Origin of the sequence: Alcanivorax profundi, from assembly GCF_003597125.1 — a bacterium.
Classification (GTDB): domain Bacteria; phylum Pseudomonadota; class Gammaproteobacteria; order Pseudomonadales; family Alcanivoracaceae; genus Alcanivorax; species Alcanivorax profundi.
Genome location: NZ_QYYA01000007.1, coordinates 1 through 108,774, shown reverse-complemented (window position 1 = coordinate 108,774; position 108,774 = coordinate 1). Strand labels below are relative to the sequence as shown.

The 108,774-nt window shown below is 57.0% G+C and carries 116 protein-coding genes; 89 read left to right on the top strand and 27 right to left on the bottom strand.

The features are described from left to right. The 11 genes from D4A39_RS16420 to D4A39_RS16370 all read left to right on the top strand — a co-directional run. Positions 1 to 135: EF-Tu C-terminal domain-related protein (locus tag D4A39_RS16420; RefSeq protein WP_463671037.1), on the top strand; the 135-nt coding region annotated here is incomplete at its 5' end. Between the two features lie 473 nt (positions 136 to 608). Continuing rightward, positions 609 to 1,922: a nucleotide sugar dehydrogenase gene (locus D4A39_RS16415; protein ID WP_119918564.1), complete on the top strand. Its 1,314-nt coding sequence runs from the start codon at positions 609 to 611 to the stop codon at positions 1,920 to 1,922. Positions 1,923 to 1,929: 7 nt separating this feature from the next. Then, positions 1,930 to 3,396: a glycosyltransferase gene (locus D4A39_RS16410; protein WP_119918563.1), complete on the top strand. Its 1,467-nt coding sequence runs from the start codon at positions 1,930 to 1,932 to the stop codon at positions 3,394 to 3,396. Positions 3,397 to 3,453: 57 nt separating this feature from the next. Continuing rightward, complete coding sequence (locus D4A39_RS16405; protein WP_119918562.1) at positions 3,454 to 4,590, top strand: PilZ domain-containing protein; 1,137 nt, start codon at positions 3,454 to 3,456, stop codon at positions 4,588 to 4,590. Then, entirely contained in the window at positions 4,572 to 5,921 is a 1,350-nt protein-coding gene (locus D4A39_RS16400; RefSeq protein WP_022986507.1) for a tetratricopeptide repeat protein, read from the top strand. The genes D4A39_RS16405 and D4A39_RS16400 overlap by 19 nt, the downstream gene beginning before the upstream one ends. Further along, positions 5,902 to 7,290 (top strand): alginate export family protein, encoded by a 1,389-nt coding sequence (locus tag D4A39_RS16395; RefSeq protein WP_119918561.1) that lies wholly within the window; start codon positions 5,902 to 5,904, stop codon positions 7,288 to 7,290. Before D4A39_RS16400 ends, D4A39_RS16395 begins: the two co-directional genes overlap by 20 nt. A 2-nt stretch (positions 7,291 to 7,292) precedes the next feature. Then, positions 7,293 to 8,711, top strand: coding sequence for an MBOAT family O-acyltransferase (locus tag D4A39_RS16390; protein ID WP_022986505.1), 1,419 nt, complete (start codon positions 7,293 to 7,295; stop codon positions 8,709 to 8,711). 42 nt (positions 8,712 to 8,753) lie between these two features. Continuing rightward, entirely contained in the window at positions 8,754 to 9,869 is a 1,116-nt protein-coding gene (locus tag D4A39_RS16385) for an alginate O-acetyltransferase AlgX-related protein (protein ID WP_233552507.1), read from the top strand. Continuing rightward, entirely contained in the window at positions 9,799 to 10,425 is a 627-nt protein-coding gene (locus D4A39_RS16380; protein ID WP_031226968.1) for an alginate O-acetyltransferase AlgF, read from the top strand. The genes D4A39_RS16385 and D4A39_RS16380 overlap by 71 nt, the downstream gene beginning before the upstream one ends. Beyond that, positions 10,406 to 11,857 carry an alginate O-acetyltransferase AlgX-related protein gene (locus D4A39_RS16375; RefSeq protein WP_233552506.1) on the top strand — a complete coding sequence of 484 codons (1,452 nt, stop codon included), beginning with the start codon at positions 10,406 to 10,408 and terminating at the stop codon, positions 11,855 to 11,857. Before D4A39_RS16380 ends, D4A39_RS16375 begins: the two co-directional genes overlap by 20 nt. After that, positions 11,845 to 12,915 (top strand): polysaccharide lyase, encoded by a 1,071-nt coding sequence (locus D4A39_RS16370; RefSeq protein WP_119918559.1) that lies wholly within the window; start codon positions 11,845 to 11,847, stop codon positions 12,913 to 12,915. The genes D4A39_RS16375 and D4A39_RS16370 overlap by 13 nt, the downstream gene beginning before the upstream one ends. Here the strand turns inward: D4A39_RS16370 and D4A39_RS16365 are convergent. From D4A39_RS16365 to D4A39_RS16355, 3 genes are read right to left on the bottom strand one after another with little or no spacing between them, the layout of a single operon-like run. Then, a complete protein-coding gene (locus D4A39_RS16365; protein WP_233552505.1) occupies positions 12,872 to 14,173 on the bottom strand; it encodes a right-handed parallel beta-helix repeat-containing protein in 1,302 nt (433 codons plus the stop codon). The two genes, D4A39_RS16370 and D4A39_RS16365, sit on opposite strands and share 44 nt — an antisense overlap. Then, a complete protein-coding gene (locus D4A39_RS16360; protein WP_022986499.1) occupies positions 14,170 to 15,537 on the bottom strand; it encodes a phosphohexomutase domain-containing protein in 1,368 nt (455 codons plus the stop codon). Before D4A39_RS16360 ends, D4A39_RS16365 begins: the two co-directional genes overlap by 4 nt. Then, entirely contained in the window at positions 15,534 to 16,967 is a 1,434-nt protein-coding gene (locus tag D4A39_RS16355) for a mannose-1-phosphate guanylyltransferase/mannose-6-phosphate isomerase (protein ID WP_119918558.1), read from the bottom strand. Before D4A39_RS16355 ends, D4A39_RS16360 begins: the two co-directional genes overlap by 4 nt. A 399-nt stretch (positions 16,968 to 17,366) precedes the next feature. Here D4A39_RS16355 and rpsJ point away from each other — a divergent pair, with 399 nt between their 5' ends. The 29 genes from rpsJ (at position 17,367) to D4A39_RS16210 (ending at position 31,482) form a co-directional block, all read left to right on the top strand. Continuing rightward, positions 17,367 to 17,678 carry a 30S ribosomal protein S10 gene (gene rpsJ / locus D4A39_RS16350; RefSeq protein WP_022986497.1) on the top strand — a complete coding sequence of 104 codons (312 nt, stop codon included), beginning with the start codon at positions 17,367 to 17,369 and terminating at the stop codon, positions 17,676 to 17,678. A gap of 45 nt (positions 17,679 to 17,723) precedes the next feature. Further along, entirely contained in the window at positions 17,724 to 18,359 is a 636-nt protein-coding gene (gene rplC, locus D4A39_RS16345) for a 50S ribosomal protein L3 (protein WP_022986496.1), read from the top strand. Positions 18,360 to 18,373: 14 nt separating this feature from the next. Then, positions 18,374 to 18,976, top strand: a complete 603-nt coding sequence (gene rplD / locus D4A39_RS16340; protein ID WP_022986495.1) for a 50S ribosomal protein L4 — start codon at positions 18,374 to 18,376, stop codon at positions 18,974 to 18,976. Continuing rightward, the gene (gene rplW / locus D4A39_RS16335; RefSeq protein WP_022986494.1) at positions 18,973 to 19,269 is read left to right on the top strand and encodes a 50S ribosomal protein L23; all 297 of its coding nucleotides are present in this window, start codon (positions 18,973 to 18,975) and stop codon (positions 19,267 to 19,269) included. Before rplD ends, rplW begins: the two co-directional genes overlap by 4 nt. 18 nt (positions 19,270 to 19,287) lie before the next feature. Then, positions 19,288 to 20,112 (top strand): 50S ribosomal protein L2, encoded by an 825-nt coding sequence (gene rplB, locus D4A39_RS16330; protein WP_022986493.1) that lies wholly within the window; start codon positions 19,288 to 19,290, stop codon positions 20,110 to 20,112. A gap of 22 nt (positions 20,113 to 20,134) precedes the next feature. Then, the gene (gene rpsS, locus D4A39_RS16325) at positions 20,135 to 20,410 is read left to right on the top strand and encodes a 30S ribosomal protein S19 (protein WP_022986492.1); all 276 of its coding nucleotides are present in this window, start codon (positions 20,135 to 20,137) and stop codon (positions 20,408 to 20,410) included. Between the two features lie 10 nt (positions 20,411 to 20,420). After that, the gene (gene rplV, locus D4A39_RS16320) at positions 20,421 to 20,765 is read left to right on the top strand and encodes a 50S ribosomal protein L22 (protein ID WP_022986491.1); all 345 of its coding nucleotides are present in this window, start codon (positions 20,421 to 20,423) and stop codon (positions 20,763 to 20,765) included. Positions 20,766 to 20,769: 4 nt separating this feature from the next. Next, positions 20,770 to 21,468 carry a 30S ribosomal protein S3 gene (rpsC, locus tag D4A39_RS16315; protein ID WP_022986490.1) on the top strand — a complete coding sequence of 233 codons (699 nt, stop codon included), beginning with the start codon at positions 20,770 to 20,772 and terminating at the stop codon, positions 21,466 to 21,468. Between the two features lie 13 nt (positions 21,469 to 21,481). Then, positions 21,482 to 21,895 carry a 50S ribosomal protein L16 gene (gene rplP, locus D4A39_RS16310; RefSeq protein WP_022986489.1) on the top strand — a complete coding sequence of 138 codons (414 nt, stop codon included), beginning with the start codon at positions 21,482 to 21,484 and terminating at the stop codon, positions 21,893 to 21,895. A 3-nt stretch (positions 21,896 to 21,898) separates the two neighbouring features. Then, complete coding sequence (rpmC, locus tag D4A39_RS16305) at positions 21,899 to 22,090, top strand: 50S ribosomal protein L29 (RefSeq protein ID WP_022986488.1); 192 nt, start codon at positions 21,899 to 21,901, stop codon at positions 22,088 to 22,090. Between the two features lie 2 nt (positions 22,091 to 22,092). Beyond that, entirely contained in the window at positions 22,093 to 22,356 is a 264-nt protein-coding gene (rpsQ, locus tag D4A39_RS16300; RefSeq protein WP_022986487.1) for a 30S ribosomal protein S17, read from the top strand. A 50-nt stretch (positions 22,357 to 22,406) separates the two neighbouring features. Next, positions 22,407 to 22,775 (top strand): 50S ribosomal protein L14, encoded by a 369-nt coding sequence (rplN, locus tag D4A39_RS16295; protein WP_022986486.1) that lies wholly within the window; start codon positions 22,407 to 22,409, stop codon positions 22,773 to 22,775. A gap of 15 nt (positions 22,776 to 22,790) precedes the next feature. After that, positions 22,791 to 23,099 (top strand): 50S ribosomal protein L24, encoded by a 309-nt coding sequence (gene rplX, locus D4A39_RS16290; RefSeq protein ID WP_022986485.1) that lies wholly within the window; start codon positions 22,791 to 22,793, stop codon positions 23,097 to 23,099. A gap of 13 nt (positions 23,100 to 23,112) precedes the next feature. Then, a complete protein-coding gene (rplE, locus tag D4A39_RS16285; RefSeq protein WP_022986484.1) occupies positions 23,113 to 23,652 on the top strand; it encodes a 50S ribosomal protein L5 in 540 nt (179 codons plus the stop codon). An 11-nt stretch (positions 23,653 to 23,663) separates the two neighbouring features. Continuing rightward, positions 23,664 to 23,969: a 30S ribosomal protein S14 gene (rpsN, locus tag D4A39_RS16280; protein WP_022986483.1), complete on the top strand. Its 306-nt coding sequence runs from the start codon at positions 23,664 to 23,666 to the stop codon at positions 23,967 to 23,969. A 31-nt stretch (positions 23,970 to 24,000) separates the two neighbouring features. Beyond that, positions 24,001 to 24,393, top strand: coding sequence for a 30S ribosomal protein S8 (rpsH, locus tag D4A39_RS16275; RefSeq protein WP_022986482.1), 393 nt, complete (start codon positions 24,001 to 24,003; stop codon positions 24,391 to 24,393). Positions 24,394 to 24,424: 31 nt separating this feature from the next. Further along, positions 24,425 to 24,958 (top strand): 50S ribosomal protein L6, encoded by a 534-nt coding sequence (rplF, locus tag D4A39_RS16270; RefSeq protein WP_022986481.1) that lies wholly within the window; start codon positions 24,425 to 24,427, stop codon positions 24,956 to 24,958. 17 nt (positions 24,959 to 24,975) lie between these two features. Next, positions 24,976 to 25,326, top strand: coding sequence for a 50S ribosomal protein L18 (gene rplR, locus D4A39_RS16265; RefSeq protein ID WP_022986480.1), 351 nt, complete (start codon positions 24,976 to 24,978; stop codon positions 25,324 to 25,326). A gap of 12 nt (positions 25,327 to 25,338) precedes the next feature. Continuing rightward, positions 25,339 to 25,836: a 30S ribosomal protein S5 gene (rpsE, locus tag D4A39_RS16260; RefSeq protein WP_022986479.1), complete on the top strand. Its 498-nt coding sequence runs from the start codon at positions 25,339 to 25,341 to the stop codon at positions 25,834 to 25,836. 23 nt (positions 25,837 to 25,859) lie between these two features. After that, positions 25,860 to 26,042 carry a 50S ribosomal protein L30 gene (gene rpmD, locus D4A39_RS16255; protein WP_022986478.1) on the top strand — a complete coding sequence of 61 codons (183 nt, stop codon included), beginning with the start codon at positions 25,860 to 25,862 and terminating at the stop codon, positions 26,040 to 26,042. Between the two features lie 3 nt (positions 26,043 to 26,045). Then, positions 26,046 to 26,480: a 50S ribosomal protein L15 gene (gene rplO, locus D4A39_RS16250; RefSeq protein ID WP_022986477.1), complete on the top strand. Its 435-nt coding sequence runs from the start codon at positions 26,046 to 26,048 to the stop codon at positions 26,478 to 26,480. A gap of 11 nt (positions 26,481 to 26,491) precedes the next feature. Continuing rightward, a complete protein-coding gene (gene secY / locus D4A39_RS16245; RefSeq protein ID WP_022986476.1) occupies positions 26,492 to 27,874 on the top strand; it encodes a preprotein translocase subunit SecY in 1,383 nt (460 codons plus the stop codon). A gap of 17 nt (positions 27,875 to 27,891) precedes the next feature. Then, a complete protein-coding gene (gene rpmJ / locus D4A39_RS16240; protein WP_008928865.1) occupies positions 27,892 to 28,008 on the top strand; it encodes a 50S ribosomal protein L36 in 117 nt (38 codons plus the stop codon). Between the two features lie 115 nt (positions 28,009 to 28,123). Then, positions 28,124 to 28,480, top strand: a complete 357-nt coding sequence (rpsM, locus tag D4A39_RS16235; protein ID WP_022986475.1) for a 30S ribosomal protein S13 — start codon at positions 28,124 to 28,126, stop codon at positions 28,478 to 28,480. Positions 28,481 to 28,515: 35 nt separating this feature from the next. Beyond that, on the top strand, positions 28,516 to 28,914 hold the full coding sequence (gene rpsK, locus D4A39_RS16230) for a 30S ribosomal protein S11 (RefSeq protein WP_022986474.1): 399 nt from the start codon (positions 28,516 to 28,518) through the stop codon (positions 28,912 to 28,914). Between the two features lie 16 nt (positions 28,915 to 28,930). Further along, a complete protein-coding gene (gene rpsD, locus D4A39_RS16225; protein ID WP_022986473.1) occupies positions 28,931 to 29,557 on the top strand; it encodes a 30S ribosomal protein S4 in 627 nt (208 codons plus the stop codon). A gap of 20 nt (positions 29,558 to 29,577) precedes the next feature. Continuing rightward, a complete protein-coding gene (locus tag D4A39_RS16220) occupies positions 29,578 to 30,585 on the top strand; it encodes a DNA-directed RNA polymerase subunit alpha (RefSeq protein WP_022986472.1) in 1,008 nt (335 codons plus the stop codon). A gap of 50 nt (positions 30,586 to 30,635) precedes the next feature. Continuing rightward, positions 30,636 to 31,019 carry a 50S ribosomal protein L17 gene (gene rplQ / locus D4A39_RS16215; protein WP_022986471.1) on the top strand — a complete coding sequence of 128 codons (384 nt, stop codon included), beginning with the start codon at positions 30,636 to 30,638 and terminating at the stop codon, positions 31,017 to 31,019. Positions 31,020 to 31,146: 127 nt separating this feature from the next. Continuing rightward, positions 31,147 to 31,482, top strand: a complete 336-nt coding sequence (locus D4A39_RS16210) for a DOPA 4,5-dioxygenase family protein (protein ID WP_022986470.1) — start codon at positions 31,147 to 31,149, stop codon at positions 31,480 to 31,482. Positions 31,483 to 31,557: 75 nt separating this feature from the next. Here the strand turns inward: D4A39_RS16210 and D4A39_RS16205 are convergent, their stop codons facing one another. The 5 genes from D4A39_RS16205 to D4A39_RS16185 all read right to left on the bottom strand — a co-directional run bounded on the left by D4A39_RS16205 (position 31,558) and on the right by D4A39_RS16185 (position 37,896). Beyond that, positions 31,558 to 31,950, bottom strand: a complete 393-nt coding sequence (locus tag D4A39_RS16205) for a hypothetical protein (protein ID WP_119918557.1) — start codon at positions 31,948 to 31,950, stop codon at positions 31,558 to 31,560. Positions 31,951 to 32,094: 144 nt separating this feature from the next. Beyond that, on the bottom strand, positions 32,095 to 33,360 hold the full coding sequence (locus D4A39_RS16200; RefSeq protein WP_119918556.1) for a glycerophosphodiester phosphodiesterase family protein: 1,266 nt from the start codon (positions 33,358 to 33,360) through the stop codon (positions 32,095 to 32,097). A gap of 113 nt (positions 33,361 to 33,473) precedes the next feature. Beyond that, a complete protein-coding gene (locus D4A39_RS16195) occupies positions 33,474 to 34,274 on the bottom strand; it encodes a hypothetical protein (RefSeq protein WP_102791611.1) in 801 nt (266 codons plus the stop codon). Between the two features lie 2 nt (positions 34,275 to 34,276). After that, positions 34,277 to 37,105 (bottom strand): excinuclease ABC subunit UvrA, encoded by a 2,829-nt coding sequence (gene uvrA / locus D4A39_RS16190; protein WP_022986466.1) that lies wholly within the window; start codon positions 37,103 to 37,105, stop codon positions 34,277 to 34,279. A 140-nt stretch (positions 37,106 to 37,245) separates the two neighbouring features. Next, positions 37,246 to 37,896, bottom strand: coding sequence for a response regulator transcription factor (locus D4A39_RS16185; RefSeq protein WP_022986465.1), 651 nt, complete (start codon positions 37,894 to 37,896; stop codon positions 37,246 to 37,248). A gap of 295 nt (positions 37,897 to 38,191) precedes the next feature. Between D4A39_RS16185 and D4A39_RS16180 the strand changes: the two genes are divergently transcribed. From D4A39_RS16180 to gspD, 5 genes are all read left to right on the top strand, one after another. After that, positions 38,192 to 39,568 (top strand): MFS transporter, encoded by a 1,377-nt coding sequence (locus D4A39_RS16180; protein ID WP_119918555.1) that lies wholly within the window; start codon positions 38,192 to 38,194, stop codon positions 39,566 to 39,568. A gap of 75 nt (positions 39,569 to 39,643) precedes the next feature. Next, positions 39,644 to 40,159, top strand: a complete 516-nt coding sequence (gene ssb, locus D4A39_RS16175) for a single-stranded DNA-binding protein (RefSeq protein WP_022986463.1) — start codon at positions 39,644 to 39,646, stop codon at positions 40,157 to 40,159. 9 nt (positions 40,160 to 40,168) lie between these two features. After that, on the top strand, positions 40,169 to 40,909 hold the full coding sequence (locus tag D4A39_RS16170) for a type II secretion system protein N (RefSeq protein ID WP_119918554.1): 741 nt from the start codon (positions 40,169 to 40,171) through the stop codon (positions 40,907 to 40,909). Between the two features lie 171 nt (positions 40,910 to 41,080). Next, positions 41,081 to 41,887: a type II secretion system protein GspC gene (gspC, locus tag D4A39_RS16165; protein WP_052017537.1), complete on the top strand. Its 807-nt coding sequence runs from the start codon at positions 41,081 to 41,083 to the stop codon at positions 41,885 to 41,887. Positions 41,888 to 41,896: 9 nt separating this feature from the next. Next, positions 41,897 to 43,963 carry a type II secretion system secretin GspD gene (gene gspD / locus D4A39_RS16160; protein ID WP_233552504.1) on the top strand — a complete coding sequence of 689 codons (2,067 nt, stop codon included), beginning with the start codon at positions 41,897 to 41,899 and terminating at the stop codon, positions 43,961 to 43,963. Between the two features lie 105 nt (positions 43,964 to 44,068). Here gspD and D4A39_RS16155 read toward each other — a convergent pair whose 3' ends face one another. Next, on the bottom strand, positions 44,069 to 45,082 hold the full coding sequence (locus D4A39_RS16155; RefSeq protein WP_022986459.1) for a tetratricopeptide repeat protein: 1,014 nt from the start codon (positions 45,080 to 45,082) through the stop codon (positions 44,069 to 44,071). Continuing rightward, positions 45,066 to 46,559 (bottom strand): adenylate/guanylate cyclase domain-containing protein, encoded by a 1,494-nt coding sequence (locus D4A39_RS16150; RefSeq protein ID WP_233552503.1) that lies wholly within the window; start codon positions 46,557 to 46,559, stop codon positions 45,066 to 45,068. Before D4A39_RS16150 ends, D4A39_RS16155 begins: the two co-directional genes overlap by 17 nt. 174 nt (positions 46,560 to 46,733) lie before the next feature. Between D4A39_RS16150 and D4A39_RS16145 the strand changes: the two genes are divergently transcribed. Together D4A39_RS16145 and D4A39_RS16140 are read left to right on the top strand one after the other, a co-directional pair. After that, on the top strand, positions 46,734 to 47,699 hold the full coding sequence (locus D4A39_RS16145) for an alpha/beta fold hydrolase (protein ID WP_119918553.1): 966 nt from the start codon (positions 46,734 to 46,736) through the stop codon (positions 47,697 to 47,699). Then, on the top strand, positions 47,689 to 48,162 hold the full coding sequence (locus D4A39_RS16140; protein ID WP_119918552.1) for a pyrophosphohydrolase domain-containing protein: 474 nt from the start codon (positions 47,689 to 47,691) through the stop codon (positions 48,160 to 48,162). The genes D4A39_RS16145 and D4A39_RS16140 overlap by 11 nt, the downstream gene beginning before the upstream one ends. Before the next feature lie 177 nt (positions 48,163 to 48,339). Here the strand turns inward: D4A39_RS16140 and D4A39_RS16135 are convergent, their stop codons facing one another. Continuing rightward, on the bottom strand, positions 48,340 to 50,346 hold the full coding sequence (locus tag D4A39_RS16135; protein ID WP_022986455.1) for an SDR family oxidoreductase: 2,007 nt from the start codon (positions 50,344 to 50,346) through the stop codon (positions 48,340 to 48,342). Positions 50,347 to 50,595: 249 nt separating this feature from the next. Here D4A39_RS16135 and D4A39_RS16130 point away from each other — a divergent pair, with 249 nt between their 5' ends. The 6 genes from D4A39_RS16130 (at position 50,596) to D4A39_RS16105 (ending at position 55,291) form a co-directional block, all read left to right on the top strand. Continuing rightward, a complete protein-coding gene (locus D4A39_RS16130; protein WP_031226955.1) occupies positions 50,596 to 51,228 on the top strand; it encodes a TetR family transcriptional regulator in 633 nt (210 codons plus the stop codon). A 122-nt stretch (positions 51,229 to 51,350) separates the two neighbouring features. After that, positions 51,351 to 51,668 carry a hypothetical protein gene (locus D4A39_RS16125; protein ID WP_022986453.1) on the top strand — a complete coding sequence of 106 codons (318 nt, stop codon included), beginning with the start codon at positions 51,351 to 51,353 and terminating at the stop codon, positions 51,666 to 51,668. A gap of 99 nt (positions 51,669 to 51,767) precedes the next feature. Further along, positions 51,768 to 52,445 carry a nitroreductase gene (locus D4A39_RS16120; protein WP_022986452.1) on the top strand — a complete coding sequence of 226 codons (678 nt, stop codon included), beginning with the start codon at positions 51,768 to 51,770 and terminating at the stop codon, positions 52,443 to 52,445. Between the two features lie 58 nt (positions 52,446 to 52,503). Then, entirely contained in the window at positions 52,504 to 52,866 is a 363-nt protein-coding gene (locus D4A39_RS16115; protein WP_022986451.1) for a putative quinol monooxygenase, read from the top strand. A 134-nt stretch (positions 52,867 to 53,000) separates the two neighbouring features. After that, the gene (locus D4A39_RS16110) at positions 53,001 to 53,930 is read left to right on the top strand and encodes an AAA family ATPase (RefSeq protein ID WP_119918551.1); all 930 of its coding nucleotides are present in this window, start codon (positions 53,001 to 53,003) and stop codon (positions 53,928 to 53,930) included. After that, positions 53,930 to 55,291, top strand: a complete 1,362-nt coding sequence (locus tag D4A39_RS16105; RefSeq protein ID WP_022986449.1) for a VWA domain-containing protein — start codon at positions 53,930 to 53,932, stop codon at positions 55,289 to 55,291. The genes D4A39_RS16110 and D4A39_RS16105 overlap by 1 nt, the downstream gene beginning before the upstream one ends. Here the strand turns inward: D4A39_RS16105 and D4A39_RS16100 are convergent. Further along, positions 55,288 to 57,705, bottom strand: coding sequence for a hybrid sensor histidine kinase/response regulator (locus D4A39_RS16100; protein ID WP_119918550.1), 2,418 nt, complete (start codon positions 57,703 to 57,705; stop codon positions 55,288 to 55,290). The genes D4A39_RS16105 and D4A39_RS16100 overlap by 4 nt on opposite strands. A gap of 128 nt (positions 57,706 to 57,833) precedes the next feature. Between D4A39_RS16100 and D4A39_RS16095 the strand changes: the two genes are divergently transcribed. Further along, on the top strand, positions 57,834 to 58,385 hold the full coding sequence (locus D4A39_RS16095) for a porin family protein (protein WP_022986447.1): 552 nt from the start codon (positions 57,834 to 57,836) through the stop codon (positions 58,383 to 58,385). Between the two features lie 65 nt (positions 58,386 to 58,450). Here the strand turns inward: D4A39_RS16095 and D4A39_RS16090 are convergent, their stop codons facing one another. Together D4A39_RS16090 and D4A39_RS16085 are read right to left on the bottom strand one after the other, a co-directional pair. Further along, positions 58,451 to 59,791, bottom strand: coding sequence for an ABC1 kinase family protein (locus D4A39_RS16090; RefSeq protein WP_119918549.1), 1,341 nt, complete (start codon positions 59,789 to 59,791; stop codon positions 58,451 to 58,453). A gap of 191 nt (positions 59,792 to 59,982) precedes the next feature. Next, positions 59,983 to 60,411 carry a phasin family protein gene (locus D4A39_RS16085; RefSeq protein ID WP_022986445.1) on the bottom strand — a complete coding sequence of 143 codons (429 nt, stop codon included), beginning with the start codon at positions 60,409 to 60,411 and terminating at the stop codon, positions 59,983 to 59,985. Positions 60,412 to 60,666: 255 nt separating this feature from the next. On the opposite strand from D4A39_RS16085, the gene D4A39_RS16080 reads away from it, so the two are divergent. After that, complete coding sequence (locus D4A39_RS16080) at positions 60,667 to 61,047, top strand: hypothetical protein (protein WP_022986444.1); 381 nt, start codon at positions 60,667 to 60,669, stop codon at positions 61,045 to 61,047. A 12-nt stretch (positions 61,048 to 61,059) separates the two neighbouring features. On the opposite strand, the gene D4A39_RS16075 is transcribed toward D4A39_RS16080, so the two are convergent. Both D4A39_RS16075 and D4A39_RS16070 read right to left on the bottom strand, forming a co-directional pair. Next, the gene (locus D4A39_RS16075) at positions 61,060 to 61,278 is read right to left on the bottom strand and encodes a hypothetical protein (protein WP_119918548.1); all 219 of its coding nucleotides are present in this window, start codon (positions 61,276 to 61,278) and stop codon (positions 61,060 to 61,062) included. 181 nt (positions 61,279 to 61,459) lie between these two features. After that, positions 61,460 to 62,293 (bottom strand): SDR family oxidoreductase, encoded by an 834-nt coding sequence (locus D4A39_RS16070; protein WP_022986442.1) that lies wholly within the window; start codon positions 62,291 to 62,293, stop codon positions 61,460 to 61,462. 181 nt (positions 62,294 to 62,474) lie between these two features. Here D4A39_RS16070 and D4A39_RS16065 point away from each other — a divergent pair, with 181 nt between their 5' ends. Genes D4A39_RS16065 through D4A39_RS16050 form a run of 4 tightly spaced genes read left to right on the top strand, consistent with a single transcriptional unit; the run spans position 62,475 to position 65,340 of the window. Then, the gene (locus D4A39_RS16065; RefSeq protein WP_022986441.1) at positions 62,475 to 63,491 is read left to right on the top strand and encodes an AraC family transcriptional regulator; all 1,017 of its coding nucleotides are present in this window, start codon (positions 62,475 to 62,477) and stop codon (positions 63,489 to 63,491) included. Between the two features lie 59 nt (positions 63,492 to 63,550). Then, positions 63,551 to 63,949 carry an HIT domain-containing protein gene (locus D4A39_RS16060; protein ID WP_022986440.1) on the top strand — a complete coding sequence of 133 codons (399 nt, stop codon included), beginning with the start codon at positions 63,551 to 63,553 and terminating at the stop codon, positions 63,947 to 63,949. Further along, complete coding sequence (locus D4A39_RS16055) at positions 63,949 to 64,143, top strand: CPXCG motif-containing cysteine-rich protein (protein WP_081703694.1); 195 nt, start codon at positions 63,949 to 63,951, stop codon at positions 64,141 to 64,143. The genes D4A39_RS16060 and D4A39_RS16055 overlap by 1 nt, the downstream gene beginning before the upstream one ends. An 18-nt stretch (positions 64,144 to 64,161) precedes the next feature. After that, positions 64,162 to 65,340, top strand: a complete 1,179-nt coding sequence (locus D4A39_RS16050) for a cation:proton antiporter (protein WP_022986439.1) — start codon at positions 64,162 to 64,164, stop codon at positions 65,338 to 65,340. Between the two features lie 6 nt (positions 65,341 to 65,346). Here the strand turns inward: D4A39_RS16050 and D4A39_RS16045 are convergent, their stop codons facing one another. The 3 genes from D4A39_RS16045 to D4A39_RS16035 are packed head-to-tail and all read right to left on the bottom strand — an operon-like array spanning position 65,347 to position 67,198. Beyond that, positions 65,347 to 65,619, bottom strand: coding sequence for an Rdx family protein (locus D4A39_RS16045; protein ID WP_119918547.1), 273 nt, complete (start codon positions 65,617 to 65,619; stop codon positions 65,347 to 65,349). Beyond that, positions 65,619 to 66,200 (bottom strand): YajG family lipoprotein, encoded by a 582-nt coding sequence (locus D4A39_RS16040; RefSeq protein ID WP_022986437.1) that lies wholly within the window; start codon positions 66,198 to 66,200, stop codon positions 65,619 to 65,621. The genes D4A39_RS16045 and D4A39_RS16040 overlap by 1 nt, the downstream gene beginning before the upstream one ends. 26 nt (positions 66,201 to 66,226) lie before the next feature. Then, positions 66,227 to 67,198, bottom strand: coding sequence for a polyprenyl synthetase family protein (locus tag D4A39_RS16035; protein ID WP_119918546.1), 972 nt, complete (start codon positions 67,196 to 67,198; stop codon positions 66,227 to 66,229). A 289-nt stretch (positions 67,199 to 67,487) separates the two neighbouring features. Between D4A39_RS16035 and rplU the strand changes: the two genes are divergently transcribed. The 4 genes from rplU to proB all read left to right on the top strand — a co-directional run bounded on the left by rplU (position 67,488) and on the right by proB (position 70,639). Beyond that, the gene (rplU, locus tag D4A39_RS16030; protein WP_022986435.1) at positions 67,488 to 67,799 is read left to right on the top strand and encodes a 50S ribosomal protein L21; all 312 of its coding nucleotides are present in this window, start codon (positions 67,488 to 67,490) and stop codon (positions 67,797 to 67,799) included. Between the two features lie 32 nt (positions 67,800 to 67,831). Then, entirely contained in the window at positions 67,832 to 68,092 is a 261-nt protein-coding gene (gene rpmA, locus D4A39_RS16025) for a 50S ribosomal protein L27 (RefSeq protein WP_022986434.1), read from the top strand. 144 nt (positions 68,093 to 68,236) lie between these two features. Then, positions 68,237 to 69,424 carry an Obg family GTPase CgtA gene (cgtA, locus tag D4A39_RS16020; protein WP_022986433.1) on the top strand — a complete coding sequence of 396 codons (1,188 nt, stop codon included), beginning with the start codon at positions 68,237 to 68,239 and terminating at the stop codon, positions 69,422 to 69,424. A 102-nt stretch (positions 69,425 to 69,526) separates the two neighbouring features. After that, a complete protein-coding gene (proB, locus tag D4A39_RS16015; protein WP_022986432.1) occupies positions 69,527 to 70,639 on the top strand; it encodes a glutamate 5-kinase in 1,113 nt (370 codons plus the stop codon). A gap of 64 nt (positions 70,640 to 70,703) precedes the next feature. Here the strand turns inward: proB and rpsT are convergent, their stop codons facing one another. After that, on the bottom strand, positions 70,704 to 70,970 hold the full coding sequence (rpsT, locus tag D4A39_RS16010; RefSeq protein ID WP_022986431.1) for a 30S ribosomal protein S20: 267 nt from the start codon (positions 70,968 to 70,970) through the stop codon (positions 70,704 to 70,706). Between the two features lie 283 nt (positions 70,971 to 71,253). On the opposite strand from rpsT, the gene murJ reads away from it, so the two are divergent. The 12 genes from murJ to D4A39_RS15950 all read left to right on the top strand — a co-directional run bounded on the left by murJ (position 71,254) and on the right by D4A39_RS15950 (position 85,101). Then, on the top strand, positions 71,254 to 72,819 hold the full coding sequence (gene murJ / locus D4A39_RS16005; protein ID WP_119918545.1) for a murein biosynthesis integral membrane protein MurJ: 1,566 nt from the start codon (positions 71,254 to 71,256) through the stop codon (positions 72,817 to 72,819). A 72-nt stretch (positions 72,820 to 72,891) separates the two neighbouring features. Beyond that, on the top strand, positions 72,892 to 73,857 hold the full coding sequence (ribF, locus tag D4A39_RS16000) for a bifunctional riboflavin kinase/FAD synthetase (RefSeq protein ID WP_119918544.1): 966 nt from the start codon (positions 72,892 to 72,894) through the stop codon (positions 73,855 to 73,857). Further along, positions 73,854 to 76,661 (top strand): isoleucine--tRNA ligase, encoded by a 2,808-nt coding sequence (gene ileS, locus D4A39_RS15995; RefSeq protein ID WP_119918543.1) that lies wholly within the window; start codon positions 73,854 to 73,856, stop codon positions 76,659 to 76,661. The genes ribF and ileS overlap by 4 nt, the downstream gene beginning before the upstream one ends. Before the next feature lie 78 nt (positions 76,662 to 76,739). Further along, the gene (gene lspA, locus D4A39_RS15990) at positions 76,740 to 77,234 is read left to right on the top strand and encodes a signal peptidase II (protein ID WP_022986427.1); all 495 of its coding nucleotides are present in this window, start codon (positions 76,740 to 76,742) and stop codon (positions 77,232 to 77,234) included. Then, positions 77,227 to 77,697, top strand: coding sequence for an FKBP-type peptidyl-prolyl cis-trans isomerase (locus tag D4A39_RS15985; protein ID WP_022986426.1), 471 nt, complete (start codon positions 77,227 to 77,229; stop codon positions 77,695 to 77,697). Before lspA ends, D4A39_RS15985 begins: the two co-directional genes overlap by 8 nt. A gap of 97 nt (positions 77,698 to 77,794) precedes the next feature. Then, positions 77,795 to 78,730 (top strand): 4-hydroxy-3-methylbut-2-enyl diphosphate reductase, encoded by a 936-nt coding sequence (ispH, locus tag D4A39_RS15980; protein ID WP_022986425.1) that lies wholly within the window; start codon positions 77,795 to 77,797, stop codon positions 78,728 to 78,730. A 251-nt stretch (positions 78,731 to 78,981) separates the two neighbouring features. Next, positions 78,982 to 79,455 (top strand): GspH/FimT family pseudopilin, encoded by a 474-nt coding sequence (locus D4A39_RS15975; protein WP_022986424.1) that lies wholly within the window; start codon positions 78,982 to 78,984, stop codon positions 79,453 to 79,455. Next, positions 79,452 to 79,976 carry a type IV pilus modification protein PilV gene (pilV, locus tag D4A39_RS15970; protein ID WP_022986423.1) on the top strand — a complete coding sequence of 175 codons (525 nt, stop codon included), beginning with the start codon at positions 79,452 to 79,454 and terminating at the stop codon, positions 79,974 to 79,976. Before D4A39_RS15975 ends, pilV begins: the two co-directional genes overlap by 4 nt. Then, positions 79,973 to 80,701, top strand: coding sequence for a PilW family protein (locus tag D4A39_RS15965; RefSeq protein ID WP_022986422.1), 729 nt, complete (start codon positions 79,973 to 79,975; stop codon positions 80,699 to 80,701). Before pilV ends, D4A39_RS15965 begins: the two co-directional genes overlap by 4 nt. 16 nt (positions 80,702 to 80,717) lie before the next feature. Then, positions 80,718 to 81,233, top strand: coding sequence for a PilX N-terminal domain-containing pilus assembly protein (locus D4A39_RS15960; RefSeq protein WP_022986421.1), 516 nt, complete (start codon positions 80,718 to 80,720; stop codon positions 81,231 to 81,233). 17 nt (positions 81,234 to 81,250) lie between these two features. Further along, positions 81,251 to 84,655, top strand: a complete 3,405-nt coding sequence (locus D4A39_RS15955) for a PilC/PilY family type IV pilus protein (RefSeq protein ID WP_119918542.1) — start codon at positions 81,251 to 81,253, stop codon at positions 84,653 to 84,655. A gap of 11 nt (positions 84,656 to 84,666) precedes the next feature. Then, positions 84,667 to 85,101, top strand: coding sequence for a type IV pilin protein (locus tag D4A39_RS15950; RefSeq protein ID WP_022986419.1), 435 nt, complete (start codon positions 84,667 to 84,669; stop codon positions 85,099 to 85,101). Positions 85,102 to 85,156: 55 nt separating this feature from the next. On the opposite strand, the gene D4A39_RS15945 is transcribed toward D4A39_RS15950, so the two are convergent. Next, on the bottom strand, positions 85,157 to 85,675 hold the full coding sequence (locus tag D4A39_RS15945) for a GspH/FimT family pseudopilin (protein ID WP_119918541.1): 519 nt from the start codon (positions 85,673 to 85,675) through the stop codon (positions 85,157 to 85,159). A 105-nt stretch (positions 85,676 to 85,780) separates the two neighbouring features. Between D4A39_RS15945 and D4A39_RS15940 the strand changes: the two genes are divergently transcribed. Continuing rightward, positions 85,781 to 86,887 (top strand): NAD(P)/FAD-dependent oxidoreductase, encoded by a 1,107-nt coding sequence (locus D4A39_RS15940; RefSeq protein ID WP_119918540.1) that lies wholly within the window; start codon positions 85,781 to 85,783, stop codon positions 86,885 to 86,887. Here the strand turns inward: D4A39_RS15940 and D4A39_RS15935 are convergent. From D4A39_RS15935 to D4A39_RS15925, 3 genes are read right to left on the bottom strand one after another with little or no spacing between them, the layout of a single operon-like run. Next, positions 86,836 to 88,224, bottom strand: coding sequence for a sigma-54-dependent transcriptional regulator (locus D4A39_RS15935; protein WP_022986417.1), 1,389 nt, complete (start codon positions 88,222 to 88,224; stop codon positions 86,836 to 86,838). The two genes, D4A39_RS15940 and D4A39_RS15935, sit on opposite strands and share 52 nt — an antisense overlap. Before the next feature lie 11 nt (positions 88,225 to 88,235). Continuing rightward, positions 88,236 to 89,789, bottom strand: coding sequence for a sensor histidine kinase (locus D4A39_RS15930; protein WP_022986416.1), 1,554 nt, complete (start codon positions 89,787 to 89,789; stop codon positions 88,236 to 88,238). After that, positions 89,779 to 90,018, bottom strand: coding sequence for a PP0621 family protein (locus tag D4A39_RS15925; RefSeq protein WP_119918539.1), 240 nt, complete (start codon positions 90,016 to 90,018; stop codon positions 89,779 to 89,781). The genes D4A39_RS15930 and D4A39_RS15925 overlap by 11 nt, the downstream gene beginning before the upstream one ends. Before the next feature lie 149 nt (positions 90,019 to 90,167). On the opposite strand from D4A39_RS15925, the gene D4A39_RS15920 reads away from it, so the two are divergent. Next, a complete protein-coding gene (locus D4A39_RS15920) occupies positions 90,168 to 91,793 on the top strand; it encodes an NAD+ synthase (protein ID WP_119918538.1) in 1,626 nt (541 codons plus the stop codon). A gap of 144 nt (positions 91,794 to 91,937) precedes the next feature. Here D4A39_RS15920 and D4A39_RS15915 read toward each other — a convergent pair whose 3' ends face one another. Then, positions 91,938 to 92,750 carry an outer membrane protein assembly factor BamD gene (locus tag D4A39_RS15915; protein ID WP_022986413.1) on the bottom strand — a complete coding sequence of 271 codons (813 nt, stop codon included), beginning with the start codon at positions 92,748 to 92,750 and terminating at the stop codon, positions 91,938 to 91,940. Positions 92,751 to 92,806: 56 nt separating this feature from the next. On the opposite strand from D4A39_RS15915, the gene rluD reads away from it, so the two are divergent. From rluD to clpB, 3 genes are all read left to right on the top strand, one after another. Then, positions 92,807 to 93,781, top strand: coding sequence for a 23S rRNA pseudouridine(1911/1915/1917) synthase RluD (gene rluD, locus D4A39_RS15910; protein ID WP_022986412.1), 975 nt, complete (start codon positions 92,807 to 92,809; stop codon positions 93,779 to 93,781). A 74-nt stretch (positions 93,782 to 93,855) separates the two neighbouring features. Next, the gene (gene pgeF, locus D4A39_RS15905) at positions 93,856 to 94,608 is read left to right on the top strand and encodes a peptidoglycan editing factor PgeF (protein WP_022986411.1); all 753 of its coding nucleotides are present in this window, start codon (positions 93,856 to 93,858) and stop codon (positions 94,606 to 94,608) included. A 261-nt stretch (positions 94,609 to 94,869) separates the two neighbouring features. Further along, positions 94,870 to 97,455 carry an ATP-dependent chaperone ClpB gene (clpB, locus tag D4A39_RS15900; RefSeq protein ID WP_119918537.1) on the top strand — a complete coding sequence of 862 codons (2,586 nt, stop codon included), beginning with the start codon at positions 94,870 to 94,872 and terminating at the stop codon, positions 97,453 to 97,455. A gap of 77 nt (positions 97,456 to 97,532) precedes the next feature. Here the strand turns inward: clpB and D4A39_RS15895 are convergent, their stop codons facing one another. After that, a complete protein-coding gene (locus D4A39_RS15895; RefSeq protein ID WP_022986409.1) occupies positions 97,533 to 97,994 on the bottom strand; it encodes a DUF4124 domain-containing protein in 462 nt (153 codons plus the stop codon). A gap of 457 nt (positions 97,995 to 98,451) precedes the next feature. Between D4A39_RS15895 and D4A39_RS15890 the strand changes: the two genes are divergently transcribed. After that, positions 98,452 to 100,173: an acetolactate synthase 3 large subunit gene (locus tag D4A39_RS15890; RefSeq protein ID WP_035482587.1), complete on the top strand. Its 1,722-nt coding sequence runs from the start codon at positions 98,452 to 98,454 to the stop codon at positions 100,171 to 100,173. Continuing rightward, complete coding sequence (gene ilvN, locus D4A39_RS15885; RefSeq protein ID WP_022986407.1) at positions 100,173 to 100,664, top strand: acetolactate synthase small subunit; 492 nt, start codon at positions 100,173 to 100,175, stop codon at positions 100,662 to 100,664. Before D4A39_RS15890 ends, ilvN begins: the two co-directional genes overlap by 1 nt. Before the next feature lie 74 nt (positions 100,665 to 100,738). Here ilvN and ilvY read toward each other — a convergent pair whose 3' ends face one another. Then, positions 100,739 to 101,623 (bottom strand): HTH-type transcriptional activator IlvY, encoded by an 885-nt coding sequence (gene ilvY, locus D4A39_RS15880; RefSeq protein ID WP_022986775.1) that lies wholly within the window; start codon positions 101,621 to 101,623, stop codon positions 100,739 to 100,741. 149 nt (positions 101,624 to 101,772) lie between these two features. Between ilvY and ilvC the strand changes: the two genes are divergently transcribed. From ilvC to msrQ, 7 genes are all read left to right on the top strand, one after another. Then, positions 101,773 to 102,789 carry a ketol-acid reductoisomerase gene (gene ilvC / locus D4A39_RS15875; RefSeq protein ID WP_031227132.1) on the top strand — a complete coding sequence of 339 codons (1,017 nt, stop codon included), beginning with the start codon at positions 101,773 to 101,775 and terminating at the stop codon, positions 102,787 to 102,789. Positions 102,790 to 102,884: 95 nt separating this feature from the next. Beyond that, on the top strand, positions 102,885 to 103,667 hold the full coding sequence (pssA, locus tag D4A39_RS15870; protein ID WP_022986777.1) for a CDP-diacylglycerol--serine O-phosphatidyltransferase: 783 nt from the start codon (positions 102,885 to 102,887) through the stop codon (positions 103,665 to 103,667). A gap of 75 nt (positions 103,668 to 103,742) precedes the next feature. Beyond that, the gene (locus D4A39_RS15865) at positions 103,743 to 105,119 is read left to right on the top strand and encodes a CHASE2 domain-containing protein (RefSeq protein ID WP_022986778.1); all 1,377 of its coding nucleotides are present in this window, start codon (positions 103,743 to 103,745) and stop codon (positions 105,117 to 105,119) included. A 32-nt stretch (positions 105,120 to 105,151) separates the two neighbouring features. Beyond that, positions 105,152 to 105,922, top strand: a complete 771-nt coding sequence (locus D4A39_RS15860; RefSeq protein WP_147393931.1) for a hypothetical protein — start codon at positions 105,152 to 105,154, stop codon at positions 105,920 to 105,922. Between the two features lie 149 nt (positions 105,923 to 106,071). After that, positions 106,072 to 106,749: a hypothetical protein gene (locus D4A39_RS15855; protein ID WP_147393930.1), complete on the top strand. Its 678-nt coding sequence runs from the start codon at positions 106,072 to 106,074 to the stop codon at positions 106,747 to 106,749. A gap of 122 nt (positions 106,750 to 106,871) precedes the next feature. After that, complete coding sequence (gene msrP, locus D4A39_RS15850) at positions 106,872 to 107,867, top strand: protein-methionine-sulfoxide reductase catalytic subunit MsrP (RefSeq protein ID WP_022986781.1); 996 nt, start codon at positions 106,872 to 106,874, stop codon at positions 107,865 to 107,867. Next, entirely contained in the window at positions 107,867 to 108,451 is a 585-nt protein-coding gene (gene msrQ / locus D4A39_RS15845; RefSeq protein WP_119918536.1) for a protein-methionine-sulfoxide reductase heme-binding subunit MsrQ, read from the top strand. The genes msrP and msrQ overlap by 1 nt, the downstream gene beginning before the upstream one ends. Positions 108,452 to 108,774: the final 323 nt, after the last annotated feature.

Here is a 108,774-nt window from a genome sequence, read left to right as displayed (position 1 = left end):
GTAATGCCGGGCGACAACGTTCAGATGGACGTTGAGCTGATCGCTCCGATCGCCATGGAAGACGGCCTGCGCTTCGCTATCCGCGAAGGTGGCCGTACCGTTGGCGCCGGTGTGGTAGCCAAGATCACCGAGTAATTCGTTACCCGGTATCAGAAAAAGGGGTCGCTTCGGCGGCCCTTTTTTTATGTCTGACTTTTGGGTTGAGTCACACGCAGGTAACGGGTGTTGTTTGTCCACCGTTTCGAGGGGATATTTCTCTCGCTCGCTATTCGTACCCTGTGGCGACGGGACTATACCCGCCAGCGATGACCCCTTTCTTCTTTATCTGCAAAAGCGATGGCGCCATATTGGCTACCGATCGACAGGCTTGCTGACAACCCGTTCTCCTCTGGTGAAAAATCCGTTTGAGATCATACCTGCGGCTAGTTGACGCGGCTTTTAACCTGTCCCCGAAGAATGCCCTGCCGAAAAAACTGCTAGTAAGAGCGTTCCCTTTTGGTGTTACCCCTCTACACATTTTTAAATCTCAGGCGTTAGATAGTCCTCACGGTTCGAGTGTGTATCTCGCCGCTTAACGGGAACGTTGTTCAACTAATGGGGATAAGGGAATGTCCACGATTTCTGTCTTTGGGCTGGGCTATGTTGGCGCAGTCTGCACCGCCTGCTTTGCCAACAAGGGCCATACCGTTATCGGTGTGGATGTCAGTGAAGCCAAAGTCGCTCAGGTTCGCCGGGGCGAGTCTCCCATTGTTGAAGACGAACTGGGTGATTACCTGGCGAAGGGGGTGGCAGAAGGCCGCATCACCGCGACCACTGACTGTGCCACTGCCGTGCGTGATTCCCGGATTTCGTTTGTCTGTGTGGGCACGCCGAGCGACGAGACCGGTAACCTGAATACGCGTTATCTGAAAGCGGTGTGTGAAGAGATTGGGCAATCGCTACGTGACAAGGATGATGTGCACCTGGTGGTGATTCGCAGCACGGTGCTGCCCGGGCTGGTGCGCGGGGAGCTGTTGCCCATTCTTGAGCAGGCCTCGGGCAAAAAGGCCGGAGAGCACTTTCTGCTGGCGGTCAATCCGGAGTTCCTTCGTGAGTCCACCGCGATCAAGGATTTTTTCAGCCCGCCCATGACTGTCATTGGTGGAATCAATGACGCCTCTTCCGATGCACTGGCGACCGTGTACGAAGGCATTGATGCACCGGTTGTCCGTCTGGCACTGGAAGAAGCTGAGCTGGTCAAGTATGCCTGTAACTCCTGGCATGCCACCAAAGTCTCCTTCGCCAATGAAATCGGCAATATCGCCAAGCAGGCGTCGGTTGATGGGCGGCGGGTGATGGATGTGGTGTGCATGGATAACAAGCTCAACCTGTCCAGTTATTACATGAAACCCGGGTTTGCCTACGGGGGCTCCTGTCTTCCAAAGGATGTCCGGGCGCTGAATGCCTGGTGCGACAAGGTGGCGCTGCCGTCGCCTCTGTTGCGATCGTTGGCGACCAGTAATGACAACCAGGTGGAGCGGGCCATGGCCATGATCCGCCAATCGGGCATGAAGAAAATCGGCATGCTGGGATTGAGTTTCAAGCCGGGCACCGATGATCTTCGCGAGAGTCCCCTGGTCACGTTGGCCGCCCGCTTGCTGGAAGAGGGCTTCACTCTGTCCGTCTATGACAGCAACGTCTTGCACGCGAGCAAGCACAGCCCGGTTGCGGCCCAGCTATGGGAAAGTTATGGCCCGGTCTTCCATTGTCTGAATGATGACATCGATGCTTTGGTCGAGGCCAGTGAGGTGGTGGTGGTGGGCCATTCAACTGCGGAATTCCAGCAGGTTGCGGATGGCGTAAACAGTGGGCGGCTGTTGATCGACCTGTGCGGATATTTGCCTGGTGTATCCATGGGCGATCGTCAGGGCATCTGCTGGTAAGTTGCCGATGAAGACGTTCACGGAGTGGCTACTGTGGATCACCGTGGTGATGGCGCTGGCATTGCTGATCGAACCGGCGTATCTGGATAGCAGCGACAAGAAGTTCATTCTGATTATCGGTGCCATCGGGCTGTGGCGGTATTCCATGGGGGCCATGCACCTGGTCCGCGGGATCTGGTTCATGCAGGTGGCGTTTCCTGCCCTGCGTCGTCGAGTGGATGAAGATCCTGGGCGTTATTTGCCGAGCCATGTCTATCTGGTGGTAACCAGTTTCCGCATACCGGCAGATACGACCTGGAACGTCTATGCGAGCGTATTCCGCGAGGCCGTGAATTGCGGGGTGCCTGCGACGGTGGTGGTCTCCATCGTCGAGCGAGGTGACGAACTTCTTATTCGCCAGTGCCATCGGCAGTTCGATCCAGATCAGCTCAGCAAGTTGATCATTTGCCGGGCGCGTGGCACGGGCAAGCGTGATGGGCTGGCTATGGCGTTCCGTGCGGTAAGCCGCTGTATGCCAGACCGTGATGCGGTCGTCGGGGTTATTGATGGCGACACCATGTTGGCACCGGATTGCGTCAGGGACTCAGTGGTGTTCTTCGGCTTGATGCCGAACCTGGGCGGCCTGACCACTAACGAGCAATGCGTGGTCCGGGGCAGTCGGGTGATGCGCGATTGGCACACCATGCGGTTCGCCCAGCGACACTTGAATATGTGCTCCATGGCTTTGTCGCGGCGGGTGCTGACCATGACCGGGCGGATGTCCTTTTTCCGGGCGGCAGTGCTGACCGCGCCAGAGTTTATTGCGGATGTGGAGTCAGATTATCTGGATCACTGGCGGCTGGGCCGGTTCCGGTTCCTCACCGGTGATGACAAATCCAGCTGGAATTCACTGATGACGCTGGGCTGGGACACCTTCTATGTACCCGATGCCCACACCTTGACGGTAGAGCACCCGCCGCATCATCGCTTTGTGCCTGCAACGCTGCAGTTGATGTTTCGCTGGTATGGCAATTCATTGCGACAGAATTTGCGCGCAACGCGGCTGGGGTGGCGACGTCTGGGATGGTTTACCTGCTTTGTGCTGTATGACCAGCGTATCAGCATGTGGACGTGCCTGATTGGTCTGACCGCCGCCTTGTTGATGGGGTTGCTGGATAACGGTCAGCTGTTGTTTGTGTATGTGTTCTGGATCGCCCTGTCTCGCACCCTGGTGGCGGCGCTGTTGAATGTGACCTATCACCCGGTTGGGCCGCTCTATCCTGTGCTGCTTTATTACAACCAGGTGGTGGGATCGATGGTAAAGATTTTTGCCCTGTTTCATCTGGACCGGCAGAGCTGGACTCGCCAGAAAACACGGCTGGCTACGCAAAGCGGCGGGTTTGACATGATGCTCAGCCGTATCAGTTCCAAAACCATGTTGATGTCGAGCGCTGCAATCTTTATCTGCGTTATGTACCTGATTGCGATGGGGTAAGCGAGAGCAGGGCCTGAAGGGGACAGGGCCGTGTGGAAGGATTTGGAGGGAAGGGTCATGGAAGAAAAACAGATTCGCCAGGTTCACGAATCCCAGGAGGAGCGCCAGCACGTCAGAGTGCGGCTCAACGGGAACCTGAGGTTGCGGCTGCAGAGCCCGGTGAAAGGCATTTTTTCCCTGGAAGATGTGTCGATGGGCGGTTTGTCGTTTATTGCAGGGCAGGTAGATCTGTCGCCGGGGTCGTTGTGCCATGGTGAAGTGGTGTTTCGACTTGGGCGTGCCAACCTGTCCATGCCGATCAGTTTTCGCATCATCTACCAGGATGACAGCAGCAAGCGTACGGGTGGCGAGTTTACCGTTATCGACCAGGAAAACGCGGACTTGTTGCGGTTGTTGATCAGCAATTATCTGGCGGGTGAATTGACCTCGCTGGATGACGTGATTGACAACATGAAGCGCGAAAATTATGTGACGGCGCGAAAAGGGAAGCAGGTGGCGCCGGCGCGCAGCCTTGTCGAGCGTTGCAAGGCGGTGTTGATCAGCGGTGTGTTCTTTGTCCTGGGTTTGTTGGCGTTTGTGTTTGTCGCTCACAAACTCTACCAGCATGCCTTCGTGATCAAGGCGGCAGACGCCTGGATCAGTCTGCCAGGCAAGATGCTGATCATGCCGGAGAATGGCTATGTTCAGATGCTGATCCCGGAAGGGGCTGAGTCCGTTGAGAAAGGCCAGCCATTGATGACGATCTCGTCACGTTTGGTGGCACGGCTGAACAATGGTGTTTTGCTGGATTCGCTGGATACCAAACAGGTCAAAGGCTTGCTGGATGCTGCGGTCTTCGAAGTGACGCTGAACAGCCCCTGTGACTGCACGATTGCCGAACAGATGGTTGCTGATGGCGAGTATCTTCACGACGAATCCCCTCTCATGCGGCTGGTGGAAAAAGACGCCCCTGCCCGAGTGGTGGCACTGTTTGACCTGTCCGCTGAGCGCTTGCCCGGGCGCGCTGATGAGGCCGTTACTATCCAATATCTGGACGGCAAGAAGGAAACCGCCGCAGAGGTGGTCGAGATGGTCAGAGATGAAGCGTCGGGCAAGCTGCGCATGGAGATTCAGCCGCAGCGTAGCCTGCCGCTAAGTGCCCAGCATCAGCCCGTCAGCGTTATGGTGCATCCCGCATGGCTGCCCGTGCTCTGATTGCTGCGCTGCTGGCGGTTCAGCTGGCTGGCTGCCAGCTTCCGGCGGACACCCGTCATGCCCGTTATCAGCTCTCCCTGGGGAACACCGAGCAAGCCAGGAAGCAGCTTAAGGGGCTGGCGGAGGCCGGCGACCCGGCAGCGCAGATCGAATACGCCAAATTGATTGCCGCTGATCAGGGCAGTGACCCGGCGGAGGCCATGGTGTGGTACCGGCGCGCCTGGGAGCAGCAGGATTACCGTGCCGGCCCCGCCAGCCTGCGTCTATATAAGCGCTACCAGGGAAGTTTGGCTTTTGGGGAGGCGCGTGCCCGTGAGTTGTTACGACCGCTTCGCCCAAGGGAAACAGAACAGGATTTGAGTCTTGCTCTGGATATCGCAGTGCTCTACCCACAAGCCCTTACGGCACAGCAGTGGCAGCAGTGGCTTGCACTGTATCGTCGAAGCTGTGTTCAGGAATGTTATTTCGGGACATACGCCGGTCGCTATGCACAGATTCGAGGAGATATCGAAGAAGCAGCAGCCTGGTATCAACAAGAGCTGCACGATGACCCTCGTGCCGTTGAATATCTACAGGATATGTTCTGGCAGGCTGGCAGCCCGGAACGTTTTACCGAAATGGTAGGGGACATGGAAGGCGATGTATCGCTTGATGGAGCCTATTGCCTTCGCGTTGCAACCCTTATCAAGGCAAACGCGACGACAGCTGAACATGATCCAACGGTAATGCGCTGGTTACAACGTGCAGCAGAAAAGGGCGAGCCGCTGGCGCTGGTCGAGCAGCTTCAGTACATGCTGACTTGGCCCGCCGTATATTCTTTTGCCGAGTTTTCTCTGGCCGTTGAAGAACTTCAGTCATTAGATAATGCCTCTGCGTTGTATTTCCGTGCGCAAGGGGACCTCAAAGCGGAATGGTTTGAGCTAAGGCCGCAGCGGGCAGAGAGAGATCTTTTAATGCTGGTTGCAGGGGGAATGTCCAGGGCTTACTTGCCGCTGGCGGAGCTCTACGAAAGTGGTTATCTGGGGGAGGCTGACATGGAACGAGCCGTCAGGTTTTATCAGTTAGCGGCAGAGGCGGGGCTGGCACAGGGAGATGCCGCGCTGGCCAGGCTGTATTCATCTGGCCGGGGTATGGCCAGAGATCCTGTAAAAGCGTTTGCCCACAAGGAAGCCAGCAAGATTCTCCTGCCGCGAACTGCCCGGCAGGAAAGTGAAGAGAGTCTGCCCCTTCCCGATGGGTTAATGCCGGCAGGGCAGCAGGCTGCGGCTCGATTGATTGCCAAACGCCAGCATTGGTTGGAGGAGCAATTCCATGTTGCTTCAACGCTGTAGCGGAATCTTGTGCGTGCTATGGGGCACATTATTGCCGGTAACGGTGATAGGTGTGGAGCCACTGCCGCGTCATGAGTATGACCAGAGGCTGTATCTAAGTGCCGGAGAGTCTCCGGACTTTCGTCAGCGTTTTGTGGATGGCAATAACGAGACCAATGGTGTGTTTCGCTACGAGCCACGTTACCACTGGCGAAGCGGTGAGACAGAGTGGCACCGCTGGGACGCCGAGGTGCGAGGCAAGCTGTTGGTGGCCGCAGGACAGCCAAGCAGTCTTCAGACAGATGATAATGGCCGTATCCGCGAGGATGAGCACTATGCAGAATTGCGTGACGCCTGGATTCGTCGCCGCATGCTGTTTGGCCAACCTTCCATGTCGTTGGCATTGGGGCGTCAGACCTACAAAGATGAAGAGGGCGTGATCTGGGACCTGCCGCTGGAAAGCCTGAACCTGGATTACCAGTCCACTCACTGGCGAGCTCATCTTGTGGCGGGGCAGCAGTTCACGACATTCCGTTCCGACGATTCAGATCTGGACCCGCGGGATGAAGATATTTTCCGGGTGCTGGCGGGCGTGGGCAAACAGTGGATGCCTGGGCACTGGTGGGATCTGCGGCTGCATTATCAGGATGACGATTCCGGCGCTCAGATTGAGCAGTTGGAGGATTTGCTGGACGTACGTGATTTTACCGGTTACTGGGCTGGCGTCAGGCTCCATGGCGAGGGGGGGAAAGCGACGACGGTGGGTTACAGCGTCAATGCCCTGTTTCAGGAGGGGGATCTGGTTCGCTATGAAATTGATGCTGTGCAGGGGCTGATTCAAAGCGAAGACCGGATTCAGGGCTATCTCATTCAGGGCGAGCTTTTCGGTCGTCTTGACCGCCTCAGTTGGCGGCCCTCCCTTGGAGTACGTGCGGCTACCACGGACGAGCCGGATTATCTGGTTAGTGATGGTTATTTCCAAAGCAGGGTGCAGAGTAATCGTCGCGCAGGGGTGGCCGACCTTTCCACTGGGCCGTTGGGGGACCTGCTCGACTACGAAATGAAAAACATCGCATACGCAGCGGCCTGGTACCGGCAACAGTTGTGGCCCCGTGTGGAACTGGAAGTGCTGGCAGGATCGGTGCAGCGGCTAAACGATACGGTGCGTGTGAATAGCCCGATAAGAAATCCGCTAGTAGAGGGGGAAACGCACCTGGGGAATGTGGCGAACATGGCGTTGGGCTGGCAGTCCTTCCCGCTGGCGGTGTCAGAACGGCGACAGATGCAGCTTTCGGCCCGGCTGAGTTATTCGATCTTTGACATGGGGGAGGCCTACCAACGGCCGGAACAGATTCATCAGATCCTGTTCGTTATCGCAGGGAGGTGGTAGCAATGGTCTTTTCATCCAACCTTTTCGTGTTTCTTTTTTTGCCGCTGTTTCTGGCGGCGTACTACCTGACGCCAGCGCGCTGGCGTAACTGGACCATTCTGCTGGGTAGTTACCTGTTTTATGCCTGGTGGCGCCCGGATTTTCTGCTGTTGTTTGTGGCAATCACGCTGTGGAACTACGTCTTTGCCCTGGCGATAGAGAAGTTCCGGGATCATCCGCGTTGTTTTTACTGGCTGGTGGTCGGGGTCGTCGGCGATCTGGCGGCACTGGGGTACTTCAAGTACACGAACTTCGGTGTAGAAAGTATCAGTGCGCTCCTGGTGTCCGTGGGACTAAACCCCTTTTACCTGGAAACCATCATTTTGCCACTGGGGATTTCTTTCTATACCTTCCAGGCACTGGCCTATCTGGTGGATGTCTATCGAGGCGATGCCAAACCCACACGCAGCTTTATCAACTTTGCCGCGTTTATTTCCTTTTTCCCGCAGCTGATCGCAGGTCCGATTCTGCGTTACCGAAATCTGGAGCGACAGTTCGAGAAGCGTAGCCACTCCATGGAGTTGTTTTCGCTGGGAGCCAGTCGTTTCCTTCTGGGATTCATCAAAAAGGCTTTGATCGCCGATAGTATTGCGCCGGTGGCTGGTTACCTGATGGCGGCCCCGGAACCGGGTTTCGTTGATAGTGTTTTCGGTGTCATTCTCTCGACTTTGCAGTTGTACTTTGATTTCTCCGGATACTCAGACATGGCGATAGGCTTGGGAATGATGATGGGGTTCCGTTTCCAGGAAAACTTCAATCAGCCCTTTGTCTGCCAAAGTGTCACGGAGTTCTGGCAGCGATGGCATATCACTCTTTCCCAGTGGTTGCGGGACTATCTCTACAGACCACTGAAAAAAACACTCCATTGGAGTGTCGGTGCCGCCACTTTTACGACGTTGAGTCTGGCAGGGTTCTGGCACGGCGCGGATCTGGCCTTTCTTTTCTGGGGGGCAGCCATTGGCGGCATGATGGTGCTGGAGCGTCGTCTCGGTTGGGTAACCAGTATGTCAACGCCGTATTCCTTGTGGCGCAATTATCGTGCGCTTGCCTATTTGTGGTTGATTTGGCCCCTGTTCCTCACCGGAAATCTCGCTGATGCGGGGCGGATCATGGGGGGCTTGGTTGGCCTCAATGGTGTCGGGAGCTTGCATAATTTGTCTCTTTGGGTTTCCCCGATGACGCTTTTCTTCTGTGTTGTGGCCTTGGTTTGGGACCGTGTGAGTGCGCTTTACAACAAACGTTATTACCTGGGCATCGACAAGGAAAACGTTTTTCAGGATGTCAGCGGTTGGCGAGTCCCACTGCTATGGGGAGGCTTTGCTCTGGCAGTTACGAGGTTGTCGGCTGAGTCGTTTTCACCCTTTCTGTATTTTCAATTCTGATTGGAGGGCCGCCACGTGATTTCTATGAAAAAGGCGTCAACAGTGAATGGGTGGTTGTTCCTCGTTGTCATTTCCAGTGGTTTTTTGTCCTTGCTGCTGCCTGTGGCCGATTTCTTTATCAATGAAAAAACCGCCTGGGAGCAGTTTCGGGAAGGGGAGCTGGTACGCCGTTTGGAACGACAAGTGGATAAGGTATTCATACTGCGTGATCCTTCAATCTCGATGTGGGCTGATGCCAGCTATGTGCTGTTTCATTCGGGGCGGCCGGGGGTGTTAGTCGGCAATGATGACTGGCTTTTTAGCCGGGAAGAGTTTTATTACGACGCCAGGAGTGCAGCGAATCTGAAGTCGAACCTGAATCAGGTCGTTGCCACTTCCTGCCAGCTGAGAGCGCTGGGAAAAAAATTGCTTGTCATCCCTGTGCCAGCCAAACGGCGCTTATACAGTGATCAGGCTCGCCGGCAAGTCGTACTGGACATGGACAATCTGTACCCGGGTATCACACAACGGCTTAGCGCAGCCGGTATCCCCTGGCTGGATACCTTGAGTGTGCTTCAGCAAGCCTCTCACCACGGGCCTGTTTTCATGCGCACTGATACGCATTGGAGCCCTTGGGGAGCAAGAGCGGTGGCTGGCGGTGTAGCGGCGATCATGGCTCTACCCGGCCGGCAGGAATTTCGCACTGTTGAATCGAAAGTGGAAGTGTTCCAGGGCGACCTGCTTCGTTATTTGCCAACCAGCAAGGGGGTCGGCCCTAAGGGGGATGAGCCCCTGGTGCGCTATCAGACATCCCTGTCCAGTAGTGTCCAGGATGAACAGGCGCTGCTCGGAGATGCGATTCCCGCAGTTGCGCTTGTGGGAACCAGCTACAGCGCCATGGATGAATGGCACTTTCCCGGTTTTCTGAAAGAGGAAATGGGGCAGGACGTACTGGTGTATGCCCTGGAGGCCCAGGGGCCCTTTGCAGCAATGCGAGAGTTTCTTCAAGGTCCGGCTGCTCGAGATCCGCGTGTTACCCATGTGCTATGGGAGTTGCCGGAACGAGCGCTGATTCAATCAATGGATGTGATTGTGGAGGGGGATAAGCATGCGTGTCTGGATAGTCAGTCTGCTGCTACTTTGGAATTTGCCGGTTTGGGCCGCCCAGGACGGCGCTGAGGGGTTATATGAAATGGCGGCCCCCCCGGATTCGGCCTTTATCCGGGTAGTAAACTTGACCGGCGACCAACTTGATCTGGGATTGGATGAGTGGCGACAGTCCCTGGCTCCCGGTCGAGCGGGGGATTATTTGTATCGCCCCGGTGGTGAGGCTCAAATCCGGATTAATGGGAAGTCGTTCGATTTCTCTTTTGCGTCACGTTCGGTGCAAACGCTGATCTTTGATGGTCAGAGTATGCGCCTGCATGAAGACACTTATTTCAACAGTCGCCTGAAGGCATTACTGGTCATGTACAACCTGACCGGCCAGGGCGCCTCGCTACAAACCGCAAACGGATCAGTGACGGTGATTGGGCCCCTTGCGGCCGAAGACAGCGGCGACAGGGAAATAAATGGCGTCAAGGTCGCGTTGCGCGTCGCGCTCACGGACGGAACCAGTCTGCCCTTGGAGGAGGTGGTGTTGCAGCGCGGGAGGGTTTACAGCGTTTGGGTAGTGCCAGGAGCGTCAGGCCCGGAGGCTCGACTGGAGGAAGCCAATGTGGCCACTATGCCGTAACGTCACCAGGCCCTGGCGGCTGATGGCCTTGCTGGGGCTGGTTTCATGGGGAGGGGCGCAATCTTCCGAGGTGCCATCGGAGGGGGACAGTCAGCAGGCGCAGCTGATGAAGGGCGCTTATCTGGAGCCGCCCTTCGTGTGTGATGCCCTGAGTGATCCCCAGTTATATCAGGACGGGGCCATGTCCGGTATGCGTCAACTTGTCTCCGGAAAACCGTATTGGTTTTTTCGCACTGACGTTGATTTGCAGGAGGACTTTCCCGTTTCGGCAATGGCTCGTGGTGAGCTCGGCGAGCTGGTCGAGATTTTGAGAGAGAAGGATTTGCAGCTCGTTGTGATGCTTCAGCCGACCCGTGGATTGATGCATGCGGATCAGTTGGTGCAGCCGTGGCGAGGGCGCTACCCACTTACGGATGTACGCAGGTCTTACCTGCGCAAGGCTGAGCTGTTTAGAGATTTGGGTGCAATGGTTGCGGACATGGAGCCCGTGTTGGAAAAGGTGGATGGGGGAGAGTATTTCTTTCGCCGGGATCACCACTGGACCCCTGCTGGAGCTGATGTCAGTGCCTATCAGGTTGCTCAGGTGATGCTGGCGGATCCGGGTATTGAGCAAATTCCGGAGCTGATGTTTGAAACCCGGGAAGGGATTCTGCTGCGCAAGATGGGAACCATGAATGTGGCTGTGGCAAGCGTATGTGGAAATGCCTACAGCTATCAATGGGTGCGAGGCTTTAACACGGTGCCCAAGAATGAGGTAGATAGTGCTGATGCCCTTTTTGGGGATGCATCCGAGCCACAAGTTGCACTTATTGGTACCAGTAATTCTGATACCCGGGATGATCGTTACAAGAACTACAATTTTCATGGTTTTCTGCAGCAGTATCTGTCCCGTGATGTAGTGAATTTTGCCATGACCGGGGGTGGGGCCATGGGTGCCCTGCAGGAGTTTTTGTACTCGCCGGCCTATCAGGAGGGGCAGTTCCGATATCTGGTTTGGGAGCTGCCGGTCAACTTTGATCTTGAAGAACCGGAGGTTTGGCGGGAAGTGTTGCCTGCTGCCTCAGGGGGCTGCAGTAACCGCTCAGCTTATACCACCGGTGCGGTTACTCTGCCTGTCTCTGAGCGCGATCAGCGAGTAGAGGTGCTAGCCAACGCAGGTGAGCGGCGTCGCCAGACTGCCGGCAGTGGCAGCTTGACTCTGGATGTTATGTTTTCCGACAGCGCGTTCCGGCATTTTTATGTGCTGGCATATTACGACGATGGCCAGCGGGAAAAGATTCGTATTCGCCGCCCGGCAAGACTGGATAGCGGGCGCTTTACCCTGCGCCTGGATCCTCCCTCTCAAGGCGCGAACCTGCTGTCAGTGCTGCTGGAGCTGGAGCAGCCTGTAACGACGGCCCTGACCGTGGAGGCGACCCTGTGCGACTACTGAATGCAGTATGGCTGACACTGCTGGCCGGTTGTGCCCAGGCGGAATTGAAACCGTTATTCGATTCCCAGCGCCTGGACGCTTCCTTGGCAGACGCGCGAGCCTTACAGATGTGTCAGGCCCGTCTGTCGGGTTTTCCACCGTACCGGGGGGCGCTGCAGATGGACAGCAAGTATGACCAGAGTCGAACCAGCAAAGATGTCCTGGATGCCAAGGCGGCCAAGCGTTACCGCGAGCAGGTCGATGAGGTCTACGGGTACCTGGCCTTTTTAGGGCAGATTTCCGACTATATGCGCAGTGGCAACCCCGCACTGAGACAGGCTGCCAGCGAGTGTTTCTCGCAGGCGATTTCCGCCTGGGCAGAGGCCGGGGCGATGACGCCCAGCAAGGCCAGCAAACAGGGCGAAGCCGTACGGAAATGGTTTCTTGCCGCCGTCGCCACCAACATGATGAAGGCGCAAGCTCTCACCGATTGGCAGCCAGACCCGGCGCAGCGTCAGTGGCTGGCTGCATTGGCCGACCGGGTGCAACGTTATGCGACTCCGCGCCGTCAGCGTCTGGACTTGTACAACAACCATGATTATTGGTCTTGTTGGGCTGTTATGGCGGCTGGCCTGGTATTGAATGAGCCGGACCGCTTGGCGTGGGCAGAACAAGGCTACTGGTTGGCTATCGGGCAAATCACGCCGTATCAGGATGGGGTGGTGCTGCCTCACGAGGCCGCCAGAGGCACGCGAGCGGCGGAGTACCATGCGTTTGCGCTGACGCCACTGGTATTGATGGCCGAGTCCGGCTCCCGCAATGGCTTGGATCTCTATGAGGGCAAGGGGGCGGTGCTGCATGAGCTGGCTGCCCAAGTCGTACATTTTTGGCGGCAAGACGGGCAGGGCGTGCGTTTTGCGCAAAAGCAGGAAGCCATCGATGATCACATGATGGCGTGGTGGCCAGTCTATGCTCACCGTTTTCCCGAGCGTCAGCCTCTGTCTGACAAGCAGGCAGAGGCTTTCGGGTCTCGGTTTACGGGCGGCTCGCTAACTGGGCTCTGGGTTGAGCATCCGTGAACGGTATGTCCACCGGGCGGGCTTGTAGTAGTTGAGGGAGCAAGCGTGACTCGCGAGCGCTGATGTTGCCCGCCAGATACTGCCCGCGATTGCTATGGTGTCGCAGGCTGGTTCCTTCAATCTGAACATGCCCCTCTCCGAGAGTATGTAGGGCGGCAAGGCGATTGTGGTGCAGCTCGAGCGCTGTCAGGCTCGCCCGCACCTTGTCTTGTTGTCCATCCAGGGAAATGCCGTAACGGTGATTGCCATTTATCTTTGCGTCGCTGACAGTGAGCAGGGTGCTGCCATCGAGTCGCAGGCCGTCACTTCCGTTATTGATCAATACCAGCTCCTCCAGATGAGCAGAGGCATCCCTTCCGCCCTTTATCTGTATCCCGTACTCCCGGTTTCCCTCGCTGGCCAGGTTGCGGCCTTGCAACGGGCCATGAAAGTTCTCTATCAGTAACCCGGCCCCCTTGTTTGTGCTGAGCACAAGTTCCTCAAGAGTGAGTTTGCCCTCTCCTTCGGCGCGGATGCCGTGCCCGTTTGAACCGTCGATCCGAAGCTGTGTCAGTTGGGCGTGGGCCCCGCTTAACACCAGCCCCTGTTCACGGCTTTGGCTGATCGTTACCTCTGTAAGGGTAACGTGGCTGCCTGGCTCGGCCTCAAGCCCCCGGTACAGATTCACGAATTCGGATTGCTGAATGGACAGACTGGGGGCTCCACTGGTGCCTTGATAACGATGACGGGCCACGCTGAGGCCGTGGGCGCGATAATCTGGCCGCCCCAGACCGGTCAGCGTGCTGCGATCAATCTGTGTGCGGGAGCCACCCCAGCCATGAATGAAGCCGCTGTACTGGTTGCCGCTACTGTCAATCTGGCTATGTGAGATGATCAGGGTGCCGCGGTTGACCAGACAGCCGCCGTTCTCGCCATCGATATACAGGCGCGCCCCGTCCAGAGTGAGCTGGGCGCCCGGCGCAATGACCAGGGGGAAATGCAGGGTCCATTGCGTGCCGCTGCGGCTCAGGGCACGTTCATCCAACTGGCTGGCCAGGCGTTCCAGTGTGTAATGACCGGAAGCAATCACCACGGCTTGGGGGTGGCCGCGTTGATAGCGGGCAATCTGGCGGAACAGCCCATTTGCGGCAAAGGTTTCCAACGGCCAGTTGCTGGCTTCATTGGCATAAATCGGACTCAGGCCTACATTGGCGGTGGCCGGAGTGCCCGGCAGCAGGATCATCAGCACGGAGGCCAGCCAGGAAAGGTGACGGGTCATGCGGCACCTCCGAGCAGACTACTCAGCTCCCGGGTCTTGCTGGCCAGGAGTTCAGGGTTGCAGCGGGTTTCTACATTGAGGCGGATCAGAGGTTCGGTGTTGGAGGCTCGGACGTTGAAGCGCCAGTCGCTGAATTCCAGGCTAATACCATCGGTGTTGTCTTCGCTGAGGGCGGAGTGACGGTATTGCTCGCGGATTCGGGTTACGGCGGCCTGGGTGTCTGCCACGGTGAAGTTGATCTCTCCGGAAACGGGATAGCGGTGGGCTTTGTCGCGTACCAGGCTTGAGAGGGTCTGGCCGGAGCTGGCCAGTAGTCGGGACAGGTACAGCCAGGGAAGAATGCCGGAATCGCAGTAGTAGAAATCCCTGAAATAATGATGGCCACTCATTTCCCCGCCATACAGCGCATTGTCATGACGCATGCGCTCTTTAATAAAGGCATGTCCTGTTTTGCTCTGCATGGGGTGACCACCGGCCTCAAGCACGGTATCAATGGTGCTCCAGGTCAGGCGGGGATCATGAATGATGGTGCCGCCAGGCTGGTCGGCCAGCAGGGCGTTGGCGAGCAAGCCAATGATGTAGTAACTCTCGACAAAATCGCCGTGCTCGTCAAAAAAGAAGCAACGGTCAAAGTCGCCATCGAACGCGACCCCCAGTTGAGCTCCGTGCTGGCGCACTGCCTCGCAGGTGTCGGCCCGGTTCTCTGGCAGCAATGGGTTGGGCACCCCATTCGGGAAGGTGCCATCCGGGGTGTCGTGGTAGCGATGCAAGAGAGGGTGGATACCGCGGCCAGCCAGTTCTTCCATCAGTACGTCCAGTGCCGGGCCGATAGCGCCATTGCCTGCGTTACTGACCATGCAGAAGCCATCCAGTGGTTGGCAGTCCACCAAATGCAGTAAGTGACGGATATAGGGCCTTTTGTCTGGCTGGCGAACACGTTGCCCGCGACGCTGTCCATCCGGGAAGCGGTTGGCAAGCACTTGGTCTCGTATGTCGAACAGGCCGCTGTCCCCGCTGATGGGGCGAGCGCCGGCTCGTACCAGTTTCATTCCGTTGTAATCGGCGGGGTTGTGGCTGGCAGTAATCTGCACCCCTCCATCTGCTTGGTGGTAAACGGTGGCGAAATAGACCTCCTCGGTGCCGCTCAAGCCAATATCAATGACGTCGGCACCGGTGCTGAGAATGCCCTCACTGAGGGCGTTACTCAGCCCTGGCGAGCTCAATCGCATGTCTGCGCCGACCACAATGCGTGATGCCCGCAGTTGTTCAGACATGGCGCGGCCGATTCGCCAGGCCAGGTCTTCATTCAGCTCCTCGCCGACCCGGCCGCGTATGTCGTAGGCCTTGAAGCAGGCCCCGTTCATGGCAGGTGCGCCACTTTTTCGGCGGCGTCCTCACGGTGATAGCGGTCACTGATGCGGATAATGTCATCTTCGCCAAGATAGGTCCCGGATTGCACCTCGATAAGCTCGAGGGGAATTCGGCCGGGGTTCTCAAGCGAATGGACTTCGCCAATGGGGATGAAAGTGGACTGGTTTTCGGTGACCAGGAAAGTGTTGTTGCCACAGGTGACCTTGGCGGTGCCGGAAACGACGATCCAGTGCTCGGCGCGGTGATGGTGCATTTGTACCGACAGCTTCTCACCGGGTTTCACCGTGATGTGTTTCACCTGATAACGGGTGCCTTTGTCCACGGAGTCGTATTTGCCCCAAGGCCGATGCACCAGCCGGTGATCTTCGGTTTCTGGTCTTTTGCGAGACTTGAGAGTGTCGGTGACACGTTTGACTTCCTGGGCCTGGCTCTTGTGGGCAACGAGAATCGCGTCAGGGGTATCCACGACGATCAAATCGTCGACACCCAGCAGGGCGACCAGGCGGTGATCACTCAAGGCCAGATTGTTGTAACTGGCGTGGGCAATAATGTCGCCCTTGAGGTGGTTACCTTCCTTATCCTTGTCAAGATGGTCCCAGAGTGACAGCCAGGAGCCAAGGTCGTTCCAGCACAGTTCTACGGGTACTACCGCTCCATCACGGGTGTGTTCCATGATGGCGTAGTCAATGGATAGATCTTCGCAGCGGGAGAAGCTGGTCTCATCCAGGCGGACAAAATCCAGATCCGCTTCCCCCTGGAGCAGGGCATGGGTGCAGTGGGCCAGCATCTGGGGGTGGTGCTCGCGCAGTTCCTGCAGGTAGCGTTCGGCGCGAAACAGGAACATGCCGCTATTCCACAGGTAGCCGCCCTCATCCAGGAATTGCTGGGCGGTCTGGGCATCGGGTTTCTCGACAAAGCGCTCTATCAGGTGATGCTCGCCCCGCGGTTCGCCCATACATATATAACCATAACCGGTTTCCGGGCGATCAGGTTTGATGCCAAAGGTGACCAGCAGCCCTTCTTCAGCGGCGAGTGATGCCCTCCGGATCCCGTTATGGAGGGCCTCCGGGTTGCGAATAGCATGGTCTGCCGGGCAGATGAAGATTTGCGCGCTGGTCTCTCGCTGGCGAGCCTGCAGGGCGGCCAGGGCCACCGCGGGTGCGGTGTTACGGCCACAGGGTTCAAGCAGGATATCCGCATCTACGTTGATGTCATTCAGTTGTTCGGCCACCAGGAAGCGGTGCTCCTGATTGCACACCACGATGGGGCGCACAGCGCGCAAATCGGCGGGCAGGCGCAGCAGGGTGTTTTGCAGCATGCTGTAGTCACCGTTGAGGCGCAGCAGTTGCTTGGGGTAATGGGACCGCGAGAGCGGCCACAGCCGGGAACCATTGCCACCGGCAATAATCACAGGAATCAGCATCGATCTATCCATTCCAAAAGCCCACATGTCCACCAAGGGGTGGCGCGGAATCAGGCCGTCCAAGCCTGTGTAATTAAAAATGCGCCGCTGGGAGAGACGGGGAAAGAGGTCATGGGCAGGTTTTACGAAAATCCGCTCTTATGGGTGATTTGGTAACACCTCGGTAGGATTAGTTGGGCGGTGTTCTCGCACGCCCTGCGGCTAATCCACAGATAAATTCAAAATACCCCTTGCAATCACCCCGCTGGCTGACTAATATTCGCGCCCTGCCTTCGGGCAGAACCAACCGGGGCATTGTTCCCGGGCTTGTTTTGACACCACTTACCTATCCGTTGGGGCGGGTTAGTGGGCTTTTTGCCATATAAATTATGGTTCGAAACAGTCTGGAGTTTGTTAGCTATGGCTAACCAAAGAATCCGCATCCGACTCAAGGCCTTTGATCATCGTCTGATTGATCAGTCCGCCCAAGAGATCGTGGATACGGCCAAACGGACAGGCGCGCAGGTAACGGGTCCAATTCCGCTGCCGACGCGTAAAGAGCGTTTTACTGTGCTGATCTCTCCGCACGTAAACAAAGATGCGCGAGATCAGTATGAGATCCGCACTCACAAGCGTCTGGTCGACATCGTCGAGCCTACGGATAAAACCGTGGATGCTCTGATGAAGCTTGATCTGGCTGCTGGTGTGGATGTGCAGATCAGCCTGGGTTAACAACGGGCGGGCTAATAACCGCGACAGGTTGTGAAGAGGTAAACAATGGCGATTGGTGTGATCGGTCGGAAATGTGGCATGACTCGGGTCTTCACTGAAGAAGGTGTCAGTGTTCCCGTGACTGTCATCGAAGTGACCCCAAATCGGGTTGCTCAGCTCAAGACCGAAGAATCAGATGGCTATCAGGCCGTGCAGGTAACGGTGGGTGAGCGCCGTGCCAGCCGTGTGACGAAGGCTCAGGCCGGTCACTTTTCAAAGGCTGGTGTAGAAGCAGGTCGTGGCGTTTGGGAATTCCGTGCTGAGGCAGGTGAGCTGCAGCCGGGCTCCGAAGTGACCGTAGAAGGTTTTGAGGCGGGTCAGTTGATCGATGTGACTGGCACCTCCAAGGGTAAGGGTTTTGCTGGTGCCGTTAAGCGCTGGAATTTCCGTACCCAGGACGCCACCCACGGTAACTCTTTGTCCCATCGTGCTCCGGGTTCAATTGGTCAGAACCAGACCCCGGGTCGCGTATTCAAGGGCAAGAAGATGGCCGGCCATCTGGGTGCTGAGCGCGTCACCGTCCAAAATTTGGAAGTGGTTCGCGTAGACGCTGAGAAGAATCTGTTGCTGGTTAAAGGTGCGGTCCCCGGTGCTACCGGTGGTGATGTGATCGTGCGTCTGGCAGTGAAGGCGAAGGCCTGAAAGAGGAATAGAGGATGAATCTCAATACTGCCTCTGGAGGTACCGTTACCGTTTCCGAAGTCGCCTTCGGCAAGGACTTTAACGAGCCTCTGGTTCATCAGGTTGTTACTGCGTTTCTGGCTGGTGCCCGTCAGGGTTCCAAGGCTCAGAAAAACCGTTCGGAAGTGAGTGGCGGTGGTCGCAAGCCATGGCGTCAGAAGGGCACTGGTCGTGCTCGTGCTGGTACCATTCGTAGCCCGATCTGGCGTGGCGGCGGCAAAACCTTTGCTGCTACCAACCGTGACCATTCCCAGAAGGTGAACCGCAAAATGTATCGTGGCGCGCTGCAGTGCATCGTGTCCGAGCTGGTTCGCCAGGAGCGTCTGGTTGTTGTTGACGAGTTCACTGTTGACGCACCGAAGACCAAGGCTGTTGCTGCCAAGCTGAAAGACTTGCAGCTGAGCAACGTCCTGATCGTGACTGACAGCGTGGATGAGAACCTGTATCTGGGTTCCCGCAATCTGCCGAAGGTAGATGTGCGTGACGCTCAAGGCGTTGATCCTGTCAGCCTGATCGCTTTTGAGAAGGTGCTGATTACTGTGCCGGCTCTGAAGAAGCTTGAGGAGGCACTGGCATGAATCAAGAGCGTATCCTGACTGTGCTGCGCGCTCCGCACGTTTCCGAAAAAGCGACAGTTGCAGCTGACGAAAACGGTACCTTTGTATTCAAGGTTGCCAAAGATGCGAACAAGCTGGAAATCAAGAAAGCTGTTGAGGCTCTCTTCGAAGTGAAGGTTAAGTCTGTTCGTACCGCCAATGTGAAAGGCAAGTCCAAATTCTTCGGTCGCGTCGCTGGCAAGCGTGCGGACTGGAAGAAGGCCTATGTTTCCCTCGAGGAAGGCCAGGACATTGACTTCCTGGGCGCAGAGTAAGGAAGGGAGTAAGGAATAATGGCGATTGTAAAGTGCAAGCCGACTTCTCCGGGCCGCCGCTTTGTAGTCAAGGTGGTCAACGAAGATCTGCACAAAGGTGCTCCCTACGCGCCTCTGGTAGAAGCCAAGAGCAAGAACGGTGGTCGTAACAATAATGGCCGCATCACCACCCGTCATAAAGGCGGCGGTCACAAGCAGAAGTATCGTGTGATCGACTTCCGTCGTAACAAGGACGGCGTGGTTGGTGTTATCGAGCGTCTGGAATATGACCCGAACCGTTCCGCGCACATTGCCCTGGTCAAGTACCTGGACGGTGAGCGTCGTTATATTCTGGCTCCCAAGGGCCTGAAGGCAGAAGATCGTGTCCAGTCCGGCGAAGATGCGCCGATCAAGGTGGGCAACGCGCTTCCGCTGCGTAATATTCCGCTGGGTTCCACGGTTCACAACGTGGAAATGAAGCCTGGCAAGGGTGGTCAAATCGCTCGTTCTGCCGGTACCTCCGCGCAGGTGCTTGCGAAGGATGGTCAGTATGTGACTCTGCGTCTACGCTCCGGCGAAATGCGCAAGGTTCATACCGACTGCAAGGCTACCTTGGGTGAAGTGTCCAACAGTGAGCACAGCTTGCGCTCACTGGGTAAAGCGGGCGCCAAGCGCTGGCGGGGTGTGCGTCCCACTGTACGTGGTGTGGCGATGAACCCGGTAGACCATCCGCATGGTGGTGGTGAAGGGCGTACTTCTGGTGGTCGTCATCCGGTTACCCCCTGGGGTGTGCCGACCAAGGGCCACAAGACCCGTACAAACAAGCGCACCTCCAAGATGATTGTGCGCGACCGTCGTAAGTAAGGGATAAAGAGAGGTTCAGGCTGTGCCACGTTCACTCAAAAAAGGTCCTTTTGTGGATCACCACCTGCTAAGCAAGGTGGAAGATGCGGTGGAAGCCGGCTCCCGTAAGCCGATTAAAACCTGGTCCCGTCGCTCCATGATTATTCCGGAGATGGTGGGTCTGACGATTGCTGTCCACAACGGCAAACAGCATGTGCCGGTTATTGTTTCCGAGCATATGGTAGGCCACAAGCTGGGCGAGTTCGCCCTGACCCGCAACTATCGCGGGCATGTCGTGGACAAGAAGGCTAAGCGATAAGGTGACAGCCATGGCTACTGAAGTTGCAGCCCGTCTGCGCGGTGCAAGAATTTCGGCTCAGAAAGCCCGCCTCGTAGCGGACCAGGTCCGAGGCCTGGAAGTCGAGAAGGCGCTGAATCTTCTGGAATTCAGCCCCAAGAAGGCGGCAAAAATCGTTAAGAAAGTGCTGGAGTCCGCAATTGCCAACGCGGAAAACAACGACGGCGCTGACGTTGACGAGCTGAAGGTATCCACAATTTTTGTGGACGAAGGCATGACCATGAAGCGTATCCGTCCGCGGGCCAAAGGCCGCGCAGACCGGATCCTCAAGCGTACTTGCCACATTACTGTGAAAGTCTCGGAAGGTCAGGAGTAACCAGATGGGTCAGAAAGTTCATCCGGTCGGTATTCGCCTTGGCATTGTTAAAGAGCATAACTCGCTCTGGTATGCCGGACCGAAGTCTTATTCAGACTGCCTGGTTACCGACCTGCAGGTTCGTGAGTTCCTGTTCAAGCGTCTGAAGAATGCGTCTGTAAGCCGCATCAAGATTGAGCGTCCGTCCGAAAACGTTCGCATCACGATTTCTACCGCACGTCCGGGTATCGTGATCGGCAAGAAAGGCGAAGATGTCGAGCGCCTGCGTCGCGATGTCGCTGCCAAGATGGGTGTGCCTGTGCACATCAACATCGAGGAAGTGCGCAAGCCCGACCTGGATGCCCGTCTGGTAGGCGATAATATCGCAGGTCAGCTGGAGCGTCGTGTGATGTTCCGTCGCGCCATGAAGCGTGCCGTGCAGAACGCCATGAAGGCGGGTGCAGAAGGTATCAAGGTGCAGCTGTCTGGTCGTCTGGGTGGTGCTGAAATCGCACGTACCGAATGGTACCGCGAAGGCCGTGTGCCACTGCACACCCTGCGTGCCGATATCGATTACGCAGAAGTACGTGCTGAAACCACCTACGGCACCATTGGTGTGAAGGTGTGGATCTTCCGCGGCGAAGTGCTTGGTGGCATGGAGCAGGTTCAGCAGGAAGAGCAGCAGAAGCAGTCCAAGGGCGCCAAAAAGCGCGGCCGCGGTTAAAGGGTAACGAACGATGTTGCAGCCGAAGCGTACCAAATTCCGGAAAGTGATGAAGGGCCGTAACCGCGGCCTGGCACAGCGGGGCAGCAAGGTGTCTTTCGGCACCATTGGCCTGCAGGCAACCGGTCGTGGCCGCATTACCGCGCGCCAGATCGAAGCCGCTCGTCGTGCTATGACCCGTCACATTAAACGTGGCGGTAAAATCTGGATCCGGGTTTTCCCGGACAAGCCGATCACCCAGAAGCCGCTGGAAGTGCGGATGGGTAAAGGTAAAGGTTCTGTAGAGTACTGGGTTGCCCAGATTCAACCGGGCAAGATGCTCTACGAAATGGAAGGTGTTTCTGAGGACGTTGCGCGTGAAGCGTTCCGTCTGGCCGCGGCCAAGCTGCCGGTAAGCACCCGTGTCGTAACTCGGACGGTGATGTAAGCCATGAAAGCGAGCGAGCTGAGAGAAAAGAGTGTTGAAGAGCTGCAGCAGGAGCAGATCAATCTGCTTGAGCAGCAGTTCAAGCTGCGCATGAAGTCTGCTTCCGGCCAGCTTTCCAAAACCCACGAGCTTGGGACGGTTCGCCGTAACATTGCGCGCGTTAAGACCATTCTGAGAGAGAAGCAGGGTAACTAGTCATGGCAGAGGCAAAAATGCGCCGGACCGCTACCGGCAAGGTGATCTCCAACAAGGGTGAAAAAACTATCACTGTGTTGGTAGAGCGCCGGGTTCAGCACCCGATTTACGGCAAGATCATCAAGCGTTCCACGAAGCTGATGGCGCACGATGAACAGAACCAGTGTAACGAAGGTGACCTGGTTACCATCGAAGAATGCCGGCCGATGTCCAAGCGTAAAACCTGGACGCTGGTAAATGTAGTTGAACAGGCCAACAAGGCCTGACGGACCGTTGCTGTGGCTGCCTGTAAAGGCAGAGTTGGAGAGAGTTAGCGATGATTCAGACCGAAAGCATGCTCGAAGTAGCCGATAACAGCGGCGCTCGTCGAGTACAGTGCATCAAAGTGCTGGGTGGTTCTCACCGCCGCTATGCAGGCATTGGTGACATCATCAAGGTCACAGTGAAGGAAGCAATTCCGCGCGGCCGTGTTAAGAAAGGTGATGTAATGACCGCAGTGGTAGTGCGTACCCGTAAAGGTGTGCGTCGCCCGGATGGTTCTTTGATTCGTTTCGACGAAAATGCCGCGGTGTTGTTGAACAACAACAAAGCACCGATTGGTACCCGGATCTTCGGCCCGGTAACGCGCGAGCTGCGTACCGAGCAATTTATGAAGATCATCTCCCTGGCACCTGAAGTTCTGTAAAGGCGGGTGAAGGTAATGCTTAAGATCAAGCGTGATGACGAAGTCATCGTAATCGCGGGCAAGGACAAAGGTAAGCGCGGCACCGTTCAGCAAGTGCAGGACAATGGTCGCGTAATCGTTGGCGGCGTTAACATGGTGAAAAAGCATGTTAAGGCCAACCCGAACCGCGGTACTCAAGGCGGCATCGTAGAACAGGAAGCAGCTCTGCATGCCTCCAACGTTGCCATCTGGAACCCCAAGACCCAGAAAGCGGATCGTGTGGGATTCCGTTTTGAAGACGGCAAAAAAGTGCGTTTCTTCAAGTCCAACGGCGAAGCGCTGTAGGTTTAGGTGACCCATGAGTGATCTGAAAAAGATTTATCAAGACGAGATCGTAGCCAAGCTGAAAGAAGAGCTGGGCCTCGATAACATCATGGAAGTGCCGAAGATCACCAAGATCACCCTGAACATGGGTGTTGGTGAAGCTTCTGCTGACCGTAAGGCAATGGACGGTGCTGTCGCTGACATGACCGCCATTTCCGGTCAGAAGCCCCTGGTAACCAAGGCTCGTAAGTCTGTTGCCGGCTTCAAGATCCGTGAAGGTTGGCCGATTGGTTGCAAGGTGACCCTGCGCAACGATCGTATGTATGAGTTCCTGGAGCGCCTGGTTTCCATCGCGATTCCGCGTATTCGTGACTTTCGTGGTCTGAATGCCAAGTCTTTCGATGGTCGTGGTAACTACTCCATGGGTCTGCGTGAGCAGATCGTGTTCCCGGAAATCGATTTCGACAAGGTCGACAAGCTGCGTGGTCTGGATATTACCATCACCACTACAGCCAAAAATGACGACCATGCACGGGCGCTGCTGCGCGCCTTCAACTTCCCGCTGAAGGGCTAAGAGGATTTATCATGGCTAAAGAATCCATGAAAAACCGGGAAGCAAAACGCGCCAAGTTGGTAAAGCGTTTTGCCGCCAAGCGTGCAGCGCTTAAGGCGATCATCCAGGATCCCAATGCAGAACCTGAAGCAAAGTGGGATGCACAGCTTCAGCTGCAGAAGATGCCGCGCGATTCTTCCCCGGTTCGTCAGCGTAACCGCTGTCGTCTGACCGGTCGTCCGCACGGTTACTACCGCAAGTTCGGCCTCAGCCGGATCAAGCTGCGTGAAGCAGCAATGCGCGGTGATGTTCCCGGTCTGGTTAAGTCCAGCTGGTAAGCCAAGAGTTAGGTAGCGGAGCGATTGCGGCATGAGCATGCAAGATACCCTGGCGGATATGTTTACCCGTATCCGTAACGCCCAGATGGCCAAGAAAGTACAGGTTGAGATTCCTGCCTCCAAGGCAAAGGAAGCGATTGCCAAAGTACTTCTGGACGAGGGCTACATTGCTGGTTACAAGGTCAGCGATGAGAAGAAGCCGGTATTGACGGTTGATCTGAAGTATTTCGAAGGCAAGGCGGTGATCGAGAAGATCGCACGTGTAAGCCGTCCCGGTCTGCGTGTTTACAAGAGCGCAGGCGAGATCCCTAAGGTTAAGGGCGGCCTGGGCGTGATGATCGTATCCACCAACCAGGGCATTATTTCTGACCGCGCAGCACGCAAAGCCAATGTTGGTGGCGAGCTGATCTGCGAAGTGTCCTAACAGAAGCGGCGTAGACGGGTTAGGTGCAGCAATGTCTAGAGTAGCAAAAAGTCCGGTAAATCTGCCGAGCGGCGTCGAGTTTAAGGTCGATGGCCAGCAAGTTACCGTAAAAGGTGGCAAAGGCAGCCTGGAGCATGAAGTTCACGAGCTGGTAGCCGTGTCTCTGGAAGAGGGTGTGGTTTCTGTGAAGCCTCACGATGAATCCCAGAAGGCGTGGGCCCTGGCCGGGACTACCCGTGCTCTGTTGAATAACATGGTGACTGGTGTGTCCGAAGGCTTTGAGCGTAAGCTCCAGCTGCTCGGCGTTGGTTACCGCGCACAGGCGCAGGGTAAGGTCCTTAACCTGACTCTCGGCTTCTCTCATCCGGTTGCTTACGAGCTGCCTGAAGGGATTACTGTCGAAACCCCGAGCCAGACAGAGATCGTTATCAAGGGCGTTGACAAGCAGCTGGTAGGTCAGGTTGCCGCCAACGTTCGGGCCTTCCGTCCGCCGGAGCCCTACAAGGGCAAAGGGGTGCGCTATGCTGATGAGCAAGTGCGCCGTAAGGAAGCCAAGAAGAAATAATCGTTGAGATTAATGCCATGAAAGACAAAAAAGTTGCACGTCTGCGCAGGGCAAAACGTACTCGTCTTAAGATTCGTGAACTGGGCGAAGTTCGTCTCTGCGTTAATCGTACTCCGCGTCATATCTATGCGCAGGTAATCTCTGCGAACGGCGGCCAGGTTCTGGCCTCCGCTAGCACTGTAGAGAAAGATCTGCGTGCTGAAGCAACCGGTAACACTGACGCAGCGGCCAAAGTTGGCCAGCTGATTGCTCAGCGTGCCAAGGAAGCGGGCATTGAGCGCGTTGCCTTTGACCGTTCCGGTTTTAAATATCACGGTCGCGTAAAGGCGCTGGCTGACGCCGCGCGTGAAAACGGGCTTGAATTCTAAGGGTGCTTGGTTATGGCGAAAGTTGATCCCAACGAAGGTCTGCAGGAAAAGCTGGTTCAGGTAAACCGGGTTGCTAAGGTTGTGAAAGGCGGCCGTATCTTCGGTTTTACCGCTCTGACCGTAGTGGGTGACGGCAAGGGTAAAGTTGGCTTCGGTCGTGGCAAGGCCCGTGAAGTGCCTGCCGCTATCCAGAAAGCCCTGGAAGCTGCCCGCCGCAACATGATTCAGGTGGAGCTGAATGGCACCACCATCCAGCACCCCATGAAGGCCCGTCACGGTGCCTCCAAGGTGTACATGCAGCCGGCCGATGAAGGTACCGGTGTGATTGCCGGCGGTGCCATGCGCGCCGTACTGGAAGTCGCAGGCGTTCAGAACGTACTGGCCAAGTGCTATGGCTCCACCAACCCGGTAAACGTGGTTCGGGCTACTTTTAACGGCCTGAAGACCATGGCTTCTCCGGAGTCAGTGGCTGCCAAGCGTGGCAAGTCCGTCGAAGACATTCTGAACTAAGCGCAGATTACGGAATCGTTACGATGGCTGAAAAGATCAAGGTAAAGCTGGTTAAGAGCACCAACGGCCGGCTGGAAAAGCACAAGGCCTGTGTGCGTGGTCTCGGTCTGCGCCGCATCGGCCACACCGTGGAAGTTGAAGATACCCCGGCGGTACGCGGCATGATCAACAAGGTCGCGTACATGGTACAGGTAGAGGGAGAATAAGTGATGCGTCTGAATGATCTGCATCCTGCTGAAGGTTCCCGCCCGGACGGCAAGCGCGTCGGTCGCGGTATCGGTTCTGGCCTGGGCAAGACTGGTGGTCGTGGCCACAAAGGTCAGAAGTCTCGTTCTGGCGGTACCGTGAAGCCCGGTTTCGAGGGTGGTCAAATGCCGCTGCAGCGTCGTGTGCCGAAGTTTGGCTTCACGTCCAAGCTGGCTATGGGCACTGCTGAAGTCCGTCTGGCTGAGCTGGCTAAGGTGGAAGGCGACGTGATCGACCTGGCTGCTCTCAAGGCTGCCAATGTTGTGCGCCGCGATATGAAGCGCGCCAAGATTGTTCTTTCTGGCGAAATTAATCGCGCCGTTACCGTTCGTGGTGTTGCCATTACCAAAGGCGCCCGTGAAGCGGTTGAAAAGGCTGGCGGCAAAGTCGAAGAATAAGGCGACGCTCTATGGCGAAGAATCGCGCTCAGACATTGAATGGTGGCGCGCCGAAAGTAGACAGCAACGCGATGCGTGAGCTGTGGCGGCGAATCGGTTTTCTGTTGGGCGCCCTGGTGGTGTTCCGTATCGGGGCACACATCCCGGTACCGGGCATGAACCCGGAAGCGTTGCAACAGATGTTCAACAATAACCGGGACACCATTCTTGGCCTGTTTAACATGTTCTCCGGGGGGTCCCTGGAGCGCATGAGTATATTTGCTTTGGGCATCATGCCCTATATTACCGCCAGCATCGTGATTCAGCTGATGACGGCGGTGGTCCCGACCCTGGAGCAGCTCCGTAAGGAAGGTGAACAGGGACGGCGCAAGATTACCCAGTACACGCGTTATCTGACCGTGGCATTGGGTGCAATTCAGTCCTTCGGGGTCTGTGCCGGCTTGAAAAGCCAGGGCATCACGTTGCTGCCAGAAGCGGCCACTACCATGCAGGTAGCCAGCTTCTACTTTGTAGCCGTGACCAGCCTTCTGACCGGTACCGTGTTCCTGATGTGGCTGGGTGAGCAGATTACCGAGCGCGGGGTTGGCAATGGTATTTCCATGCTGATTTTCGCCTCCATCGTGGCAGGCTTGCCCGGTGCCGTGGCCCAGACTTTTGAGTCTGCCCGGACCGGTGATTTGAGCTTGATCATGATGTTGTTTGTGTTCCTTGTGGCACTGGCCGTTATTTTCGGTGTGGTGTTTGTAGAACGGGGACAACGGCGTATTACGGTTAACTATGCGCGACGTCAGCAAGGCCGTCGAGTATATGCAGCGCAGCAGAGCCATCTGCCGCTGAAGGTGAACATGGCAGGGGTTATTCCCGCTATCTTTGCCAGCTCCATTCTGCTGTTTCCGGCGTCACTGACCCAGTGGTTCAGTGATTCCAATCCGGATTCCTGGTGGGGCCAGGCACTGCGAAGCGTGAGTGATGCTCTGTTGCCGGGGACTCCGCTGTATATTCTGCTGTTTACCCTGTCTATCGTGTTCTTTTGCTACTTTTATACAGCGCTGGTATTCAATCCGAAGGATGTCGCAGACAACCTGAAGAAATCCGGCGCCTATATTCCGGGCATCCGCCCGGGCGAGCAGTCCGCTCGCTATATCGATACCGTAATGGGCCGTCTGACCCTGATCGGTGCGGTATACATGACGCTGGTGTGCCTGTTGCCACTGGGTCTGCAAGCAGTTGCCAATGTGCCCTTTTATCTGGGTGGCACCTCTCTGCTGATCGTTGTGGTAGTAGTCATGGACTTCTGGTCGCAAGTTAATTCGCACCTGACGTCCACCCAGTACGAGAAGTTGATGAAGAAAGCCAACCTGAAAGGGTATGGCGGCACCGGACTGGTGCGTTAACGAACGAGGCGAGTGCGATGAAAGTTCAGGCTTCTGTAAAGAAGATCTGCCGTAACTGTAAAGTGATCCGTCGTAAGGGTCGCGTCATGGTGATCTGCAGTGCCGAACCCCGGCACAAGCAGCGCCAGGGTTAAGGTTCAGTCTTCTTTTAAGTGTTTGGTTGAAATTCAGTCGGCGTAGCGCTAGACTCTGCCGCCTTTCGGCGCCTGAGAGCCTGGCGCACCCGTTTTGTGAATCGGAGATATTCGGATGGCCCGTATTGCAGGCGTTAACATCCCGGAAAATAAGCACACGGTGATTTCTCTCACCTACATCTTCGGGATCGGTCGTACCCGTGCACAGCAGATCTGTGCAGCGGCCGGTATTGAGGAAACCGCCAAGGTTCGTGACCTGAGCGGTGAGCAGCTTGACGTCATTCGTGGCGAGGTTGCCAAGTTCTCAACCGAAGGTGACCTGCGCCGGGAAATCAACATGAACATCAAGCGTCTGATGGACCTGGGCTGCTTCCGCGGCATCCGCCATCGTCGCGGCCTGCCGCTTCGCGGTCAGCGCACCAAGACCAATGCTCGGACCCGTAAAGGTCCGCGTAAACCGATTCGCAAGTAAGCTGAAACGTCAGCGGCTGGATTTGGATAGGCATTATGGCTAAGTCAAAGAAAGAGAGTGGCGCACGTCGCAAGAAGGTAACGCGCAGCGTAGCGGACGGTATCGCTCACGTGCACGCTTCCTTCAACAATACCATCATTACCATCACTGATCGTCAGGGCAACGCACTGTCCTGGGCGACTTCAGGTGGTGCTGGTTTCCGTGGTTCCCGTAAAAGTACCCCGTTTGCTGCCCAGGTGGCCGCCGAAAACGCGGGTAACGCTGCCAAGGACTACGGTCTGAAGAATCTTGAAGTGCGGGTGAAGGGCCCGGGCCCGGGTCGCGAATCTTCCATTCGTGCCTTGAACGCCTGTGGTTACAAGATCACCCATATTGAGGACGTTACGCCGATTCCGCATAACGGTTGCCGTCCGCCTAAAAAGCGTCGCGTGTAACGGGAGTTAGAGCAAGATGGCAAGATACATCGGTCCCAAGTGCAAGCTTTCCCGTCGTGAAGGCACTGACTTGTACCTGAAGAGCGGTATTCGTCCGCTCGATTCCAAGTGTAAGGCTGAGCAGGCTCCTGGTCAGGCTGCGGGTGGTCGTCGCCCGGGTCGTCTGTCCGACTACGGCGTTCAGCTGCGCGAAAAGCAGAAAGTTCGTCGTACCTATGGTGTGCTGGAGAAGCAGTTCCGTAGCTACTACAAGAAGGCAGCCTCTTCCAAGGGTGCCACCGGTGAGGTGCTGCTGCAGCTCCTGGAAGGTCGTCTGGATAACGTGGTATATCGCATGGGCTTCGGTTCCACGCGCTCTGAAGCGCGTCAGCTGGTATCCCACCGTGCTATCCTGGTGAATGGCCAATCTGTCAACGTGGCCTCTTACCAGGTGAAGCCGGGTGACGTGATCAACGTTCGCGAGAAGTCCAAGAACCAGCTGCGTGTCAAAAACGCGATGGAACTGGCTCAGCAGCGTGGTTTCGTACCGTGGATCGAGGTAGACGAGAAGAAGCTGGAAGGGACGTTCAAGTCCAAGCCAGAGCGTATCGATCTGCCTGCCGAGATCAACGAAAACCTGATCGTCGAGCTGTACTCCAAGTAAGGACTGCCTGAGGGATCTCTATGACCGCCGTGAACGACTTTCTCACGCCCCGCTCGATCGCGGTCAACGCGATCAACCAGACCCACGCCAAAGTGGTTCTGGAACCGCTGGAGCGTGGTTTTGGCCACACTCTGGGGACTGCGCTGCGTCGCATCCTGATCTCCAGCATGCCCGGCTGCGCGATCACCGAAGTGGAGATCGAGGGCGTACAACACGAATACTCCTCCATCGAGGGTGTTCAGGAAGATGTGATCAACATCCTGCTGAACCTCAAGGGTGTAGCCCTGAAGATGGAAGACCGCGAAGAAGCCACTCTCGAGCTGGTCAAGAAAGGCCCGGGTGCGGTGACTGCGGATGACATTCAGCGTGATCACAGTGTTGAGATCGTCAACCCTGATCATCTGATCTGCACCATTACTGGCGACACCGAACTGCGTGTGAAGCTGAAAGTGCAGAAAGGTCGTGGTTATGAAGCGGCTGACGCTCGCCAGACCGACGAAGACGAGACCCGCGGTATTGGCCGTCTGCAGCTGGATGCCAGCTACAGCCCGGTACGTCGCGTGGCCTATGTCGTCGAAGCGGCGCGTGTTGAGCAGCGCACTGACCTGGACAAGCTGGTTATCGATCTGGAAACCGACGGTACCATTGATCCAGAAGAAGCGATTCGCCGTGCAGCAACCATCCTGCAGCAGCAAATCGCCGTCTTTGTCGACCTGGAACAGGATGCCAAGCCTGAACCGAAGCAGGAGCGTGAGGAAATTGATCCCATCCTGCTGCGTCCGGTAGATGATCTGGAACTGACAGTACGTTCCGCCAACTGCCTCAAGGCTGAAAACATCTACTACATCGGTGACCTGGTACAGCGTACCGAGGTTGAGCTTCTGAAGACCCCGAACCTGGGTAAGAAGTCTCTCACCGAAATTAAGGACGTGCTGGCCTCAAAGGGCTTGTCGCTGGGTATGCGTCTCGAAAACTGGCCGCCGGTCAGCCTTCGTGACGACGACCGGCTGAACACCAAATTGCGCTAAGTTAGTTGTTGTGGACGCTGTGAAGCGCCCCTGAACATAGGAACAGAATCATGCGTCATCGCAAAAGCGGCAGAAAACTGAATCGGAACAGCTCTCATCGTCAGGCGATGTTCCGTAACATGGCTGTGTCTCTGCTGGAGCACGGAGCGATCAAGACCACCCTGCCGAAAGCCAAAGAGCTGCGTCGTGTGGCTGAGCCGCTGATCACTCTGGCTAAGGAAGACTCTGTAGCGAACCGTCGTCTGGCTTTCAACCGCACCCGTTCCAAGGAAGTGGTTGGCAAGCTGTTCAACGAGCTGGGTCCGCGTTACAAGAGCCGTCCTGGTGGCTACGTGCGTATCCTCAAGATGGGCTTCCGTGCGGGTGACAATGCACCGATGGCCTATGTTGAGCTGGTTGACCGTCCTGAGCTGGCCGAGGGCGACGCCGAGTAAGGCTTCGCACAGGTTCTCAGGATCAAAAAAACCGGGCATATTGCCCGGTTTTTTTATGTCTGTTGTTTGGCGGGCTGCCTGTACTATGCTGTTATTGGACGCAGGCAAGGCATGACGGACAGCAGGCATGGCAATCAAAGGGTTCCACGCACACGTCTATTATGACGAAGATTCCTTCACTCAGGCGGCGGCGCTGTGTCAGGCCGCGCACCAGCATTTTGATATTCCCATGGGCCATATGCACCGCAAACCGGTGGGGCCACATCCTTGCTGGAGCTGCCAGCTGTCAGTGCCCCGTCGCCTTGCTGGCGATGTCATTCCCTGGTTAATGGCCAGCCGTAACGGGCTGACAGTCTTTATTCACGGTCTTAGCGGTGATGACCTCCGCGATCATACCGAGCTGGTCATGTGGCTCGGTGAGAGTCAGCCGCTGGACTTGAGCATCTTTCAGTTTTCTGCCTGACCGGTATGGGGAACCTCTGAATAACCCCTTGCGCTTCAGGACGCGCGAGCATGCAAGGCGTTATTCAGCGCTGCCTTAGCGCTGGGCAACAGCGCGTCCGCGATACATGAGCGTTTTGCCCGCTCGGTGTGGTTTGTCGTCCGTGTCTGTTTGTGTTGCCTGGTTACCGGCGTCTATCGGTTGCCCCCGGTATCGACGAATGGGGGTGGCTGTCTCAGGGGTGACCAGCGTGTCCTCTCCTTCCAGCTGGATCAATGCAAGCCGGATCTCGCCATACAAACGCTGCAGACCCTGAGAGCGGGTTCGCCCGGCATAATGTGCCAGTTTCTCACGCAAGTGCGGATCGGTCAGGGAGAGTGAGTCATCGAATTCTGCACGAATCAGGCGCCGGCACTGGTTGACCAGATTGACGATGTTGTACTGCATGAGCCAACGGTGATCGCTGGTGTTATCGGCAGAGGCTGTCATCACATACTCCTTGGGCTATGGAAGGCCCAGTGGTTACCTTCGATGCATACAACAAGAGACAAAGCAGAATCCGTGCCAGCGTAATAGGGGGTTATTCGTAGGCTGTTGCCCCGACTTGGGTCGGGGCAACAAAATGAGGCGCGGCTAGCGCCATCTTGGGGCGTGGCGCTGCCGCTGAAGGCAATTGGCATAGAAGGTGGTAGTGGCTGGCCAGTCAGAAAAGACGCCAATGACGCCCACTTCGCGGGCCAGCACATCAAGAAGCGTCAGCATGTCGCCGTCATTATCTATCTGTGGGCTGACACTCTGGTAGTACCAGCCACCGCCGCTGGCCAGTGGGCCAGACCGTTCCAGGGACCAGGCAATAATGTCCAGATCGGCATCCCGTGCTGCCCGGGCGTAGGGGCTGGCGACAATACGCTGATTTTTGCTGCTGACCAGCATCCAAAGTGGGGGAGCGATGATATTGACGCCATAGCCTTTCAGGGTGGCCATATCTGGCTGCCAGGTGCCAGGGTTTTGTGGGTCGAGCCCCTGGCTGTCACGTCCATCCAGATAGACAGCCTGTTTGCCGTAGTCGGGCTCTGCGTCAATCCAGTAGCGGACATCGTCAAGATTAAACGATTGAGGGTAGACATCCCTGGGGGCAACCCCGGCTTCGCGGTACTCGTCGATGAGCTGCTGGGCATAGTCCTGCTGCGAATAGTGGCCCTGCCAAGGCATTTCCACTGCCGGCGCCTTCAGCTCCGGGGTCATTTTGACGCCTAATTCCTGAAAAAGCGCGATGCTTTCCCGATGGCTCAGGAGGGTCCCGCGTTGGCGATACAGTTCTGTTCGCCAGTCGGGTGTGCCTTGCAGGTATTCGGCGACATTGGTCGCACGAGGATTGGCGCCATCCATTTTGCCCTTGAGCGTCTTGAATTGAGCAAGGGTGATGTCGCTGGTGCAGCACTGCGCTGTGGCGGGGTTGCTACCATCAAAAGGGGTGAAGGGTTGGCTGCATTGGCTGGCAAGGTCGGTTTCAAGGATATTGGTGGTCGTGTGAAGGTCGCATTGGGAGTGGCGGCACACCAGCTCCTGATCCTGGGTGAAGGCCACATCACACTCGAGAATACCGGCCCCCATACGGGCGGCGGCCCGGTAGGATTCTTCGGTATGCTCGGGAAATTGCAGCGGGGCCCCCCGGTGACCGATGGAAAAGTCATTGGGCTTCTGGGGGCGCCGTTCGGCAGCGCACGCCTGGAGCGCTTGTTTGACTGGCCCATCGTCCATGTCATTCACGAGGTAATAGGGGCGTGGGCCCAACTCCACCGTGCCTGTAGCGGGTTGGCCATGGCCGGCGCAAGCGGCGGCCGCGCCAGCCAGGCCGATAGCAGCCAGCAGTCCCTTGAGTGCCCAAATCCGTTTCATGATTAACCTCCATAGCGAGTGATGAGGGTGATCATGTCGACCGTTTATGACGTTTCGGTGGGCAGGATTATTCAGGCTGGTGACAAGCCGTGAAAATGTGATTTTCCTCTGGTTCACTGCTTGGCGAGAGCTTGTTTGCGGAGGATTTTTGCGTTGTACACAGAGCTATAGAATTCCGCGATGGTCATGCTGAGCTGTTTGGGCCTACCGTCACTAATCAGTCGCGCGGTCCAAAGTACTTTCCCGTCACTTTTCCGGATTACGGCCATATCGCTGATTGCACTGCCAAAACTGCCTGCATAACCGCTGCCTCCAGACATGGTGCTAAGGATCGCTGCTGAGGTAATCATTGTCGCTTTGGCGCCAGTTGTATGATGCCAGCCCGAAAAACGAGTGAGCAGATAACAACAACTTCCGTCTTCGTATTGTTCGAGGGGTTGAGGCAGAGAAAGGGAGTTTTGTTGCACTGGAGCTGGCAGTTCAGGTACGCCAAAGAAGGATGTCGACTCTTTTACCTGTTCCGGAGTTAAGTCGTCCGCCCAGGCGCTTGCGTAAAGTTGCGAGATGGCCTCGATGACTGGCTCATCAAGGGAGAGGGTAAGATTTTCTATTTCATAACCCTTGGCGATAAGGTCGAGCTGCTCGACTAGTAACCTCTGTCCATATCCCGGGAGCTTTGTGGTGCCGGTGACCTCACCGCTGAGTGTTCTTTCTTCCATCGCAAGATCTGGGGGCAGGATGGTCATGGTGTCAAAGGACCAGTAGTCCTGTTCGCTAATATCCTGAGCGGGAAATGTGCGCAGGCAATGGTCCGCGTAACAATTAAAATTCTCCCCCAGATTCTGAAGTCTTGAGCATGCACTGAGGAAGATAGCCAAGGTAAGAATCTTGGCTGTCCGGGCGAATAATTGCATTTTTATTGGCCTATCATGGATTTCAGAAAACGCCCGGTATGGCTGCCCTTCACTTTGGCGACCTCTTCCGGGGTGCCCTCGGCGATGATTTCGCCGCCACCGTCACCGCCTTCCGGCCCCAGGTCGACAATCCAGTCTGCGGTCTTGATGACGTCCAGGTTATGTTCGATCACTGCCACGGTGTTGCCGTGGTCTGCCAGACGGTTGAGGACGTCCAGCAATAGCTGGATGTCCTGGAAGTGCAGGCCAGTGGTGGGCTCATCGAGGATATAGAGGGTGCTGCCGGTGTCCCGGCGGGACAGCTCCTTGGCGAGTTTGACACGCTGTGCTTCGCCGCCTGACAAGGTGGTGGCGGCCTGTCCCAGCTTGATGTAACTGAGCCCCACGTCCATCAGGGTCTGCAGCTTGCGAGCCAGGGACGGGACGGCATCGAAAAACTCGCGTCCTTCCTCGATGGTGAGCTCCAGTACCTCAAAGATGTTTTTGCCCTTGTAGGTGATCTCCAGGGTCTCGCGGTTATAACGTTTGCCTTCACAGACTTCGCAGGGTACGTAGATATCCGGCAGGAAGTGCATTTCCACCTTGATGACCCCGTCGCCCTGACAGGCTTCGCAGCGGCCCCCTTTGACGTTGAAGCTGAAGCGACCGGGTTTGTAGCCACGGGCGCGGGCTTCCTGGGTGCCCGCAAACAGGTCGCGAACCGGTGTGAAGATGCCGGTGTAGGTCGCGGGGTTGGAGCGCGGGGTACGGCCGATGGGGCTCTGATCAATATCGACGACCTTGTCGAAGTGCTCCAGCCCTTCGATGGAGTCGTAGGGGGATGCCTTCAGGGTGGTGGCCTTGTTCAGTCGGGTGGCCGCCAGCGGATAGAGGGTGCGGTTAATCAGGGTCGATTTGCCAGAGCCGGACACGCCGGTAATACAGGTCAGCAGGCCCACCGGAATGTTCAGGGGGTGCCCCTTGAGGTTGTTGCCGGTGGCGCCGTGAAGGGTCAGCCACTGGTCATCCTGATTCTGGCGACGCTGCTCCGGCACGGCAATTTGTTTGCGTCCGGACAGGTAATCCCCGGTCAGGGAGGCAGGGTTGTCGGCCACCTCCTGGGCAGTCCCCTGGGCCACGACGCTGCCACCATGGACACCGGCACCGGGGCCGATATCAATGACGTGGTCAGCCAGCCGGATGGCATCTTCGTCGTGTTCCACCACCAGCACGGTATTGCCCAGATCCCGTAGTCGGGTAAGGGTGTTGAGCAGTCGCTCATTGTCTCGCTGATGCAGGCCGATGGAGGGCTCGTCGAGTACGTACATGACCCCCACCAGGCCCGCCCCGATCTGGCTGGCCAACCGGATACGTTGCGCCTCACCACCGGACAGGGTCTCCGCGCTGCGTTCCAGTGTCAGGTATTCCAGCCCCACGTTCACCAGGAACTGTAGGCGGTCACGGATTTCCTTGAGAATCTTGTCGGCAATCTCGCCTTTGCTGCCGGGGAGGTTCAGCTCGCTGAAGTAGTTGTGGGCCTTGCCCACAGCCAGGCGTACCACGTCCGGCAGAGTGGTCTGCTCGATAAAGACATGCCGTGCGGCTTCACGCAACCGGGAGCCGTTACAGCTGGGGCAGCTGGATGTGGACATGTAATTGAGCAGGTCTTCACGGACGGCATCGGATTCCGTTTCCCGGTAACGGCGCTCCATGTTGGGGATGATCCCCTCGAAGGGATGGTTGCGCTTGATGATGTCGCCGCGGTCGTTGAGGTAGCGAAACTCGATGCTTTCCTTGCCGGTGCCGTAAAGGATTTTCTTGCGGACGGTTTTGTCCAGTGACTCAAAGGGCACGTCCATGTCGAAGCCGATGCTCTGGGACAGGGAGTTGAGCATCTGGAAGTAATAGACGTTGCGGCGGTCCCAGCCACGGATGGCACCTTCCGACAGGGACAATTCTGCCGAGTTGATTACCTTGTCCTCGTCGAAGAACTGCTTCATGCCCAGCCCGTCACAGCTGGGGCAGGCGCCGGCCGGGTTGTTGAACGAGAACAGTCGTGGTTCCAGTTCAGGAATGGAGTAGCCGCAATGGGAGCAGGCGAATTTGGCAGAGAAAGTAATCTCCTCGCCTTCTTCCCCTTCCATAGGGGCAATGATGGCAATGTCATCGGCCAGATTCAGGGCGGTTTCGAAGGATTCCGCCAGCCGGTTCTGCAGGTCGCCGCGCACCTTGAAACGGTCCACCACCACTTCGATGGTGTGTTTCTTGTTCTTTTCCAGCTCGGGCGTGTCATCCATGTCGTAGATGCGGCCATCCACGCGTACGCGAATAAAGCCCTGGGCCCGCAGTTCTTCAAACAGGTGCAGGTGCTCACCTTTCTTTTCGCGAATCACCGGCGCCAGCAGCATCAGTTTGCTGCCTTCTTCCATGTCCAGAACCTGGTCCACCATCTGGCTGATGGTCTGGGCGGCCAGCGGGCTGTCGTGTTCCGGGCAGCGGGGCTCGCCGACACGTGCAAACAGCAGCCTGAGGTAATCGTAGATTTCGGTGATGGTACCCACGGTGGAGCGCGGGTTGTGGCTGGTGGATTTCTGCTCGATGGAAATGGCCGGGCTAAGCCCCTCGATGTGGTCCACATCGGGTTTTTCCATCATCGACAGAAACTGACGGGCGTAGGTGGAAAGGGACTCCACGTAACGGCGCTGGCCCTCGGCATAGAGGGTGTCGAAGGCCAGAGAGGATTTGCCAGACCCGGACAGACCGGTAATTACCACCAGCTTGTCCCGGGGGATATCCAGGTCCACGTTTTTCAGGTTATGGGTGCGTGCGCCACGAACCAGAATGGTATCCATCAACTGCCCCTGAGTACTGTCAAAATGAACAGGGCAGTATAGGCGAAATACTGTGAAGGGGAAAAGAAAGAAGCCGCTTGCACGCAACACGCGTCACGCAGGCACGGCAAGGGCGCGCGTGCTGCGTGAGGTGGAAGGGGTTAGAGGTTTTCCTGGGCCCAGTTCACCGCCTGCAGGCGGTTGGAGGCGTTGATCTTCTTGAAGATGTTGTAGATGTGGGTCTTGATGGTGTGCGGGCTCAGGTTGAGGCTGCTGGCGATTTCCGAGTTCTTGGCGCCAGTGGCCATGACCTTGAGCACTTCCACCTCGCGATCAGTGAGGTTCACTTCACTGCGCGAGAAGGTCTTGTTAAACGTTCGGCTCTTCATCAGATAAGCCTGCAGTACCGCACGGGGGAACCATAGTTCGCCATCGAAGATGGCCTTGATGCCCTTGCTTAATAAGGCCTGTGGGCAGTCGTGCTGGAAGCCGCCGTTAACCATGGGCAGGCCGGCCAGTTTTGAGAGCGATTCGTCCGAATCCACATTGAATACTGCGATCAGGACGTCGTTTTCGACTTCCTGATCGGCTTCCAGTAGGTGAGCGATGACCTCGTTCACGTCGACGCTGTGGTAATCCACCAGAAACAGGCTCTGATCAAATTCCTTCAGGGTCGCTACGGTGATGTCGCTAACAGAAGGGATGGATCGTGCGGCGATCTCTTCTTTTACCAGGAATTCGGTGAGCAGGGCGTTTTGCAGTTGTTGGCTGCCGACGACATATACCTGCTGGTTGTGTTGTTGGGTGTTCATTGGCCCGTCCATGACTGTTGGGAGTGCCGCCCCCCGGTTAACGCTGTTGCGGCAGCGACTCCCTAGGCATATTGCCTAAGAAAAAAAACCTACCAGCCTGTCAATTTATCACCGCTTTGGCGGGGGTTCAATTTGCTGATGCTGCTTACTTACGGGTTTTACCTATTTCACGATTAAAGGTAGCCGCACGGCTAAGGATTAGGCATCCCCGGATCTGCGGCGAATCTGATACACTGCCTGACCTTTTGTCGATAGACGGCCCGCAAGCCCGCCCGGTGAGGAGTATCAGCGTTACATGACGGCATCTGCATCCCCTGTTCCTGATGTATTGCAGCGCACGGAACTGAAAACCACCGGGTATCTGGCCACCATTTTTGCCTTGCGCATGTTCGGGCTGTTCATGATCCTGCCGATTTTTGCTGTCTATGGGCAGCAACTAGAAGGTGCCACGCCTTTGCTGATCGGTACGGCCATCGGTGCCTATGGCCTGATGCAGGCGCTATTACAGATACCTTTTGGCATGTTGTCTGATCGTTTCGGGCGACGCCCGTTATTGCTGGTTGGCCTGTTGTTGTTCATTGCTGGTGGTGCGGTGGCGGCCATGAGCGACCACATTGCCGGTGTCATTGCCGGACGGGCTTTGCAGGGAGCTGGAGCCATTGCCAGCGTGATCATGGCCTTGATCGGGGATGTGGTCAGTGATCGGCACCGTACCCGGGCCATGGCATTGATTGGCATGTCTGTCGGGGGGGCATTCATTCTGGCCCTGATTATGGGGCCTCTGCTGGCGACATGGCTTGGGTTGTCCGGGTTATTCTGGATGACCTCCGTGCTAGGCGGGTTTGCGCTGATTGTCGCCATGGTTGTGCCCGCCCCTCGAGCGTTGCAGGGGGAAGCGTTGCCAGCGAGGGAGCGCTTCCGCCGCGTACTTGGCAGTAAGACATTGCTGCAATTTGATGTGGGTATTTTCAGTCTGCATCTGATTATGACCGCGTCTTTCGTGGTGGTGCCCGCTTTGCTGAGCGAGCGCCTTGGTATGAGTCTGGGCAGTCATAGCCTGCTCTATCTTGGCGTGCTGCTGGCTGGATTTGTGGCGATGGTGCCCTTGATTATTCGTGCTGAGCGGCGAGGAGCCATGCCGGTCAAGCGGCTGGCCGTAATACTGCTCGCGCTGTCCCAGTTATTATTGGCGTTTGCCGGTGCTCAGGTGTGGCACTTTGTGGTGGCGTTGCTGGTATTCTTTGCCGCCTTCAATCTGCTTGAGGCCCTGTTGCCCTCGTTGGTTGGCCGGGCAGCACCCGCAGGGACCCGCGGCACGGCCATGGGGGTGTACTCCACCAGTCAGTTCCTGGGTGTTTTTGTGGGGGGGCAGCTTGGTGGAGCCCTGTATCAGTGGTGGGGCGCGGCAACGGTCTTCTATGGTTGTATGGCCTTGGCACTGGTCTGGCTGCTCGTGCTTTCGGGCATGAAGGAGCCGGCAAAACTGGATAATCGGGCGTTGCGGCTGCAGCCGGGGCAGGATGGCAAAACGCTGGCCACCCAGCTGCAGGATGTGCCCGGAGTTGTTGAGGCCGTTATCGTGGAAGAGCAAGGCTTGGCATTGCTGAAAGTGAATCCAGGAGAGCTGGATGAGGCCCGTCTTGAAGGGGTCGCCGGTATCGCTCAAAGCTGACACAATGGCGGTTTTGCTGCCAGCAGCAAGCACGGTAATGATTGATTAAAGCCCTTCAGGGGCACGGAGAAAAACATGGCGCGCGGTGTAAACAAGGTAATACTGATTGGCAATCTTGGGGCAGATCCAGAAACTCGTTTCATGCCCAGCGGCGGAGCCGTCACCAATGTGCGGCTGGCTACCAGTGAGAGTTGGAAGGATCGTCAGACCGGCCAAATGCAGGAACGAACGGAATGGCATCGGGTGGTGTTTTTCAACAAGCTTGGAGAAATTGCCGGCGAGTACCTGAAGAAAGGTTCCAAGGTCTACATTGAAGGCGCCATTCGTACCCGTAAGTGGCAAGGGCAGGATGGTCAGGACCGTTATACCACCGAAATCGTGGCCAGCGAGATGCAGATGCTGGATGGCCGGGGTGAAGGTGGAGGCCAGGGTGGCGGTGGTTTTGCGCCACAGGGCAATCAGGGCGGTTACCAGAACCAGGGGGGCGGCGACTTCGGCGGAGGCAATGCGCCCCAGCAAGGTGGCAGCTCGAATCAGGGTGGGGGGTTCAGTGGCCCTGCCGATGATTTCGACGACGATATCCCGTTTTAAGAGCGCCTGATGCCTCGCAAGCTGACTCTCGCTCTGGTGTTCGTGGCCTGCCTGCTGCTGTTTTTGGTGGTGCTGATGCCCGCTGCCGTTTTGGTGGAAAGGGTGCCTCAGCTTCGCCCTGGAGGGGTTTCCCTGGTGCTGGAGAATGCCCGCGGCCGTTGGTGGAATGGTCAAGTTGACTGGCGCTGGCAACAGCAGCAGGGCACACTGGGGTGGATGCTGGATTTCCGGGGGCTCACGCCGGGTTTGGATGTTTCCTTGCGAACCACTGCTGGAAGCGATCTGCGTCTGGCCGGGTGGCTTGGCGGTTCTGGCGCACAGAACTGGCGGTTACTACAGGTGCGCGCGTCGGTGCCTGTGTCCCTGGTCGCAGAGCGTATTCCCCAGGGCGGGGCTGATGGCCGAGCGGACGCTTCGATCATGGAGTTCGCCGTTCAGGATGGTCGGGTGACCGAGGCGAGAGCAACCCTGCAATACGGTGGTGGCACTGTGACTTGGGGCCGCAGTGGTTCGGCGGTGGTGCCGGTGCTGCAGGGCCGAGTGAGCATGGAGGGCGAGGATCCCGTGCTGGAGGTGACGAGTCCTGAGGGGCGGCAGCTGATGAATGCCCGTTTGTCAGAAGGGCGTTTTCAGCTGGAAGTCTTTCGGGCATGGCCCATACTGCTTGGTGTGAGCCAGGGTGGTCAGCCCGATGATGTGGTTTTCCAGATGTCTCAGCCCTTTGCGCTGGGGCAGGCAGGGATGCAGTAGTTCTTCCCCGCGCCGTTACAGAATTAAGCAATAAAAGGGCGCCCGAATTCGTTAGCCTTCGTGCTCGTTGTCCGGGGTTGTAAACACGTCCAGCCAAAACGATAAAGGAAGAGCAGGGCCGTGAAGTCGCAGTTTTCAGAGTGGGGAAAGGCTTACCCTTGGGGCAGGCCGGTGCGGTGGCTGTTGGCTATTGCGCTGGTGGTCGCACTTGCTTGGGTATTGGCTGAAACCGTCTGGCTTCTGCTTTATGGGCCCAATGATCCTATCCCCGCGACCGAAAAAACCCGACTTGAAGTGGCGTCCAGCAGCACGGCCACCAGTCTATCCCAGACGCAGGTAGATGGATGGCAGCTATTTGGCGAGTATCAGGCGGAACCGCGTGAGGCAAGCAACAAGCCCACAGATGCCCCCGATACCCGGTTGCGGCTGGAGTTGCTGGGGGTTTTTCAGACCTCCGATCCGCAGAAAGCGACAGCGATCATTGCCGAGAAAGGCAAGGAAGCAGAGTTGTATCACATTGGCGACAGTATTCCGGGCAATGCCTCTCTGGAAGAAGTCTATGCAGACCGGGTCATTCTGCGTCGAGCCGGCCGGCTCGAAACGTTGAGGTGGTCGGATACTGCATTGGGAGGAGTGACCGAAGTTAGACCGCAGGTCCGCTCTCAGCCCCAGCCGGTTCAGGCGGAAGGTGATGACGCCGACATGATGCAACAGCGGCAAACCATTATAAAGCAGCTTGCCCTTAGCCCGGTAAGTAATGGCAGCACACAGGGGTATACCCTGGGTAAGCGAGCGCCTAAACAGCTGCTCTCACAAGTCGGGCTTGCGCCAGGTGATGTAATTTTGTCAGTGAACGGCCATGGGCTGGGCACAGAGGAAAGTGATATGGCTGCTCTGGAGTCTTTCAAACAGACCCAGCAGGCCAGTATTGTCGTCCAGCGTGGCGATCAGCAATTTACTGTGAATTATCCGCCCTAGGTGGTGTTTATGATGTTCCGTTTAAGAGCCTCTGCGCTTAAAACCCTTTTGGTCGCCTGTCTGACGGTGGTGGTGGTGTCTGCCCATGCGGCCAGTAATCAGGTGCAGGCCAGTGATGATGGCAAGAGTTGGACGGTGAATATCCGCAATGCGGATATTCAGGCGTTTATCAGCCAGATCGCCGACATGACCGGGAAAAATTTTGTGGTGGACCCTCGGGTTCGGGCACGGGACGTGACGGTGGTGTCGACCAAGGCGCTATCGGCGGATGAAGTGTATGAGCTGTTCCTGTCTGTGCTGCAGGTACACGGTTACGCTGCCGTTCCAGCAGGCGATATTATTAAAATCGTCCCCAACACGACGGCCAAGCAAAGCAATCTGCCGTTGGTAGACAAGGGGCAGGGCACCGGCGAGGAGCTGGTGACCCGGGTCATTCCTGTGGAGAATTCCCCGGTGGAAGAGCTGGTGCCGGTGTTGCGTCCGTTGGTGCCGCAGTATGGTCATCTTGCCGCCGTTGGCTCCGCCAATGCGTTGATTATCAGTGATCATCTGGACAACATCCGCCGGATGGAAGCCATTATCGCCAGCCTGGATAACGCTGAATCTGAAGATGTTCAGGTGATCAAGCTCGAGCATGCTTTTGCGGGTGATCTGGTGAAAATGCTCGAGACGCTTACGCCACAAACCGGTGGTCGCCGGGGCAAGACTCAGGAAGGTAGTGTCACGGTGGTCGCCGATGAGCGAACCAACCGGCTTATCATCAAGGGCGACCGGATTACCCGTCAGCGTATGGCCCAGATGGTGAAAAGTCTGGACACTGCGGACAGTGCGAGCTCGGGGGTCAAAGTTGTCCGTTTGACCCATGGAGATGCCAAGACGCTTGCAGAAATCCTGAAGAATTTTGCTGACGGTGCCTCTGCTGCAAAACCGGGTGCTGATGGCAAGGCGGTGTCTTCCTCCAGTAGTAATGGCAAAGTCTCCATTCAGGCGGACGAGTCTCTCAATGCGCTGGTGATTCGTGCTGAGCCGGGCATGATGAATGAGCTGCAGTCCATTATCAGCCAGCTGGATGTGCGTCGTGCCCAGATCCTTATCGAGGCGGCGATTGTTGAGGTGACGGGCGAAAATGCCAAATCGCTGGGCTTCCAGTATGTCGGCGGCAGTGATGAATCCGGTGTGGGTGCGGTGAATTTCAACAACGCTGGATTGAGCGTTAATTCTATTCTCCAGGCGTTAGCTACCGATGATCCTTCCGGCCTTTCCCTGAATGACGGGGTTGCCATTGGGCTGGGTGAAACCGATTCCAATGGCGATCTCAAGTGGGGAGCATTGATGCAGGCACTGGCCTCCTCTTCCGATGTCAATCTGCTCTCCACGCCCAGCATCCTGACGCTGGATAACGAAGAAGCGTCGATTATTGTGGGTGAGAACGTGCCATTCGTGACAGGGCAGAGCACCAACACAGGGTCTGGCGTATCCAATCCGTTTACGACGATTCAGCGTGAAGATGTGGGGCTGACGCTCAAGGTCACTCCTCATGTGGCGGGCCTGTCCACCATTCGTCTTGAGCTGGAGCAGGAAAATTCCGCGGTCAAGGAATCCTCAGGTGATGCGGTTGATATTGTCACCACGACCCGCAAATTACAGAGCACGGTGCTGGCGGATGATGGCGAGACCATTGCACTGGGGGGCTTGATCAAGGACGACATCCGCAAGGTGGTACGCAAGGTGCCGCTGCTGGGGGATATTCCTCTACTGGGTTTCCTGTTCCGGACGACGACCAATTCACGTCAGAAAAGTAACCTGATGGTGTTTTTGCGCCCGACGATTCTGGCAGACAATGATCGCCTGGTGCAGATGAGCCGCGAGAAATACATGGGGATTACGGCGCTGCAGTTCGAGGTGAATGGTGATGGCAAGCTGGAACGCGTGATAAAGCACCCGCTGCCGTCCAGTATCGACAAGGTCTTTGATGGTCGCGACCCGGTGACTCCGGAATTCAAGGATGCCTTTGAGGCAGATCAAACCCCGCCGACTTCTCCCTCAGGGGTTGAGGAGGCTCCGGCGGAGAATTAAGCCCGCAGTTGCCCATAAAAAAACGCGCCATAGGCGCGTTTTTTTATGGGCACTGGTAAATGCCATGTGTGGGCAGGGCCGCTGGCAGTGCAGCCTCAGGGAGCGTCAGGATTGCTGCAAGCTGCGCAGGTTAGTAAGCACCCGGCGGCTTCGCTCCAGTTTCTTGTTCAGCTCTTCATCGTTGGGGTAGAGCGGGGCGACCTGTTTCCAGATTCGGTAGGCTTCCTTGTACTGACCGCGGGCATAAAGGGCTTCACCGGTATTCATTTCTTCAGCGAAGCGGCGGCGAGCCCATTGTTCCAGTCGTTGGCGATGGCTGGTTAGGGCAGGGTTATCTCGATGCTTGTCGAGAAAGCTGCGCGCCGCAAGCAGTGACTGGAGCTGGCCGTTGCGCTGGTATCGGGCCATTAGCAGTTCAGCCTCGGTTTGCAGGGCGCGGTTGCGCTTTGCCCGTGCTTGTTGATCGGCGTCGTTGAGTACTTGCTGGGCGCGAGCCAACTGCGGCGAAGGAGGGAGATCAGGAGCCAGTTGATGCGCGTAACGAAGGAGGTCGCGTGCCTGGATCCACTGCTGACGGTCGGCGAAGTATTCGCCGAGGCGGGTCAGGTCGGCCACGAGCAGGGTGTGCTCCTCATCAAGGCGGTGTTTTTCTGCTTTGGCTCGAGGGTCATGAAAGCTGGCCAGTCGTTCGCCAAGACGCTGTGTTTCCAGCATGGAACGGGCCTGTGCTTCACGTCGTTCTGCCAGTAACTGATTGAGCTGGGCGCCCTCCCATAGAGACAGGGTGGCAGTGAGCTCGTCGATGGCAGAAGGGTCGATCACCTTGTCACGGTGGCCCTGCAACAAGGCGAAAGCATCATCCCATTGCTGTTTGCGACCCAGGGCTTCGGCTTCGATGACCAGTCGTTGGCGGTACTCCTTGCTGGCCAGAAGGATGCCCTCGTATTGGGTCTGCAGCATTTCGTATTGCGCGTGCTTGGGACTGGTGTTGTCGACGATGCTGGCGGCCCGGGCATAGTCATGCTCTGCCAGTGCGTCGCTGACGTCCTGTTCCGGGTTGCCGAGGGTGGCGCAGCCGCTTAAGGCCAGCGCGCAGAGCAGACTACTCGCCTTGTGCACGTTGATGCTCCGCGCTCAGTCTTGCCAGAAACTGCGCAATACGCTGTTCCATGAGGGTTTCGGACAGCGCATGGACGCCATCAATACGGAAGGTGCTGACGGGGTCGGTCTTGCCGCGAATGCGCATGGCGCCGAACTCTGTTGCCCGCACGCGGGAAGCAATATTGGGGTTGGCCAGTAGCGGTGAGGCCGCGATGATTTCGTTGCCGCCGGCCATGTTGGAAAGGCGAGAGGCCAGATTGACCGCATCGCCAACGACGGTGTACTGCATGCGGTCCCGTGAGCCCAGATTGCCAGCCAGCATATCGCCAGAGTTGATGCCGATACGGAATTCTACCGTGGTGTGGCCGCTGGCCTGCCGGTATTCGTTCAGGCGTTCTACCAGTCGCTGGATCATGACCGCACAGCAGAGTCCGTGGAACAGGTGTTCGTCGTCCTTTTCCGGTACGCCGAACACGATCATGGCGCAGTCGCCCATGTATTTGTCGATGGTGCCCCGATAAAAGCTGGTGGCGGTGGTGATAGCATCAAAATAGACGTTGAGCATATCGGCGATGGCGTCTGGCGCCAGGCTTTCTGACAGGCGGGTAAAGCCGACGATATCGGCAAATACCACGGTGGCTTGAACATCGCGTCCACCCAGTTGTACCTGGTCCAGGTCTGCCATCATGTTGCGTGCGACGGAAGGGCTGACAAAACGCTGAAGGACCCGCTCCACCTGCTCTTTCTCGAGCATCCCGTGAGCCATGGTGTTATAGGCTTCTATGAGTCCGCCGATTTCGTCATTGCGGCGGTCCTGAATACGGTAATTCAGGTCGCCCTTGCGCATGGCGCTGGTGGCGGCAAGCAGATCCTGAATCGGTTGGGCGAGCCGGCGGCTGATTACGAATGCGACGATGATGGCGATGATGCTCATGATCAGGGTGGCCGTAATCATGGTATCGCGTACCGCTTCCCTGGCCGCCATGATGGGACGATCAGACAGGGAAATGGCGGTGTACCCTGCCACCAGTTCTCCCACCGGGATCGGGGAGTAGTAGGTGGTTACAGGTTCGTTTTCCAGGTTCCAGCGGCGCACAGGTTCCTGCAGGGGGGTTGCCGCCAGCGGCAGGATGCCTGCCTTGTCGATCAGGCCGCCTTCGCGGTTGAACAGGGCGGCGCCACGCACGCTTTCGCTGCGGGTGAGGTTATTGAGCTGGACCTTCAGGAAAAAGGTGTCGTCGGCGAGCAGGGGTTCGCGGGCCGTATTGGCCAGTTGCTGGGCAATAGCAGCCCCGAAGCTGTCAGCCTGATCGCGCATACGGCTGAGCTGATTGTTCAGTAGCAGGGTGCCGAGGATGGTCATCCCACAAAGAATCAGCAAGGAAATGGACAGGCCCAGTTTCCACGCAACGGGAAAATAATCGGGCACATAGGGAGCCACCCACTCGCCAAGGCGAGTGCGCAGTGTGTGTTGCTGTCCTGTCTCGTCAGTCACGGCGCATCCTTGTTTCATGCCTAAACGAGTAGGCGACAGGCTTGCCTGGCGGCAGGCATGCTGTCACATTCAATGGGGTCACCCTTGTTTCTTATGCTAACAATAGCATTTTCGTCGGGGCGGGTAAGTAGCCGTCTGACGGTTTTTGAACTGGGCTCAGATTAGGAAGAGAGTATGGCATTTACGCAGGAGCGAAAGGTGGCCGCCAACGGCCTTGAATTCTTTGTGGCAGAAGCGGGTGAGCCCGGTAAGCCACTGGTGTTGTGCCTGCACGGGTTTCCGGAGTGCTGGGCTTCCTGGCGCTATCAACTGCCGGTGCTCGCTCAGTCGGGTTACTACGCCGTGGCCCCGGATCTGCGTGGTTATGGCTATACCGGTGGCCCCAAAGACGTGGCTGCCTACCGTAACAGCCAGCTGGTCGAAGACGTCATCGGCCTGATCGATGCCCTGGGTTATGACAGTGCCATCCTGGTAGCCCATGACTGGGGATGTGGGCTGGCCTGGCAGGTGGCAAGACGATACCCAAAGCGTATCAATGCGCTCGTCGGCATGTCTGTTCCCTATGGAGGTCCCGCCCCGGTGGCGCCAACCGTGGCCATGCACAAGCTGTTCAGGGACGGGTTCTTCTACATGCTCTATTTTCAGCAACCGGCGGTGCCTGAAGCGGAGCTGGAACAGGATGTGACGCGTAGCCTGAAGCTGGTGTTCCACAGTCTCTCTTCAGAGGGTATCCAGGACTATCGTCCGGCGCCGGATAACACGGCCTTCTTGCAGGGGATGCCAGAACCGGAGGAGCAGCCGCGATGGATGCGCGACGAAGATCTCGCCTATTACGTTGAGCGTTTCGAGCACAGCGGTTTTACCGGGCCGATCAATTGGTACCGGGCGATGGACCTCTCATGGGAAGAAGAGCGGGATGATGACAACTGGGAAATCCCGGTGCCCACTTTATTCCTTGGGGGAATGCAGGACCCGGTCATCCAGTTCGGACAGAAGGCTCTTCAGCGCATGCCGGATTATGTCCCGGATCTGCGTACGGTACTGATCGATCAGTGTGGTCACTGGATACAAATGGAGCAGGCGGCGGAGGTAAACCGGGAAATTCTGGCGTTTCTTGAGGAGGTTGAGGGTGGCCAATAGCAGTAATTTTGACCGTGTAGGCGAGTTTCATCAGGCTTTTTCCTTGCCCGTAGAGTCTCGACCAGTGGTGCCGGATGATCGAACTATCCGGTTGCGGCTGGCCTTGCTGCTGGAAGAGTTCCATGAGTTGGCGGATGCCACTTGCCAGCAGCCCTCTGCTGCCCAGCGTGCCTTCCTGGATACCCTGTCGCGTGCCCGGGAGCAGCTTGAGTTGCTGACCGACTTCAATGTCGATCTTGTGGAAGTGGCCGATGCGCTGACGGATATCAACTACGTGACCTATGGTGCGGGTCATACCTTCGGGATTGACCTTAACGCCACCTGTGAAGAAGTGCATCGCAGTAACATGAGCAAGTTGGGGGCCGATGGGAAACCGGTGAAAGATGACCGTGGCAAGGTCCTCAAGGGGCCAGACTATTCCCCACCAGATTTGCAGCAGGTGCTGGAGAGAGCCGCGGGGTAAGAATAGACCGTCTCTGAAAGTAGCGGGAAACTGATCTGAATCAATGCAGGAGTGGTGGCGGTTAGCGACTATAGCTGCGGGACATGGTCCCGCTGCGTATGCTTCCGGTTGTCTCCGGAACATTTCAGGCCCCGCGTGTCGGGGCCTTTTCTTTTGGTGCCTGCGCAGTAAGTGTTGTTACCAGTGAATCCCCTTGAACAAGCGGGAGAAGGCGGCCTGTTCCCGGCTGATCTTTTTCGGTGTGCCTTCCTTGCCGCCGAGCGCCGCGGCGGAATCCGAAAAGAGTTTGTAGCCGGTGTTCATGATCGTTTCCGTGACCTTGGGGGTGAGGAAATGCATGACCTGGCCCATGATTCCCAGGTTGGTCGCAATGCGTTTCGGTTGGCGCACAATGGCGTCACAGATCATGTCGGCCGCCTGGGTCGGGCTGATGGTGGGTACGTGGTTGTAGATCTTGGTCGGTGCAATCATCGGCGTGCGTACCAGGGGCATATTGATCGTCGTAAAGCGAATCCCCTCGTGCGCCAGCTCGCTGGATGCACAGCGGGTGAAGGCATCCAGTGCCGCCTTGGATGCCACGTAGGCAGAAAAGCGGGGGGCATTGGTCAGTACGCCGATGCTGGAGATATTGATCACATGGCCGCCGCCGCGCTCAATCATGGCGGGCATCAGTTGCATGATTAACCGCAGTGCGCCGAAATAATTGAGCTGCATGGTACGTTCGTAATCGTGGAAGCGATCAAAGGAGTGCACCACGGAACGACGGATAGAGCGGCCCGCATTGTTGACCAGTACATCCACGTGGCCGTGGTCGGCAATCACCTGTTGGACCAGCTGATCCACGCTGTTGAGATCGGAGACATCGCAGCTGTAGGCCTGCGCCGTTCCGCCAAGCTGGTCAATCTCATGCAGGGTTTCATCCAGTTTTTCTGCGGTACGAGCGACCACCAGTACAGTGGCGCCGGCCCGTGCCAGCTTCAGGGCGGTGGCCTTGCCGATACCTGATGTGGCACCGGTGACCATGACCACCTTGCCTTCCACTCGTTCCGGCAGGGTGGGCAGGGGCTGGAGTTCATCCTTGCGCTCGCCGCGGTCCGGATCCAGATGGTTTTCCCAGAAGTCCCAGAGTTGCTGGATGTAGGTTTCCAGCTCCGGCGCCTCGATACCGGTATTTGCCAGGGCGTTGCGGCTACGGCGGTTGTCATAGTCGGTCGGGAAAGTCAGAAACTTCATTGCCGACGGGGGGATATCCAGGTTTTCCAGTGCGGCGTTGACCACCATTTTCGGCGTCATGGCACTGACACCCTTCTTGACGATGCCGGGTACGACATCGAACAGGCTGTTATCGAGTTTGACTGCCCAGCGTGGCGCCTGCGCCGCGCCGGCAATCACATCCATGATTTCGCCAAGCGAATAGGAGCGGTCCGCGGTGAGATGAAAACACTCGCCGTCGCCCTGCTCCTGGTGGGCGATGTGGTCGAGTGCATCCGCGACAAAATCTACCGGCACAATGTTGAACTTGCCGCCTTCGACACCCACCAGCGGAATCCAGTTGGGCAGCACGTCCTTGAGCTTCTGTATCAGTTTGAACAGGTAATAGGGGCCGTCGACCTTGTCCATTTCGCCGGTTTCAGAATGCCCCACCACCATGGAGGGACGGTAGATTCGCCAGGGGAGCTTGCTTTCCTGCCGTACCAGTGCCTCGGACTCATGCTTGGTCAGCAGGTACGGGTCATCCAGACCGGTGGCTTCATCGAACATGTCTTCGGTGAAGGTGCCATCGTATAGTCCGGCGGCGGCAATGGAAGAGACGTGATGGAAACACGAGGCTTCCAGTTTCTCGGCCAGCTTGAGGGTCTGCCGGGTGCCTTCGATGTTGGTGTAACGCTGTGTGTTCTCATCGGCGGTCAAATCGTAAATGGCGGCCAGATGAAAGAAGTGGTCGATCTGGCCTTTCAGGTCGTCCTGATCGCGTTTGCTGATGCCGAGTAACTTGTCGTTGATGTCGCCATGAATGGCTACCAGCTGGTCGGGACTGGCCCCCAGTCGACGGCGCAGGGCGTCAAGCTTGTATTCCGAGCCTGAGCGGACAAGCGCGAACACCCGGGTGTCGTCGCGTTTAAGCAGACGGGCCACCAGAAAACGACCAATAAACCCTGTGGCACCGGTAATGAAATAGTTCATGTATAACCCCTTGTTGCTTCCCTGCTGCCCGTTTGCAATGGGCAGTCTGTGTTGTAGCGCGTTCGATTCTCACAGTTCGATAGTGCGCCGACCATCCGGCAAGTGCCAAACTTCTTGCCTTACATTTGTAAGCTGGATTGTGTTTCAGCTAACAAGTGTTTGTCAAAGTTTATTTTGTAATCGCCTTGTTATTGCCAATTGACCCGTATTCATGGGAATATGAAACTAACAGTTGTTAGTGGTACGGTTATGGCTGAGACGGCGCGACAGCGACAAAAACGGCAAACTCGCGAGCGAATTCTGACGGCGGCACGCTCGCTCATGGCAGGCGGGCGAGGTCTGGATAGTCTCGGCTTGCGTGAAGTTGCCCGAGAAAGCGAGTTGGCGGCAACGTCACTCTATAACCATTTTCCCGATATGGAGGCGCTTGGGCTGGCGCTGATCGATTCCTGTTGTTTTCGGTTGCGCTCGGCGATGGAGTACGAGCGCCGCAGTATGATCGAGATTGGCCCGGCCCAGGCGGTGAGAGAGCTGGTTCAGCGCTTCGTTCGTTATCTGGACGAGAACGGCAATGACTTTCGCTTGTTGGTGCAGCAGCGGCTGGGAAGCCACGATCGTTATCGATCGCGAATTCAGCGCGAGCTGCAGCTATTGGTCGATGAGCTGGCGGATGATGTGGGCCAGGCGGTCGCCGCCCGGGGCGGCGATCCTGTCCCCGCCGAGCAGGAAGCAGAAGCGGCCATCGCGATAATGTTTGGCGCTGGCATCTCCATGCTGGATGCCGGTGCTGCAGCCCGCAAGGTGTTGGCGGAGCATGCTTGTTTGCAGCTGGAGATGATGGCGCTGGGAGGGCGGGCCATGGCCGCCGGATACCGCTTGTAGGTGTCAGCTTTGTGTCAGCAGAGCAATATCCTTGTAGTTTGTGACGTGATTCGTAGGTTTTTGACAATTTTTGCACTACAAAAGGGCATCTTCGAGCAGCTGGCCACAACAGGGAGGTGGTGATGGCGTTTGATCCCAGGGACCCATACGATGCCGCGGCCCTCTACGACATGTGGCTGAACTGCAGTCGCTGCCCCACGTCTTTCGATTATGAGCCTGGTGGGGATATCGATCTGGACTACTATCATCGTATCGGCCAGCAGGCGCGTGTCGAGAATTGGGCCGTCCTCCCCGCCCGTAGCCAGGGCGATGAGCTGATGTTCAATGTCCTTTGTCCGGTGTGTGCTGACCGCCTTGGTGTCAGTGGTTGTGATGGCCGCATGGAGCTGGCGGCGCCAGTCATCGACCAGATTTGCCGCGCCATGCGCCTGGCCTCCTGAATTCCGGTTTTTCCTGCCCTGATCCTGAGCGTTCCTGTCATCGCCCTGTGTGCATTGGGTCGTTAGACTCCGCTAAAACCCTGACCGGAGTATCCCATTATGAATGCCGATTCCATGTCCCTGGCTGATGCCCTCAAACAGCGTCGTTCCGTACGCGGTTTTCTCGACAAGCCAGTGCCTCAGGATGTACTGGAATCGGTGTTTTCTCTGGCTCAGCATGCACCCTCCAACTGCAATATTCAGCCTTGGCAGGTGTGGGTAGCGAGTGGCCAGGTGCGGGATGCCTTGCGTGAGCGCATGGTGGACAAGGTCAGTCGCGGTGTGCCGTTTGCGCCGGATTATGAAAGCTTGCCCCGTTTCGACGGCGTCTATCGTCAGCGCCAGGTCGATTGCGCGATGGAATTGTACGGCAGCATGGGGATCGCCCGGGAAGACCGGGAAGGGCGCCAGCGGGCCGAGTTGCGCAATTTTCAGTTATTTGATGCCCCTCATGTCGTGTTTATCGGCATGGAGAAGCAGTTCGGCGTGACGGTGGCTCTGGATGTGGGGATGTATATTCAGTCCTTGCTGCTGACGATGACCGCTCATGGACTGGGGGCGTGTGCCCAGGGGAGTATGCGTTACTACCCGGATGATGTCCGTGAGCTGCTGGAGATTCCGGAGTCCACGGCGATCGTGCTGGGTATCAGTTTTGGGTATGAAGATCCGGAGATCGCCGCTAATCGTACCCGCGTTGGCCGGGTGCCGCTGGGCGAGTCGGTGCGTTTCTGCGGCTGACAGACGAGCAGGGCGGTATTGTGCTAGAATGGTCGTTTTCCCGGCAAAGCAGACCTGCATGATCATCGTTAAAGGCTCGTTTCCTATCAAGTCCGACCAGCAACCTGAAGCGCTGGAGCTGGTGCAGCAATTGGCCAGCGCCTCACGCAAGGAACAGGGCTGTCTTGCCTACGAGGTCTATGTGCAGGCGGATGAGCCCCGAGTGATCATGGTTTGGCAGCAATGGCGTTGCCTGGACTCCCTGGAGGTTCATTTCGGATCCGAGCATGTGGATGCGTTTCTGGATGCGATCCCCGACCTTATTGATGGTGAGGTGAGTTCTGCCCGTTTTGATGTCAGCGGTGTGGACGGGGAGCCGGTCGTGGATGAGCCTCAAGACATTGCACCTGTGGTGCTGGCGGACAACATTACCCTGCATTGATTTMCCCCCCCCCCCCCCTTTTTTTTTTGTCCAATTCGATCATTTCGTTTTGTGCAGCGGGCCTGTCGCCCGCTGCCATGCCCTTTCCGGCTAATCTGCGCTAGTCTGCTTGGTTCGTACAGGCAGGAGCGTGCATGAAAACCCGTATCGAATCCGTAGAAGACATTGTCAGCAGTTTTGCCGGGCAGGGGTATATCTGTAGCGAACAGGTGGCGCTGGCGATTTATCTGGCGGCGCAGCTGAACAAGCCGGTACTGGTGGAGGGGCCGCCCGGAGTCGGCAAGACTGAGCTGGCCAAGGCGGCGTCGGCTTTTCTGGTGGCACCGCTGATTCGTTTGCAGTGCTATGAAGGGCTGGATGAAAGTCGCGCACTGTATGAGTGGAAGTATGGCAAGCAGTTGCTGTACACCCAGTTATTGCGCGACAAGCTGGGCAGCATGCTGGCGGATACCGACAGTCTGGATGCCAGCATGGCAAGACTGGGCGATCTCGGTGAAGCCTTCTACAGCGATACCTTTCTTGAACCTCGTCCCTTGTTGCAAGCGCTTCGCAGCGACGAACCGGCGGTATTGTTGATTGACGAGATCGACAAGGCGGATCAGGAATTCGAGGCATTCCTGCTGGAGCTGTTATCGGATTTCCAGATTTCTATTCCTGAGCTGGGTACCGTCAGAGCGAAGCATCAGCCACTGGTGCTCCTCACCAGTAATGATCAGCGTGAACTGTCTGACGCCCTCAAGCGCCGCTGCCTCCACCTCTATATCCCCTATCCGGCCCCGGAGCTGGAGTCGCAGATCGTTTCAGCCCGGGTGCCGGAGCTGGATGGCCAGCTGCGTGATCAGCTGGTGGCGTTTATCCAGTACCTGCGCGAACAGGACATGAAGAAATTGCCGGCCATCTCGGAAACCCTCGATTGGGCCCGTGCGCTGGTGCTGTTGCATGCTGACAGCCTGTCGCAGGAGCTGGTGGCCGATACCCTGAATCTGGTACTGAAGACCGAGCAGGATGTGACGTTGGCACGGGAGTTGTTGCCGGGCTGGTTGCGCAAGTTCGGGAAGCGTTGATGCCGGTTCGTCGACTCTCGGAGTTTATTCGTGCCCTGCGCGGTGCGGGGCTGCGTATTTCGCCGGATGAAGCCTCTCAGGCCATGGAGGCGGTGGCTCTGGTGGGGTATGAAGGGCGTGCGCGGTTCCATGATGCTCTGTCTGTGACTCTGGTTAAGGCGGAGCAGGACCGGCTGGCGTTTGAAACCACTTTCAGTCGCTTCTTTGATGGCGAAACCGCTGAGCAGGGAGCAGATGGCCGGGAAAGTGACTCTGTCGGCGATGCCGCATCGATACTGCCAGCGGATCTTCTGGCTCAGATGCCTGACGAGATACAGTCCCTGCTCAATGCGGATGCCAACGCGTTGAGTCAGACCATGGCAGAAGCCGCGGCGGCCATGAATTTCACCGACATGCAGGTGATCACCCAGCAAGGACTCTACACCAGGCGCCTGCTCATGAGCATGGGAATGGGAGCCGTGGATGATCAGGTTATCCAGCTAAGTCAGGGCTCGGCGACCCAGCAAGCCCAGGCGGACCAGTTGCGGGAGTGGCGTGGCCGGGTGCGTGAGCAGGCCAGCGGCTTGGTGCGCCGCCAGTTTTTGCTGCATGGCACCGGCTATGGTCGCGAGTTGCGTGAGCAGACCATGCGCGCGGTAGCGTTCAGGGATCTTCGTGAATTTCGGGAAGTGCAGGCGCTGGTGCGAAAGATGGCTCGGCGGCTCGCCAGCCTGCACCAGCGTCGTCTCAAACGCAGTCGCCGCGGTCGCCTGGATGGCCGTCGTACGCTGTCGGGCAGTTTGCGTCATGACGGTGTGCCTGCGCAGCTTCACTGGCAGCAAATGCCGCCGCGCAAGAGCCGTATCATGGTGATCTGTGATGTCTCCAGTTCGGTCAGCGAACCCGCCCGTTTTTTGCTCCAGTTTCTTTACGCGCTTAACGATGTGTTGCCACAGGTACGTAGCTTTGCTTTTGCGTCACGGTTTGATGAGGTGACGGAAGATTTCAGTCGTTACTCCCCGGATGTGGCGGTTGGCCGGGTGCTGGACAGATTATCAGGCAGCGGTACCGATTACGGCCAGATGTTCGAGGCATTCTGGCGCCGTTGCGAGCGTCAGCTGGATCGGCATACCACAGTGATTATTCTTGGCGATGCCCGGAATAATGCCCTGCCAGAAGGGGCGCAGACCCTGGCGCAAATTCGCCGCAGGGTGCGCCAGGTATGGTGGCTGAATCCCGAAGCCCGCTCACAGTGGAACAGTGGCGACGCGGTGATGGACCGCTACTTGCCCTATTGTCGCGAGGCGCACCGTTGCGCCAACCTGAATGATCTTGAGCGAGCGGTGGATCGTCTGTTGTTGTCGCTTAAACGGTCGGATTAATGCTTGCTGGTGAGCCGGATATCCGGATCACGCAGTATTTGTCTTAAGGTATTTCGCAGGCGCTCCATGTTGATGGGTTTGGCAAGGTGGCCAACCATTCCTGCGTCATGACAGGCTTGAATCTTGTCGGGTACGGCGTGCGCGGTAAGGGCGACAATCGGGGTGGAGGGTAGCCTCTTTTCTTTCTGAAGCCGGAGTATGGATCTTGATGTTTCAAAGCCGTCCATTTCCGGCATTTCGCAATCCATTAGCACAATGTCGAATGGTTCGGTCGCCGACAACAGGACTGCGATGGCCTCCATACCACTCTCGGCGACCTCTGTGGTGAAGCCAAGCTTTCGACATAGGCCCTCGGCTACCATCAGATTGATGTGATTGTCATCGACAATCAGCAGGCGTCCACCTGAATGCGAAGTGTAAGGCTCGGCGTTGTCGGAGGAGGATAGCTGAGTACCTTCCCGCGTTTGTGGCAGCGGGAGTCGGAACCAGAAGCGTGATCCTTCCCCGCGCTGGCTTTGCACCCCAATCTCCCCGCCCATAATCTCGACCAGTTGTCGGCAAATGGCCAGCCCCAAACCGGTGCCGCCGTAGCGGCGACTGGTGGAACTGTCGCCTTGCTGAAAATGGTCAAACAGATTGTTGAGTTGCTCCGGGCTAATGCCGATGCCGGTGTCGCGCACTTCAAAGTAGACATAATCCCGGTTCTGGTTATCTCTTTGGGCCGAGAGGCTGATTTCGCCATTGTCCGTGAACTTGACGGCATTACTAATCAGGTTCACCAGAATCTGGCGAAGTCGTACGGGGTCGCCCATGCAGTAGCTTCCAAGGTCGTCTGCCAGGGTGATAGTAAGTAGGTTGGAGTGCACGCGCGCCTTGTGCTGGAACAGTGCCATGCTGTCCTCTATTAGCGTGTCGAGGGCAAAACTGGTTTGCTCGATAGGCATCTTGCCCGCTTCGATGCGTGAATAATCGAGGATGTCGTTGATCAGGTTCAGCAGGCTGTTGCCTGATTGTTCGATGACATGGATATTGTGCTTTTGCTCCTCGTTCATGGGGGTGCCTTTAAGCATGTCCACCGTGCCGATGATGCCGTTCAGAGGGGTGCGAATTTCGTGACTCATAACGGCAAGAAATTCACTGCGAGCGCTCAGGGCGGTGTTCAGCTCCCGGGTGCGCTCTTCAACGCGCTTTTCGAGAGCCTCATTGGCTTCACGTTGAATCCTGGCATTTTCGCTCTTCAGCACAGTCATTCTGTGTGCGAGGGCAAATGACAGCAAGACAGCCTCAAGGAAGGTGCCAAGTTGCATGGCGTTTTCCAGTAGCCAGCCGCCTTCAAGTAACTGAAACGACTTAAGTACATACAATAGTGTGGCAGTCGCCACGGCCAGAAAAGCCAGCAGGAAATAGCGGGCCGGGCTGTAGCCCTGGAGGATCAGCCAAACCGCAAGAGCTGCTGCGATCAGTGGCCAGGGAAAAACGATGGCGGTAGAGATCTGAATCGCAATGTGAAAATTCAGTAGCGTAAAGGGGGACAGGAGGATCAGTGCCCAGGCGATGATGGTGATGCCGCGATGGATTCGTGGGGCGCGACTTTTCAGGTCAAGAAACAGTGTGGTAAACAGCAGGGAAAAGGCCAGGGTAAGCAGGTTCAGTATTGGGAGGGAGTAGTGATTCCAGAGGGTGGCGTCTGGCCACAGCCATTGATAACCCAGGCCCTCGCGAGTGAACAAGTTAAGCCCGAAAGTCCCAAGGTAAAGCACGTATAAGAGGTAGCTGCTGTCCCGTATGGAGAAATACAGCAACAAGTTAAACAGGCACATGGCGATAATGGCGCCGTAATAGAGCCCGTAAAAAATGGAAAGTTGGTTGTCTTGCTGATTGAAGGCTGCTGGTGCGCTAAGTGTTAATGGCATTTCAATTACATTGTCGCCTTGAGCGCGAAGCAGCAGGAAACGTTGACTGTTTTCAGGAAGCGTTAGCAAGGTCACCAAATGATAATGCGGGAATTCCCGTAGACTGAAAGGCACGCGATCACCCAGGCGCTGATGGTCCAGGGCTGTGCCATGCTCATCAAAGAGGTAGAGATCAAGGTAATCCAAATGCGGCCGTCCCATACGCAGAAACCAAAACGGCAGTGGTGTCTGGTTTTCCAGCGATACGAGAAACCACTGGAATCCCTGCTGAAAGCCCAGAGCGGGGTAGTCCCCGTGGAGCTGCGTGCCGTTGCCATTCTTGAGCGCGGTGAGTGCGGATTCGGGGGTATGGCTATGGCGGGGGTCGGATAGCCAGTGCATCCCGTCGGCAGCTTCATAGCGATCTTGTCCCCCGTTAAGGGTGACAGTGTGGCCAAGCGAAGTCAGCAGCAGTAGCGGCACCAGCAGTGCCAGGCCCAGCAAGACGCGTCCCTTTGTCATTCCCGATCCTGTTATCGCTGTTATGTGGATCCTGAAAAGTCTGTTTTTACAGAATTTACCGGATCTTCAGGAACTGTACGACCTATTACGTCTCGAAAACCATGACTTAACGGAAAAGGAGTCTCGTAATGAAAGTCATGATTCGTGGTGTTTTAGTGCTGTCCTGTTCCATGTTGGCGGCTCAGGGGGCCTATGCCGCAGGGCCTTACATTGGCGGTAACTACAGTCAGATTCAGTACGACAACGAAGAGTTTGATTCCGATACGCTCAAGATTGATGCTGCTACCGTGAATGCCGGTTTTGAGTTTACCGATTTTCTGGCACTGGAAGCCCGTGGTGGTGTCGGCGTTGATGAAGACAGCCAGGGTATTGTCGACTTTGAAATGGATCACCTCTACGGGGGTTACCTGAAGCTGGGTGCACCCATTGGTGAAAACCTGCGCCCTTACATCATTGGTGGTTATACCAAGGTCAAAGGCAAGGTATCTGCAAATGGCGATATTGCTGGCGTGAACTATTCCTACAGCGACACCGAGACCTTTGAGGATGAATCCTACGGTGCTGGCCTGGATTTCAACTTTACTGACACCTTTGGTGCGAATCTGGAATACATGCGCTACGTCGATACCGATGAAGAAGAGATTTCCGGTATCAGTGTGGGTCTGCGCTCCGCCTTCTAATCCGGCGTTGAGCCAACCCTCTTGCAAGAAAAGCCCCGCACTGCGGGGCTTTCTTTTTGCTTGTCTCAGTGTTCGGGGCGAGGGTCACTCTGCAGTGCTCGCTCCAGGTTGGGCCGGAAGGCGGCAACGACGCCCAGATGCATCAATGTCCAGTAGTGCCCGCTGACCACGCGTTCTATCAGCAGACTACGCGGGGAGGGCTGGAATTTCATCATCTGTTCCAGTGAAGTGCGTTTTACCTGTTTAAGAATGTCTGTGTGCAATTGGGAGCGGGCAAAGTCGAAGGGTTCCCGCGAAAAGGCACGCAGCAGGAGCTCGATCCAGGTGGCGTAGAAGTCGCCGCTTACGTCGCTGTCGTGTTTGCGGGCGCCAAGTCTCTGCAGTTGCTGATCCAGGGTTTCCCATTCTTCCTTTATGGCGCTGGTCACGATGTCGCGGAGCAGTTGCGCATCCTGTGAGGGCAGGCGCTTCACTGCGCCAAAGTCATACATCACGATGGTGCCGTCCGGGCGAAAGGCAAAATTGCCGGGGTGGGGATCGCAGTGCACGGCGCGGAATTCAAAGATCTGCTGGCCAATGGCATCAAACAGTCGCTCGCCCAGCAGGTTGCGGGTGTCCTGGTCAAAGCCGTTGCGGTTGTTGACGTCGTCCAGCGCGATGCCGTCTTCGCGGCTCAGAGTGAGCACTCGCTCGCCGGATAGCTCCCTGTATACGCGTGGGATCACCAGCCACGGCTGGTCTGCATGGCGTTGCCGAAACTCATCCAGATTGGCGGCTTCCTGACAGTAGTCCAGTTCTTCATGGAGCTGGTTACGAATTTCCTGAAAAACACCGTCCAGGGCGGCTTCATCGACCTTCAGCAAGCTGCCCAGGCGCAGAATGCGTCGCAGGTGCTTCATGTCCGAGTCGATGGATTCCTTGACGGCGGGGTACTGCACCTTGACCACCACTTCGTCACCCTCATGGGTGGTGGCGTGGTGGACCTGGCCAATGGAGGCAGCCGCAAAGGGCGTTTCTTCGAAGCGGGAGAAGAGGCTGTCGATCGTGTCTCCGAGCTCCTTTTCCAGCTGACGACGGATGACATGGAATGGCATGGGGGCGGAAGCGTTTTGCAACACCTTGAGTTGTTCGCTGATCTCCCGGGGCAGGATGTCCTGCATCTGGGACGCGATCTGGCCCACTTTCATGACCGCCCCTTTCATCTCTCCCAGGGTGGCGGCCACTTCCTTGCCGATGTGCTGCATCAGCTTTTCCCGGTCTGCGGCCTTGGCGGCATCGGACTGAAACAGGCCTTTGACCTGATGTCCTGCTACACGTGTGGCTACCGAGGTGGTCATGCCGGCAAGGCGGAACAGGCGGCCGGTCGTGGAGGTGGGGCGTTTTTTACGGCGGGGCTGGTCAGCCATGGTCCCTCGCGTAAGCAGTAGCGTGTGTTGTCGGCATTATGCTTCAACGGTAGACCGGCCATCACGGGCTGTACAGGGGGAAAAGAGGCCAGAAGGCGGTTATTTCGGAAGGCTGGCAAGTTGTCAGGCAAAAGAAAGGGGCCAAATCAGGCCCCTAAAAGGAGAGTAACAACAGATATAAGGAAACAGAATCAGCTACGTTTCTGTCCGGCAGAAACCAGATCGTTGAACAGTTTCTCGCCTTCTTCACGTGCGGTGGCAACAGCACCCAGGCCGGCCAGCACGAATTCGTTGGTTGCGTCGGCTTTTTCGCCACGCTCTTTCTTGCCTGCTTCGATCAGTTTCTCATACAGGGCTTGGCGCTTTTCCGGTGCGCTGTCGAGCAGTTCACGGGCCGCTTGCAGAGCGCCACGACCGGCCAGCAGGGCTTTCGGTTTGCCTTCCGCATCTTCACCGTAGGCAGCAGAGCCTGCTTCTACATACTTGTTCAGCAGGTCTTCGGAGTTCTCTTCAGCTTTGTCGTAAGCGCCGAGGCCAGCCAGGTACAGCTTGTTGCCCAGGTCCTTGGCACGATTTACCAGAGATTCGCTTTGTTCGCGCAGATCTTTCAGCTCGCCCATGGGGTTAATTCCTTGCATTGTCCGGTGTAAAAGAAAATTTGGTTGCAGTCAGTGTGTGGACTGCACGAGGATGAGATTAAGACCCGTGAGCTATCCTGGTGGCATTTTCTGTCTGACAATTGTACATGGGGGTAATGGCAGGGAACTTCCAAGGTGTGATATCCATCAATGTCAGTACGCCAAGTCATACGTGGTCGTCATTTATTCGCATGCGTACACTGGCAAGAAAGACTGTACCGGTTTAGAGAGAGCGGAATGATAGAGAAATTCATTGCCAAGGTGCCTGGCCGAATTTGGGCGGATGGGCGTCCTGCCAAGGCGCGCCAATGGGAAGCGGAATTCAATGTAGCGTCCTGGGTCAGGGTGGCTGGTGCTGCGGGCCAGGTACAGCTGGTGGTTCGCTACATCGATAGCAAATCTGAAAAAGCGGTGGTAGTCGATACTGCTGACGTTGGCGGGGAAGGTAGTGCGTTGCTATCCGGATCCATTCGCTTGAAGCTTTCCGCGGACGTGGAGCAGGTGCAGATTTCCTTGCGCTTGAGTGACCCAGGCATGACCCACGTGGTTGAAGAGCTGTTTATGCAGCGCCGCGGCGCTGCACTCAAGAGTTCGGACAAGCTGATTTCCAACTACTAGATTTTCTGCTTGCTATCCCTGCCGGCGGGTCTGTTCCGGCAGGCAGGCAATTGTCGGGGCGACCTTTTGGGTTGTCCCATTGTCAGCCGATGCACTGTCCTGTGCGTTCTGTGTCTCTGCGTGGTTAACCAGCGATTCCGGCCAGCTATCAAAATCCAGCCCGGTTACCCGATTCAGATTATCCAGTGCCTGCTCTGGTCGCAGTGTGTTCAATTTCAGAATCTTGCTCATGGCACAGAGTCCCTGTGTTTGCCTGCAGGGATAAAAGCGAGAACTGTGCCAGACTTGTGAAATAAATTTTATTGTTATATTTCATGGGGTTAAAAGTGTTGCCGTGCGAATGATCACATTTTGGCGGCGAGTCTCGGCAGCAAGTGACAATTTTGGTAACCCCGCGGGGCGGGGCTGCCACTTAATCCAGGAAGAAATCGGGGAGTAGTTGGTCGTCTTCCAGGCTCGGGTCCACTCGATAAAGGCTGAAATCACTCACGCCGCTGTCACGCAGGATCTCTTCATCAATAAAGAAGCGGCCGGAGGCTTCGGCGACAGGCCGTGTCAGGATGGCGTAAGCGGCATCGGCCATGATGGAAGGCTGGCGGGCGGCTTGAACGGCTGGGACGCCGCCAAGCTGGTTTTGCACGGCAGCGGTGTTGATGACGGTCTTCGGCCATAGCGCGTTGACTGCCACCTTGCCTTTGAATTCGTCTGCCATACCGAGTACGCACAAACTCATCCCGTATTTAGCCATGGTGTAAGCCACATGCCGGCCGAACCAGTGCGGTGCCATGTTGAGTGGTGGCGCCAGATTCAGGATATGCGGGTTATCGGACTGCTGGAGGTGAGGCAGGCACAGCTTGCTGGCCATGAATGTGCCACGGCTGTTGATCTGGTGCATCAGATCGTAGGACTTCATGCTGGTGGCCTCCGTACCGGTGAGGGCAATGGCGCTGGCATTGTTGACCAGAATGTCGATGCCGCCAAAGGCCTTCACCGTTTGGTCAATCGCGGCCTTGAGCTGCTCTTCATGACGAATATCACCCACGCACACCAGTGGGGTGCCGCCGGCATCGCGAACTTCTTCGGCTGCGGTGTAAATGGTGCCGGGCAGTTTGGGGTGGGGCTCGGTGGTTTTGGCAAACAGGGCAACGTTGGCGCCGTCTGCAGCAGCCTTCAATGCGATCGCCTTGCCGATGCCGCGGCTCGCACCGGTGATAAACAGGGTTTTGCCTTTCAGGGAAAGGGTCATGTGGCTCTCCAGTTGTACAAATATGGCGACAACCTAGCAAGCGCTTGGTTAAATCGCAATGACGTTGGCTGCAGAGCAGGCTGACAAGTATCCCTCGGTCACTTGTCAGCGCCGATTGGTCAGGATATGGTTTGTTTTTCGGTCATTTGGGGCCATGGACGGCCGTAGCAGAGTAATAATCATGACAATTCTGAAAATGGACCCGGCGGAGTATTCCGTTTCCGCTGAGTATCTGTCGCTGATGCTGGACGTACTGGCGCGCCGTGGGGTGGATACCGAGCAGGTATTGGCCGGGACGGCTATCGAGGCGGGGTGTTGGCGTGATCCCAAGGCGCGCATTACTGCCCAGGATTTTGAGCGGGTGGCGTTGCGGGCCATCAATTTCACACAAGAGCCCTGGCTGGGTTGGGAGCTGGGAGCCTCAATGACCCTGTCTTCCCATGGATTTCTGGGTTACGCGGCCATGAGCAGTGCGACCCTGGGCGAAGCTCTCGAGTTGGCCGTGAAGTACTTTCGTACCCGCAGCACCATGGTCCAGCTGGAAACCTTCCAGGATGGTGATATGGCGGTTCTGCAAGTTAATGAGCTGTTGGCGCTGGGAGGCCTCGCCCCCATGACGATGGAGAGCCTGTTCTCCAGTTTTCATTTCATGGGGCAGAAGCTATTGCCGGGTATGGAGGTTATTGGCGAGCTGCGCTTTTCCTATCCCGAGCCGGACTATTTCGAGCGGATGCGGCCGTTGATGCCGGTGCCGGTTTATTTTGATTGTGCCTATAACCAGATGCGGTTTCCGGTGGAAAGATTGGACTACACCCTGCAGTTTGCAGATCCCCGTTTGGCACGCATGGCGGCGGATCAGTGCGAGCAGGAAATGGCCTCGATCAAGGCGCCGCCGGCACTGCTGGGGCAGGTGCGTCGTATTATTCTGGCGGGTGGGGGGCGGTTTCCCGGCGTGGAAGAAGTGGCCAGTGAGTTGCACATGTCATCGCGAACCCTCAAGCGCAAGTTGCAGCAGCTTGGGACCAGTTATCAGGAAATTCTCGACGGTCTGCGCAAAGGGTTGGCGGTAGAGTTTCTCACCCAATCTGATCGCACTGTGGACGAGATAGCCATGTCTCTTGGCTATTCGGATGCCTCCAACTTTGCCCGTGCCTTTCGCCGCTGGACCCAGCGTAGTCCATCCGATTATCGTCAGTAACCTCGAGTTGTGCCCTGCGTGACGTGTACAGGGCATCTGGCCACTTTCTGGAGTTTTCAATGGCAACGCTTCACCCCCGCCTGGCGGCGGATACCCGTGCTCTGGGGGAGACCGAGCTGTGCTGGCTGCGCTGGATGAATGATCAGCGTTTTGCCTGGTTGATTGTGGTGCCCAAGCGTGACGGTCTGCGTGAATGGCACCATCTACCAGCAGAGGAACAGGTTTCCCTGCTCCAACAGGTGAATGGGTTGGCGACGGAGTTGGAGCGTGTCACTGGTGCCGACAAGATCAATGTCGGCGCGTTGGGCAACATGGTTCCGCAGCTCCACATTCATATTATCGCCCGTTTTGAGGGGGATCCCTGTTGGCCGGGGCCGGTCTGGGGGCAGGGGGCACCAGTCCCCTGGCCTGACGGCCAGTGTCCTGATTGGCTGGCCGGGTTGGATGTGGGGGTGTGATGCCAGGTTTGGTTTCGGTGCGGGTACAGTGTCCGTGTTGCTGGGAGCATATTGAGACTCTGGTCGATACCTCTATTCCCGAGCAGGAGTATGTTGAGGATTGTCAGGTTTGCTGTCGGCCCATGGTCTTGACGGTGACGCTGGCCGACGGGGACGAATGCCCTGAGGTATGTGTTCGACCGGAAAATGACTAGCAGGGAAGGGGCTGTGGAATGTTGCTGATCGGAATTTTTGTGGCGTTGGTGTTCGTCTACGGCTTGGTGTCGAGACGCCTTGAGGGTGGTTACCTGACCGCCCCAATGTTGTTCACCCTGGCGGGCATGCTTGTCGCGTTTCTTCTAACCCCGGGGTTGGTAATGGAATCGGGGGGGCAGGCGTTTCTAACTGTGGCTGAGCTGACGTTGGTGCTGTTGTTATTCACGGATGCCAGTCATACCAATTTACGAGAGCTTCGCCGTGATGGAATGCTGTCGGTGCGATTGTTGACGACCGGAATGCTGCTCACCATCGTGCTCGGCGGGGTGTTTGCCTGGTGGTTGTTTCCTTCGCTGGGGCTTTGGTATGCAGCGATTGTTGGCGCCATCCTGGCCCCCACGGATGCGGGCCTCGGGCAGGTGATCGTGAACAGTCCTGCGGTGCCGGAAAGAGTGCGCGAGTCTCTCAATGTAGAGGCGGGCCTAAACGATGGCTTAAGTGTTCCTTTCCTGTTGTTCTTTATTGCCCTGACGGGAATGCAGGGCTTTGAGGCCAGTGGAATGTTGCTCGAGTACATCATCGAGCAATTGGGCTATGGCGCAGTCATTGGTCTTCTGGTCGGGGGTGTTGGAGGGTTGCTGCTGGCGAGTTTTTCGCGCCTTGGCTGGCTGGCGGAAGATGGTGAACAAATGGCGATCCTGTCGCTGCCGATCATGGCGCTGTTGGTGTCGGAAATGGTTGAAGCCAGCATGTTTATTGCGGCGTTTGTCGCCGGTCTGGCGTTGCAGTGGCGTTTTCGTCCGGCCAGCCGGGAGGACCGCTTTTACGGGCTGCTGGGTGAATGGCTCAGCCATTCCGTATTTTTCCTGTTTGGGCTGATCGCGTTAACTGCCCTCCAGAGCCTGGAGTGGCGGTATGTGGCCTATGGCTTGTTGAGCCTGACCCTGATTCGCATAGGGCCGGTGTTGCTGGCATTGGCCGGCACGGCGTTAACTATGCGGCAGCGCTTGTTCATGGGTTGGTTTGGCCCCAGGGGGCTGGCGTCTATTGTGTTGGGGCTGGTTTTTCTGGAGCAGCACGGGCAGGGCGAAGGGGTTGAGCTTGTCAGTCAGCTGGTGGTGGTGACGGTATGGCTGAGTGTGATGCTTCACGGGGCAAGCGCAAGCTCGGGTATTCGCTGGTTGAATCGTGGCTAGCCAGGGCTAACGGTCGTGGTGGCCCAGCGAGCGGTCTGGGCAGACTACATCCCTGACCCGCCGCTTGAGCTCGCTGATATCGGGGAAGCCCGCATCTCTTTTGCGCTCCCAGATGCGCTGCTCATCTGCGTCTATCCAGAATGCGCCTCCGGTGCCGGGCTGAAGTGTGACTTCGCTCAGTTCCTCCGCGAAGGTACCTAGCAGTTCCTGAGCATACCAGGCACTACGCAGCAGCCAGTTACACTGGCTGCAGTAGTGGATTACCACGCGGTGGGTCATCAGGGGGTGTCGTTCCCGACGAGGAAGGCCTGCATTTCAGGATCGTTCAGCATGCGGGTAATTGCGCCGCTGAGAATGGCGTTTACCATTTCGCCGTTGCGTTTTGCTGAGGGTGTAAGAGGCAGGTCATGCTTGACGCTGCTGCGGTAAGTGCCGGTATGGGTGATCTCGCCACGGCTGGCGACGCCCTCAAGCGTCAGGGTCAGGGTGACGCTGTTCACCACGGAGCCTTCTTCCGGTACGTAGTCCAGCTGCTCAAGGCGAACTTCCAGCCGCGTCGCGTCTTCGCCGGGGTTAAAGGCGTTGAAACCCTGGGTTTGCAGTCCTTTTCGAACGGCTTCTTCCACGGCGGTTTTAACGTCATTGGCCGGCTGCACCAGCGAGGTTTCTTTGTAGACGCCACCGCGGGTGCCGAAGGCGAGTTGATCACGGGAATCCACGGCATACACCAGTACCGGCTTGTTCTGGCCGATGTTGGCGGCTTCCACGTCCGCCACAGGTTGCACATCAATGGACTGCGGGCTCAAGGCGCAGCCGGCAAAGGCGGCACTGAGGGTAAGAAGCAAGACGGCTCTAAGCATGGTGTCTCCTTGTCGGGGCCGGTGATTCAGAAAGTGCGGTTCAGGGATTCCTGGGCCAGAGTGGTGAGCGACTCCTTGTAAGGGGAGGCCGGCACCTCGGCAATGGCGTCCAGGGCAAGGCGAGTATGTTCTGCGGCCTTGTCCACTGTATATTGCAGACCGCCACTGGCCCGAACAGTTTCCACAATCTCCTCCAGGTGATCGAGTCCGCCGCTGCGAATGGCATCCTTGATCAGGTCGGCCTGGCTATCGGAGCCGTTGGCAATGGTATAGATCAGCGGCAAGGTAGGCTTACCCTCGGCCAGATCGTCCCCCACATTTTTACCCAGCTCGCTGGCATCCCCCTGATAGTCCAGCACGTCGTCAATCAACTGGAAGGCAATACCGAGATGGCGGCCATAGGTGGCAAATGCTTCGGTAAAGTCAGTGTTGTCGTCGGCGGCCAGCACAGCGCCGGTTTCGGCTGCAGATTCGAACATCTTTGCGGTCTTGTGGTGAATGACGCGCATGTAGTTCTGTTCGGTGGTGTTGGGGTCGCGCACGTTGATCAGCTGCAGGACTTCACCTTCAGAGATGGTGTTGGTGCTCAGGGAGAAGATGTCCAGCAGACGAGGATGGCGCAGGGCGACCATCAGTTGCAGGGCGCGTGAGATCAGGAAGTCACCCACCAGCACACTGGCGGCGTTGCCCCAAACGGCGTTGACGGTGGGGCGGCCTCGGCGCAGGTTGGACTCATCGACCACATCGTCGTGGAGCAGGGTGGCGGTATGCAGGAACTCGATGATGGCTGCCACGTCCACATGCCGGTCACCGCGGTAGCCGCCGGCGCGGGCGCAGAGGATGGCAACCAGCGGACGCAAGCGCTTGCCGCCAGACTGGACAATATAGTCGCCGACTTCGCGGATCAGGGGGACGCCGGAGTCCAGATGGTGAGTGATAAAGGTGTCTACAGCGGCAAAATCCTGTTCGACCGCGGCATAAATAGCCTTGAAATCCATGTACTTGAGTCCAGGCGAGTGATGGTGGCGCAACAGCGGGCAATGCTAACAGCGAGGGGCCGCCAGTCAATGAATTCCGCCTTATTGTCACTGTTGGGTGTCAAGCTGGCGTGACCAAAGGAAAGATCAGGGGGCGGGGCGTCAGTTAACGGGGTTTGGCCGTTGCATGAGGGGGCGGTTTGCCGTAAACTTCGCGGCCCGATTTAACCCTCTGCCTGGCCCGCAAGTGGTGATCGCCCGAACAGGGTGTTGTTGCCCGCCTGAGTGGAGTCGTGCTGGAGCACAAACGATGTACGCAGTAATCAAAACCGGTGGCAAGCAGTATCGCGTTGAAGAAGGCGATGTTGTTCGCATCGAGAAAATTGAAGTGGCAACTGGCGAATCCGTGGATTTCGACCAGGTGCTGCTGGTTGCTAACGGCGACGACGTAAAAGTCGGTCAGCCAGTTGTGGATGGTGCCAAGGTTACTGCCGAGGTGCTGGAGCAGGGTCGTCACAAGAAAGTGAAGATCATCAAGTTCCGTCGTCGCAAGCACCACCGCAAGCAGCAGGGTCACCGTCAGTGGTACACTGCGGTGAAAATCACCGGGATCCAGGGCTGATCCTTAGACACACATTCAAGAGGATTTAGATCATGGCGCATAAAAAAGCCGGTGGTAGTACTCGTAACGGTCGCGATTCGCAGAGTAAGCGCCTTGGCGTTAAGCGTTTCGGCGGCCAGCTGGTAAATGCAGGCGAAATTATTGTTCGTCAGCGTGGCACCAAGTTTCACGCTGGTGTGAATGCCGGCATGGGTAAAGACCACACCATCTTTGCCACTGAAACAGGTCGTGTAAAGTTCGAGGTTAAAGGCCCGCTGAGTCGCCAGTATGTGGTGATCGAGCCTGTGGCCTGATCCTTACGGATCAGAAAAAACCCCGCGAGGCTTCGCCCGCGGGGTTTTTTTGTATTTGCGGCCGGGGCTTTGCCTGGCCGTATCTGTCCCCAAAATGAATGCATTGCCGTAGAATGGCACCGTTCTGAAAGAGAGTCTGTTCCCATGCAATTTGTCGACGAAGCCACTATTGAAGTCCATGCCGGAAAGGGCGGTGATGGCTGCCTGAGTTTCCGACGCGAAAAGTATGTGGAGTTTGGCGGCCCGGATGGCGGTGATGGCGGTGCTGGCGGCAGCGTGTATTTTCAGGCCGACAGCAATCTCAATACCCTGGTGGATTACCGTTACGAACGCATTTTCAAGGCGCGAAATGGTGAGCCCGGCAAGGGGCGGCAGATGACCGGAAAATCCGCGGATGACGTGACGCTGTTGGTGCCGGTCGGCACCACCGTGATCGATGTGGATACCGATGAAGTGCTGGCCGACCTGACCGACCCGCAAAAGCCGGTGATGATCGCCAGCGCAGGGCGTGGCGGTCTGGGCAACATCCATTTCAAGAGCAGTACCAATCAGGCTCCCCGCAAGACCACCAAGGGCAAGCCGGGCGAATCCCGTCGTTTACGCCTGGAGCTCAAGGTATTGGCGGATGTCGGCTTGCTGGGGATGCCCAACGCGGGCAAGAGCACTCTGATTCGGTCCATTTCTGCCGCCAAGCCCAAGGTGGCGGACTATCCCTTTACCACGCTGGTGCCGAATCTGGGTGTCGTCAAGGCGGACCGTCATCGCAGCTTTGTGGTGGCAGACATTCCAGGGCTGATCGAAGGGGCGGCAGAAGGGGCCGGGTTGGGGATTCGTTTCCTCAAGCATCTGGCGCGAACCCGTTTGTTGCTGCATGTGGTGGATATTGCGCCCATGGATGGTGGTGATCCGGCAGACCATATTGATGCCATCGCGGATGAGCTGGATCAGTTCTCGCCGGCGCTGGCGGAGCAGGAACGCTGGCTGGTGTTTAACAAGATTGATTTGCTGGCGGATGACGAAGCTCAAGCCAAAATCGATGCCATTGTGGAGGAGCTGGGCTGGCAGGGGCCGGTTTACGGCATTTCTGCGGCGGCAGGCGTCGGTTGCGAAGAGCTGGTTTATGCCCTGATGAATGCCATTGAAGATCGTCGTCGCCTGGAGCAGGAAGATCCTGAGTATGCTGCGGCTCAGCAGGATCTTCGTCATCGCCTGGAAGAAGAGGCTCGTGAAAAGGTGCAGGAGCTCAAGGCGGAAGCGCGGCGCGCCCGGGACAATGACCGGGATGACGACGATGATGACGATCACGACGTGGAAATCATCTACGAGCCGTAATGTAGGGCGGAAATGGGCAGTGCCCATCTCTGCCGTTACCGCTTGGCTGGCGGAGATTGGCTGGCGCCAATTTCCGCCCTACGGAACTTGTAAGGAGCGAAGGTGGCAGATCGCCAACGTTGGGTTATCAAGATCGGCAGTGCCCTGTTGACCAATGATGGCAAAGGGCTCGATGTGGCGCTGATGCAATCCTGGGTGGACCGCATGGTAATGCTGCGTCAGCGCGGTATTGAGGTGGTGATCGTTTCCTCTGGCGCAGTGGCCGAGGGGATGACCCGTCTTGGCTGGGCGAGGCGCCCGGATTCCGTGCACGAGCTGCAGGCGGCCGCTGCTGTCGGGCAGATGGGGCTGGTGCAAGCCTGGGAGTCCTGTTTTCAGCGGCATAATCTGCACACCGCCCAGGTGCTGCTGACCCACGATGATCTTTCTGATCGCAAACGCTACCTGAATGGCCGTTCCACGCTGCTAACCCTGCTGGGGTTTGGTGTGGTGCCGGTGGTGAATGAAAACGACACCGTGGTGACCGACGAAATCCGTTTCGGTGACAACGACACGCTGGCTGCCCTGGTGGCGAACCTGGTGGAGGCGGATCGTCTGATGATCTTGACTGACCAGGAGGGTCTGTTCGATGCTGATCCGCGTAGCAACCCCGATGCGGGTCTGATTCGGGAGGCGCAGGCGTCGGACCCGGCCATTGAGCGAGTGGCGGGTGGCGGTGGTCTGCTGGGGCGTGGTGGCATGGCGACGAAAGTCCGTGCTGCCAAACTGGCGGCCCGTTCCGGGGCGTTTACCACGATTGCCTCGGGTCGCAGCCCGGAGGTGTTGGTTGAGTTGGCAGAGGGGCGGGGCCCCGGCACCACCTTGTTGCCGGACACCTCCCCGATGAATGCCCGCAAGCAGTGGCTGGCCGGGCATCTGCAGATGCGTGGTCGGGTGGTGCTGGATGCGGGTGCGGTCAGGCGTGTTCGTGAGGGGGGCTCAAGTTTGCTGCCGGTGGGAGTGGTGGATGTGTTTGGCCAGTTCTCCCGTGGCGAGATGGTGGCCTGCGAGACCGAGCAGGGTGAGCGGATTGCCTGCGGTCTGGTGAATTACGATGCGGCAGATGCGCGTCGGATCTGTCGCAAGAAGAGTGCGGAGATCGCGGATGTGCTGGGTTACATGAACGAAGAAGAATTGATCCACCGGGACAATATGGTGGTGTTTGATGCGGTCTGACTATGCGACCATAAAAAAACCGGCGCGAGGCCGGTTTTTTTTATGTCCAACGGAACACGTTCGATCAGGCAGCCATGGCCTTGATCTTGGTGTTCAGGCGGCTCTTGTGGCGAGCGGCCTTGTTGGGGTGAAACTTGCCCTTGCGGGTGGCTTTGTCCAGCACGGATACCGCTTGGGTGTAAGCTTCCTGGGCGGCACCTTGGTCGCCGGACGCAATAGCCGCGTTCACCTTTTTCAGGTATGTGCGCACCATGGAGCGCATCGCTGCGTTGTGCTGACGGCGCTTTTCCGCCTGACGCGCACGCTTGCGTGCTTGCGGTGAATTAGCCAAGGTCCTGCTCCTATCTTGAATTCTGAGGTCGAAATTGGGTTTATGACACAGGCCGCAGGGCGGCCGGCACACGTTGTTGCGATCAGGTTGTGATCAAAAAACAGGCGTGCCACGGTCTAAAGACGCGCAACTATGCCGATCATGAGGGGCATTGTCAATGGGAAAAGGGCGCTGAAATGATCACTGGTAGCGGTTCGTGTGGCCTTTCGCTAACCTTGCCCGGTTCCGCCCGGTTGAGGGGCGTTGTGGGCTGCCCGGGTGGCGCCCGGGTATTGGAGACCCCATGACAGACAGCACGCAGACCCCGCCCAAAAAAGCCGGCTTGCTGGCCTCCACCCTGGTGGTGTCGAGCATGACCATGCTTTCGCGGGTGTTGGGGTTGATCCGTGACGTGGTGATTGCCCGCATGCTGGGGGCGTCCGCCGGGGCGGATGCCTTTTTTGTTGCCCTTAAAATCCCCAATCTCCTGCGTCGGTTGTTTGCTGAAGGGGCGTTTAACCAGGCCTTTGTGCCGGTGCTTAGTGAATACCGGAACAAGGGCAGCATGGCGGCAACCAAACTGCTGGTGGACCGGGTTGCCGGGACACTGGGTGGCACCCTGATGCTGGTGACGTTGCTGGGGGTGCTGGGCGCGCCCCTGATCATCTGGGTGTTCGCGCCCGGGTTTGGTGATGAGCCGCACAAGCGGGCGCTGGCAGTGGAAATGCTGCGTCTGACCTTTCCTTATCTCTTTTTTATCGCCCTGACGGCTTTCGCGGGCGGCATCCTTAACAGTTGGAACCGGTTTGCAGTGCCGGCGTTTACCCCGGTGCTGCTCAATCTGAGCTTGATTGCGTGTGCCTTGTTTCTGGCGCCGCACTTTGCCGAGGACCGGATGGCGGTGGCGCTGGCGTGGGGGGTGTTGATCGCCGGTGCGGCCCAGCTGCTGTTTCAGTTGCCCTTTCTCGCGCGTCTGAATCTCATGCCGGTGCCGCGTATGGGGTGGCAGGACCCGGGAGTGCGCAAGATCATGGGGTTGATGGCGCCGGCGTTGTTCGGTGCGTCGGTCTACCAGCTGAATTCGTTGGTCAATACGGTGCTGGCCTCCCTGTTGGAGACCGGGTCGGTGACCTGGCTGTATTACACCGATCGCTTGATTGAGCTGCCACTGGGTATTTTTGCGGTCGCCATCGGGACGGTGATTCTGCCGAGTCTGTCCCGGCAACATGCCCAGGCAGATCCGCAGGCGTTTTCCCGCATGCTGGATTGGGCGATTCGCCTGGTGCTATTGATTGGTCTTCCGGCGGCGCTGGCATTGGCGGTGCTGGCAGAGCCCTTGCTGTCCACCTTGTTCCAGTATGGTGAGTTTTCCGCGCTCGATGTGGCGAAAACGGCTGAATCCCTGCGCGCTTACAGCTTCGGATTGCTGGCGGCCATGCTGATCAAGGTGCTGGCGCCGGGGTATTACGCGCGCCAGGACACCAAGACTCCGGTGAAAATCGGGGTGGTGTCCATGCTGGCGAATATGGTGTTTGGTGCTGTGCTGGTGTGGGAATTCCGTCATGTGGGCCTGGCCACGGCCATGGCGCTTTCTGCCTGGCTGAATGCCGGGCTGCTATATATCGGGCTGCGCCGCAGCGGCGTCTACCAGCCTTTGCCAGGTTGGACGGGGCACGGGCTGCGCATGCTGGTGGCCGGGGGCGCCATGGCAGCAGGAACCGGGTGGCTGGCGCAGCAAACCCAGGTATGGACCGAGGCCGGCGCAATGCTGCGAGTTGGTTGGTTGAGCCTGATCGTGGTGGCGGGCCTGGGGACCTATGGTCTTTGTTTGCTGGTGTTGGGGCTGAGGGTGCGACATTTGCGCCGCTAGCCAGGACCTACAACCGTCGTGCAGCCCGGCAGCGTTCCTGTATAATCTGGCGTCTTTCGAGACGAGGGTGTGATGCGACTGATTCGCGGCATTCACAATCTGCGCGAGACGCATCGTGGCTGTGTGGCCACCATCGGCAATTTTGATGGGGTGCATCTGGGCCATCAGCGCATTCTGGATCAGGTGATCACGGAAGCCCGTCGCCGTGGGTTGAAGTCCACGGTGATGCTGTTCGAGCCTCAGCCCCAGGAATTTTTTGCGCCGGATCAGGCGCCGCCCCGGTTGATGTCGCTGCGCGACAAGTTGATCGCCTTGCGAGAGGCCGGGGTAGATCAGGTGTTGTGTGTGCGTTTCAATGCGCGCTTCCGGGCGCTTACCGCCGAGGCCTTTGTCAAAGGCCTGTTGGTCGATGGCCTGGGTGTGGACTATCTGGTGGTGGGCGATGACTTCCGTTTCGGTTGCGGCCGTGATGGCGATTTCGCCTATTTACGGCAGGCTGGCGAGCGTTTCGGTTTTTCGGTGACGGACACGGCCACCTGTGAAGTGGACGGTGAGCGGGTGTCCAGCACCCGGATCCGGGCGGCCCTGAGTGCCGGGGCGTTTGATCTGGCCGCGCAGTTACTGGGCCGGCCCTTCGCGATCAGCGGTCGGGTGCGTCACGGTGACAAGATCGGTCGCACCCTGAATTTGCCCACGGTGAACCTGGCCCTGAAACGATTGCAGTCTCCCCTGAAGGGTGTGTTCGCTGTCAGCGTAAGTGGTGCGGGCCTGACGGATCAGCCGGGGGCCGCCAATATGGGCACCCGGCCCACCGTGAATGGGACCGAGAACCGCCTGGAAGTGCACCTGCTGGATTTTTGTGAAGAGGGCGACGGTGCCGGTTTTGGCAAGGACGGCCTGTACGGCAAGCACCTGACGGTAGCGTTCCGCCATTATGTGCGGGCGGAAGAAAAATTTGCGGACCTGGACCAGCTCAAGACTGCTATCTGGCAGGATGTGGAAGCGGTCCGAGACTACTTTGAAAAGACGGGAATATGACGGACTACAAGGCAACGCTTAACCTTCCCCATACCGACTTCCCCATGAAGGCCGGTTTGTCCCAGCGTGAGCCCGCGCGGCTGAAAGAGTGGCAGGAGAAAGCGCTCTATCAGAAGATTCGCGAGGCTTTTGCCGGTCGTCCCAAGTTTATTCTTCATGATGGTCCTCCCTACGCCAATGGCAATATTCATATTGGCCATGCGGTAAACAAGATCCTCAAGGACATGATCGTCAAGTCGCGCACCCTGGCGGGTTTTGATGCCCCCTATGTGCCCGGCTGGGATTGCCATGGCCTGCCCATCGAATTGATGGTGGAAAAGAAAGTCGGCAAGGCTGGCCACAAGGTCGACGCCCGCACCTTCCGGCAAAAGTGCCGTGAATACGCCAGCAAGCAGGTGGAAGGTCAGAAGGCCGACTTCAAGCGCCTGGGTGTGTTCGGTGATTGGGACAATCCCTACCTGACCATGGATTACGGCTTCGAGGCCAATATCATCCGTGGCCTCGGCAAGATCGTGGACAACGGTCATCTGCAGCAGGGCTTCAAACCGGTGCACTGGTGCCTGGATTGCGGCTCTGCCCTGGCCGAAGCGGAAGTGGAATATTACGACAAGGTGTCTTTTGCCATTGATGTGGCATTCCCGGTGGTGGACGGTGCGGATTTCACCGCGCGCAGCGCCATCGAGGCGAAGGCGCCACGCCTGGTGATCTGGACCACCACGCCCTGGACCTTGCCGGCCAACCGCGCGGTGGCGGTACACCCGGAGCTGGAGTATGTGCTGCTGACCGCCACGCAGGATGGTGAGGCCGGTGAATGGCTGGTGGCCGAGGCGCTGGCGGATGATCTGGTGGAAAAATGGGGGCTGGAGAATGTGTCCCGCTCCGCGTCTGTCGTGGGCGCCAAGCTGGAAGGCTTGTCCCTGCAGCATCCGTTCCTGGCGTATCAGGTGCCGGTGATTCTCGGCGAGCATGTTACCACCGATGCCGGTACCGGCCTGGTGCACACGGCCCCGGGCCACGGTGCCGATGACTTTGTGGTCGGACAGAAATACGACCTGGATCCAGTCAGCCCGGTACTGGATAACGGCAAGTTCCGTGACGACCTTGAGGTGGTCGGTGGCCTGCACGTGAGCAAGGCTAACGAGCCGGTGATTGAGGCCCTGAAAGAAAGCGGTGCGCTGGTGAAGTTCGCCAAGCTGGAACACAGCTACCCGCACTGCTGGCGCCACAAGACCCCGCTGATTTTCCGCGCCACCGCGCAGTGGTTCGTGTCCATGGACAAGAATGGCCTGCTCCAGCGTGCCCAGCAGGAAGTGGAAAAAGTTCAGTGGCTGCCCGAGTGGGGCAAGGCTCGCATCGACGGCATGCTCAGCGACCGCCCGGATTGGTGTATCTCCCGGCAGCGTACCTGGGGCGTGCCCATTGCGCTGTTCGTGAACAAGGAAACCTCCGAGCTGCACCCCGATACCCCGGCGTTGATCGAGCAGGTGGCGCAGCGTGTCGAAAAAGAGGGCATTGATGCCTGGTTCGATCTGGATCCGGCCGAGCTGCTCGGCGACGAGGCGGACCAGTACAGCAAGGTCACCGATACCCTGGACGTGTGGTTCGATTCCGGCGTGACCCACTACTGTGTGCTGGATCAGCGTGAACAGCTGCGAGCCCCGGCGGATCTGTACCTGGAGGGCTCTGACCAGCACCGTGGCTGGTTCCAGTCCTCCTTGCTGACCAGCTTGGCTATCCGCGATGCGGCGCCCTACGAGACGGTGCTGACCCATGGCTTCACCGTGGATGAGCAGGGCCGCAAGATGTCCAAGTCCATCGGCAATGTGATCGCTCCGCAGGAAGTGTGGAACGATCTGGGCGCCGACATCCTGCGTCTTTGGGTGGCGGCCACCGACTACCGTGGCGAGATGTCGGTGTCCAAGGACATTCTCAAGCAGATGGGTGACAGCTATCGCCGTATCCGCAATACCAGCCGCTTCCTGCTCTCCAATTTGAGTGGTTTTGATCCCGCGGTGGATGCATTGCAACCGGAGCAGATGCTGGCACTGGATCGCTACATTGTGGATCGTGCCCTGCAGTTGCAGGACGAGATCAAGGGGCTGTACGACGGTTATCACTTCCACCAGATCTACCAGCGCCTGCATCACTTCTGTGCATTGGATCTGGGTGGCTTTTATCTGGATATCATCAAGGATCGCCAGTACACCACCCAGGCGGATTCTGTGGCGCGGCGCTCTTGCCAGACGGCCCTGTACCATATTGCCCAGGCTCTGGTGCGATGGATGGCGCCGATCCTCAGCTTCACCGCTGAGGAAATTTACGAAAACCTGCCCGGAGAGCGGCTCGATTCCGTGTTCCTGGCCGAATGGTATGACGGCCTGTTTGCCCTTGAGGGCAACGCCATGGGGCGTGAGTTCTGGCAGCAGGTGCAAGACGTGAAGCAGGGCGTTAACAAGGCCATTGAAGGGGCACGCCGCGACAAGGTGATCAAGGGCGGGCTCAGTGCGGAAGTGACCCTGTTCGTGGATGCCGACAAGCAGGCGTTGCTGGAAAAGCTGGGTGACGAGTTGCGTTTCGTGACAATCACCTCTGCGGCGACTCTCAAGCCGTTGTCTCAGGCTCCGGCCGGGTTGGATGACAGTGTGCCCGGGCTGAAAGTGAAAGTGGTTGCGTCGGCCCACACCAAGTGCGTGCGGTGCTGGCATCACCAGCCTGATGTGGGCAGTCATGCGGGCCATGAAGCGCTGTGTGGTCGCTGTGTCACCAATGTGGACGGTGACGGCGAAGTGCGGCATTACGCCTAAATGCTCTGTAAGGCGGAAAGGGGTGCCAGCCCCTCTCCGCCGTTACAGCGCCCTGCGAATGAACCCGGTAGAAAACAAATGACCTCATCGAAGATCCCCGGCCAGTTGGTGTGGCTATGGCTCAGCGCGGTGGTGATCGTGCTGGATCAGATCACCAAACATATGATTGTGGACCGTTTTTCCCTCTATGAGCGACTGGACGTGTTCCCGCACTTCAATCTGACGCTGGCCTACAACAGTGGCGCGGCGTTCAGCTTTCTGGCAGATGCCGGTGGCTGGCAGCGATGGTTCTTCACGGCTATTGCAGTGGGGGCCTCGGTCATGATCCTGATCTGGTTAGCGAGGCTGACCAAGGCGGAAACCCTGCAGGGTGTGGCGCTTTCACTGATTCTTGGCGGTGCGCTGGGTAATTTCTACGACCGCCTGGTACTGGGGCATGTGGTGGATTTTCTGGACTTCTACTGGGGCGATTACCACTTCCCTGCCTTTAATATTGCTGACACGGCTATCACCATTGGTGCCGGCCTGATTTTGCTGGACATGCTGCTGGGAGCGAAAAAGCGCCATGACTGAGATTCTTCGCGCTGGCCCGGAAACCCGGGTCACCCTGCACTTTGCGGTGCGCCTGATGGATGGCACGGAAATGGACTCCACCTTCGGCGGTGAGCCGGCGGCCTTCGTGTGGGGCGATGAGTCCTTGCTGCCCGGCTTTGAGAGTTCCATTCGCGGTCTCAAGGCTGGCGACAAACGCAGCGTATTTCTGGAGGCGAAAAAAGCCTTCGGTGAGTACAACGAGGAAAACGTACAGCATTTCACGCGTGACACCTTTATTCAGTACGACACCCTGGAGTCGGGCATGGTGCTGAGCTTTGCCGATGCGGCTGGCGGTGAGTTGCCGGGCGTGATCAGCCGGGTGGAGGATGACTGGGTCTATGTGGATTTCAACCACCCCTTGGCAGGCCGCGACCTGACCTTTGAAGTGGAAATCATCGCGGTGGAACGCTATGCCCCGGAGCAGCCGGTGACATTGAATTGATGCCTCTCACGGACCGTGAATGTGTCAGGATTAACCGTTAGACTCGTAGTAGCAGCCTTTTGCTGTTAACTCTTCACTGTTAACTGTTCACTGCCTTATGGAAATTCGTCTCGCCAACCCCCGTGGCTTCTGTGCCGGGGTGGATCGCGCCATCGACATCGTCAACCGGGCTCTGGAAGTGTTCGGCCCGCCCATCTATGTGCGCCACGAGGTCGTGCATAACCGCTATGTGGTGGAAGATCTGCGTCAGCGTGGAGCGGTCTTTGTGGAGGAGCTCCATGAGGTGCCGGATGATGCCATTGTGATCTTTAGTGCTCATGGTGTTTCCAAAGCGGTGCAGCAGGAGGCGCAGCGGCGTGATCTCAAGGTGTTCGATGCCACCTGTCCACTGGTCACCAAAGTGCATATGGAAGTGATCCGTTACGCGCGCGAAGGCCGTGAAAGCATTCTGATCGGCCATGAAGGGCATCCTGAGGTGGAAGGCACCATGGGGCAGTACGATCGCTCCCATGGCGGAGATATCTATCTGGTGGAAGACGAAGCCGATGTGGCTGCGCTGCAGGTGCGTGACCCGGACAAGCTGGCCTTCGTGACCCAGACCACCCTGAGTGTGGATGATACCGCCAAGGTGATTGATGCCCTGCGGGCGCGCTTTCCCACTATTCACGGCCCCAAGCGCGAAGATATCTGCTACGCCACTACCAACCGTCAGGACGCCGTTCGCCAGTTGGCACTGGAGTGTGGCCTTGTGCTGGTGGTCGGTTCCGTCAACAGCTCCAACTCCAATCGTCTGCGCGAACTGGCCGAGCGTTGCGGTGCTGAGGCTTATCTGCTGGATGAGCCCGGCCAGATCGACAAGGCCTGGCTGGAAGGCAAAAAGGTTGTCGGTGTCACCGCCGGTGCCAGCGCCCCGGAAGATCTGGTGCAGCAAGTCATCGCGACCCTTAAGTCCTATGGCGGCGAAGAGGCACAGGAAATCCCCGGCCGCGAAGAAAATATCCGTTTCTCCATGCCCAAGGCGTTGCGTCCGTAACGCCTGTCTGCGGTTTTTGACCGTTCATTCCCTGTGCGTACGACCGATCCCTGTGGCTAAGCAGTAAATAGCACTGGTCTACGATTAAAGTGTGAGTGTTGTCACACCCGAAAGTACCAAAAATCATTATTTTTCAGCAGCTTATACCGTTCGGAGCCGTCAATCCCCCATTGGTCCCCATTCGATTGATGAGTGGCGGAGCATTGCTAAAGTGATATCCGTGTCGAATTAGAACAATTGTTGGGGCAGGGATGAGCAAGCAGGAATCGGGATTCACGATTGTCGAGTTGGTGGTGTCGTTGTTGGTGCTGGGCGTGCTGCTGGCGTTTGCTATCCCTTCTTATCAAGGGGTGATTGCCTCCAATGCCTTGCGCACGTCCACTGCCGATCTGATCACTGCCTTGAATTTGGCGAAGATGCAATCGGTCAGCCTGCGCCAGCAGGTGACGGTAGCCCCTGTGACGGCTGGTGATTGGGAAAGTGGTTGGGTTGTTACCTACCCGGCAGGCAGTGAGGAAAAGAATCAGACGTTCCTGCCTGCCCAGGATGTGGCGATTACACAGACTCAGGGGGCAAACAACCCCGTATTTCGATCAGATGGCTATACCACTAACACCCCCGCAGCCTTCCAGCTATGTAACCCCAAAGCGGGAGATACCGGAAGACTGATCTCTGTGTCTGTCGTAGGCCGAATCAGTAATGAGGATGTTGATTGCAACCCATGAAAACGATGATGAAAAGACAGCGGTTCTCCGTTCAAAAAGGAATTGGTCTTGTCGAGATTCTGGTGGCATTGCTGATTCTTGCGATAGGCGTGCTGGGCTATGCCGGGTTGCAACTTGCGGCCCTCAAGGGGGCGGAAGAAGCGAACAACCGTTCGCAGGCTACCTTGATAGGTCAGGATGCACTCGAACGAATCGAGTCCAATCGCGCAGAGGTCGCAACTTATCTGGATCCGGACAGTTGGCCGAATGCCACGGTAAACCCGGGAGGCGATCCAGAGACAGGGTGCCAGGCAAATGACTGCACGTCGGAACAGATGGCGACTCTGGATATTGATCAATTGGCTTGGCTGGCGGGCAATCAGTTGCCAAATGGCCGCGTACGTGTGAGCCAGTGTAATGGCAATACCATGAGCTGTGTTGTGGTTAGTTGGGGCAAGATGGCGCCAGCGGACTGTTTGACGGCGGATGGCATTAATGTCGATGAGTCGGCGACGTGTGTGGTGTTGGAGGTGTCGCGGTGAGCAGGCAGAACGGTTTCAGTCTGGTTGAGTTGATGGTCGCGCTGGTGCTGGGCTTGATTGTGTCCGCTGCAGCAATCCAGCTTTTCACAACCAACCAGAAAACATTCGTACTTCAACAGACGGCCTCGCAGCTTCAACAGGATAGCCAGCAAATTATGCGTTTCCTGGTAAGGGATCTACGCAAGACTGGTTTGGTTTGGGACTCCGTTACTCCCACCCAGGATATGGGGGTGCTGTTTGACGACTGGAGTGCGGAAATTACTGCTTCTGATGAGGGGGCAGACAACGATGTGCTGACGGTGGCCTATAACGGAACGACAGATTGTGCGGGTAATGATGCCGGTGGCTGGGTTGAAGTGGCCTCTACCTACTACGTCGACGATGGCAGCCTTTATTGCAAAGGCAGCATTGATACGGATGTGGTCGTTGAGTTGGTGCCCGGAGTCGAAAGCTTTCAGGTGCTATACGGAATCGATACCGTTGCGGATGGTGAGCTTGCGGCTAGTCGCTATGTCGATGCGGATTCTGTCCCTGCTGACACACCGGTTGTGTCGGTAAAGGTGGGACTGTTGCTCAAACGGGAAAACAACGTTCTGCCGGTCAGTGATGGTAATCGGAAGTTTCATGTCCTTGGCGAAGCCTATGATGAACCCGAAGATCGGGCGATGCGTAAGGCAATCAGTATGACCGTCAGGCTTCGCAACTTTGATTGGAACGCCATCTAGGTTTAAGGAGTAGGTAATGAAAAAGCAGGAAGGTGCTGCATTGCTGGTGGCACTGCTGATTCTGGTGGCAATTTCCTTGCTGGGAATTTCTGCAATGAAGACCAGTATGTTCTCGTCAAAGGTCTCAACGGGTGTGCAGGCAGATGCAATGGTATTTGAGGCAGCTGAAAGCGCGATTGTGGAGGCGTATTCCGAGCTGGACGATATGGCATCCACAGACTTGTCCGCTTTTTTGGGTGGCGACGTGATGACTCGATGCCTGGCCGCCAGTAATCCCCGCAAGGTCGGTGTATGTGGCGCGCCGGATTACCTGGGTAATCGGGGGCTTATCAAGGCTTCGTCAACGTCTCAGGTTAACGGGTTTCAGCTGATTTCAGGTGCACAGCTGAGCTCTACCGGGAATGCCGGCACTTTTGTGGATTACCAGGTGCAAATCGTGGGAAGTAGCCGTATGGCGGCTTTCAATATTGATGATGCTCACATTCAGGAATTGCTGAAACGTGGGATTCGACCGAGTTCGGAAATTGAGTAAGCCAGGGGGATTGAGCAATGATTAAAATGAAAAGATATGCCTCATTAATGGTTGCTGCCTTATGGCTGCCCATGCTGGGTGCTCATGCTGATGATACCGAGATTTTCTTTGCCGATGCGGATACGGAAAACGCACAAAATGCTCCGGCGGCGAATGTTTTGGTCATGTTGGATAGCTCCGGAAGTATGGCGTGGTGTGAGACGTCAGATTGTCAATCTGGAGAAGAAACGCGTATCGATATGACCAAGCGTGCTTTCAGCGACATGGTTGATGCCCTTCCCGACAGGGTCAATCTTGGTCTTGGTCGTTTCAGAAACGGAGAAGATGGGCATGTGATTTTTCCGGTCTCCGAGATGAGCGCTGGCGGTCGTGATGCCATCAAGATAGCAGTGAATGCCATTTCTCCCACGGGCGGGACGCCCACCTTTCATGCCTATAATGAAATGGCGCGCTACATGCTTGGTGAAGAAGCAAATACCGGTAACGGCTTTAGCTCCGAAGCCTGTGTGGAAGTGGATATCAACGAAAACTGCCACGACGAATACGCCAGGGATTACCAGGGGAACCTTATCTATGAGGGGCCCTGGATCAACGCGCCGAGTGTAACCAACTGCAGCAATCTTCCTGAAGAGTATCGCTACTACAATTGTCGCCAGGATTACGGCGACTATTCGCCAACCCCGGGTGGTGGGTCAACAACCTGTAACCCCAATACGGATTATTGCGAAGTGCGGTATGAGGGCGATTATGAGGCTCTGCCAAATGGTGAGACCTGCGATGCCACCGAGGACTACTGTAATGTTACGAGCTGGAGCGCCTGGAGCTCCTGGGGTGAGCCACGTAACGGGGGGGATTACCGCTTCACTTGCCGAAACAATGAAGAAAGACGAGGGCACTGTGAACAAGAAAGTCGCAGGGTGAGCTGTGGTTTCTTCTGCTCTTACTATGAATATCGCAAGCGCACAGCTCAGTCTTTCGAGCGTCGCCCTGCGGTGTATTACGAGAGAAGTATTTCCTTCCAGGTACGGGCCCCAAAAGTGGAGCGCGTCTGTACTCAAACCACCACCTGCACAAAAACAGCCAAAATTTATCAGGATGGTGATTATGTTTCGCCCATGGATAGTGCTAACCAGTGCGAGCGAAACTACATTGTAATGATGACCGATGGTGAGCCTAGTGGTGACCGTGGCGTTGACGACAACCCTAATGGAGACCAGCGTCTGCCGGATTGTGGTGAATCGGATGAGAACCTGTCAGGCACAGAAAGTTATGCCTGCCAATATCGACTTGCCGGAGCACTGAACAGAGACAGTTATGAAGATCACAAGAAGGTAAAGACTTACACCGTTGGTCTTTACATGAATGAAAACGCATTGAACAACAACAATGTTATTTACCTTGATGACGTGGCCGAGGCGGGTGGTGGCGATACATATAATGCCGATTCAGGTAGTGCGCTTGCCAATGCCTTCATGAAAATTATTGATCTGGTGGACGAGCAGTCGCGCTCAGTGTCATCCCCGGGTGTGGCGGTAAACCAGATGAACCGTTTTGAGCACCTTGATCAGCTTTACTACTCCATTTTCCAGCCAGCCATTAGCAGTTTCTGGGATGGAAACCTGAAAAAATATGAGCTGGTCGGTTCTGAGATTCATGGCCAGAACGGGAATGCAGTCAGCGACAATACTGGCTACTTTAGTGCGACCTCCAAGAGCTTCTGGAGTGATGAAACCGACGGCTATGACGCAACCAAGGGCGGTGCTCGTGGTGAACTGGATGCTGGTGGACACAAGCTTTTCTATAGCGATGTCGACACCCGTACCAATACTACCCTGCCAAGGATCGACTGGACCAAAATCGATACCGACGAGGGTAAACCGAAAACCTTCTTTGGTCTCGATGCCGGTGCAAGTGATGAAACGGTTCAGGATTTTGTGTCCAAGATGAAGAACCTTTGGGCCGATCCCATGCACAGCGTTCCGGTGCTGGTGAACTATGGTGGTACCAGCGAGGATGCGGACGATCAAAACAATGTGGTCTTTGTCTCCACTAATGCGGGCATGCTGCATGCCATTGATGCTAAAGATGGTTCTGAAAAATTCACGTTCATGCCATATGAGTTCATTACTCAGGCGGACAAGTTCACCATTAATCGACCCGGTCTTCGTGATAACAAGCGTCAGCTGTACGGCCTTGATGGTAGCTGGGTCGCCTGGCGCCGGCCGGGCGCCACGGCCGGAAGTGCACCGAGTGCTGTTTACCTGTATGGCGGTATGCGTCGCGGTGGGCGCAGTTACTATGCGCTGGACGTATCCAATGTGAATGCGCCAAAGCTCAAATGGCAGATTACTGGAGGCGCTGGTGATTTTGAGCACTTGGGACAAACCTGGTCGGCTCCGACGCTAACCCAGATTCCTGTTGGCGATAGCAAGGTGCCAGTGCTGGTATTTGGTGGTGGCTATAGTTCGGCGGATCATGATCGCACCAGTGATTACGATGCAGAAAATCGCAGCAGCGAAGACGAAGTGGGTAATGCGATCTACATTGTGAATGCCAATACCGGTGACCTGGTCTGGTCTGCCACTGGTGATACGGTTTCTGCCATGAAATGGGCCGTTCCCGGTTCCATTTCTGTCGTTGATAAAAACCTTGATGGTGTTGCCGACCACCTCTATTTCGGCGACCTGGGTGGCCAGGTGTTCCGTGTTGATATCGATCAGGATGGCGATAAGGCAATGGCAGTGCATCGCCTGGCCGATTTTGGCGGCAACGGTGCGGATAACCGTCGTTTCTACGAAGCGCCAGCGATTACCTATGTGAAACAGGGCTTCAACGAAGTGCTGTATGTTGCCATTGGCTCTGGTTATCGTGCGCATCCGAAGGATAAAGATACTGAGGAGGCATTCTTCGTATTCCGTGACGAAAATGCATTCAGTAATCCTTCTGCGCCGGACTCTGTCCTGTCCACTGGGGATTTGAGTGAGATTTCCCGTACAGGCACTGAGGCCGCAGATACGTCCAAACCTGGCTGGTTCTACAAGCTGTCTATCCTTGATGGAGAGAAAGCGCTGTCATCCCCCTCGGTTATCAATGGAATCGTGCGCTTCAGTACCTACTCTCCTGTCGCCAGCACCAACCCGGACAACATTTGCGCGGTCAGTCTTGGTACATCCTTCATTCATACGATCAGTTTGATTGATGGTTCTCCAGTAACCAATAATGACGGCACCGTTGCGGACAGAAGCGAGCAATTGAAACAGCAAACCTTGCCACCCACACCGGTCCTGTTGACCAATGAAGACGGTGAAGTGAAGGTGGTTGTGGGGACCGAGGTCGTTGGTGACGACACCCTTGGAAACATGGGGTTACGCAAGACTCGCTGGTATCAGGCATCGCCCGACACCGCGGCTCCAGGCCCATGAGGAGGCATTCAATGAGATTGTCGCAAATGAGTCGGTTTCAACGAGGTTTCACGCTTATTGAGCTGTTTATTGTCGTTTTGATTATCGCGGTGCTGGCGGCTGTGGCTTTTCCAAGCTACACCGCTCATGTGGAATCGAGTCGGCAGGCTGCAGTTAAGGGGCAATTGATGGATGTTGCTGCGGCCATGGAGGCGTTCCGGGCACGGAACTTCTCATATAATGGCGCAGCGGCAGATTCGGCAATTACCTCCCGAACAGGCAATGAGTTCTACACCGTCTCTGTGAACGTGCCCGCGGGTGACCCGCAGAGTTATACACTAAAGGCGGAGCCTCTTTCCTCCAAGAATATGAACGGTACGGAAACCTTCATGATCAATGAGCAAGGGGAGACCTGCATGAAAGTGGCATCGTCTTGTACTATGTCCACTGATCCCTCCTGGAAGTAAGGCAAGCACCACATGGTTCCATTTTCGAACCATGTGGTGTTTCTGCGGCCTCTCTCTAATTTGGACAATCGCTTACTGGCACCGTCTCGAGGCGAGTGCGTCCAATCCAATTCATCACCAGCCTTCTCGCTGCGGTTTCATTGCAGATATAGAAGCTGCCATTCTGGAAGTGACTGATTCCGTAGCGATTAAATACCAGGGCGTTACCGCGAAAGCGCTTCCAGTGTAATCGTGTGTCACCGGGTAATTTGTATTCACCGAGAATTTCGTGCTTCTCCAGTTCGTTATTGTCGTTAGCGTCCATTCCGACAATCAGGCTGCGGCTAGGCGTGAACTTTTTGCAACCACTGTCCCCTGAGCAAAGCATGCGGTGATTGTGGCTGCTCATGGCTCCTGCACGTGCTGCCAGCATGAAATTGTTGATCGCATGGGCAGCGGTGATGACCTGATATTTGGGGACCAGTTGGGTGACGATGGTATGGGAAAGCATCATCAGAATAACCGATATCATTACTGCAATGAGTGCTTCCATGAGGGTAAAGCCGAGGTTGGCTCGGCAAATGGGGTGGGGCATAAACCATGACTCCTGTATTCAGCAGGAGATCAGGCTAGCCGGGTTTTTTCAGGTTGCCTGTGGTACCGTTGCCTCTCTTTCTATAAGCCATTGTCGTCATCATTCATGTCAGATGTTCTTGTTTTAGGTGGAGGAATTGTCGCTCTTCTCAGTGCGCTTGAGCTTACGGAGCGCGGAGCAAGTGTGACAATTGTCGAGGGCGATCAGCCTCCTGCCTCATGGGCTGGCGGAGGGATCCTCTCGCCGCTGTATGCCTGGCGTCATTCTTCACTTCTCAATCAGCTGACGTTCGATGGAGTGGACAGATATCGGCGGTTGGTTGGCATGTTGGAGAGTGATGGCTACGCGCCTCCTGGCGGTTTACTGAACTTGAATGGTATGTGGGTTCAGGGGGATGAGAAGGAGAGAGAGCGAGCCTTGCGCTGGGCAAGTGAATGGGGATTGAATTGTGAGGCGCAGTCCTCTGACGGGCTCTCTGGCCGCATGATGGCGAAAGGGCTGGAGGGGGTGTTTTTCCCGGGGCTTGGCAATGTTCGTAACCCGGGATTGTTGAAAGCTCTGCGCGCTTGCCTGCTGGCTCGTGGTGTAAAAAACCACAAGGCAAGAATTTCAGACATTCGCAGGCAGGGACGAAATGTGATTTTCCTTGCGGAGGATGGGCGACAGTGGCGGGCAGACAAGACAGTTGTGGGGATGGGTGCAGGTACAGGGGCGTTGCTGGAAAAGCTGGGTGTGCAACTGCCACTCTTTCCGGCCAAGGGCGAAATGTTGTTGTACCAGCTGTCCCCCGGTGATGTTTCGTCTGTTCTGCTGACAGAAGCCGGTTATTTGATCCCGAGAAATGATGGGGCTGTCTTGGTTGGCTCAACCTTGAGAAAGGGGGACGCCAGTTTCTATCCCACAGTATCGGGACGCTACAGGCTGGAGAGGCTGGCCCAAACGCTAATGCCAGAACTTGAGAAGGCCCGCCCAGCGTACCATTGGGCCGGGGTCAGGCCAGGCTCTGACAGAGACTACCCGTTTATTGGTGCTGTGCCTGGAGCCGATGGTGTTTATGTTGCGACGGGGCATTACCGGAATGGACTGGTGGCCGCTCCGGCGACGGCAGAGCTTTTGGCTCAGGTTCTGTGCGGTGTGGCGCCGTCTATTGATCCATCTGGTTATTCGTTGCCTTCGTCATCCCGATCAAGTTCCAGCTTCTTAAGACGGTAGCGCAACGATCGAAAGGTCATCCCGAGTTTTTTTGCCGCCGCGGTGCGGTTCCAGTGGGTTGCATCCAGCGCTTTCAGGATCTCGGTTTTCTCAATTTCCTGAAGGAATTCTTCCAGGGGCAGTTGTGGGGGACGCTCTACCTGCTGACTTGTTTCGTTCCAGGGGCCGGAAGGCGGTGCTGCGACCGGAGAGGTTTCCTGTAGTCGTAGATGCTCTTTATCGATAACAACGCCATCACAAAGAGTCAGGGCCCGCTCCAGTGTGTTTTCAAGCTCCCTGACATTGCCCGGAAAGGCATAGTGGCAAAGCGATTTCATGGCGGCTGTACTCACCGTTGGGACGGTAATATCCCATGCTCTGCTTAAGCGCGTTAGGATGTGATCGACCAGAGAGGGAATGTCTTCCTGGCGCTCCCGTAACGGCGGTACATGCGCTTCAATAACGTTTAGTCGGTAAAATAAATCCTGCCTGAACCGGCCCTCAGACATCTCCCTGGACAGGTCTTTATGAGTGGCGCAGAGAATGCGCAGGTTGACCTGGAATTCCTTGGCCTCGCCGACCGGGCGAACGGACTTTTCTTGAATGGCTCGAAGCAGTTTCACCTGCATATGTAAGGGCAGGTCAGCTACCTCATCCAGAAAAAGTGTGCCGCCGTCAGCTTCTCTGAACAAACCTTTTCGATCTTCGACTGCACCAGTAAATGCCCCTTTCCGGTGGCCAAAGAACTCACTTTCCATGAGCTCGGAGGGGATTGCTCCGCAGTTTACCGCAACAAATGGGCGCTCTCTGCGAGGGCCAAGGGAATGGATTAATCGGGCAATTCGCTCTTTGCCGCTACCGGATTCGCCGCTGATATAAATGGGGGCCTGGCTTCGTGCCAGTTTACGCACTTGGGCTTTCAGGGCTTTCATGGCGGGGGCATCCCCGATGAGATTGTCTTCTTCATCGGAGTGCTCTTCTGTGCCACTGATGCCCAGCCCGTCTTCGATCAGCTGGCGAAGGCGGTCAAGGGCAACAGGTTTGGAAATAAAGTCATAGGCGCCGAACTTCATCGCTTCTGTGGCGGTTTCCATATTTCCGTAGGCAGTAATCACGGCTGCAGGCATATCCGGGCAATGACGGGAAATGAATTGGAGGAGCTCCATTCCAGTGCCATCTCCCAGGTTCATGTCGGTCAGACAAAGGTCAAAATTGCCACTGCTGAGTTTTTCTTTGGCGGAAGCAAGATTCTCTGCGGCAGTTGCTTTCAGCTTCATTCGCCCAAGGGTAATGACCAGAAGTTCACGAAGATCGGCTTCGTCATCAACCACCAGTACGTGCGGTGTCTCGGCAGTCATAAATGGCCCCGTTATTGAAATTGTCGTTGCGGGTGAGCGAAGGTTATCACAAAGGATGCACCATCCGGATAGTTCTCTAGATCCAGTGTGGCCTGATTGGCGTGACAAAGTTCGCGGCAAAGATATAGTCCAAGACCATTGCCATCGCTGGCGGTAGTGAAAAATGGCTCAAAAAGGAATCGTGCGGCCTCAGCACTGATTCCCTTGCCATTGTCACGAACCCTTAACCAGGGGAGTCCGGTTCTGTCATGGTGGCCGCAGGATAGCTGCACCGTACAATTTTGTCCGCCGTGTTTGATCGCATTGGCGATCAGATTATCGATCACTTGGGTCAGCTGACTGGGATCAAAACGCACTTCCACTTCATGGCTGCAGGCCAGGGATATGTCAGCTTGAGGTGCATTAAGAATCCAGTTGTCGACGTTTTGGCGCAAAAGTTGATGAAGCGCAAAGCGCTCAGCATTCCCCTTGCCACGGCGAGACAGGTCCAGGACATCGTGAATAATGGTATTTACCCGGGTCACGTGATTTCGAATGATCGAGAGCAACTGGCTGTCTTCTTCGCTGGGGGAGCCATCCAGCAGAAGGTCGGTTGCGTGGTTGATAGCGCTGAGCGGGTTTCTGATTTCATGTGCCAGCGTGGCAGAAAGACGTCCTAAAGAAGCAAGATTCATCTGTTGGGCTTCTTGTGCAATACGAGCAGTATCTTCCAGGAACAGCAAAGTCAGCGATTCATGGCCGGTTTCAAGTTGGGCAAACCTTGGACTAAGCAGAGGGCTTTGCTCGGAAACTTTCAGGGTCGTGTGCGGGAGTAGGGGGTTGTTCTGCCAACGCTGAAAGAGATCAGACAGAGTGCCTGATAATTTGTTGCCCTGCATTGGGATATTGAAAAGATTATCCGCGGCTTCGTTTGACATTAAAATTCGCATCTTTTGATCAAAGACCAAAATACCGGTCCGCATTCTTTGTACGATTTGCTCGTTAAGTGCCTCCAGCCGCTGGATGGCGACACGTTGCCGTTGGGCAATTTGCTCGCTGTGATCCAGCCGTACGGCAATTTGCTGAATGATCACCGAGATCATGAAGAAAGCGATGCCAAGCAATCCGGATTCAGTGAGAGCAAAAGGGGAGCTCAGTTGTGTCTGGATCGAAAAGTAGAACTGCTCAAACATGACTGCGAGCGTTGCGAGAGCGGCAATCAGATACCCTAGACGCCCTCGCAATAGAATGTTGCCTGCAGCGACGGTGACGAGCAGCAGTACCGCCAGTCCGCCTTCCAGCCCTCCACTGGCGTGTACCACCAGGGTCAACATTAGCAGGTCGGTGATGAGCGAGAAGGGTTCCGTCCAGCGAGGAAACGCTCTCAACCGGTGTTTGAAATCCAGGGTGGTAGATGCCAGCGCGAGGCCAAGATAGAGAAATAGGGTTATTTCGAACAGGTTCTGGGAATCTGCGCCAATAACCGGTTTGTCCGGCGCGTAATGCAACAGCATCAAGACACAGGCAATGGCAATCCGGTAAACGTTATAGATGCGGGCCGGGGTCCAACGTTGATTAGGATTCATGGTGTTCCAGATACTGGCGCTGGTGATCCTGGCAGCAAAAGTGCTTGCCGTTGTGGCTGAAGGCTTCGTTGGCGGGCACGTGGACACCGCATTGCTGGCACTTCAGCATGTTCTGGGACTGGGTTGGTGTCGCCGGTGGTTTGCCTTGTGGGCCGGCAAGCAGGCGTTTTGCCGCTCGCCAGGCAAGGTATATCAGTGCAGCGATGATCAGCAGGCGAATCAGCCCCATCCTTGTCCCCTTGTTTTTATGCTGGTTGGTGCATTCATGGATTGCTGGCTAAAGAGTACAATCAGCGCTCATTTGAGGAAAGCTCGGCCCGCACAGGGTGGGGCGATCGTGGCCGGATCGGGCCAATAGTCAGAAAAGCAGGTCTTGAAATGCGAATAGTCATGGCCCAGCAGAACGCGCTGGTGGGGGATATCGAAGGGAATGCCCAGCGGGTTATTGCGGCAGCAGATGAAGCCCGGCGTTTGTTGGGGGCGGACCTTGTGCTGTTTCCTGAACTGATGCTGACCGGCTACCCGCCAGAGGATCTGCTGCTGCGACCCAGCCTGAACAGTCGGGTAGATGATGCGCTGGCGGAGATCGGCGCCAGAGTCTCTGTCCCCGTCGTGCTGGGTTACCCTGCGGTGCGTAATGGTTTACGCCGAAATGCGGCAGGGGTGATTTTCCCGGGAGACAAAGGCCCCCGGCACGAATATTTCAAGCAACACCTGCCCAATTACCGGGTGTTTGATGAAAAGCGTTACTTTCAGCGAGGCGACAAGCCTTGCGCCTTTGAACTGCAGGGGTGGACGCTGGGGCTGACCATCTGTGAGGACATCTGGCATGCCGAGCCTGCTGCGCAGTTGCAGCAGGCGGGCGTGGATGTGGTGCTCAACCTCAATGCCTCGCCGTTCCGGGCCAACAAGGTGGCGGAGCGTCTGGAGCAGGTCGAAGCCCGCAGTCGTGAAACCGGTCTGCCGGTGCTGTATTGCAACCTGGTCGGGGGGCAGGATGAGCTGGTGTTCGATGGCGCCTCTTTTGTCTGTAACAGCAAGGGCGAGCGCTGTGTGCAGGGGGCCAGTTTTCATGAGGCGCTGGTGCCCGTGGACCTGCAATGTGCGGATGGGCACTGCGAACCGGTCGGCGAGGTGTTGCCCGTTCCGGGGCTTGAGGAAAGCATTTACCAGGCGCTGGTGCTCGCCACTAGCGATTACGTCAACAAGAACGGTTTCAAGGGGGCGTTGCTGGGGTTGTCCGGGGGGATTGATTCGGCCCTGACTCTGGCGGTTGCTGTCGATGCGCTGGGCCCAGAGCGGGTAGAAGCGGTCATGATGCCATTCCGCTATACCTCGGCCTGGAGTCTGGAAGATGCCGAAAAACAGGCGCGCACATTGCGGGTGAAATATCGCGTGATGCCTATTGAGCCTGCTTTTAACGGCTTTATGGGCATTCTTGGCGAGGCTTTCGAGGGGTTGGCCAAGGACACTACCGAGGAAAACCTGCAGGCCCGTTGTCGTGGGGTGCTGTTGATGGCGCTGTCCAATAAAAGCGGCTCGGTGGTTCTCACCACCGGTAACAAGAGCGAGATGGCAGTGGGTTACGCTACCTTGTACGGGGACATGGCCGGTGGCTTTGCCGTCCTCAAGGATGTCTTCAAGACCATGGTGTATCGCCTTTGTCGCTGGCGGAACCAGAAGGCAGGGATGGAAATTGTCCCTGACAGGGTCATCACCCGCCCGCCCTCTGCGGAGCTGGCGCCGGATCAGGTCGACAGTGATTCGCTACCCGATTACGACGAGCTGGATGCGATCCTGGAGCGCTATGTGGAGCAGGACATGAGTGCGGAAGCGGTGATTCGGGATGGGTTCGACCGTGATAACGTCTACAAGGTGGTCAAACTGACCGACCGCAATGAGTACAAGCGCCGTCAGGCTGCGGTGGGCCCCCGGGTTAGTCGCCGTGCCTTTGGCAAAGACCGGCGTTATCCGATCACCAACGGCTGGCGACCGGGGGACTAAGGACAGCGGCAAGCCTCAAGCTACAAGGAAGATCAAAATCAAAAAATAGAACCCACAAAAGGTGGCGCCGAATGTGGGCCGGGGCCACCCTTTTTTGTAGCTTGTAGCTTGTAGCTTGTAGCTTGTAGCTTGTAGCTTGTAGCTTTAAAGCAAGTCGAAGGTCAGCAGGCTCAGCAGACCGTTGTCTTCATCCGGCCACCAGGCCAGATCCACCTGCCGGTCTTTATCCAGATAATCGCTATCCGGGAAGTTCAGGGCGAGCACATTGCGGCTTTTCTCCGCCAGCTTGGGATAATCCAGGCGCTCATAACCTTTCACCATGATCGCCAGCGCTTCCTCTACCGCAGGGGTCTGCTGGTAGTGCTTCACGACATACTGGGCCCGGTTAATAGAGGCGACAATGGCGCCGCGGCGGGCGTAGTAGCGGGCCACATGCAATTCCTGGCGAGCCAGCTGGTTGCGAATGTGGACCATCCGCGAGCGCGCATCCGGTGCATATTCGCTGTCCGGGAAGCGGGCCACCAGCCGCTCAAAATCCCGGAAGGCATCCTTGGCGGCATCCATGTCCCGTGCGGACTTATCAGAGGTGACGAGGTTGTCGAACAGGCCTTTTTCCATGTTGAAATTGGCAAGGCCGCGCATGTACAACGCATAGTCCACCCGGGCATGGGCGGGGTAATTGCGCATGAAACGTTGGGCGGCGACCACCGTGGCCGGGTAGTCTACGGCCATGTAACTGGCGTAGATCAGGTCCAGACCCGCCTGCTCGGCATAGTCGCCATAGGGGAAACGTGCCTCAAGCTCTTTCAGTTCATCGATGGCAGTCAGGTAGTTCTTTGACTCGATCGATTCGTGGGCTTCACGGTACTGGTCGGCTTCGGTGAGCTCAGGGCGTTCCTTGGTGGCGCAGCCAGCGAGCAACAGCAAACACAGCAGGGGCCAGAAAATGCGTGGCATTCTTTCCTCGTTGAACGGGTTACAATAGCGGGTCACATTTAAACACAGGTTGGATCATGGGACATCTTGGCGGCGAGAAAATTCAACGTACCGAGCAGGTGCGGGCAGAACAGGCGGGTCAGCGGGTGGATCAGGCCGCTGCCGAACTGTTTGATGGCTTCTCCCGCTCGCGCCTGCAGGCATGGATCAAGGACGGCGTACTCACCGTCAACGGCAACAAGGCCAAGCCCAAGGACAAGCTCACCGGCAATGAATCCCTCAGCCTGGAGGTGGTAATCGAGCCGGAGCTGGAGGACCAGCCTCAGTCCATCGAGCTGGATATCGTCTACGAGGACGAGGACCTGTTGGTCATCAACAAGCCCACAGGCCTTGTGGTGCACCCGGCAGCGGGCCACGCTGATGGCACCCTGCTTAACGGCTTGCTGCACCATGATGAGCGGCTTAACAGTCTGCCCAGAGCGGGTATTGTTCACCGGTTGGACCGGGACACCACCGGGCTGATGGTGGTGGCGCGCTCGTTGGAGGCCCATACCAGTCTGGTCTCCCAGCTGCAGGACAAGAGCCTGTTCCGCCAGTACGAAGCCATTGCCGTCGGAGTGATGACCGGTGGTGGCAAGGTAGATGCCCCCATGGGGCGCCATCCGGTGGATCGCAAGAAGCAGGCAGTATTAAAGGAAGGCGGCAAGAATGCGGTCACCCATTACCGGGTAATGGACCGCTACCGTGCCCACACCCGAATCCAGGTGCAGCTGGAGACCGGCCGGACCCATCAGATCCGCGTTCATATGGCCTTCCGCAACTATCCGTTGGTGGGCGATCCGCTCTACGGCGGCCGACTCAAGTTCCCGGCGGGGGCGAGCGAGGAATTGCGCCAGGCGCTGCGGCGTTTTCCGCGTCAGGCGCTGCATGCCCGCAAACTTGGCTTGATTCATCCTGCCAGTGGCGAATATTGTGAGTTCGAATCACCGCTGCCGGATGATATGCAGGCCCTGATTTCGGTTCTGGAGCGCGACGCCAAAGACGAGCCATAGAGTGGCCATCGCCGCAGGCGCTCCCCATCTTCCATCCCGGTACGGGGTTTTCACTGTCTGCCCGAGGCTTCCCGATGGACTCTCCCGAACGCGATCAATGGTTATGGCCTGACTGGCACCCTCACCCTGCGGTTCGTGCGGCGGTGACGACCCGTGCCGGCAACATCTCCCCCAAACCCTGGAATGGTTTTAATCTGGGCCTGAACTGCGGTGACCAACCCGCACGCGTGGAACAGGCCCGTCACTGTGTGGAAAAGCACCTGGATGCTGACCACCCGGTGGCGTGGCTCTGGCAAGTGCATGGCAAGCGGGTCATCCGCGCAGGCGAGCAGGATAGCGAGGCCGACGGTGTCTGGACCGACCAGCAACGGTGGCCTTGTGTAGTGCTTACCGCTGACTGCCTGCCGGTGCTGTTGGCGCGTACGGATGGCACTGCAGTGGCCGCAGTGCACGCCGGCTGGCGGGGGCTACAGGCAGGCATTGTTGGCGAAGGTCTGGCCAGCATCGCGCCTAATGGCGAGCCGGTCAGTGCCTGGCTGGGCCCTGCTATTTGCGGCAAATGCTATCAGGTGGGGGACGAGGTCTACCGCGCGTTCGTCGATAGCAACGCCGCCTTCAAACCCGCCTTCCAGAAAGACGCGACGCCTCACCACTGGCGGTTCTCCGTGGCCCATGCCGCCATGATCGAACTGGCCGCCCTCGGCGTCACCGATGTCCAGGGCGGAGACCTCTGCACCGCCTGCGACCTGAACCGTTTCTATTCCTACCGCAAGGAAGGTGAGACGGGGCGGTTTGCGTCGTTGATCTGGCTGGATGAAGGCAGTTAACAGTGAACAGCTCGCGGCATGGGGTGTTCTGTTTTGAGAGCGCAGGGGCCGCGTCCATGGGTTGGGCGCGGCCTCTGACGTTTTAAAGCCTGATATGTTTCCTCGTGCCGCTGTTAACTGTTCACTATTCACTGTTAACTGCCCTTGTGTTTGGCCCAATCGGACCCATATCTCTATCAGTTGATTGATAACCGGTGATCGCGCTGGGCTTGCCGTCAGGGAGTCCTTTTGCGGGTCACGACCGGATAGGAGCGTTTACGAATGCGAATGGACAAACTCACTGCGCGGCTGCAGGAAGCCCTGTCGGATGCGCAATCTCTGGCCGTGGGGCAGGGCAATAGCACTATTGAACCGGTTCACCTGATGCTGGCACTGATGCAGCAGCAGGGGGGCGTGGCAAAACCCCTGCTGGAAAAAGCCGGAGCCAATACGGCGGATGTGGTGACCGCGCTCAACATGGCCGTGGACAAACTGCCCACGGTGAGCAATTTCAATGGTGATGTGCAGATGGGGCAAGGCACCGGCCGGCTGTTGAACCTGGCCGACCGTGAAGCCCAACAAAATGGTGACCAGTATCTCTCTTCCGAGGTGGTGCTGCTGGCGGCCTGTGATGACAACGGTGAGCTGGGCAAGCTGCTCAAGCACGCCGGTGTGACCAAGAAGGTGCTGGCGGCCAAGATCGCGGAAGTGCGTGGCGGGGAAACGGTCAATGATCCCAACGCAGAAGACAAGCGCGAAGCACTGGATAAATACACCGTGAATCTCACCGAGCGCGCCGAGTCCGGCAAGCTCGATCCGGTGATTGGCCGCGACGATGAGATTCGCCGCACGATCCAGGTGTTGCAGCGTCGTACCAAGAATAACCCGGTGCTGATCGGTGAGCCCGGTGTGGGCAAGACCGCGATCGTCGAGGGCTTGGCCCAGCGCATCATCAATGGCGAGGTGCCGGAGGGGCTCAAGGACAAGCAGGTGTTGTCGCTGGATATGGCGGCGCTGATCGCCGGTGCCAAATACCGGGGTGAATTCGAAGAGCGCCTCAAGGCGGTGCTCAACGAGTTGGCGAAGCAGGAGGGGCGCATCATCCTGTTCATTGATGAGCTGCATACCATGGTCGGCGCTGGCAAGGGCGAAGGTTCCATGGATGCCGGCAACATGCTCAAGCCCGCGTTGGCCCGCGGCGAGCTGCATTGTGTCGGGGCGACCACGCTGGATGAGTATCGCCAGTACATTGAAAAAGATGCCGCCCTGGAGCGTCGCTTCCAGAAGGTGCAGGTGGATGAGCCCACCGTGGAAGACACCATTGCCATTCTGCGTGGCCTGAAAGAGCGCTACGAAGTGCACCATGGTGTGGACATTACCGACAGCGCCATCATTGCCGCGGCGCGTCTGAGTCACCGCTATATCACCGACCGTCAGCTGCCGGACAAGGCCATCGATCTGATTGACGAGGCGGGCAGTCGTATCCGCATGGAAATTGATTCCATGCCGGAAGAAATGGACCGTCTTGATCGTCGTCTGATTCAGCTCAAGATGGAACGTGAAGCCCTGCGCAAAGAGGAAGACGAGGCCAGCAAGAAGCGTCTTGAAAAGCTCGAAGGCGACATCGACGAACTGGAAAAACAGTATGCCGACCTGGAAGAAATCTGGCAGGCGGAAAAAGCGGCCTTGCAGGGTGCCCAGGAGTACAAGGCGGAGCTGGAGCAGGCCCGTGTGGAGCTGGAGCAGGCGCGCCGGGCGGGTGACTTGAATCGTATGTCCGAGCTGCAGTACGGCGTGATCCCGGATCTGGAGAAGAAGGTGCAGGCGGCTCAGGACCAGGAAGAGCAGCAGGCCCAGACCGAGAACCAGTTGCTGCGTAACAAGGTTACCGACGAGGAAATTGCCGAGGTCGTTTCCAAGTGGACCGGGATTCCGGTGTCCAAGATGCTGGAGGGCGAGCGCGACAAGCTGCTACGCATGGAAGAGGCCTTGCATGGCCGGGTGGTGGGGCAGAACGAAGCTGTGGAAGCCGTTTCCAATGCGGTGCGTCGTTCCCGTGCCGGGCTGTCTGACCCCGATCGTCCCAACGGCAGTTTCCTGTTCCTGGGCCCCACTGGGGTTGGCAAGACCGAGCTGTGCAAGGCGCTGGCCAACTTCCTGTTCGATACCGAAGAAGCCATGGTGCGTATCGACATGTCCGAGTTCATGGAGAAGCATTCCGTGGCCCGGCTGGTGGGGGCTCCCCCAGGCTATGTCGGCTATGAAGAAGGCGGTTACCTGACCGAAGCGGTGCGTCGCAAGCCTTACTCGGTGGTGTTGCTGGACGAGGTGGAGAAGGCTCACCCGGATGTCTTCAACATTCTGTTGCAGGTGCTGGATGATGGTCGCCTGACCGATGGTCAGGGCCGTACGGTGGATTTCCGCAATACGGTGGTGGTGATGACCTCCAACCTGGGGTCGGATCTGATTCAGACCCTGGCCAGTGGCGGAGATTACGAGGCCATGAAGTCCGCGGTGATGGAGGTAGTGGGCAATCATTTCCGCCCTGAATTCATCAATCGGGTGGACGAAACGGTGGTGTTCCACCCCCTGGAGAAAGACCAGCTCAAGGGAATCGCCTCCATCCAGCTGGAGTACCTGCGCAAGCGTTTGGCGGAGAGAGAGATTCGTCTGGAGCTCAGCGATGCCGCCTTGGGCAAGTTGGTGGATGCAGGGTTCGACCCGGTCTACGGCGCCCGACCACTCAAGCGGGCCATTCAGCAGCAGCTGGAAAACCCCCTGGCCCAGGCGTTATTGCGGGGCGAATACGCGGCAGGCGATGTGGTTCGGGTCGAGGTAGAGGACGAACAGTTTCTGTTTAGCCATTGAGTCCCTGTTAAGCCCCTAAATCAGAAAAGGCCGCAATCATGCGGCCTTTTCTGTGTGTTTTCCTTGCGGAATAGGTGTCACTTCCCCTGGCACTGATTCAGCGCTTCCTGGGTTTCCACGATCATTTTATTGCGCGCTTCCTGATCGAGGACTTCCATTTCTCCGGTTTCCGGGTTTTCCTGGCGAACAATGGGTTTGTTCTTGAGGGTATCCAGATTTTTCTGGTGCTGTTCGCAACGCTCTCGGGCCACCGCATCGGGTTCCGTTTCCATGCGCTTTTTCTCTTCGGCGCGCTGCTCATCCGCGGCTTTGGCCCGGGCGGAGGCTTCGCGTTTGGCGTTCAGGCTATCAATGGCGCGTTCCTGGTCTGAACTTGCGCTGGTACGCGTGTTGACCTCAATGGCTTGTACACCCAGCGGAGGGGATGCGCCGTAGTGAGTGACTCCGTTGTCATCTACCCACTTATAGAATTTGGCGGCGGAGCTTAGGCTGGCAAGGGTGAGCAAGGCGCCCCCTAAGAACAGGCAGAATCTGGTCATAGTGTCGGTCTTCTTATGGTTTTGCAGGGTCCGTAAGACTTTAGCATGAACCGGGAAAGGGCATTTCTGCAAGTCCGGCCCGACCAAGGGCTTTGAATCGTCGCACATTTCTGACAAAATTGAGTCTTTCCGGAGATCGGGACCCGCATTTGCTTACCGGTAAATGTGTGGCCGGGACCCGGGGCATCGTTACCGCGATGTCCGGTCAGCAGTATCACTGCACTCTCGTCCCGCTGTGGGAGCCTCCGGAGGATTCTGTTTTCTTGCGGGGTTGCTCCGTCTTCTCCTCTGAATCCAGCGCCTCCAGTTTGCCTCTCTGCCTGCGTCTGCGTCGGCCACCTCCGACGGGACTTCAGAATGCCCAACTATGGCGTTCTCTCTGCAGGTCTCCAGCACGTCGTCCTGCCCCCGGTGTCGGGAAGCAGGGGTTATGCATTCTGATTTAGAGGTAGCAACCGTGGAAATGTTATCCGGCGCGGAAATGGTGGTCCGTGCGTTGCAAGACGAGGGGGTGGAGTACATCTTCGGGTATCCCGGAGGGTCCGTACTGCACATTTACGATGCCCTGTTCCAGCAGGAAAAGGTAAACCATATTCTGGTGCGTCACGAGCAGGCTGCGACTCATGCGGCGGATGGTTACGCCCGTGCCACCGGCAAACCGGGTGTGGTCATGGTGACCTCTGGCCCGGGCGCCACCAATGCCATCACCGGTCTGGCCACTGCGTTCATGGATTCCATTCCCATGGTGGTGTTGTCCGGGCAGGTCCGTTCCGACTGGATCGGCGATGACGCCTTCCAGGAAACCGACATGATCGGCGTATCCCGTCCGGTGGTGAAGCACAGCTTTATGGTCCGTGATGCCAAAGACATCCCGGAGATCATGAAAAAGGCGTTCTATATTGCCACCACTGGCCGCCCCGGCCCGGTTCTGGTTGATATCCCCAAGGATCAGACCGCGCCTAACGTGAAGAACCCCTACGAATACCCAAAGAAAGTGAAGATGCGTTCCTACGCACCGGTCAGCCGTGGCCATTCCGGCCAGATCCGCAAGGCGGTGGAAGAGCTGATGAAAGCCAAGCGCCCGGTCATCTATGCCGGCGGTGGTGTGGTGCAGGGGGAGGGCAGCGAACTGCTGACCAGGCTGGCGCATCGTCTTAACTTCCCGGTGACCAATACCCTGATGGGGCTTGGTGGTTTCCCCGGAACGGACAAGCAGAACGTGGGCATGCTGGGCATGCATGGCACCTATGAAGCCAACATGACCATGCACAATTCCGACGTGATTCTTGCCGTGGGTGCACGCCTGGACGACCGGGTGACCAACAATGTGAAGAAGTTCTGCCCGGGTGCCAAGATCATCCACATCGATATCGACCCGGCTACTATCTCCAAGAACGTGATGGCGCATATCCCCATCGTTGGCCCGGTAGATCAGGTGCTGGAAGAAATGCTGGCCGCGCTGGATGAGCACGGTGGCGAGCCGGACCAGAAGGCGCTGGAGCGCTGGTGGGAAGAAATTGCCGGCTGGCGCAAGGTTCATGGCATGCGCTATGAGACCAACGAAGACGGTCCCATGAAGCCTCAGCAGGTGGTGGAAGCGCTGTATAAGGCCACTCAGGGTGATGCCTACGTGACCTCCGATGTGGGGCAGCACCAGATGTTCGCGGCCCAGTACTACCAGTACGACAAGCCTCGTCGCTGGATCAACTCCGGTGGTCTGGGCACCATGGGTTTCGGTCTGCCAGCGGCCATGGGTGTGCAGTTTGCGTTCCCGGAGGCCACGGTGGCGTGTGTTACCGGTGAAGGCTCTATCCAGATGAACATCCAGGAGCTCTCCACCTGCCTGCAGTACGGCCTGCCGGTGAAGATCATCAACATCAACAACCAGGCGTTGGGCATGGTGCGTCAGTGGCAGGACATGCAGTACGGTGGCCGCCACAGCCAGTCCTACATGGAGTCCTTGCCTGACTTTGTGGCCCTGGCAGAAGCCTACGGCCATGTGGGTATGAAGGTGACCAAGTTCGAGGACCTGGAAGGGGCCATGAACGAAGCCTTCGCCCTGAAGGATCGTCTGGTATTCATGGATATCTATGTTGACCCCACCGAGCACGTTTACCCGATGCAGATTGCTGACGGTTCCATGCGCGACATGTGGCTGAGCAAGACGGAGCGGACCTGATGCGTCGAATTATTTCTATCCTCATGGAAAACGAACCTGGCGCCCTGAGCCGGGTCATCGGTCTGTTCTCCCAGCGTGGCTATAACATCGACACCCTGTCGGTGGCCCCGACGGAAGACAAGACCCTGTCTCGCCTGACCCTGACCACCTTCGGTGATGACCTGAAGATTGAGCAGATCACCAAGCACCTGAACAAGCTGATCGAGGTGGTCAAGCTGGTTGACCTGACCGAAGGGGCCCACATCGAGCGTGAACTGATGCTCATCAAGGTGAAGGCCACCGGCGCTCAGCGTGCCGAGGTGAAGCGCAGTGTGGATATCTTCCGTGGCCAGATCGTGGATGTGACCAGTACCGTCTACACCATCCAGCTAACGGGTGCCTCTGACAAACTGGATGCCTTTATCGGTGCCATTGGGGAAACCCAGGTACTGGAAGTGGTGCGTTCCGGTGTGTCCGGGATCTCCCGGGGTGAGAAGGTGTTGAGCCTGTAAAGACTCACACCGCCCACAAAAAAGCCGCTCACGTTAGAGCGGCTTTTTTGTGGGCGGTGTGTTGCGCGAAAGCGTCATTCGGCCACCTGTGACCAGAAGGCGTTAATCAGCGGTTCTTCCTTGCGGCGCTCCTGTGTAAAGAGGCCCACTTCATAGGGCGCCAGAGCGGGTTGGACGTCCAGTGTCCGGGTGCGTCCTGCCAGTGGGCTGTTGTCGAGCACAATCTTGGGCACTACCCCGACCCCAAACCCCAGACTCACCATGCTGACGATGGCCTCGTTGCCGCCGACCTGAGCATAAATATGGGGTTTGACCCCCAGTTGCCGAAACCATCGATCCACGCGTTCCCTGGCCAGGCCTTCTTCAGAAAGGATCATGGGGGTGTCTTCCCAGGCGCTTTTGCTGGCGGTGCCGCTGAGGTGTTCCGCCAGTTGGGCCTGCCCGGCCTGGGCAATGAACAGCAAGGGCGAGCGGGCGATGGGGCGAAAGGCAATCCCGGTTGGCAGGTGGTCGGGCCTGGCGCCGATGGCGATATCCTCTTCGCCCTGCTGCACCCGGTGCACGGCTTGTGCCGGGTCCCCGGTGTGCAGTTTCAGTTCAATGCGCGGGTACTGGTGGCGGAAACTGCTGAGCAGGTCATACAGGAAGCTGTAGCTGGCGGTCACCGAACAATACAGGCTCAACTCGCCCTGTAACACGCGGCGGTCTTCCTGCAAGGCGTGGCGCAGGTTGTCCCAGCGGGTGAGGGTGTCGCGGGCATATTCCTGAAAACGCTGCCCTTCGCGGGTCAGTGTGACACTGCGATTGTCCCGGTAGAACAGCGCGGCTCCCAGCTCGTCTTCCAATTGTTGAATGGTGCGGCTGAGCGTGGAGGGGCTCACGTGGCACATGCTGCTGGCCCGGCCGAAGTGCAGGGTGTCTGCCAGGGTCAGGAACAGGCGAAGGGGTTTGGTATCCATGGCTGTGTTTCTTTAATCGCAATGCAATGTTTCAAATATATCATTTTACGCAATGCGACAGATAGCCTAGAGTGGCTGGCCTGTTCGGGGCCGTACCCTCGGCCTCGCCACCGTTTTCTTCACCCCCAGAAAGAGCCAGAACTATGAGCATGCAAGTTTACTACGACAAGGATTGTGACCTTTCCATCATCCAGGGCAAGAAAGTGGCCATCATCGGCTACGGTTCCCAGGGCCACGCCCATGCCTGCAACCTGAACGATTCCGGTGTCGACGTGACCGTGGGTCTGCGTCCTGGCTCTTCTTCTATCGCCAAGGCTGAAGCCCACGGCCTGAAAGTGAGCGACGTACCTTCTGCCGTTGCTGCTGCTGACGTGGTGATGATCCTGACTCCCGATGAGTTCCAGGCTCAGCTGTACAAGGCTGAAATCGAGCCGAACCTGAAGGAAGGCGCGACCCTGGCGTTCGCCCACGGTTTTGCTATCCACTATAACCAGATCGTGCCGCGCGCTGATCTGGACGTGATCATGATCGCCCCGAAAGCGCCGGGTCACACCGTGCGTACCGAGTTCACCAAGGGTGGCGGTATTCCTGACCTGATCGCGATCTTCCAGGACGCTTCTGGCAACGCCAAGAACGTTGCCCTGTCTTACGCTTCCGGCGTGGGCGGCGGCCGTACCGGTATCATCGAAACCACCTTCAAGGACGAGACTGAAACCGATCTGTTCGGTGAGCAGGCGGTACTGTGTGGTGGTGCGGTAGAGCTGGTGAAAGCCGGTTTTGAAACCCTGACCGAAGCCGGCTACGCGCCGGAAATGGCCTACTTCGAGTGTCTGCACGAGCTGAAGCTGATCGTCGACCTGATGTACGAAGGTGGCATCGCCAACATGAACTACTCCATCTCCAACAACGCGGAGTACGGTGAGTACGTGACTGGCCCGGAAGTGATCAACGACGAATCCCGTGCTGCCATGCGCAACGCCCTGAAGCGCATCCAGAGCGGTGAGTACGCCAAGATGTTCATCGCCGAAGGCGCTCACAACTACCCGTCCATGACCGCAGCTCGTCGCAACAACGCGGCTCACCCCATCGAGCAAGTGGGTGAGAAGCTGCGTGGCATGATGCCGTGGATCAAGGCGAACCAGATCGTCGACAAGAGCAAAAACTAAGCTTTTGTGACGATCACAAAAACGCGGCTTCGGCCGCGTTTTTTGTTTTCGGGGGGTGCGTTACACTAGCCTCATCATCTTTGGGACGGATTTCCATGCAGGACAACGACAAGACAACTACCCCACCTCAGGAAACCTTTGAAGTGGTGGAGGCCGAACAGCGTACCGGTGCCCGCCACAAAGGGGTTTACCTGTTGCCGAACCTGTTCACTACCGGGGCCCTGTTCGCCGGCTTTTATGCCATCGTGGCGGCCATGAACGGGCTGTTCGAGAACGCAGCGCTGGGCATCATTGTGGCCGGCATTCTCGATGGCATGGATGGCGGTGTTGCCCGCCTGACCAACACCCAGAGCAAGTTCGGGGCAGAGTATGACTCGCTTTCCGACTGTGTGGCTTTCGGTGTGGCGCCGGGACTGGTGGCCTATTCCTGGGCGCTGTCCGGGCTGGGCAAGTTTGGCTGGATGGCCGCCTTCATCTACGTTGCATGTGCTGCACTGCGTCTGGCGCGCTTCAACGTACAGGCCGAATCGACCGACAAGCGTTTTTTTATCGGGCTGCCCAGTCCGACCGGGGCCGGCTTGGTGGCTACCATGGTGTGGTTGGGGGCGAGTCGCGGTATTGAGGGGAGTGACGTATCCTGGCTGGTAGCCTTCATGGTCGCCGGTGCGGGCCTTTTGATGGTGTCCTCGGTGAAGTATCACTCCTTCAAGGAATTCCACATTGGCCGGGTGCCGTTCAAGGTATTGTTGGGCGTGATTATTGCTTTTGCCATTGTGTTTCTGGATCCTCCTCTGGTGCTGCTTTCTGCTGCTGTGATTTATGTGGTGGTGGGCCTGATGATGAGCTTGTGGCACTTACGCAAGGGTGTCGGCGCCTAGCGCTTACTGATATCTGGCTGGCCTGGGAGTGCACTGAGGGGGTAGCCAGTATTTCGCCAATGGCAGGAAGGGAACATGACTAAAAGCGGGCCCTCTGCTGTTGCCGCGCTGTACCACTGGGTTCACGGAAAGTGGACGCTGCTGCCTGCCCGATGGCGGCCTTTCGTTGTCAACTTGTTGGTGGGAATGGCGATTGTGGTGTGGATTCACCTCAATCCTGATAGTTCCATGGTGAAACGGCAGCAGGACCGGGGCCTGGATTGGCTGTCACGAATGGTCACCAACACGCCGTATGCGCCTCAGCCCGATCAGCCTGTCGTAATGGTTGATGTCGATTCTGCAACCTATGCCCAGTGGGGTGAGCCCTGGTTAACGCCTGCGGACAGGATTGCCCGTATTATTGCGCTTTTGCTTGACGCCGAACCCGCGCAAATCCTCGTGGATTTCGACCTCAGCCGTCGTACGGATCTGGCTCCCTTGGCTGACATCTTGTCGCGCCATCAGGGGGGTAAGGCGGCCAAGACCCAATTGATTTTCATGAAAACCCAGGCCTCCTTGCTGCCGGCCAACAGCAGATTGCCGGCTTTTCGTGATTCCGCGCTGGATGAGCTGGTTGCTTCCAATGACAATCTGCATTGGGCTGCGCCGCTTTACCGCCCTGATCCTGACGGTGTGATTCGCCATTGGCAGTTGGTCATCGGCGGATGCGAGAACGATAGATTAGTATTGCTGCCGTCTGTGCAGCTGCTTTCCGTGATGCTGAGCGATGGCGTAGACAAGTCGCTGGAGGCATTGTTGGCGCCCGATCAGCAGGGTTGTCTTGCCATGCCGCACTTCTCCGGGCGGATTGTCCTCGGTTCAGGCAAACAGATTGATTTGGCGGGAGAGCAATTGCAGCACCGCATTGTATTTGCCCTGCCGCCAAACCCTGAATCGGGTTATTTCCCCGTTGACTGGCAAGGCAGGGCTGTTCCAGCGCTGACGATTCTGTCTGCACGCGATGTGCTTGCCGCAAAGCGTTTTTCGACTGGAGGCCTGCTGACCGGTGCAATCGTGATTATCGGCGCCAGTCATCGCGATTCCGGTGATATTCATCTGACGCCAGTCGGACAAATGCCGGGCTCACTGGTTCTTGCAAACAGCATTACCGCTTTGCAGGGGTTGGATCAGGTGCAGCGCCCACCGTTTGTGCTGATCCTGCTGGTCGATCTGTTATTAATACTCGGGGTTTCATGGTTGTTTGTTGTGATGTCCCCGTTTGCGGCCACCCTTGTCAGTTCTGCCGTTATCGCTCTGTTGGTTGTGCCCTTCAGTTTGCTGGCGTTCAGTCAGGGTGTATGGCTGGATTTCGCGTTGCCAATTCTCGCCGTGCAAATGAGGAGCGTGTTTGCAAAAGCGACGTTTAGCTATCACAAGGTACGGCGAAAAGGCATAAAGGGGGTGCTGAAGTGAGGGAATTCAGGGCATTGATGCTGGCGGTTGTGATGGTTTTGCCGTCCCTGGTAGCGGCAGGCCAGGCGGTTGGGGTGATTGTGGCGGCGAACAATCCCGATCTTGCCACGATTGCGGGTGATGACGAGCGCCCAGCCAGTTTGTTCGCGGTCATTCAACCCGGGGAGCGTGTTCTTGTTGCTCCTGGTGGCAAAGTCACTATCCGCTATGCAGGGGAAGATGTGGAGGTCAGCCCGGCAAACAGCCCTTATCGTCTCCCTGTCGAAGCGTCAGGAGACACCGTGGCGGGCAACATGCTGGACTGGGCCCTTTCGGTTCTCGGGGCGACGGATGCTGAGCGTGAGGAGCCGTTGACAGTTGCCATGGCATCGCGCGGGTTTCAATCGCTCTCCCTTTACTACGTCTCTCCCTTCGACAATCGCCTGCAGCGCCGTGATCAAATGATTCTGATTCATGAGCGTGGTGCGAAGGTGGACTCTGTGCGGGTGGACGGTTTCGGGCAAGATTTGCCCCTTACACCCGGGCAAGCTGGTATGACAGTGGTGGATATGCGTGCGTTGCCGGCGGGCAATTACTTAGTGCATGTGTGTGCGGGGCAGCGCTGTCTTCCTGTCTCTCTGAACTGGATGGATCCGCTGCAAAAAAAAGGGGGGGAGGTGTCCGTGTTACCTGAACTGGCGGCGCTGGCCTTGATCCGTGATGGTGACGGGCTTGAGCTTGAGGGGGTGCAGCAGTTGTGGTCCATTCGCGCTTCCACTGAGCTGGCAAGTGCGCTTTTTACACGCCTAATTCCTGTGGAATAAAAGCCGATCTGTGTTTATCCCTCAAATGGGGGATGCGGCTGCGGGGGCGGCTGGGATATAACGAGTCGGTTGGGCGGTGGCTGATAACAGACTGCCCTGGTTGCGGATTATGCCGGTGTCTGGCCGGATTCAGGTGAGAGGGGAAGGTCATGAAAAAGACGATGATTACGCTGTCGGTGTTGGCTGCTGTGGTGGCGCCGGGCCAAGTGATTGCGGACAAGAAAGTCGGTGAGAATCTGGACACGGAGACCAAGGTGGAATCCAGTCCAGCCATGGATGCGCTCAGTCTCTCGGCGAGTCTGGAAGCGATAGGGCGAGAGAAGAAGGATGCGCTACTACTGGCTGCGGCTTTGCGTCTGCAGCAGTCCGTTGCCGTGGACAGTGAATCTCGTGACAAAACGGTGGAAGGGGTGAGTGACAAACCTTCGCAAAAACCGGATCAGGTCGCTCTGGCCGAACTCGCCAAACAGTACGCTGGCGAGAATCCGCTTCTTCTTTCCGTTGTCGCAATGGCTAGTGATACGGTGGTTTCCCGCGGGGCGCATTATGGTGCCATTGGGCATCATGATCGTGTCTATGCCGGAACTACGGATGTCTACGACATTACCTTCACCGGAGGGCGTCAAGCTGAAATCCTGATCCGGGGGGATGGTGATACCGATCTTGATTTGTTTGTGTTTGACGAAAACGGGAATGCGATTTGCTCCGATACCATGCGGGACGATCGTCCGTACTGCGCCTGGAATCCCAGATGGACCGGTGAGTTTCAGGTTCAGGTGAAGAACCTGGGGCCCGTGTATAACAATTATGTGTTGCTGACCAACTAATAGAAAGGCAGCGCATGCTGCGTGTAACAATGGTCATCCTGTGACATCAAAAAAGGGCGTCTTCACAAAGGCGCCCTTTTTTATGGTTACTCTGTTCTCATGCCAGCTAACCGGGAGCTGTGATGATTATTCGCCACAAAGACCTTTCTGAGCCCAAAAGCCACGAAATTACGCCTGAATCAGTGTATCTCAAGCGTCGCGAGTTGATGATGCTTGGTGGGTTGGCAAGCTTGTTCGGCGTCTTGCCTGGTTGGGCTCATGCGATTAACTCCGTGGGTGAAGACGCTTCCAGGCCTCGCTGGCTGAAAGACCAAGTGGCCAAGGCGAAGGAGGTGAAGTCCGGGGCGGATGAGTCGCTAACGCCCTATCAGGATGTGACCGGATATAACAATTTCTATGAATTTGGCACCGGTAAGACGGACCCGGCGGATAATGCTCATACGCTGCAGACGGACCCGTGGACCGTCACCGTCGCCGGCGAGGTTGAAAAGCCGGGTGACTATCCGCTGGAGACCCTGCTTGAGGGGCTGACACTGGAAGAGCGCATCTACCGGCTGCGTTGTGTCGAAGCGTGGTCCATGGTCATTCCCTGGATCGGGGTGCCTCTGGCCGCCATACTCAAAAAGGTGCAGCCGACCAGTAAGGCGAAATATGTGGCCTTCACTAGCCTCGCAGACCCGGAGCAGATGCCGGGAGTGAAATCCCCCTTCACCGGCATTGATTGGCCCTACCGGGAAGGGTTGAGGCTGGATGAGGCGATGCATCCCCTGACATTGATGGCTGTTGGCCTCTATGGGCGAACGCTACCCAATCAGAATGGTGCGCCGTTTCGGTTGGTCGTGCCGTGGAAATACGGTTTCAAGTCCATCAAGTCCATTGTCAGAATCGAACTGACCGAGAGCGAACCTGCCACCACCTGGAACATGCTGGCGCCAGGGGAATATGGCTTTTATGCCAACGTTAACCCGGAAGTTGATCATCCTCGCTGGTCGCAGAGCCGTGAGCGCCGCTTGCCCAATTCCTTTTTCGACCCGAACTGGGTGCCAACCCGCATGTTCAATGGCTATGAGCAGGTCGCCTCGCTCTACAAAGGCATGGACCTGAAGCGGAATTATTGATGAAAACCCGCTATTGGACCTGGCTGGGATGGCCATTGGGGGCGGCGCCCCTGGCATGGCTGGTATTGGAGGCGGCCAGTGGACAGTTGGGGCCCGACCCGGCTGAGGTGTTTGTGGAGCGCCTGGGCTGGTGGGCTCTGGTGCTGTTGCTGACCTGTCTGACCATGCGGCCCGCGGCACAGCTACTGAGGGTTCCGGGTCTGGTGGTCTGGCGGCGCACCTTTGGGGTGTGGGCATTTGGCTATGTCAGTCTGCACTTTCTTGCCTGGGCAACCTTGTTGCTGGGCTGGGATCCAAACTATCTTGGGGAGGAGCTTGGCAAGCGGCCCTATATCATTGTTGGTTTGCTTGGCTGGCTGGCAATGTGGCCATTGGCGGCAACCAGTACACGCAAGGCCCGTCGTCGCATGGGCGCGCGGTGGGCGAAATTGCACCGTTTGGTCTTTCCGGCTGTCATCTTGGGGGTGGTACACCAGAGCTGGGTACAGAAATCCGGCTACGGGGAGACCCTGATCTTTGCGCTTGTTCTGGCGATGCTGTTGATTTATCGCGGCCTGAAAGATCACAGGTTGAGCAACAAATAGCCGAAAAAGGGGGTTTTCGGCGCTTTTTTGCACTCCATGCTTAAAAGGTGACCGTTTGATAAAAAAGTCGTGAAAAAAGTGTTGACGGTTCTCCGGAAATCTCTAGAATGCGCCCCCACAACGACGGCGGACACGGCAACACGCCAACGACGCAGTCGGGAAGCAAACAGCTTCCAAGCTCTTTAACAATCAGGCAAGCAAACGTGTGGGACCTGTTTGGGATTGGATCTTTAAGAGATATCAGTTCTGAACGAGTCAACAAGTTTTTGTTAATTCAGATGACGAACTGAGCATGTATTAAGTGCTCCTTCTTCGGAAGGCCA

Excerpts from the sequence above, each read along its gene's own strand:
- ribF (WP_119918544.1), top strand. The coding sequence starts at position 72,892 with ATGCGACTGATTCGCGGCATTCACAATCTGCGCGAGACGCATCGTGGC.
- D4A39_RS15950 (WP_022986419.1), top strand. The coding sequence starts at position 84,667 with ATGAGATTGTCGCAAATGAGTCGGTTTCAACGAGGTTTCACGCTTATT.
- clpB (WP_119918537.1), top strand. The coding sequence starts at position 94,870 with ATGCGAATGGACAAACTCACTGCGCGGCTGCAGGAAGCCCTGTCGGAT.
- D4A39_RS15920 (WP_119918538.1), top strand. The coding sequence starts at position 90,168 with ATGCGAATAGTCATGGCCCAGCAGAACGCGCTGGTGGGGGATATCGAA.
- rpmD (WP_022986478.1), top strand. The coding sequence starts at position 25,860 with ATGGCTGAAAAGATCAAGGTAAAGCTGGTTAAGAGCACCAACGGCCGG.
- D4A39_RS15930 (WP_022986416.1), bottom strand. The coding sequence starts at position 89,789 with ATGAATCCTAATCAACGTTGGACCCCGGCCCGCATCTATAACGTTTAC.
- rpmA (WP_022986434.1), top strand. The coding sequence starts at position 67,832 with ATGGCGCATAAAAAAGCCGGTGGTAGTACTCGTAACGGTCGCGATTCG.
- D4A39_RS16355 (WP_119918558.1), bottom strand. The coding sequence starts at position 16,967 with ATGCTGATTCCTGTGATTATTGCCGGTGGCAATGGTTCCCGGCTGTGG.
- D4A39_RS16095 (WP_022986447.1), top strand. The coding sequence starts at position 57,834 with ATGAAAGTCATGATTCGTGGTGTTTTAGTGCTGTCCTGTTCCATGTTG.
- D4A39_RS15865 (WP_022986778.1), top strand. The coding sequence starts at position 103,743 with ATGACTAAAAGCGGGCCCTCTGCTGTTGCCGCGCTGTACCACTGGGTT.
- D4A39_RS15935 (WP_022986417.1), bottom strand. The coding sequence starts at position 88,224 with ATGACTGCCGAGACACCGCACGTACTGGTGGTTGATGACGAAGCCGAT.
- pgeF (WP_022986411.1), top strand. The coding sequence starts at position 93,856 with ATGGACTCTCCCGAACGCGATCAATGGTTATGGCCTGACTGGCACCCT.
- rplW (WP_022986494.1), top strand. The coding sequence starts at position 18,973 with ATGAATCAAGAGCGTATCCTGACTGTGCTGCGCGCTCCGCACGTTTCC.
- D4A39_RS16050 (WP_022986439.1), top strand. The coding sequence starts at position 64,162 with ATGTTGCTGATCGGAATTTTTGTGGCGTTGGTGTTCGTCTACGGCTTG.
- D4A39_RS15860 (WP_147393931.1), top strand. The coding sequence starts at position 105,152 with ATGGTTTTGCCGTCCCTGGTAGCGGCAGGCCAGGCGGTTGGGGTGATT.
- cgtA (WP_022986433.1), top strand. The coding sequence starts at position 68,237 with ATGCAATTTGTCGACGAAGCCACTATTGAAGTCCATGCCGGAAAGGGC.
- D4A39_RS16395 (WP_119918561.1), top strand. The coding sequence starts at position 5,902 with ATGTTGCTTCAACGCTGTAGCGGAATCTTGTGCGTGCTATGGGGCACA.
- rpsQ (WP_022986487.1), top strand. The coding sequence starts at position 22,093 with ATGGCAGAGGCAAAAATGCGCCGGACCGCTACCGGCAAGGTGATCTCC.
- rplE (WP_022986484.1), top strand. The coding sequence starts at position 23,113 with ATGAGTGATCTGAAAAAGATTTATCAAGACGAGATCGTAGCCAAGCTG.
- D4A39_RS16085 (WP_022986445.1), bottom strand. The coding sequence starts at position 60,411 with ATGGGCGAGCTGAAAGATCTGCGCGAACAAAGCGAATCTCTGGTAAAT.
- rpsJ (WP_022986497.1), top strand. The coding sequence starts at position 17,367 with ATGGCTAACCAAAGAATCCGCATCCGACTCAAGGCCTTTGATCATCGT.
- D4A39_RS16400 (WP_022986507.1), top strand. The coding sequence starts at position 4,572 with ATGGCTGCCCGTGCTCTGATTGCTGCGCTGCTGGCGGTTCAGCTGGCT.
- rpsE (WP_022986479.1), top strand. The coding sequence starts at position 25,339 with ATGGCGAAAGTTGATCCCAACGAAGGTCTGCAGGAAAAGCTGGTTCAG.
- D4A39_RS15975 (WP_022986424.1), top strand. The coding sequence starts at position 78,982 with ATGAGCAAGCAGGAATCGGGATTCACGATTGTCGAGTTGGTGGTGTCG.
- D4A39_RS16035 (WP_119918546.1), bottom strand. The coding sequence starts at position 67,198 with ATGGATTTCAAGGCTATTTATGCCGCGGTCGAACAGGATTTTGCCGCT.
- D4A39_RS16375 (WP_233552506.1), top strand. The coding sequence starts at position 10,406 with ATGTGGCCACTATGCCGTAACGTCACCAGGCCCTGGCGGCTGATGGCC.
- D4A39_RS16105 (WP_022986449.1), top strand. The coding sequence starts at position 53,930 with ATGCCGGTTCGTCGACTCTCGGAGTTTATTCGTGCCCTGCGCGGTGCG.
- rluD (WP_022986412.1), top strand. The coding sequence starts at position 92,807 with ATGGGACATCTTGGCGGCGAGAAAATTCAACGTACCGAGCAGGTGCGG.
- rpsH (WP_022986482.1), top strand. The coding sequence starts at position 24,001 with ATGAGCATGCAAGATACCCTGGCGGATATGTTTACCCGTATCCGTAAC.
- D4A39_RS16210 (WP_022986470.1), top strand. The coding sequence starts at position 31,147 with ATGGCAATCAAAGGGTTCCACGCACACGTCTATTATGACGAAGATTCC.
- msrQ (WP_119918536.1), top strand. The coding sequence starts at position 107,867 with ATGAAAACCCGCTATTGGACCTGGCTGGGATGGCCATTGGGGGCGGCG.
- D4A39_RS16405 (WP_119918562.1), top strand. The coding sequence starts at position 3,454 with ATGGAAGAAAAACAGATTCGCCAGGTTCACGAATCCCAGGAGGAGCGC.
- D4A39_RS16365 (WP_233552505.1), bottom strand. The coding sequence starts at position 14,173 with ATGACCCGTCACCTTTCCTGGCTGGCCTCCGTGCTGATGATCCTGCTG.
- pssA (WP_022986777.1), top strand. The coding sequence starts at position 102,885 with ATGCAGGACAACGACAAGACAACTACCCCACCTCAGGAAACCTTTGAA.
- D4A39_RS16135 (WP_022986455.1), bottom strand. The coding sequence starts at position 50,346 with ATGAACTATTTCATTACCGGTGCCACAGGGTTTATTGGTCGTTTTCTG.
- D4A39_RS16110 (WP_119918551.1), top strand. The coding sequence starts at position 53,001 with ATGAAAACCCGTATCGAATCCGTAGAAGACATTGTCAGCAGTTTTGCC.
- D4A39_RS16070 (WP_022986442.1), bottom strand. The coding sequence starts at position 62,293 with ATGACCCTTTCCCTGAAAGGCAAAACCCTGTTTATCACCGGTGCGAGC.
- D4A39_RS15960 (WP_022986421.1), top strand. The coding sequence starts at position 80,718 with ATGAAAAAGCAGGAAGGTGCTGCATTGCTGGTGGCACTGCTGATTCTG.
- D4A39_RS16090 (WP_119918549.1), bottom strand. The coding sequence starts at position 59,791 with ATGGCTGACCAGCCCCGCCGTAAAAAACGCCCCACCTCCACGACCGGC.
- D4A39_RS15940 (WP_119918540.1), top strand. The coding sequence starts at position 85,781 with ATGTCAGATGTTCTTGTTTTAGGTGGAGGAATTGTCGCTCTTCTCAGT.
- D4A39_RS16220 (WP_022986472.1), top strand. The coding sequence starts at position 29,578 with ATGACCGCCGTGAACGACTTTCTCACGCCCCGCTCGATCGCGGTCAAC.
- secY (WP_022986476.1), top strand. The coding sequence starts at position 26,492 with ATGGCGAAGAATCGCGCTCAGACATTGAATGGTGGCGCGCCGAAAGTA.
- D4A39_RS15945 (WP_119918541.1), bottom strand. The coding sequence starts at position 85,675 with ATGCCCCACCCCATTTGCCGAGCCAACCTCGGCTTTACCCTCATGGAA.
- D4A39_RS16170 (WP_119918554.1), top strand. The coding sequence starts at position 40,169 with ATGCCTCGCAAGCTGACTCTCGCTCTGGTGTTCGTGGCCTGCCTGCTG.
- murJ (WP_119918545.1), top strand. The coding sequence starts at position 71,254 with ATGACAGACAGCACGCAGACCCCGCCCAAAAAAGCCGGCTTGCTGGCC.
- rplB (WP_022986493.1), top strand. The coding sequence starts at position 19,288 with ATGGCGATTGTAAAGTGCAAGCCGACTTCTCCGGGCCGCCGCTTTGTA.
- D4A39_RS16080 (WP_022986444.1), top strand. The coding sequence starts at position 60,667 with ATGATAGAGAAATTCATTGCCAAGGTGCCTGGCCGAATTTGGGCGGAT.
- ileS (WP_119918543.1), top strand. The coding sequence starts at position 73,854 with ATGACGGACTACAAGGCAACGCTTAACCTTCCCCATACCGACTTCCCC.
- rpsM (WP_022986475.1), top strand. The coding sequence starts at position 28,124 with ATGGCCCGTATTGCAGGCGTTAACATCCCGGAAAATAAGCACACGGTG.
- D4A39_RS16125 (WP_022986453.1), top strand. The coding sequence starts at position 51,351 with ATGGCGTTTGATCCCAGGGACCCATACGATGCCGCGGCCCTCTACGAC.
- uvrA (WP_022986466.1), bottom strand. The coding sequence starts at position 37,105 with ATGGATACCATTCTGGTTCGTGGCGCACGCACCCATAACCTGAAAAAC.
- rplF (WP_022986481.1), top strand. The coding sequence starts at position 24,425 with ATGTCTAGAGTAGCAAAAAGTCCGGTAAATCTGCCGAGCGGCGTCGAG.
- D4A39_RS16100 (WP_119918550.1), bottom strand. The coding sequence starts at position 57,705 with ATGACAAAGGGACGCGTCTTGCTGGGCCTGGCACTGCTGGTGCCGCTA.
- D4A39_RS16390 (WP_022986505.1), top strand. The coding sequence starts at position 7,293 with ATGGTCTTTTCATCCAACCTTTTCGTGTTTCTTTTTTTGCCGCTGTTT.
- rplX (WP_022986485.1), top strand. The coding sequence starts at position 22,791 with ATGCTTAAGATCAAGCGTGATGACGAAGTCATCGTAATCGCGGGCAAG.
- rplV (WP_022986491.1), top strand. The coding sequence starts at position 20,421 with ATGGCTACTGAAGTTGCAGCCCGTCTGCGCGGTGCAAGAATTTCGGCT.
- D4A39_RS16065 (WP_022986441.1), top strand. The coding sequence starts at position 62,475 with ATGACAATTCTGAAAATGGACCCGGCGGAGTATTCCGTTTCCGCTGAG.
- rplN (WP_022986486.1), top strand. The coding sequence starts at position 22,407 with ATGATTCAGACCGAAAGCATGCTCGAAGTAGCCGATAACAGCGGCGCT.
- rpsC (WP_022986490.1), top strand. The coding sequence starts at position 20,770 with ATGGGTCAGAAAGTTCATCCGGTCGGTATTCGCCTTGGCATTGTTAAA.
- ilvY (WP_022986775.1), bottom strand. The coding sequence starts at position 101,623 with ATGGATACCAAACCCCTTCGCCTGTTCCTGACCCTGGCAGACACCCTG.
- rplR (WP_022986480.1), top strand. The coding sequence starts at position 24,976 with ATGAAAGACAAAAAAGTTGCACGTCTGCGCAGGGCAAAACGTACTCGT.
- D4A39_RS16120 (WP_022986452.1), top strand. The coding sequence starts at position 51,768 with ATGAATGCCGATTCCATGTCCCTGGCTGATGCCCTCAAACAGCGTCGT.
- D4A39_RS16205 (WP_119918557.1), bottom strand. The coding sequence starts at position 31,950 with ATGACAGCCTCTGCCGATAACACCAGCGATCACCGTTGGCTCATGCAG.
- D4A39_RS15955 (WP_119918542.1), top strand. The coding sequence starts at position 81,251 with ATGATTAAAATGAAAAGATATGCCTCATTAATGGTTGCTGCCTTATGG.
- D4A39_RS16045 (WP_119918547.1), bottom strand. The coding sequence starts at position 65,619 with ATGACCCACCGCGTGGTAATCCACTACTGCAGCCAGTGTAACTGGCTG.
- ssb (WP_022986463.1), top strand. The coding sequence starts at position 39,644 with ATGGCGCGCGGTGTAAACAAGGTAATACTGATTGGCAATCTTGGGGCA.
- rpsN (WP_022986483.1), top strand. The coding sequence starts at position 23,664 with ATGGCTAAAGAATCCATGAAAAACCGGGAAGCAAAACGCGCCAAGTTG.
- rplC (WP_022986496.1), top strand. The coding sequence starts at position 17,724 with ATGGCGATTGGTGTGATCGGTCGGAAATGTGGCATGACTCGGGTCTTC.
- rpmJ (WP_008928865.1), top strand. The coding sequence starts at position 27,892 with ATGAAAGTTCAGGCTTCTGTAAAGAAGATCTGCCGTAACTGTAAAGTG.
- D4A39_RS16415 (WP_119918564.1), top strand. The coding sequence starts at position 609 with ATGTCCACGATTTCTGTCTTTGGGCTGGGCTATGTTGGCGCAGTCTGC.
- ispH (WP_022986425.1), top strand. The coding sequence starts at position 77,795 with ATGGAAATTCGTCTCGCCAACCCCCGTGGCTTCTGTGCCGGGGTGGAT.
- D4A39_RS16185 (WP_022986465.1), bottom strand. The coding sequence starts at position 37,896 with ATGAACACCCAACAACACAACCAGCAGGTATATGTCGTCGGCAGCCAA.
- ilvN (WP_022986407.1), top strand. The coding sequence starts at position 100,173 with ATGCGTCGAATTATTTCTATCCTCATGGAAAACGAACCTGGCGCCCTG.
- D4A39_RS15915 (WP_022986413.1), bottom strand. The coding sequence starts at position 92,750 with ATGCCACGCATTTTCTGGCCCCTGCTGTGTTTGCTGTTGCTCGCTGGC.
- gspD (WP_233552504.1), top strand. The coding sequence starts at position 41,897 with ATGATGTTCCGTTTAAGAGCCTCTGCGCTTAAAACCCTTTTGGTCGCC.
- D4A39_RS16180 (WP_119918555.1), top strand. The coding sequence starts at position 38,192 with ATGACGGCATCTGCATCCCCTGTTCCTGATGTATTGCAGCGCACGGAA.
- D4A39_RS16075 (WP_119918548.1), bottom strand. The coding sequence starts at position 61,278 with ATGAGCAAGATTCTGAAATTGAACACACTGCGACCAGAGCAGGCACTG.
- rplP (WP_022986489.1), top strand. The coding sequence starts at position 21,482 with ATGTTGCAGCCGAAGCGTACCAAATTCCGGAAAGTGATGAAGGGCCGT.
- D4A39_RS15895 (WP_022986409.1), bottom strand. The coding sequence starts at position 97,994 with ATGACCAGATTCTGCCTGTTCTTAGGGGGCGCCTTGCTCACCCTTGCC.
- ilvC (WP_031227132.1), top strand. The coding sequence starts at position 101,773 with ATGCAAGTTTACTACGACAAGGATTGTGACCTTTCCATCATCCAGGGC.
- pilV (WP_022986423.1), top strand. The coding sequence starts at position 79,452 with ATGAAAACGATGATGAAAAGACAGCGGTTCTCCGTTCAAAAAGGAATT.
- D4A39_RS16115 (WP_022986451.1), top strand. The coding sequence starts at position 52,504 with ATGATCATCGTTAAAGGCTCGTTTCCTATCAAGTCCGACCAGCAACCT.
- D4A39_RS16200 (WP_119918556.1), bottom strand. The coding sequence starts at position 33,360 with ATGAAACGGATTTGGGCACTCAAGGGACTGCTGGCTGCTATCGGCCTG.
- rpsD (WP_022986473.1), top strand. The coding sequence starts at position 28,931 with ATGGCAAGATACATCGGTCCCAAGTGCAAGCTTTCCCGTCGTGAAGGC.
- msrP (WP_022986781.1), top strand. The coding sequence starts at position 106,872 with ATGATTATTCGCCACAAAGACCTTTCTGAGCCCAAAAGCCACGAAATT.
- D4A39_RS15855 (WP_147393930.1), top strand. The coding sequence starts at position 106,072 with ATGAAAAAGACGATGATTACGCTGTCGGTGTTGGCTGCTGTGGTGGCG.
- lspA (WP_022986427.1), top strand. The coding sequence starts at position 76,740 with ATGACCTCATCGAAGATCCCCGGCCAGTTGGTGTGGCTATGGCTCAGC.
- rplQ (WP_022986471.1), top strand. The coding sequence starts at position 30,636 with ATGCGTCATCGCAAAAGCGGCAGAAAACTGAATCGGAACAGCTCTCAT.
- D4A39_RS15985 (WP_022986426.1), top strand. The coding sequence starts at position 77,227 with ATGACTGAGATTCTTCGCGCTGGCCCGGAAACCCGGGTCACCCTGCAC.
- D4A39_RS16145 (WP_119918553.1), top strand. The coding sequence starts at position 46,734 with ATGGCATTTACGCAGGAGCGAAAGGTGGCCGCCAACGGCCTTGAATTC.
- rplU (WP_022986435.1), top strand. The coding sequence starts at position 67,488 with ATGTACGCAGTAATCAAAACCGGTGGCAAGCAGTATCGCGTTGAAGAA.
- rplD (WP_022986495.1), top strand. The coding sequence starts at position 18,374 with ATGAATCTCAATACTGCCTCTGGAGGTACCGTTACCGTTTCCGAAGTC.
- D4A39_RS16410 (WP_119918563.1), top strand. The coding sequence starts at position 1,930 with ATGAAGACGTTCACGGAGTGGCTACTGTGGATCACCGTGGTGATGGCG.
- D4A39_RS15925 (WP_119918539.1), bottom strand. The coding sequence starts at position 90,018 with ATGGGGCTGATTCGCCTGCTGATCATCGCTGCACTGATATACCTTGCC.
- rpsK (WP_022986474.1), top strand. The coding sequence starts at position 28,516 with ATGGCTAAGTCAAAGAAAGAGAGTGGCGCACGTCGCAAGAAGGTAACG.
- rpmC (WP_022986488.1), top strand. The coding sequence starts at position 21,899 with ATGAAAGCGAGCGAGCTGAGAGAAAAGAGTGTTGAAGAGCTGCAGCAG.
- D4A39_RS16055 (WP_081703694.1), top strand. The coding sequence starts at position 63,949 with ATGCCAGGTTTGGTTTCGGTGCGGGTACAGTGTCCGTGTTGCTGGGAG.
- D4A39_RS16195 (WP_102791611.1), bottom strand. The coding sequence starts at position 34,274 with ATGCAATTATTCGCCCGGACAGCCAAGATTCTTACCTTGGCTATCTTC.
- D4A39_RS16130 (WP_031226955.1), top strand. The coding sequence starts at position 50,596 with ATGGCTGAGACGGCGCGACAGCGACAAAAACGGCAAACTCGCGAGCGA.
- D4A39_RS16360 (WP_022986499.1), bottom strand. The coding sequence starts at position 15,537 with ATGAACGGGGCCTGCTTCAAGGCCTACGACATACGCGGCCGGGTCGGC.
- D4A39_RS16380 (WP_031226968.1), top strand. The coding sequence starts at position 9,799 with ATGCGTGTCTGGATAGTCAGTCTGCTGCTACTTTGGAATTTGCCGGTT.
- D4A39_RS16040 (WP_022986437.1), bottom strand. The coding sequence starts at position 66,200 with ATGCTTAGAGCCGTCTTGCTTCTTACCCTCAGTGCCGCCTTTGCCGGC.
- rplO (WP_022986477.1), top strand. The coding sequence starts at position 26,046 with ATGCGTCTGAATGATCTGCATCCTGCTGAAGGTTCCCGCCCGGACGGC.
- D4A39_RS16060 (WP_022986440.1), top strand. The coding sequence starts at position 63,551 with ATGGCAACGCTTCACCCCCGCCTGGCGGCGGATACCCGTGCTCTGGGG.